We start from the raw sequence: 113,082 nt of genomic DNA on the forward strand, positions 1-113,082 counted from the left end.
CGGCCTTGCGCCCTGACGGGTCAGCTCTGGTTTTGAGCATGGACCGCGCGGAAAATATCGCTGCGTTCAATGCGCGTGCCGCAGGAGACGGCGATCAGCACGCCACGGATGTTGGCGCGATCGAGCGGGATGCAGATTTCCTGTTTTCTCTTTTGGGGCAATCTTTGTGGTCGCGGCAGGCCGCATGGCTCATGGCCAAAGAGGCCTGGAAGAAGGGGCTTGGCCCGCTGAAAGCGTGGTTCGGTGAGGCGCTGGAGCCTGCGCGCGGCTGGCTTGAGACGCAATATACCTCGCCGGCTGTGCAGGCCCTTTGGGCGCCCTGGGTGTTGCATGTCGGGCTGACACCCGAGGCAAGCTACGGCGGGCAAATGTCACGTGTCATTGCTTTTGCGCTGGAGGCGGCGGGCGCGCCCGTTGTGAAAGGCGGGGCAGGACAGGCGGCTGCGGCATTCCAAGCGCTTATCGAGGCCAATGGCGGGACAGTCCGAACCGGCGTTGAGGCGCGCAAAATCATCATCGAGCAAGGCAAGGCTGTCGGGATTGTGACGGCGGAAGGCGAGAGGATTCTTGCGAAAAACGTGATTGCCAGCACAGCACCCGGGCAGTTGTATGAAGGGCTGCTGGCGGGAGAAGAAACACCTGCACCCTCTAAAAAGTTTCGCCATGGTCGCGGAAACTTCCAGTTACACTATGCACTTGACGGACCAATCGAATGGGCGTGCGGAGGGCTTGACGATGTGGCTCTGATCCATCTGACAGACGGGATTGACGCAGTGTCCAAATCCAGCAACGAGGCCGAGCGTGGCATGTTACCAGCCGTTCCGACAATTTGTGTGGGACAACCGCACCGGCTGGACCCGACGCGATGCCCCGAGGGCAAGGCGGTGTTGTGGCTTCAGATACCCGATGCGCCGAGCGTTATCAAAGGAGATGCCGCCGGCGAGATCGTGACCGAAGCGGAGTGGAGCGAAGCGATGCGAGAGGCCTTCGCCGACCGGATCGAGGGCATTCTGGCGGCACATATCACCAACTGGGACAGGATCAAGCTCAAGCGGCGGGCCTATTCACCCGCTGATCTGGCAGAGATGAATGTGAACCTTGTTGGCGGTGACCCTTATGGGGGGGCTTGTACGCTTGACCAGTTTTTTGTCTGGCGGCCGTTCGCCGGACAGGTGAACAACGCGACGGGCTTTAAAAACCTGCATCACATCGGCGCATCAACCCATCCCGGCCCGGGTTTGGGCGGCGGGTCCGGGTTTAATCTGGCCAAGAAATTGGGCGCCTGAGCGGGCTTTGCGGAAGTGCGGGCCGTTCCGCGCTTTGCGGGTGGTATGGCCAATCACGTCACCGCCGATACAAAGCGGCCACTCTTGATGCTTCTTCGTAAATGCCTGAAAGGGTGTTGAGAGCCTTGCCTGCGGCCTTGAGCTGTTCGCCCAGTTGCGGTTGGCTTTCGAGTTGTTCAATCAGCAAGCGCTTTCGCAAATCACTGTATTCCTCGGTGACCTCGACTCCCTTGACCGTGGCATTGTAGGTGACACCGGTACGCCCCGAGCCGTGCTTTTCCACCAGACCTTCCGAGACCAGTTTGCGCATGGAATATTGGATATTCGGGATGTCATCACGGTTTGTCAGCCGCGCAAGCTCTTTAATGCTTTTGGCGCGGTTGTTCATTCGGACCAGATGCAAAAGCGCGTTCTCCGGCCCTGTCACGACTGTGTCGCTGACGGATGCAAGGCACTCGGACTGCCAGCGTCCGAATGCTTCATAGCAGCGCATCAAAGCAAATTCGAGTTCGGTGCATGTCAGCTCTTCGCTGTTTTCGGAGAGATGCCAGAGGGGGTCACTCATTCCTGGTTCTTTTTCGGTCACGATACTTAACCTTCCGGTGGTTCGTCTGACCGTATCGCCGAATTTATTTGACTGAAAGAACGAATCGTTCGAAGCTTTAAGTCTAAAATACAATTAAAAATCTATCCTAACAGGGAAGCAACAATGACAAAGAATATGATGAAAGAGCCGAAAGGCTTTAAGCTGGGAACTTTCTCGTCGAACTGTTCGTCGGGCATGACCGTGACGAAGATGGCCGAGCGCTGGGAGAACAGCTGGGAAAACAACCTGAAGCTGGGGAAGATGCTGGACGAGGCCGGGATCGACTTTATGCTGCCGATTGCGCGCTGGATCGGCTACGGCGGAGAAACCGACTTCCATGGCAATGTGTTGGAGACGGTGACATGGGCAACCGCGTTGCTGGCGTGCACTCAGAAGATCAGCGTTTTTGCGACGCTCCATACCGCAGCCAACAATCCTGTCGTTGCCGCCAAGCAGATTGCGACGATGGATCATGTGGGCAAGGGGCGCGCCGGTTTGAACATCGTTGCGGGTTGGAACAAGCCTGAATACGAAGCCCTTGGGCTGACCCTGCCGGATGACCATGAAACGCGTTATGGCTATGCGCAGGAGTGGTTTGATATTGTTCAGAAGTTGTGGACTTCGGAAGAGTATTTCGACTGGGCGGGAAAATATTTCAACCTCAAGCATGTTGCGGGGTCGCCCAAGCCGGTTGACGGGCTGCCACCGATCCTGAATGCGGCCGGCTCGGGTATTGGCCGCGCTTTCGCGACCGACAATGCAGACTATCTTTTTACGCCTGCGATTGATCTTGAGAGATCTGTCGAGGAGATCAGGGAACTGAAAGAGTTGGCCAAGTCCAAAGGGCGCGATGTCGGGGTGCTTACCTTCAGCCATGTGATTTGCCGAGAGACCGAGGAGGAGGCCACCGCCCTGCGCGACCAGTTGATGGGCGATCTGGCGGATTGGGACGCCGTGGACAACCTCGTGAACCTGCAATTCGCTCATGCGCAGTCCTTCCCGCATGACCTTTTGGCGCAGATCAAGAACCTGTTTGCAATGGGCCATGGAGGCTTCCCTCTGGTCGGGACTCCCCGTCAGGTTGCAGACGGGATTCTCAAGCTGCATGAAACCGGATTTTCCGGAACGACCCTTTCGTTTGTCGATTATGTGGAAGAATTCCCTTACTTCCGCGACGAAGTTCTGCCGCTTCTTGCTGAAGCAGGTATTCGATGAGCCAATTGCTGCCAAAAGAGAGCTTCACCAACGCGATGCGCGCGTTGGTGGGGAACTGCTCGGTCATCACGGTCGGGGACGGTGATGACCGCTCCGGGCTTGTGGTGACTTCGGCAACGTCGTTGAGTGCAGAGCCGCCTTTATTACTTGCCTGCGTCAACCGTGCCTCTTCGAGTTGGCCTTTGTTGAAGAAATACGGAACCTTCGGCTGGTCGTCACTTGGTGCTGCGCATCAAAAGGTTGCCGAGAACTTTGCCGGCTTTGGCGGAGTGAGCGGGGTAGACAGATATGCTGGCGCAGAATGGACGACTGCAAAAACAGGTGCGCTTTTGCTGGAGGGCGCTCCGGCTGCCTTTGATTGTGAAGTCGAAGAGATGATAGATCGGGGAACCCATTCTATCGTGATAGGCTCTGTTCGTGCTGTGCAGGAAAATGCCCGTCGCGGGGCGCTTGTCTATTGGAAGGGCAAATTCCACCCCTTCGAAGACTGACGAGCAGCCGCGCTAACTGTATTGAGCTGTCATGTTTCAGGCCCGTGTGTGACGCTTGGCGTTTTTAGTGGCGGGTTATGTCGGCCCAGACGGGCAGGTGATCGGAGGCGATATGCGCGGGCTGGGCGGTGTGCCGTCCTGTTTTCAGGGCGCGCAACTCGGCGCTGAGGGCGAAGCGGTCAAGCGAAGCCACGGGGCGGGGCGCGGGAAAGCTGGCGGGCATGTCGATGATATCGAGCCCGTGGGTGGCGGCATCGAGCGCGCGGGGGCTGCCCCATTCGTTGAAATCACCCGCGAGGGCCGTGGCCATGGCGGGCTGGCTGTGAAGGTGTTTCATGATGGCTTGAAGTTGAAACAAGCGGTAGCGGCGCAAGAGGCCGAGGTGTGTGCCGATGATACGCAAAGGCCCAATGGGCGTATCAAACTCCGCACGGATGGCGCCGCGCGGCTCAAGACCCGGCAAATCGAGTTTGGCTGAGGTGATCAGCTTGATGTGCGGGGCAAAAAGCATGGCATTGCCGTGAAATCCGAGCGAAAGCGCGTTGCCTTCAAAGCGCACGATCTGCCAGCCTGCCTCTTCGGCCATGGCGCGGGGTAAGGCTGCGGGGCGGGGCGCGAGGCGCTTATCGGCTTCTTGCAGCACAACGATGTCGGCGTTGAGCTTTTCGATCACACCCAAGGCACGGTCGGGCCTGCGGCGCATATCAAGGCCGACGCATTTTTGCAGGTTGTAGCTGGCGAGGCGCAGGTGGGGCTGGGTCATATGGGATGCTTTAAGACAATCATGTGAATTGCTTTATAGCGCAGAGCGAAGGTGCTTGACCATCGGCGGGATGCACTATCCATTGGCCCGATGAACAGAAAAACACATATTGATCTGGCGGGTGCTGCGGCGCTCACGGCGTTTGCGATTGTGCTTGGGTTTAACCAGGTTGTGATCAAGGTGAGCAACGGGGGCTTCCAGCCTGTTTTTATGGCGGGGCTGCGCTCGGCGTTTGCTTTTCTCGTGTTACTTGCGTGGATGCGCTATCGCGGGGTGGCTCTTGGCCTCAGGCGCGATCTGCTCGGGTCGGGGGTGTTGCTAGGGGCGTTGTTCACCTTCGAGTTTATCTGCCTTTTTCTGGCGCTGGATTTGACCACCGTTTCGCGCGCGTCGATCATTTTTTACTCGATGCCTGTCTGGCTCACTCTGGCGGCGCATTTTGTGCTGCCCGGTGAGCGGATGCGACCCTCACGTGCCATTGGCCTGATACTGGCGATGGCAGGGGTGATCTGGGTTCTGGCGAAGCCTCAGGAGAGCGCTCAGGCGAGCCTTACGGGTGATTTTCTTGCGCTCGGGGCGGCGCTGGGCTGGGCCGGGATTGCTCTTGTGTTGCGGCTCAACCGGATTTCGAACGAGCGCTCTGAAGTGCAGCTTTTGTGGCAGCTCGGCGTGTCGGTTCCGATGCTTATGGCGATGTCACTGTTTTTTGGCCCGTTCTTGCGTGAGCCTGCCTTGGTTCACTGGGCGGGGCTGGCCTTTCAGGTTCTGGCTGTGGCGAGCTTCGGGTATCTGATCTGGTTTGTGCTGCTGAAGATTTACCCCGCTTCGGGTGTGGCATCGTTCAGCTTTTTGTCGCCTGTCTGCGGTGTTGGCCTTGGCTGGCTACTGTTGAACGAGCAGATCGGCCCCGAGATTATCGGGGGGCTGTTGCTTGTGGCGGTGGGACTTGTTCTGATCAATCGCAAGCCGAGCGTTGCCAAGAGCTAGCGCGTTCGGGTCATCAGCATGTAGTTTTCGCGAGGCTCGAAGCCTGCGCGTTTGTAGAGGCGTTGGGCTTTTTCATTGTCGCGTTCGACTTCAAGGTGCAGCGCTCTGATGCCGTTTTCCTTTAGCGCGGGCAGAAGGGTCATCAGAACTTCGGAGCCCATGCCGCGGCCGCGGATTTTCTCGCGGATAAAAAACTCGTCAACGAAGCCTTCAATGCCGCCAAGCTCGACAGAATAGCCGAGCGAGATGATAATATAACCCACGGGCGCTTTGCGCGGGCCAATGAGGTAAATCATGCCGTGCGGGATGCCCTCAAGCAGCGGCATGAGCGCGGCGTGGCGCTTTTCATCGGTTTGCGAAATGCCGTGATGCTCGTGAAAGCGCTCGACCAGCGGCAGCAGCGTTTGAATATCATCGGGGCGGGCGAGGTGAAGGAGGTTCATAAGCGGGCCAGCCTTTCTGTGAGGAGGGCGAAGAAGCCATCGGCGTTAACATTACCCATGAAGGTGCAGTTGGGGGCGCGATTGGTGACGCGCCACCAGTCAGCGACTGTCATACCGAGGGTGAGGGGCGAGTGTGTTTCAATTTCCACGTTGATGTGGCGGCCTGTGAAGAGACCAGGTTGCAAGAGATAGGCCGTGACGCAGGGGTCATGCAGGGGGGCGCCTTCGGAGCCGTATTTCTCTTTATCATAACGCTCGAAAAACTCTGTCATCTGCGCAACGGCGATGCCCACCGGGGAGCCTATGCTGCGAAAGGCTTCGTTGCGCGCGCGGGTGACGAGGGCTTTGTGAGTGACATCGAGCGGCATGACTGTGATGGGCGCGCCCGATCTGAATACGATATCAGCGGCTTCCGGATCGACATAAATGTTGAATTCGGCGGCGGGGGTGATGTTGCCGACCTCGAAATAGGCGCCGCCCATGAGGACGATTTCGGCCACGCGCGGAGCAATATCGGGCGCACGCTGAAAGGCCGTGGCGATGTTGGTGAGCGGGCCGAGGGGGCAGAGCGTAACTGTGCCAGAAGGCTCGGCACGCAGGGTGTTGATGATGAAGTCAACCGCGTGTTCGGGCTGTAGCGCCATGGTGGGCGCGGGCAGCGTGGGGCCGTCGAGGCCTGTTTTGCCGTGGACGTGTTCGGCTGTGACAAGCTTGCGCGCGAGTGGCGCATCGCAGCCTGCGAAAACCTTGATGTCAGGTTTGCCTGCCAACTCACAGACAATACGAGCGTTTCTCTCGGTAAGCGGAAGCGGCACGTTGCCAGCGACGCAGGTGATGCCGAGCACTTCAAGTTCCTCGGGAGAGGCAAGGGCCAGCAGGATTGCGACGGCATCGTCTTGCCCCGGATCAGTATCAATGATGATTTTACGCGCGCTCATGGGGGCCTCTTATGGGTTTGGCTGACCTTGGCAACACTTGGCTGAAGTGTCCAGCGGGGCGTTGCAGATGGGCGCAATCCGGCTGAGAAATGCGGCCCAGTATAGGGGGCATAAAAAAGGCGCTCCCGAAGGAGCGCCGTGAAGTGCCACATACGCAAGGGACTGCGCGTGAGGGGTAAATTCAGCCGTCGAAATCGACGATCTCGGTGAGCTTGAGAGCGTCGCCGCGCAGACGGGCAAGCTCCATCAGGTTGACAGGATCTGCCGTGAAGCTGCCCCAGCTTTCTACCAGCGCATCGGCTTTTGTGCCTTCTGCGATGGGGTATTCAAAGTTGGAATGGGCGTAGATTTCCTGCGCTTCCGGTGAGGAGAGGAACTCCATCATTTTCAGCGCATTCTCTTTGTTTGGAGCGGCTTTCGTCATGGCGACGCCTGAAATGTTGACGTGTGTGCCTGCGCCTTCGAATGTCGGAAAGACGATATTGACGCTTTCGGCCCATTCTTTTTGCTCGGGGTCGGCGAGCATCTTGCCCATGTAGTAGGTGTTGCCGATGGCGATATCGCATTCGCCTGCCCAGATCGCCTTGACTTGTGCGCGGTCATTGCCCTGCGGCTTGCGTGCGAGGTTGGCTTTGACGCCTTCGAGCCAGGTTTTTGCCGCTTCTTCACCGTGATGGTGGATGACGGCCGATGTGAGCGCGATGTTGTAGGCGTTGGTGCCCGAGCGGGTGCAAATGCGGTCTTTCCACTTCGGGTCGGCGAGGTCTTCGTAGGTTGTCACTTCGCCATCTGCCACGCGGTCTTTGCTGGCGTAGATGATGCGCGCGCGGGTTGTGAGGCCCCACCAGTGGCCCTCGGGATCATGATAGATTGGCGGAACATTGGCTGTGAGCGTTTCGCTTGTGACGGGCTGGGTGAGGCCAGCCTCGACCGCCTCGTTGAGGCGCGAGATATCGACGGTGAAGATCAGATCGGCAGGGGAGCGCGCGCCTTCGGCTTGCAGGCGCTCGACCATGCCTTTGTCGAGATATGCCACGTTGACGGCGATACCTGTTTCGGCGGTGAACGCATCGGTCAGTGGCTTGAGCAGCTCCGGCTGACGGTAGGAGTAAAGGTTGACCTCTTGGGCCAGCGCAGGCGTGGCCACGGCGAGGGCCGCGAGGGTGAAGGTAAGTTTGGTTGTGTTGATCATGGTGGTCTCCTATGGCGTTGGACCACCTTTAATCTGACTCTTTTTGTCGGGTCAATACCTGAATTATTACATCAGGTATTATTCTGCTGACCGTTCTTCGGCCTTGGCGGTATTCCAGAGTGCGTCCATGTCCTCTAAAGTGCTGTCTCCCGGGCGCTTGCCTTGTGCGGCCAAAAGGCTTTCGACTCGGGAGAAGCGGCGGGTGAACTTGGCGTTGGCAGCTCTGAGGGCCTCTTCCGGCTCAACCCCGAGGTGGCGGCCCAGGTTGGCCACTACAAACATGAGGTCGCCGTATTCTTCGGCGATGTGGTCTTGCTTCTTGCTCTCTTGCGCTTCGACAAGCTCATGGGATTCTTCAACTATCTTGTCGAGCACCTCACGCGCGCTTGGCCAGTCAAATCCCACGCGGGCGGCGCGCTTTTGCAGCTTGTGGGCGCGCAGGAGCGCGGGCAGGCCGAGGGCGACACCATCAAGGGCGCCTTTTTCGGCCTTGTCTGCGCGCTCTTGTGCTTTGATGGCTTCCCAGTCGCGGGTCTGCTGCTCCGCTGATTTGTTCCGGCTCTCGGAGCCGAAGACATGCGGATGCCGTGCGACCATTTTGTCGGACATGGTATCGGCCACATCATCAAGGTTGAACAGCCCTGCCTCTTCGGCCATTTGGGCATGAAAGACCGACTGGAACAGTAGGTCGCCCAGTTCGCCCTTGAGCTCGTCCCAGTCTTCACGAGCGATGGCATCGGCGACTTCGTAGGCCTCCTCAATGGTGTAGGGCGCGATGGTGGCGAACGTTTGCTCGATGTCCCAAGGGCAGCCTGTGAGCGGGTCGCGCAGGGCGCGCATGATTTCGCGTAGGCGCGGAAGGCCGCCGTTGGGGGTGTGAATTAGCGTGTGGTCAGCCATTGCGCCTGCCTTCTCTTCGGTGTTCAGTGGCAAAGTATCTGAGCAGGCGAGAGGTGCAAGACATGGCAGTGATAAATCGGATTGCGGGCTTTGCCGAGGAAATGGCGGGCTGGCGGCGGCATATTCATATGCACCCCGAGTTGGCGCTGGATTGCCACGAGACGGCGGGTTTTGTTGTTGAACGGTTGCGCGAATTCGGGGTGGACGAAATTCACGAAGGAATCGCGCGCACAGGTGTTGTGGCGATTATCAACGGCACGGGCGAAGGGCCTTGCACAGGCTTGCGCGCAGACATGGATGCGCTGCCGATGCAGGAGGAGACAGGCGCCGAGTGGGCCAGCAAGGTTGACGGCCGGATGCATGCTTGCGGACATGACGGGCATACCTCGATGTTATTGGGGGCGGCGAAATATCTGAGCGAGACCCGCAATTTCAAAGGCAGTGTGGCGCTGATTTTCCAGCCTGCGGAAGAGGCGATTGGCGGCGGGCGTATCATGGTGGAAGAAGGCATAATGGAGCGCTTCGGCATTGAGGAAGTCTATGCCATTCACACCGATTCCTTTGCGCAAGCGGGCGAATTACGCACTGTGGCGGGGCCGATCATGGCCGCTGTGGATGAATGGGAGATCACTGTGAAGGGTGTGGGCGGTCATGCCGCTTACCCGCACAGTTGCAAAGATCCGATGATTGCGGCGATGAACACGGGACTGGCGCTGCAAACCATTGTGGCAAGGAATGCCAACCCGATTGACCCTATCGTGGTGTCGGTCACGATGTTTCATGGTGGCACGGCGAGCAATATTATTGCCGATGAGGTGAAGCTGAGCGGGACGGTGCGGACGTTTAGCGAGGAGAACCGCGACCTTGCAGAGCGGCGGATAGGCGAGATTGCCCGTGCGCAGGCCGAGAGCTTCGAGATGAGTGCCGAGGTGGTTTACGAGCGCAGCTATCCAGCGACGGTGAACCATGCGGCGCAGGTGGAGAAATCGGCCGCCGTGGCGCGCGAGGTGGTGGGCGAGGAGTTGGTGGTCACCGATCTGCCGCCCGAAATGGGGGCGGAGGACTTTTCCTATATGCTCAATGCGCGCCCCGGTGCGTTTTACTTTCTGGGACAGGGTTTCGGGCCGTCTGTCCATCACCCCGAATTTGACTTTAACGACGAGGTTGCGCCCATCGGGGCCTCGTTTTTTGCGCGTCTGATCGAGACGCTGCACCAGTAAGGAGACGGAACCATGCCAGTTATCAACCGTATTGCAGGGCTTGCCGAGGAGATGAAAACCTGGCGCAGGCATATCCATATGAACCCCGAGTTGGGCCGCGACTGCCATGAGACGGCGGCTTTTGTTGTGGAGCGGTTGAAAGAGTTTGGCATCACCGAGATCAGCACAGGCTGGGCCGAAAGCGGTGTTGTCGCGATCATCGAGGGGCAGGGCGAGGGGCCGGTGATTGGCCTGCGGGCGGATATGGACGCTTTGCCGATGGATGAGATTACAGGGCTGGACTATGCCAGCAAGACTGCGGGAAAGATGCATGCCTGCGGGCATGACGGACACACGGCAATGTTGCTTGGTGCGGCGAAGTATCTGAGCGAGACACGTAACTTTGCCGGCAAGGTGGCGTTGATTTTCCAACCTGACGAGGAAGGCGGCGGCGGCGGCGAGGCCATGGTGCAGGAAGGCATGATGGACAGGTTCGGCATTGATGAAGTTTACGGGATTCACAACGGCCCCGGGATTGAGGAAGGGCGTATCGAGCTGCGGCCCGGCCCTATCATGGCGGCTGTGGACAGTTTTTACATCGAGATTCAGGGCAAGGGCGGCCACGGGGCCATGCCGCACACAACGGTTGACCCTGTGGTCGCTGCGGTTGCCATGGTGCAGGCGATCCAGACGATTGTGAGCCGCAACAACAATGCACAGGAGCGTCTGGTTGTGTCTGTCACGCAGATCAACACGGGCACGGCGACGAATATCATCCCTGATACCGCAAAGGTTTGCGGCACGGTGCGCACCTTTGATTCGCATGTGCGCGATATGGTTGAGCAGCGCATGGGCGAGATTGTTGCAGGGCAGGCGGCGAGCTTCGGGCTTGAGGCTGTTCTGACCTATGACCGCGGTTATCCCGCGACAGTGAATGACCCTGACAAAGCTGTGTTTGCCACTGAAGTGGCGCGCGAGATTGTGGGGGCGGGGCGCTACACGGATGATACAGTGCCGATGATGGCGGCGGAAGACTTCTCGTATATGCTTGAGCAGCGGCCCGGGGTTTATGCTTTTGTCGGCAATGGTGACGGGGCGATGGTGCATCACCCGGCGTATGACTTTAACGACGATATTGCGCCTGTCGGGGCATCGTTTCTTGCGCGTCTGGTCGAGAAGGCGGCGCCGATTGGCTAACGGCCCTGCATGGCACAAGGCCCACCCACCCGCCCGCCTTGCGCCATGCAGGGCCGGGTAAATGGAGAGATAAAATGGCACTGGAAGATTCAAAAAACTATGTAGACGAGGCGTTTACGCGCAAGAGCGACCGTGGTGTGAGCTTTGAAAACAGCTTTGGCGGGGCGCTTTCTTTCTTGCGCCGTCGCTACACCAAGGACTTGAGCGGTGTGGATATTGCGGTCACGGGTGTTCCGTTTGATCAGGCTGTGACCAACCGCCCCGGCACACGGCTTGGCCCGCGCGCCATTCGCGAGGCGAGCACCTTGCAAAGCCCTGACGCACCTTATGGCTGGGGGTATAATCCGCTGGATGAATTGAGCATCGTAGACTACGGCGACCTGGCGTTTGATTATGCGAATATCCCGGCGTTTCCGGATGCTTTGACGGCACATATCAGGGGTATTCTGGCCAGCGGTGCGGCAAGTGTGGCGCTGGGGGGGGACCATTATGTGAGCTTCCCTATTTTGAAGGCTTATGCGGAGAAATACGGACCGATTTCGCTTGTCCAGTTTGATGCGCATACAGACACTTGGGCCGATGACGACATGAGCCGTGTGGACCATGGCACGATGTTTTACAAAGCGGTCAAGAGCGGGATTGTGGACCCCGCGACGAGCGTGCAGATCGGCATTCGCACGACGAATGAAGACACGCTGGGTGTGAACATCATTGATGCGCGTGAGGTTCATGCGATTGGCCCCGCGGCGGTGGCGGCCAAGGCACGCGAGATTGTCGGCGACAGGCCTGTTTACCTCAGCTTTGATATTGACGGGCTTGACCCTGCGTTTGCCCCCGGAACGGGAACGCCTGTCTGGGGCGGATTAAACTCCGCGCAGGCCGCGCATATTATGCGGGATCTGGCGGGTATCAACATTGTCGGCGGGGACATTGTGGAAGTTTCGCCCCCCTTTGACACCACGGGGGCCACGGCGGTTGCGGGGGCGCATGTGGCGATGGAGATTGTCTGTTTGCTCGGATGGAACAGGCTTGGCAAAGGCTGATTTCGCCTTCGGCGAGGATATTTGGAGCAATAAGAAAGGATGAGGCGGATGATTTGGGCGCTGTTTGCGCTTTTTATACTGCTGGCAGGATTTGCCACTTATGTGCGGCTGGCTCCGCATGACCCCGCGCGCTGGCAGCTTTCGGGCCCGGTTGCGGCTGTGGGGGACCATGCGGAAGCGGGCGGTTTTACGGCTGCGCGTGCGTTTGACGGTGAGCTTGAAGATGTGGCGGCTGTTTTGCTGGCGACGCCGCGCACGCGAGAGCTTGGCACATGGGACGGGCAGCGGCTTTATGTGACGCGCAGTGCGCTTTGGGGCTTTCCCGATTATACGACTGTGCGGGTTGAGGACGGCCAGCTTGAAATATACGGGCGTTTGCGCTTCGGAAAATCGGACTTAGGAGTCAATCAGGCGCGCATCCGCGGGTGGCTTGCTGATTTGAATCTGTGAGCTCAGGCAGCCATCGGAAGTTTCACGCCACATCGGGACGTTGAGCGACATCTGGCATTGGGCGGTAAACATGCGCCCGCCGACGTGTAGGCAGATGCTTTCGCCCAACTCGACGCGCGCGCCGGAGGTATCGGTGCAGTAGCAGTCAACGACCGTGCCGCCGATGTTTTGATCGGCGAGGGCAGGTGCGGTTAGCGCTATAGCGAGAATGGCTACACGTATCATATCACAATTATAGCACAAACTCGACGCTTGACCAAGCGGGCTGAATGCAGCACATCCCTTGTATGGTTCCTACAGAGCGTCTTCATCAGATCATCCAGCGTTTCCAGTTCCTTGAGGCCAAAATGGCCGAAGGGGGCGATGTTGATATTGCGGCATTGGCCAAGGAATACTCCGATTTGCGCCCTGTGGTGGAGCAGATCGAAAGCTATCAAGGGTTGAAGCGCGATATTGACGAGGCCGAAGCGATGCTTGCGGACCCCGAAATGAAAGCGCTGGCAGAAGAAGAACTGCCTGTGCTGCGCGCGCAGTTGCCACGTGCGGAAGAGCGCTTGCAGCTTTCGCTTTTGCCCAAGGATGCTGCCGACGGGCGGCCAGCTTTGATCGAGATACGGCCCGGGACGGGGGGCGATGAGGCGGCGCTTTTTGCAGGTGATTTGCTGCGTATGTACCAGCGCTATGCGGAAGCGCGCGGCTGGAAGTTTGAAATACTTGAAGAGAGCGTGAGCGAGCTTGGCGGGATCAAGGAAGCGGTTGTGCGCGTGGCGGGGCAGAACGTGTTTGCGCGGCTCAAGTTTGAAAGCGGTGTGCACCGTGTGCAGCGTGTGCCCGAGACAGAAAGTGGCGGGCGGATTCACACCTCGGCGGCCACTGTGGCTGTACTGCCCGAGGCGGAAGATGTGGATATTGTGATCAACGCGAATGACATTCGCATTGATACGATGCGCTCGAGCGGCGCAGGCGGGCAGCATGTGAACACCACTGATTCGGCTGTCAGGATCACGCATATTCCGAGCGGGCTTGTTGTGACCTCCTCGGAAAAATCGCAGCATCGCAACCGTGAGATTGCGATGCAGGTTCTCAAGACGCGGCTGTTTGATATGGAGCGTCAGAAGGTGCATGACGAGCGCTCGGCCTCGCGTGCGGCGCAGGTGGGATCCGGAGATCGCTCCGAGCGGATACGGACTTATAATTTTCCGCAAGGGCGGATGACTGACCACCGCATCGGGCTGACGCTTTATAAACTCGACGCGGTGATGGCGGGGGATTTGGACGAGATTATCGACGCGCTTATTGCCGACCATCAGGCGACGCTTCTGGCGGAGATGAACGGGTGAGCCACGCAACTGTGGGCGAGGTTTTGCGCGCAGGTGTGAAAACCTTGAGCGACAGTAAAATCGAGAGCGCGGCACGGGATGCGCGACTTTTGATGGCGCATATGCTGGACGTTGATCCCTCACGTATGACGCTGCTGTTGCAGGATGACCTTTCGGACGAAAAAAAAGCGTCGTTTCAGGTGCTTATTGCCGAGCGATCCAAGCGGCGGCCTGTGGCGCAGATTATCGGGCGGCGGCAATTCTACGGGCGTGTCTTTGAGGTGAGCGGGGATGTGCTTGACCCGAGAGGCGACACGGAAACCCTTGTGGAAGCGGCTTTAAGCGAGGCTTTTGATAGTGTTCTCGACCTTGGCACCGGCTCGGGCTGTATTGTGCTGAGCTTGCTTGCAGAGCGGGCCGGGGCGCAGGGCGTTGGCGCGGATATGTCGGCTGCCGCGCTGTCCGTTGCGGGGCGCAATGCCGAGGCGTTCGGTGTGGCAGGGCGGGTGGCGTTTGTATTGTCCGACTGGTTTGAAAGCCTAGAGGGCAGGTTTGATTTGATCGTGTCGAACCCGCCTTACATTGCCGCTGACGAGATGTCTGATTTGCAGCCGGAACTGGCATATGAGCCGCGTATGGCGTTGACCGACGAGGCCGACGGGTTGAGCGCGTATCGGGTGATTTGTTGTGATGCAGGAGACTATCTGAAGCCGAACGGGCGGCTGATGTTCGAGATCGGTGCAGGGCAGGCGGCAGATGTGAGTGAGATGATGCGCGCTGTAGGCTTTGGAGAATTGCAGGTTCTGAGTGACCTTGAGGGGCGCGACCGCGTGGTTTGGGGCCGAAAAACAGCCTAAAATGCGGTCGGGTGGCATGTTTTCGCTGTATTTGCGGAATTTTTATCTTGTTAATCAGGCTGTGACATGATTATTGAAACGGGTAAGCGGTGGATGTCTTAAGGACGGTCCCGCCTACGCTCAAGCCAGAAATCTTTGGATTTGCCCCAAGCGCGTTTTGCACGCCGCAAATCAAACAAAGGCCATTTAACAAGCTCAGGCTCTATAAACATGAGATCATCGAAATCGCGTTCGCGATCAAAGAATAACCGGAACAACAACCGGCCCTCCGGCAATATCGTCAACCGCGTGTTTGACAGCTCGGGACCAGAGGGCAAGGTGCGCGGCACGCCGCAGCAGATTATCGAGAAATACAACCAGCTGGCACGCGATTCCCAACTTGCGGGCGACCGTGTGGCGACAGAGAACTTCCAGCAACACGCGGAACATTACCAGCGGATGCTGAGTGAAGCGATGGCAGAAGAAAATGCCAAGCGCGAACAGCAGGAACAGCAAAACCGTGAACGTCAGGCCGAGCGTGACCGTGAAGCCGCCGAGCGCCGCGAGCGTCAGGAACGCGAAAGCAACGGTGGCGGGAATGAACAACCCCGCGAGCCGCGTGAACCGCGCAAGCCTCGTAAGGAGCCGGTTGCGAGTGATGCGTCGGAGGCACCGCAACCTGATGTCCCGGCCGACACGCCGCACCCCGAGATTTCACAGCTTGAAATGATGCGGAGCAGTGATAACGACAGTGGCCTCGTAGAGACACCAGAGAGCGCTTCGGAAAAGCCCAAGCGTGTGCGTAAGCCTCGGCGCAAGAAAGAGGCGCCCGGTGATGAGGGTGGATCATCCGAGGGCGGCACGGAAGCCGCAGAATAAAGAGAAAACCCCGCGCATGACGCGGGGTTTTTTGTTAGGTGGCCTTGAGGGTGCGGGCAAGGGCGCAGAACTGTTCCAGCCCGATCACTTCGGCGCGGTCTGTGGGCTTGATGCCTGAAGCGATGAGCCTGTCTTCCAGATCGGGGGCAATGCCTTTCAGCGAGGCGCGCAGCATTTTGCGGCGCTGGTTGAAGGCTTTGGCGACCACGCGCTCCAGTGTTTTGGCGTCGGCCTCGAAGCGGGGTTTTTCAAGCGCTTTGATATGGACCACAGCGCTGCTCACCTTGGGTGGCGGGGTGAAGGTTTCGGGCGGCAGGTTGAGCACGATCGCGGCATCGGAGCGCCACTGGGCAAGGAGCGCTAGTCGTCCGTAGGCTTTTGAACCCGGTTTGGCGACTATGCGCTCGGCCACTTCGCGCTGGAACATGAGGGTGAGGCTGTCCCAGAAGGGCGGCCATTCGGGCGGGGTGAGCCAACGCACGAGAAGCTCTGTGCCGATATTGTAGGGCAGATTGGCGGCGATCTGGATCGGCTTTTGCAGATGTCTCAGCGGATCAATTTGCAGCGCGTCGCCTTCTATCACGGTGAGGCGGCCCTCGTAGGCGGCAGCGATTTCCTGCAATGCGGGGATGCAGCGGCTGTCTTTCTCGATGGCGAGCACACGGCGCGCGCCTTCGGACAAGAGGCCACGGGTGAGCCCGCCGGGGCCGGGGCCGATTTCAAGCACATCGGAGCCGGACAGATCGCCGACATGACGGGCGATTTTGGCCGTGAGGTTGAGATCGAGGAGGAAGTTTTGCCCCAGGGATTTGCGCGCGGAGAGGCCATGTGTGGCGATGACCGAACGCAGCGGCGGGAGGCTGTCGATCTGGCTCATGTGTTGGCCATCTTCCATGCGAGGCGCAGGGCTTCAAGGCTGGAACTCGGGTTGGCGAGGCCTTTGCCTGCGATGTCAAAGGCGGTGCCGTGATCAGGCGATGTACGCACGAAGGGCAGGCCGAGGGTGACGTTAACGCCGCGATCGAAGTCGAGTGTCTTGATCGGGATCAGGGCCTGATCGTGATACATGCAGATGGCGGCGTCGTAGCTTGCACGGGCGGCGGCGTGAAACATGGTGTCGGCGGGCAGGGGGCCTCGAAGCTCAAAGCCTTCGGCGCGCATGGTGTCCAGCAGAGGGGCGATCCAGTCGATCTCCTCGCGGCCCATTGTGCCGCCTTCACCCGCGTGCGGGTTAAGCCCCGCGACGGCAAGGCGGGGCTGCGCAATGTGAAACTGGTCGCGCAGTGCGGTGTCGGTGATCTCGATCACGCGGCGCAGGCCTTCGGGTGTGAGCACGGTTGGCACATCGGCGAGCGCGATGTGGATTGTTGCAGGAACAACGCGCAGCGCGGGGCTGGCGAGCATCATCACCACATGCTCAACGCCTGCAAGATGAGCGAGGAATTCGGTATGGCCAGGAAAGGCAAATTGCGCGCCGTCTTTGAGGGCTTTTTTATGGATTGGAAGCGTGCAGACAGCCGAGGCCTCGCCCTCCTCAACCAGCGCGACGGCGCGTTCGATGCTTTTGATGACGCCCGCCGCATGGGCGGGATCGGGCACGGAGGGCACACGCGGCGCGCCCATGTGGAGTGCCAAAACGGGCAGGCCATGCGCCATCGCGGCGGGGGCCTCGGCGGGAGTATTGATTTCTACGTAAGCGGAGCCCTCGGGCAAGTGCGAAGGATCACCGACTAGAAAGAAGCTGAGCTCGTCTTTGAGTGCAGCCCAAAGCATCGGCGCCAGTTCGGGGCCGATGCCTGCCGGTTCACCGCACGTGAGCGCAACGGGCTTAGTATTCAATGATCCGTGCCTCGTCGCGCAACTGCGCGAGGTAGCCATCGGCGAAGCTTGAGAGCCTGCGGTTTTGAACGCTGATACCGACTTGGCCACGGTCCACTTCTTCGGCGATTTTGGTGGTGCGGCCGCAAAGCATAAGGAAAACCAGCGTTTGGCCGTTTGAACGGGTGAGGGCGGTTGAGACCTCGTGTTTGTCCAGCTTGGCCAGTTCGATGGCGATATCTGTCGGAATGTCGGCAGGGGCTTTGGAGCCGCGTTCGAGCACTTCTACCGGCTGGCCCTTGGCGATGCCGTAGAGGTCATCGCAGGTGTCGATGCGGTTTTTGACCTTTTTGGCGTTGGCAAGCGCTTCGGGCGTGCGCCCGCCTGCGATATAGTAGGCGGCGTATTCGATGGCCGAGTATTCGGGCGCGATGACTTTGCCTTCTTCGATGCCGCGCATCTGGAAGAGGGCGATACCACCGTCAATCGGGATTGGATCAGTCACCTGGCCTGGTGCGAGGCCGAGGATGATGCCGTGCAGAGCGGGTGGCAGATTGGACAAAGGCATCCAGTCAAGTCTGCCGCCGCGGTTGCGTGAGGCCGTGGCAGAATACTGGCGCGCTGCCGATGCGAAGGCGGATTCGGTTGTAATCTGCGAGATTTGTTGCGCGCGGGCCTGAGCTTGTGCCGCTTGAGGGGGCGGTGCGGGCAGGATTATTTCGGACAGCAACACGCGGACATTGCCCACGCTTGTGGCGCTGAGGGCGCGGTCGATATCGTTGTCATCCACTTCGACGCGGGGGCCGAACTTGGCACGCACCAATGTGCGCCAGGCGATGCCTGTGATGATAAAGTCGCGGAACGTGGCTTCATCCACACCGCCGCCTTCGAGGGCGCGGAGGAACTGCTCGGTGTCCATATTGGCGCGGCCAGCGAACTCGGCCATGCCTTCGGCGAGCTCTTCGGGAGTGGGCGATAGGCCGAGAGATTCGGCGGCATCAAGCTTGAGGCGCTCTTCAATGAGCTGTTTGCGGGCTTCTGTCGCGGGGTCACCCGGCGAGCGGAAGAGCTGCAACATGCGGGCGCGTTGACCCAGCTCGTATTCGGTGATCACCTTGTCGTTGACCTTGATCACCGGGGCGAAGAGGTTCTGCGCATAGGCCGGCACTGCACTTGTAAAGGCCAGTGCAGCCTGTGCAACCAGTGCAAAAGTCAGGGTTTTGAGGGGTGAAAACGTGATCATCAATTTCAGTCCTTGCATTTGCGTGCGTAGCTTTTGTCTTGCGAACTCGCATTAAACCCGAGCAGGCCGACAGTCAGGCTCATCTCGGTGGATGGTGTCAGGATAGTGGAAGAGGTAAACCTGCGCGAGAGCGAAAGGTCAACTTTCACACATTCATTGCGGTATTGCAGGCCAACTCCCGCTTCTGCGGCGCGCTCGGCGGTTACATCATAGCGCATATTGGTTGTGCCGGTCCAATGGCGTGAGAAGCGATAGAGCCCGTCGAGCGAGAGCTCCGCCACGATCGCCGTGCGGTCTTCGTCGGCGTCGGCGTCGAGCCAGACGTAGCTTGCGCCAAAGCCGAAACGGTCTTTTTGCCAAGTGCCGCGGGCTTCGGCTTTGGTAAGGTCAAGATCGGTCCCAAACAGCGCTCGGCCTGTGAGGGCCAGCCCGGTGGGAGAGCGCAGCTGGCCTGCGAGTAGCACATCCGAGTTTTTCCCCGAGAGGCCGGAGGAACTTGAGAAAGCGAAGCCTGTAGATGTGGAGGCGTCAAGCAGCGCTTCCTGACGCAGGATGTGCCCCATAGTGAGCGTGCTTTCCCAGCCTTCGCGCCCCGTGCGACTCCAGTTGACGCCATATGACAGGCTGGCGCCACGCTCGCGGCGGTCGGCGGCGGGGAAGTGCGAGAGGCTGAGCAGGTTGCCCTCGTCAAATTCGACGCGTGTGCTTTCATCATTGGCGACATCGGAGTTTGTGCCGCCGACCCAGCCAATCTGCATGAACGGCTCGACAATATGCTGCGCGCCATTCTTGGTGAACTTCTGCAAAGGCCAGCGCAGGGTGAGCGCGGCCATCGGGGTGATTTCGGCGGCCGAGCTTGGGCGCGTGGAATCTTGAGCGGTGTAGAACTGATCGGCGGCGACACCGGCAAGCACCTGTGCCTGAAGCCCGCGACGCAGCGTCCAGTTGCGCCGCCAGCTGACTTCGGCGCCAAGGCGGGTGACATCGCGTCCGTCGATGATGCCGTCCAGATCGCTGTCAGTATCATCGTCGGAACTGCGGTAATGAGAGTGCAGCGCTGCGCTCATGCGCAGCTCACCACCCAGGCCGCGCGGGAAATAACGCCGCTCATGGGCAAAATCGGCGATGAGCGAGGGGATGGTCGAATTGCTCTCGTCGGTGCGCAGGGTGTAATAGTGGACGAGTGCCGCGTTTGTGTAGCTGTCGCGTTTGGCACGGGTGAGTGCGATTTCGCTATCGAGGCGGTCTTTGGAGGAATAACTGTAATCTACCAGATAGGTGTCATCCAGCGTGGCCTCGATATCGAAGCTGAGTTGATAGTCATTCTGCAGGCTGAAAGCGCCTCCACCAAAGAAATAGCCACGGGTTTCACCGGGCAGCAGATCGTCCCGCGAGTAGGCTCCTTCAAAGGAGATATCGCCGCGCAGGAAGGCCTGACGGTAGCGGAACTCTAGCGAGCGGGATTTGGTGCGCAGGTAGGGCGCGAGTGTGAGGTCGCGGTGATCGCCCAGCTTTATGAAATAGGGCAGGCGCACGCCTGTGCCGAGCGTTGAACTGCTGGAGAGCGACGGGATCATGAAGCCCGAGGCGCGCTCGAGTGTTGGATCGGGCAGGCGCAGGTAGGGTAGATAGAAGATCGGGACATCACGAACGCGCAGTTGTGCACCTTCAAAGTAGAGCTGCTTTTCGGCTTGGTCATGGATCACGCGGCGGGCGCGGATTTGCCAGAGCGGCGGCTCGCCTGCATTGCAGATATGGCAGGATGTGACGGCGGTTTTGTAAAGCTGTGAGTAGCGCCCGTTGACGCGGTTCATCTGGTAGGCGGCGAGTTGCACTTGCTGGTTGAGCACAAGGCGAGCGCCGCGCAGGATGGCGTTTTGAAACCGCGGGTCCATTTCGGCAGAGGAGGCGAGCACACTGATATCACCGTCTTGCTCGATGCGGATCGGGCCTTCGATTGTCAGCTGTTCGGTGGCGCGATCATAGGTTATTTTGCTGGCGGTGATACGACTTTCACCTGCGAGCGCCTCAACGCGCCCTTGGGCCACAAGCCGCGTTTTACCATCCAGATATACGCTATCGGCCACAAGCATCGCAGGTGCATCTTGGGCATGAAGTGGCAGTGCCAGCCCCAGAAGCAGCGTAAGACTTGCCAATATCCGTGCGATAAGCGTCATCCGTCCTCCATATGCAAGAGCAGACCCAACGCCAATAAGATTGAGGCGGTGGGCGGTGCCCAAGCGGCGAGCATTACGGGGATTTGCCCGTTTTCACCGAGGACTTGCGCGAAATTGCGGATGTAGTAAAGCCCGAAACCGAGCAGAACCGAGGCCAGCACGGCAAATCCTGTGCCGCCGCCGCGGGCGTGGCGCATGGTGAAGGCTGCACCGACGAGGACCATGGCCAGCAGAAAAAGCGGCTGCGCCAGCTCCATTTGCAGCCAGACAGCGTGACGGCGTGTGGAGAAACCGGCCTGATCAAGCTGTTTGATAAAAGCGGGCAGATCCCAGATGGAAATGTCACTGGGGGCTCCGAAGCTTTCCAGGATGCGTTCGTGTGTGAGTGTTGACGAGATCCGTAACGTCAGGTGACGCGCAACGCTGCCTTCGGGGTTTACCCCTGAGGTCAGCGGCCAGACGATGGCTTGTGTCAGTTCCCACGCGCCGGGCACGAGGCGGGCCTCGGCGGCTTCAACCCGTTTTATCGGGCCACCGTTTGGGGCATAAGACAGGAAGGTTACATCATAGAGCACGGTTGCATCGGGATTGGCCGAGGCGGCGCGGATCACGGTTTGACCCTCGGCGCTGCCTTGCCTGAGCCAGAGGCCTTCTGCCGAGATCGAGAGCACATCGGATGTGCCGTCCCGCAATTTCTGGGTGATATCGTTGGAAAGCTTGCTTGTGGCCGCAACAACAGGATTGAACACGGCGACAAGCACCGCGCCGATGATAAACGCCATGGTAGCAGGCGCGACGAGCGTGCGCAGGCCAGAGCGCCCTGTGGCGCGGACCACGACAAGCTCGGAAGAGCGCGCAAGGCCGAGAAACAGAGCAATGGCAGACAGGATCATGACCAGCGGCAGGATTTGGTAAAGCCCCTGCGGCACATTGAGGAGCGTGAGGCGCAAAAGGCCCCAGAAGCTCACATCAATCCCTTGAAAGCGGCGCACGGTTTCTATGAGATCAATCAGGGTTTGAAAGATGAAAAACAGTGCGAGAAGCCCGAAGAAGAGCATGACAAACTTGCGGATAAAATAGAGGTGCAATGTCATGTGAGTGCCGCCTTTTTGCGCCGCCGTGCGGTGCGCGAGGGGAGCTGGCCTGCGCTGCGTGCAAGGAGAAGGGTTGCCATGAACAACCCGAGCAGCGACGGCATATACAACAGTGGCCAGAGCGAAGGCGTGCTGAGCACCGGCTCCGTGACAACGCCTTCAAGCGCCTTGATGAGCACCAGAAGGATGAGTGCAATCACGATCTGACGCCAGACGCCAAACCGCGAGAAGCCACCTGACAGGAGTGTGGCAAAGCCCAGAAGAGCAGCCGTGAGCGCAAAGAGCGGTTGCACAAACCGGATGTGAAGCTCTTCGGCAAAAACGCCAGTATTAACGCCTGTGCGGACCTGGATATGGATGGGGTTGGTGAGCATCTCAAGCGTTGTAAAGTGCCGTAACTGGGGCTTTTGGGGGCCGTTGGTAGAGAGGAAGCCGCTGATATCATAGGAAAGATCGGCAAAGTGCGTGGTGTTGAGCTGGTTTTCAGGGCGCGAAAGCCGCTGTGTGAGCCCGTTGACCATTACGATTGAGGGACCGCTTTCTTGGCGCACTATATAGGCGGAGGCCGCGGTATGGGTGACGCTTTCATTCGGGTTGCGACGGTCGGAGAGGAAGACATCATTCATCCGACCCTCGGGGGTGATTTCCCGGATGTAGAAAGTCACGCGGTCAGTGGGGTGCAGGAAGGTTCCTTCGGTGAGCAGGCGGGCGGTGACATTTTGCGAAATCTCGGCTTCGCGCAACTGGAGCTGTTTGAGCGACGCAGGCACAAGTAAATGCGTGAGTGCCGCCATCATGAGCGCGACAACGATGCCAAAAAAGAACACGGGCCGCGCAAGGCGCCAGGGCGAAAAACCTGTGGATTGCATGACGGTGAGTTCACTTTCGGTGCTCAGCCGGTTGGTCACATAAAGCGTGGCGGCGAAGCCTGCGATGGGCAGCACAACACGAATGACGGAGGGCAGGGTGAGCGCGGTAAATTCGGCAAAAACCATTGCGGTCTGCCCGTCGCCGATCAGCCTATCGAACAGTTTGACGGCGCGGTTGATCCAGTAAACGGCGACCAAAACCAGCGAGAAGAAGCCAAACAGGACCATAAGCTGCGACAGCATATAGCGGTCGAATCTGGCCACGATGTCCCCCTCGGCTGGTGTTGCGTTGTGCGAATACTACTAGATGTGGAAGGGCAGCGTAAACTGCTAATGCGGATAGGCCCTAACTGAAAGCTGTTGCGTGCCGAAAAAAGCTTGAGCGAGGGCTCTGGCCAAGGCGCGCGTGGCGCGTTACGACTTGGGCAAAGAAACGGGAGAACGACATGGCCGAGCTTGTGAAATTTGACTTCAAAGACCTTGATCTGGACGCTTTGGGCAGCGTGACGGGCCGTGTGGCTGTTATCGCCGGGCTTGACGGCACGCTGGGGAAAGCGGGGCGGCGTGTGGCGCGGCTCACCAAAGGAGCGTTGAAGCGGCTGTTGTCGAGCGAGCGTTTTGAGAAGGCAAAAGAAGGCGATGTCATCACTCTGGGCTACCCTTCCGGGATGGAAGCCGAGGCGGTGGATGTTGTGAAGCTGACCCGCACGGCGAAGGCCGATATGGCGCGCAAAGCCGGTGTGGCTTTGGCTAAGGTCAAAGGCAAGTCAGCGCTCACGCTCTGTCTTGGGGCGATGCCACGGGGGCATGAGATTGTCATGGGGCTGGCTTTGCGAACGTACGAGTTTACGCCACATAAGACGGCTGAAAAGGAAGACGCGGGCGCGATCCTTGTGATGTGCCCCAAGCCTGAAAACCTTGAGGCCGCTACGGCGGACCCTTTGGCTGTGGCGCGCGGTGTGCATTTCACCCGTGACTTGGTGAACGAACCCGCAAACCATCTGACAACGACCGAGTTTGCCGACCGTCTGGTGGCGCTGGGCAAGCTTGGCCTTAAAGTGAAGGTGATGGACGAACCCGAGCTTGAAAAGCTCGGTATGCACTCGCTGCTCTCGGTCGGGCACGGCAGCATCAGCCCCTCCAAGGTTGTGGTCATGGAATGGCTTGGCGGTGAAAAAGGCGCAGCTCCGCTGGCGCTTGTCGGGAAGGGGGTTGTGTTTGATACGGGTGGTATCAGCCTTAAGCCCGCTGCCGGCATGGAAGATATGACCATGGACATGGGCGGCGCTGGCACGGTGGCTGGCGTGATGCAGGCTTTGGCCGAGCGCAAGGCCAAGGCAAATGTGATCGGGCTTGTGGGCCTTGTCGAGAACATGCCGAGCGACCGGGCGACACGGCCCGGGGATGTTGTCACCTCGATGAAGGGTGACACGATTGAAGTGATCAACACCGACGCAGAAGGCCGCCTCGTTCTGTGTGATGTGATGTGGTATGCGCAGGAGACATACAAGCCTGCGGGAATGATCGACCTTGCCACGCTCACGGGCGCTGTTCTGGTGGCGCTTGGCAATGAGAACACTGGTGTGTTTTCAAACGATGACACCTTCTGCAGCAGTTTTCTCAAAGCCGCCGATGCCGAGGGCGAGGGCGCTTGGCGTTTGCCCATGGGGCAGGCCTATGACGACCTGCTGAAAAGCCGCATTGCCGACATGAAAAATGTCGGCGGGCGCATGGCGGGCTCAATCACGGCGGCGCAATTCCTCAAGCGATTTGTAAAAGACGGGCAACCGTGGATTCACCTTGATATCGCGGGCACGGCGAGTGTGAAGGCCGACACGGCCTATGCGGCGGCAGGGGCAACAGGCTGGGGTGTTATGGCTCTGAACCGTTTTGTGGCGGATAATTACGAGACCAAAGCGGCCGAGGCCTGAACGCATGGGCAAGGCGATGTTTTACCATTTGACGCGCAGGCCGCTGGAGCAGGCCTTGCCGCAGCTTTTGGAGGCATCGCTGAGCCGTGACTGGAAGGTGGCAGTGCGCGGCGCCGAACGCGGGCGCCTTGAGTGGCTTGACGAGAAGCTCTGGAGCGGGCGGCCCGAGAGCTTTTTGCCACACGGGCTTGCGGGCGGAGCGCATGACGCGCAGCAACCTGTTTTGCTGACGGAGGCCACCGATATGCCCAATGGCGCGACCTGTCTCATGGCGATTGACGGTGCGGCTGTTACAGCCGAGGAAGTGAACCGGCTTGAGCGGGTGTGCATTGTCTTTAATGGCTATGAGGACGAGGCCGTGGCGGCGGCGCGTGTGCAATGGAAAGCTCTGACAGGCGCGGGCTGCGCGGCTGAATACTGGTCAGAGGAGAGCGGACGCTGGGAGAAAAAGGCGGAGAGTGCAGGGGCTTAGGCGGTAAGACGCAAGGCCAGGTCTTGCGGGGCGGCCGGGCCGAGTTCCAGCACCAGAGCTTTGTCGATTTGCAAAGCCAGATCAAACGGCGCGACGAGGTCGCCTTTGCCTAACGCGTCTTGCACCAATGGCACATGCCCCATCAACACCCCAAAGCCGGCCTTGGCATCGGCCAGGGCGAGCGCATAGAGCGAGTAGCGCGCGGTGGATTGATTTGGCGCGAGCGTGAGGCCGTTGGTTTTGGCCCAGAGCGGCCAATCGTTCTGCCAGCTTTCATCATAGAGCAAAGTCTCGCGCGTAAGGTCTTGCAGTGTGTGCAGCCGCGCGGCGACCGAGGGCGCGCAGACGGGCAGGAGGCTGTCTTGCTCTATGATCATTTCAGTGGCTGCACTTGTGGGGCTGCGTAGAAACAGGCTGCAGTCAAACGGGGCGCGGCGCATGTCGGGCGGGCTTTCGAGTGCGTAAACCGAGAGGCTCGGCGCGCCAAGGGCAGCCCGCAGCTTTGCCAGGCGCGGTTGAAGCCAGAGTTGCGCAATGCTGGGCAGGGTTGCGATATTGAGCACAGGTTTGGGGCTGAGGCTGCGCAACAGGGTTGTCGCCTCGGAGATGTTATCAAACGCGCGGGTGAGCGGCGCGAGAAGCTCGCGGCCTGCGGATGTGAGCGCAACGCCCTGCGCGCGGCGGATAAACAGCGCGGTTCCTGCCCAGCCTTCGATTTGTTTGATCTGTTGGGAAATCGCCCCCGCTGTGACGCTGAGTTCATCCGCCGCCGCAGCAAAGCTGCCAAGCCGTGCGGCGGCCTCAAATGCGCGCAGGGCGTTGAGCGGCGGACCTTTGGGGCGGGGTGGCGCGACTGGCATGATTACTACCCTTAGAATTTCTAAACTTACGGTAGCGTCTTTCTGGTTTGCCGCAAGCATCATTCTGCGCCACTTCTTATGGTGAGAGATTTGGAGAATGAACATGACATTGAAGAAACGCAGTTGGGTTCCTGAAGCCTGTGAAAGCTTGGTGATGCGCGTGGCGCAAATGACGGAGGCTGCGGCCTCGGCCGATGTTATCGAGCGCATCGAAAGCTTGGCGAAAGAGAACAAGCGCATACATGAGCGGGAATGTTTCAACCTCAACCCCGCGACCAATGTGATGAATCCGCGTGCGGAGGCACTTCTGGCGTCTGGTATCGGCTCGCGGCCCTCGCTTGGCTACCCCGGGGACAAATACGAAATGGGGCTGGAGGCGATTGAAGAGATCGAGGTGATTGCTGCTGCCATGGCCGCCGAGGTGTTTGAGGCGAAGTTTGCCGAGATCCGGGTGCCTTCGGGGGCGATTGCGAACCTCTATGCCTTTATGGCGTGTTGCAAACCCGGTGATACCATCATTGCGCCGCCTGCGGCCATTGGCGGGCATGTCACGCACCACGCGGCGGGCTGTGCCGGGCTTTACGGGCTGCGCGTGCTTCATGCGCCTGTCTTGGCGGATGGATATACCGTTGATGTGGATGGCTTGCGCGCGCTGGCTGTTGTCGAGAAGCCCAAGCTTATTTCGCTGGGCGGGAGCCTGAACCTATATGAGCATCCTGTGGCGCAGGTGCGCGAGATTGCCGACGCTGTGGGTGCGGTTCTGTTGTTTGATGCGGCGCATCAATGCGGAATTATTGCGGGCAAGGCCTGGCGCAATCCGCTCACCGAGGGTGCGCATCTGATGACGATGAGCACCTACAAGAGCCTTGGCGGGCCTGCGGGCGGGTTGATTGTGAGCAACGATGCGGAGCTTGTGGAGCGGCTTGATGCGATTGCCTTTCCCGGCATGACGGCAAACTTTGATGCGGCGAAGTCGGCCGCGCTGGCTGTGACGCTGCTCGACTGGCGCGATTTCGGACAGGCCTATGCGAGCGAGATGATTGCGATGGCGCAGGCAATGGCTGAGGCTTTGGGGGCCGAGGGGCTGCCTGTGTTTGAAGGCAAGCATGGCGCGACGCAGAGCCACCAGTTTGCTGTTAGGGCGGCTGCGTATGGTGGCGGGCAGGCAGCGAGCAAGAAGCTGCGGCAGGCGGGCTTTCTGGCTTGCGGGATTGGTTTGCCGGTTGAAGCGGTGAGCGGGGACATGAACGGACTGCGCATTGGCACGCCCGAGCTTGTCCGCTGGGGCATGACATCTGCGGATGCGCCGAGGCTGGCGAAGCTGATTGCGCGAGGGCTTTTGGGGAATGATGCAGAGGCCGTGGCGCGGGATGTTGTGGAGTGGCGTGTGGATTTTGACCATGTGCATTTTGTGCATTAGGATTTTCACGCGCTGACGCACGCGACCCGCTGGGGGCGCTGCCCCCAGACCCCCGAGGTATTTTTGAACAGAAGAAGCCGGGGCGTCTGATTGAATTTCGGGGCTTTGTTAAACGCCTAATCGGTCGCGCATGGCATACCATGTCATGGCGAGGGTGAGGAGCGGTGTGCGCAGGGCCGGACCGCCGGGGAAGGGCGTGTTCGGGATGCGCGACAGCGTATCAAAGCCCTCGGCGTGACCTGCGATCGCATCGGCCATGAGCTTGCCCGCGTGCGTGGCTGTGCCGACGCCGTGGCCTGAATAACCAGAGGCGGAGAGGATGTTCGTTCCGACGCGGGCGACATAGGGCAGGCGCTTCATGGTGATGGCGAGGGTGCCGCCCCAAGTGTAATCGAATTTGATATCCTTCAGGTGCGGGTAGATTTCGACCATTGGCTTGCGCACGGTTTTATCGATATCGGGGAATTTGTAGCCGTAGCTTTCGCCGCCGCCGAAGAGGAGCCGGTTGTCGGCGCTCAGGCGGAAGTAGTTGACCACGAATTTACTGTCGGCCACGGCGATGTCTTGGGTGAGAACGCGCGCGGCGTCTTCGCCCAGTGGTTCTGTGGCGGCGATGAAATTGTTGATCGGCATGACGCGGCCCGCGACGCGGCGGTTGAGCCCGCCGAGGTAGCCGTTGGCGGCGAGGATCACATGATCGGCCAGCACGCGGCCTGTGTCGCAGCGGATGACGATCTTGGTGCCTTCCTTGATATGATGGACATGGGTGTTTTCATAAAAGGTGACGCCCGCTTTTTCGCAAGCCTGCGCAAGACCGAGGGCAAAATTGAGCGGATGCAGGTGAGCTGCGCCCATATCAAGCGAGCCGCCTTTGTAGCGGGGCGAGGGGCAGATTGTATGCAACTCCTCGGCGCTTAAAGCTTTGATCTGCTCATAGCCATAGCGCGTCTGGAGGTGCTCGACATAGGCGTGTTCATGGGCTGTTTCGGATTTATGGAATGTGGCGTGGGCGATGCCCGGCTTGAGATCACATTCGATATTGTGTTTTGATATCAGATGTTTGACGAGGTCTTTGGCGTCTTCTGCGAGTTCCCAAAGTTTGAGCGCTTCGGCATCACCGACCATCTTTTCGAGGTCGGTTTGCTCGACACGCTGGCCGGAGCCGAGCTGCCCGCCGTTGCGCCCGGAGGCGCCAAAGCCTGCGCGGTGCGCCTCGATGAGCGCGACGGAATAGCCGCGCTCGGCCAGATGGAGTGCCGCAGAGAGCCCCGTGAAGCCGCCACCGACAACGCAGACATCGGCGGAGGCATCACCGCGCAGCTGGTCGGCAGGCTGGCGCGGGTGAGCTGTTGCGGCATACCAGCTTGGCGGGAAGGTGCCAGCGCTGTCGTTCGAGTAGAGCAGGTTCATACGTTGAGCAGCAGGTGTTCCCGCTCCCATGGAGAGATGACGCCGAGAAACTCTTCGTATTCGGCGCGTTTCACGATGGAATAGACGCGGGCGAATTCCGGTCCGAGGATATCGTGCAGGTCTTTGGCCTCGTCAAAGAGATCGAGTGCGGCCCCCATTTCGCGCGGGATATCCTCTTCGCCTTCATAGGCGTCACCTTTGAACTGGCGGTCGGGGCGCTTCTCTTCGTTGAGCCCGAGAAGGCCACAGGCGAGGGACACAGCGATGCCGAGATAGGGGTTGCAATCCATGCCGGCGAGGCGGTTCTCAACGCGGCGTGATTTGGGACCGGAGAGCGGCACGCGGATGCCGGTTGTGCGGTTGTCGCGGCCCCATTCGAGGTTGATCGGAGCGGCGTGCTCGCGCACGTAGCGGCGGTATGAATTTACGTAGGGGGCTATAACGGCGATGGCACTGGGCAGGTGGTTTTGAAAGCCTGCGATGTAGTGGAAAAACGCGTCTGTCTCGCCGCCTTGCGGGCCTGAGAAGATGTTCTGGCCTGTCTCGATATCCAGCACCGAGTGGTGGATATGCATAGCGGAGCCCGGCTCGTCGGCGATGGGCTTGGCCATGAAGGTGGCGTAGCAATCGTGGCGTAGGGCGGCCTCGCGGATGAGGCGTTTGAAGTAGAAAACTTCATCAGCGAGCTTCACAGGATCGCCGTGAACAAGGTTGATTTCGAGCTGTCCTGCGCCGCCTTCCTGGGTGATGCCGTCGATTTCGAAGCCTTGGGCTTCGGCGAAATCGTAGATGTCGTCGATCACAGGGCCGAACTCGTCGACGGCTGTCATCGAATAGGCTTGGCGGGCGGCTGCGGGGCGGCCCGAACGGCCCATCATCGGCTCGATTTTTTTGGCCGGGTCGATGTTGCGCGCGACGAGGAAGAACTCCATTTCCGGCGCAACAATGGGTTCAAGGCCTTGCTTGCGGTAAAGCTCGACAACCCGCTTGAGCACATTGCGGGGGGCAAATTCGATGAGTTTGCCTTTGCGGTCATAGGCGTCGTGAATGACTTGTAATGTCCAGTCACCTGTCCAGGGCGCGGCTGTGGCTGTGCTCATGTCGGGTTTGAGGATCATGTCACGCTCGATGAAGCCATCTTCGCCAGCGGCTTCGCCCCAGTCACCTGTGATGGTTTGGTAAAAAATGCTGTCGGGCAGGTGGAAATATTCCTGCCGCATGAACTTGCTGGAAGGCACGGCTTTGCCGCGCGCGATGCCGGGCAAGTCCGAGATGATGCACTCTACTTCGTCAAGCCTGCGGCCATCGAGGTAGGCGCGGGCGGCTTCGGGGAGGGTTGCTGTCCAGTCGTCGCTCATGATGCGGCCTCTGTTGTTTGGCGTTTGAGATGTGCGACCATCATATCGCGGATTGCTCCACGTTGGGTCGCGTTTTCGAGTGCGTCTTTGGCCTGCGTCACGAGAGGGGCGGGCAGCGCACCACCGCGATACTCGATCAGCCCGCGGATTACACCTGCGCCGAATTCGGGATGCGGCTGGAGTGTGAGAATGTTTTCGCCGATCATCAGAACAGCATTTTCGCAATGGGGGTTGGTTCCAATGACGCGGGTGTTTTCGGGGAGCTTTACCACCTGATCCTGGTGCCATGCGTTGACGGCAAGTTTTTTGCCTTCAACATCATAGGTTTGCCGGCCGACGGCCCAACCGCCCGCGAACTTCTCGACTTTTCCGCCGAGCGCTTGCGCAATGATCTGGTGGCCAAAGCAGACGCCGACGAGCGGCTTGCCGGACGCGCTGATCTCGCGGATGAGAGTTTCAAGCGGCGGGATCCAGGGGTGGTCTTCGTAAGCACCGTGTTTGGAGCCGGTGATAAGCCATCCGTCAGCTGAGTCAGCGCTTTCGGGAAAAATGCCATCGACCACCGCGAAGGTTTCAAATTCGAAGCCTTCGCCTGCGAGCAAAGCACGGAACATGCCGTCATAATCGCCTTCTGTTGCCAGAAGCTCGTCGGGTGCGTGCCCCGTTTGCAAAATACCGATTTTCATGTGTCACCTATTTGATCAAACTCAGCCTATTGCGGGCTTTGCGCCGGCGCAAGAGGGGCTTAAACGGTTTCAAGATATGTCATCCAATGGTCTTCGGGGGGAATCTCGGCCAAGAGGCGCAACTCCTGTCGCTTGGTCATGACGAGGTTCTCGATGAGCCGCGGATGAAAGATTTGCGCGATGAGCGGATCGTGCTCGAAGAGGTCGATCGCATCCGCCCAGTTTGTCACCAGTTCGGGGTGCTCGCCCTCATAGGCGTTGCCTGTGATGGGGGCAGGGGGCGTGGCTTTACGCTCGATCCCGTCGATGGCGGCGCCGAGGATGGCCGCGAGGTGCAGGTAGATGTTTGTGTCACCGCCTGCGATGCGGTGCTCGATGCGGCGCGCGGCGGGTGGGCCTGCGGGAATACGGATCGCGGCAGTGCGGTTTTCATAGCCCCAACAGACCGAAATGGGCGCGTGCTCACCCGGCACGATGCGGTCATAGCTTGGGCCGTGCGGCGCGAACACCAAAGTTGAGGCGCGCATGGCTTCAAGGCAGCCTGCAACGGCGTGGCGTAGGGTATCGTTGCCTTCTTCTGAGCCGTCGTTAAAGACGTTGTTGCCCTCGGCATCGACCACGGAAAAATGCACGTGCAGACCAGTGCCGGCATCGCCTTCGAAGGGCTTTGGCATGAAGGTTGCGGCCATGTTGTGTTCGCGGGCAATGCCTTTGACCATGGTTTTGAAAAGCCATGCGTTGTCAGCGGCTTCCAGCGCGTCACGGTGATTGATATCAACTTCGAACTGGCCTGTGCCAACTTCGCTGATTGCGGTTTGGGCGGGAATGTCCATCATATCGCAGGCGCGGTAGAGCGAGTTGAAGAAAGGCTCGAAAGCGTCAAGCTCGGACAGGGAAAGGATGTTGGCTCCCACAAGCGGGCGGCCTGTGCGGGGGTTCTTCACCTGAACGGGCGTTTCGCCGCTGTCGTCGACCAGATAAAACTCCATCTCGGCGGCGGCGCGCACTTCCCAGCCGTGAGCGGCGTAGCGTTCGAGCACGCGCTCAAGGGCGCGGCGGGGATCACCTTCAAAGGGTGTCTGGTCTTCCTTGAGCATGGTGGCAGGCATGAGAAAGGCATCGTCGGAGAGCCATGGCATCGGCACGGCGCCGCGCCCTGTGGGCTGCATGTAGCCGTCACGGTCACCTGTTTCAAAGACCAGCGGGTTGTTATCAATATCCGCGCCCCAGATATCAACGTTCAAAACGGAGAGGGGCATACGAACTGTGCCGTTTTCGACTTTGCGCATGAAATCGGCGGGTAGACGTTTGCCGCGCATCCTTCCGTTAAGGTCGGAGGCTGCAATTCGAAGGGAAGTTAAATGCGGTTGCATGGGGTCGCCATAATTTGATCAAATCTTTTGGCAAGATGCCAGAAGCCCCCCGTCATGCGCAAGGGGTTTGATGAAAAATCAGATTTGAGGCGGCTCGGGTGTGCTGACTGCGAGGTAAGTTTCGCTTGAAATGGTTACCAACCCCTTGAGGCCGAGCGCTGCGCGATCTGAGGCATCAAGGTGCACCAGCGCGCGCTCCATTGCCGTGCGAATCTCTTCTGCGTTTTGGCCAAGCGCGGTGATGTAGGGCAGCGCGGGGGTTGGCACAGTGTGTGCGGTGATTGCGAGTTGCTCACCAAGCGGTGTGTGCGCTTCAAGCAACCGCCATGTCTGGGCATCAAGGCTGGCAAAATCGGCGCGGCCCTCAGCAACGGCGGCGGCAGAAAGCGCATGTGCTCCGGTTTGCAGGAGTGATCCGAGGGGAATGTCGAGGCTGTCGAGATGCACCTTGGGCGCAGCCCAGCCTGATTGAGACATGGCCTCGTTGAAGGCAAAGCGCTTGCCCGCAACCTCTTCCAGTGTGATGAAACCGTCGGCGCGGCGGGTGAGAAACACCGAGTTGTAATAGCCTTCCGGGCAGCCGTCGAGGCCGAAATCGGGGCTGGCAACAAGCTGCACTTTGTCGTGGAGATGCGCGCGATAGGGGAAGCCGCAGGTTTGTGAGAGCAGCAGATCGGGCGCTTGCCAGTGATCCCAGAGGTTGCCTGTGCGGGTGAGCGTCTCGGGGCCATAGCCGAGAGCGTTGCGAATGCCTTGCCAGAAGCGATCATGCGCGCCGTGAAGGGCGGGCAGATCATACATCGGCAGGGAGGCAAGCATCAGGCGCCTGCGGCGCGCTGACGGGCGAGATTGCTATCGCGATCGGAGACGCCAAGCAGGTTTGCCACCATGCGCAAGAGTGCGTCTTCATGCTCGTCGCGTTCTGCGTCAGCCAACACGACAGACCAGAGCGCCTCGACCACGGCGATGCGCTCTTCGTAGGGCACGGCATCCTTGATGGCACGGGTGAAGCGGACGGTGTCAGGGGCTTCGGCTTCAAGCTGTTCGGCCTCAAGGCGAAGGGCTTTTGTGCCTTTGGGCGAGAGCGCGTAACGACGGGTGATGATGGCGTCGATCTGGGCTTTTTCGACGGCATCATAGCTGAAATCTGCCCGCGCCACGCGCACGAGCAAAGCGGTGAGCGCAAGTCGCGCATCCGCGTCTGTGGGCGGTGTACCGGCCGTGCCAAGAAGGCGTTCGAAGAAACCCTGTATCATAGCGGATCGGGATTGCGGGAAAGATCGGCTGGCAAGGTTTGGAAACCGAGCGCCACACTTGTTTCGATGAGGACGTTTTCTTCCTCGGGGCGCTCGACACCATCGGCGCGCATGATCGAATGCAGCGCGCGCAGAGCATCAAGGCGCTTGTCTGCATCGAGACTGTCGTGAATGAGCTTTGCGAATTTGCCTTCATGCGGGGCGGCGGCTTCGAGCTTTTCGCAAGTGGCGCGCATTTTTGCGGCTTGCACAGGATTGAGGCCGAACAACTCGGTGATGAGTTTGTCGATTTTGGCAATCTCCTCAACGGCATAGCTTTTGTCGGCTTTGGCCACGCGGATCATGAGAGCCACCAGCGCCATGTTGGCGTCGGGCTCGGGAAGGGGCGCTTTGACGGGGGCCGTTTTGTGAAAGCGTGCCATGATGCGGTCAATGATTTCCATCTCAGTCCTCATAGCCTTTGACGATAACCATATCGCCGATTGATACATCTTTGCGGATATCGAATGCAGCCTGATAGGCGGGGCTTTCATAGCAGGCAACGGCGGCCTCATGGCTTGGAAACTCGATGACAACCGTGCGTGTGCGGACGTTGCCCTCGCGCACAACCTGCTCGCCTCCGCGCACGATAAAGCGCGCGCCGAATTCGGCAAAGGGGGCGGCGTTGGCGGCTTTGTATTTTTCGTAGGCCTGCGGATCGGATACATCCACATGTGCGACCCAATAGGCTTTGGCCATTGTTTGTCCCCTTGTTCGTTTACCTTACAGGCTGCGGTGTGTTGCCGCCTGCGTCAAGGTTTGATCGTTACACCAGCCGCGATGTCTCGACCGCGGCGCGCACGAAATCGGCGAAAAGCGGATGCGGTGCGAAGGGCTTCGACTTGAGTTCGGGGTGGAACTGCACGCCGATAAACCACGGATGATCGGACCACTCCACGATCTCGGGGAGGCGGCCATCAGGGGACATGCCCGAGAAGGAGAGGCCGCAGGCTTCGAGCTGATCGCGGTATTTCACATCGACTTCATAGCGATGGCGGTGGCGTTCCTCGATCGCGGTTGTGCCGTAGATTTCGGCTACTTTGGAGCCTTCGGCGAGAGTCGCATCATAAGCACCAAGACGCATGGTTCCGCCTTTGTCGTCGGTTTCCTTGCGGGTCACTGTGTAGTTGCCTTGGACCCATTCCTTTAGGTGGTAAACTACGGGTTCAAAACGCTTTTTACCGGCTTCATGGTCAAACTCCTCGGAGCCTGCGTCCTTGATGTCGGCGACATTGCGCGCCGCTTCGATGACGGCCATTTGCATGCCGAGGCAGATGCCGAGATAGGGCACTTTGCGCTCGCGGGCGAATTGCGCGGCCTTGATCTTGCCTTCTGTGCCGCGTTCACCGAACCCGCCGGGAACGAGGATTGCGTGATAGCCCTCAAGGTGGGGGGCGGCGTCGCCTTTATCGAAGACTTCGGCATCGACCCAATCGACATTGACTTTCACACGGTTGGCCATGCCGCCGTGCATGAGCGCTTCCTTGATGGATTTATAGGCGTCTTCGAGCTGGGTGTATTTGCCCACGATCGCCACGCTTACTTCGCCGTCGGTGTGGGTGATGCGGTCTTTCACATCTTCCCAGACTTTCAGCTCGGGTTTGGGCGCGGGGCTGATCTGAAAGGCATCCAGCACCGCCTGGTCGAGCCCGACGTAGTGATAGGCGAGGGGGGCTTCGTAGATCGACTTCAAGTCATAAGCCGGAATCACCGCCTCGGGGCGCACGTTACAGAACAGAGCGATCTTGGCGCGCTCTTTCTCGGGGATGGGCTGTTCGGAGCGGCACACCAGAACATCCGGCTGAAGGCCGATCGAGCGCAGCTCCTTGACCGAGTGTTGCGTTGGTTTGGTTTTCAACTCGCCTGACGCAGCAAGATAAGGCAAAAGTGTTAAGTGCATGAAAATGCACTGTCCGCGCGGTCTGTCCTGGGAGAACTGGCGAATCGCTTCAAAGAACGGCAGGCCTTCGATGTCGCCCACTGTGCCGCCGATTTCGCAGAGCATGAAATCGACTTCATCATCACCGACATCAAGGAACTCTTTGATTTCATTGGTGACGTGCGGGATGACCTGAATGGTTTTGCCCAAGTAGTCACCGCGGCGCTCCTTTTCGAGCACCGTTGAGTAAACGCGGCCTGACGAGACACTGTCGGTCTTGCGGGCGGCAACGCCTGTGAAGCGTTCGTAGTGGCCCAGATCGAGGTCGGTTTCGGCGCCGTCATCGGTGACGAAAACCTCACCGTGCTCAAAGGGGCTCATCGTTCCCGGATCGACGTTGAGATATGGGTCAAGCTTGCGCAAACGCACAGAAAATCCGCGGGCTTGCAGGAGCGCGCCGAGGGCCGCTGACGCGAGGCCCTTGCCCAGCGAAGAGACAACACCGCCCGTGATGAAAATATAGCGTGCCATGTGTGAGAACCCCCGTGTCAGCTTCGCGATTATACGCTCAAAAATGCTCGGATACGGCCTGAAAAGACCGCATCACCACGGGATTTGAGACATAGTAGATTCGCCCCGACTTGGCAATGGACACGCAACATAATGTTGCGTTTTTTAAAGCAGGGGCAATGTGTAGTGATTAGTCGGCAGACGGAACCAGCGGCGCATCATCACCCTCGGCGGGTGGCAAAAGCGTGTCGGAGCCGGTTTCTTCCTCGGCGGGCTCAGGTGCTGTTATATCGCCCAGACGGTCGATGACCGAGCCGCTCGAAGACTTTTGCGCAGCAATAATGGTGAGCGAGATCGACGTGATGATAAACGCGATTGCGAGGATCCATGTGACTTTGCCAAGCGCCGTTGCGGCTGCGCGACCGGAGACGCCGCCACCGCCGCCCATACCAAGCCCGCCGCCTTCGGAGCGCTGCATGAGCACTGCACCGATGAGGGCCAAAGCCAAAAAGAGATGGACGATAAGAACGACGTTTTCCATGAAGTGCCTGCTGCCTGAGACTGGTCTGGGCGGGTTTTAGGGGAAAGCCCCATGGCGCGCAACCCGTGATATTGGCGCTTGTGGCGGCAGAGAGAGATTAAGCGGCCGTTAAGTTTGCGTTTGGCTAGGTTAATGCTGGGCTGGTGGGCAAAAAAGCGGGGGTGAAATCCGTGCACCGGACGTGCACAAAGCGTGCACCGCCTGAATCGTGGCTTTGTTAACGCAAAATTAGACACTGCAGCGCACGCAGGGGCGCGCGCGTTCATTATTCGTCAACATCATCCATATCGGCCTGCCCCGAGAGGGTGCGGCGCACATGTGACCAGCTGAGGCCGATGCCGAGCACAAAGGAAAGCGCGACGATGGCGAGCCATGTGTTGAGCGTCGGGTTTTCAAAACTGAGCCAGCCGTAATCGTAAAGCACCCAGAGGAGGGCGGCGACAAGCGCCAGCACAAGGCCCATGCCGAAAATACCGATGGAGCGCAGCGTGGCGCGCAAATAGATAATGTAGCCGACGAGAAGCAGGAGGCCGAGCAGCACGGATAGCGCCATTTGCTCGCTCCAGTTTGCTTCGGCCCAGCGGGTGAAATTGTATTGTGTCGGATTGTAGGTGAGGCTGAGGAGACCGAAAGCCGCCCCGATGCGTAAAATAAAACCCATAACAGTTGCCCCTCGTTTTTTTTGGTTTTGCCTTGTCGGGGCGCGTCTGTAAAGCACGGGTTTTTCGGGCAGATATGCTTTACCTATTGTGTGGGCAGGCCTAGCCTGTGGTTTGTTCCGGGTTGATCGGGTGATGAAGGGAGAATGCTATGTCATGTGTTACGCTTGGTGCGCTGCGCGCGCTGGACAAGCCCGAGCTTGTGCACCGCCTGTCTATTCGGGCCGATCTTGGCGAGGCTGTCGAATTTGAGACCCGTCACGGGACCGGGCGTGCTGTCTTTCCGATAACGGGCGGACAAGTGCTGGGCGACGGGTTTGCAGGCGTTATCTTGCCCGGAGGGGCCGATTTTGCGCAGGCGTTGCCGGATGGGTCATATGAGATAGAGGCGCGGTATTGCATTCGGTTTGACGATGGAACCCAGGTGATGATCACCAATGCGGGGCGGATGTATCCGCAGCCCGATGGCAGCTATAAGGGGCGCACACGGGCCGTATTTGAAGCGCCTGAAGGGGCCTTCGGGTGGCTGGATGACGGTGTCTTTTTTGGCGCGGCTCTGTCGGAGAGAGACGAGGACGCGCGCGTTTTTATCGAGATTTGGCAGGCGCCTGTGAGCGCTTAAGGCTTTGGTAGTTAATGAGTGTCATGATGGGGCTGTCATATTGTCTGAGGCTGCCCATGAACCTGTATCACTGCTCGATTGATCTGCGCGACACAGCCAAGGCGCTGGCGTTTGCCGCTGCTGTGGAGGCCTGGATGGGGCATTTGCAGGCGGCTGGTGTTATTGTGGCCTGGCGCCTGTGCCGCCGAAAGCTTGGCTTTGGCGCGCCGCAATCGCGCGACTTTCTGCTTGAGATCGAAGTCAAGGATATGACCCAGCTTGATCAGGCGTTTCGCTATGCGGGGCGGGCCGACGAGATGGTCGAGCGGCTTTACACCACGGTGCACCAGATGGTCGGGCAGGCCGATGTGGCGCTTTACCGCCCGTTTCCCGACCCCGAGCGCGCAGAAAGGATGGCGCTTATATGAAGAGAGAGCCCTTGATTTGAGAGGTTTACGCCGGATTGCTCCCGCTCAGATGAGCGCTGCGGCGAATTTGCAGTTTCGTCTGCGCCAAGCTGCGTATATACGAGCGCGGGTTTGACCTGAAACCCATCGGAAAACTCATCGGGAAATTTGAGGGGCTAAAATGGCGAATGTAGTGGTTGTCGGCGCACAATGGGGCGACGAAGGCAAAGGCAAGATTGTGGACTGGCTGTCTGAGCGCGCAGATGTGATTGCGCGCTTTCAGGGCGGGCACAATGCGGGCCATACGCTTGTCATTGATGGCAAGGTTTACAAGCTGAATGCGCTGCCTTCGGGTGTTGTGCGCGGCGGGAAGCTAAGTGTGATCGGCAACGGTGTGGTGCTGGACCCCTGGCATTTGGTGAAAGAGATTGCCTCGATCCGCGAGCAGGGGGTCGAGATCAGCCCCGAGAGCCTGATGATTGCCGAAAACGCGCCGCTTATTTTGCCGATTCACGGGGAACTGGACCGCGCGCGCGAGGAAGCGTCGAGCAAAGGCACGAAGATTGGCACGACAGGGCGGGGCATTGGCCCATGTTATGAAGACAAAGTGGGCCGCCGTGCTGTGCGTGTTGCGGACCTTGCTGATGAGGCCACACTGATCGCGCGGGTGGACCGTGCGCTTCAGCACCATGACCCGCTGCGCAAGGGCCTCGGGATTGAACCTGTGGACCGTGACGGGCTGATTGCTGCGCTCAAAGAGATTGCGCCGCAGATTTTGCCTTATGCCGCGCCCGTCTGGAAAGTGCTCAACGAGAAGCGCCGCGCCGGCAAGCGGATTTTGTTTGAGGGCGCTCAGGGCGCGCTTCTGGACATCGACTTCGGGACATATCCTTTTGTGACCTCCTCCAACGTGATTGCGGGGCAGGCAGCAACGGGTGTGGGCCTTGGGCCGAACGCGATTGATTATGTGCTGGGGATTGTGAAGGCCTACACCACGCGTGTGGGTGAAGGGCCTTTCCCGACCGAGCTTGACGATGATGACGGGCAGCGCCTTGGCGAGCGGGGCCGCGAGTTTGGCACAGTGACGGGGCGCAAACGGCGCTGCGGCTGGTTTGATGCGGCTCTGGTGCGCCAGACCTGTGCGACAAGCGGCGTGACCGGTATTTCACTGACCAAGCTGGATGTGCTCGACGGGTTCGAGACGCTGAAAATCTGTGTGGGCTACGAGCTTGACGGAAAGCGGATGGATTATCTGCCCACGGCGGCGGATGCACAGGCGCGTTGCACACCGGTTTATGAGGAAATGAAGGGCTGGAGCGAGAGCACCGAGGGCGCGCGCTCCTGGGCGGATTTGCCGGCGGAGGCGATTAAATATGTGCGCCGTGTGGAAGAGCTGATCGAATGTCCTGTCGCGCTGTTGAGCACGAGCCCCGAGCGGGAGGATACGATCCTTGTCACTGACCCGTTTGTGGACTGAGGGTGATGTTTGATAACCTGAGTTTCAAGGCGCGCCGCTGGTTGGCTTTGCTGGTGCTGGTTGTGGGCATGCCGCTTTATATTGTGGTCTGCGTTACGGTTGTGAACCGGTTGGAGCGGCCACCGTTGCTGCTTGAACTGGTGATCTATGTTGCGCTGGGTCTGGTCTGGATTTTTCCCTTCAAGGGGCTGTTCAAGGGGATTGGCAAGCCTGACCCCGATGCGCCACCTGTAACATGGGATGACGAACGCTAATATTTGCGCTGCCTTCGGCATCGCCACGGGGGCGGGAGCGGACCTGACGGCCCGCTCCCGCCCTTGGTGGTTTATCTGCGCTGATGGTGCATTCGGCCAAGGGGGGATGGATATTTACAGCAAGAAAAAAGGGCTTCCGGTTGCCGCGGCTCGCGGCACTTGATCCGGAGCGCTTGCGAGGGGGCTGCGTGGCTGCTAAGGCTGCGCAAATCCGATGAATTCTATCGGATACCCTATTGGGCAGGATCACAAGAGGCAGTTTCGTGACGCAGCTTACGCCGAGGCTTGAAGTTAGAAATCTGAAGCGCGCCTTTGACGGGCGGGTTGTTGTTGATGATGTGTCGCTGAGTATTCAGCCGGGGCAGGTGACCTGCCTTTTGGGGCCGTCCGGCTGCGGAAAATCCACCACTCTCAGGATGATTGCCGGTGTCGATATGCAGGACAGCGGCGAGATTTATGTCGATGGCAATCTGATCTGCGACACGGTGTTTCGCATTCCGCCGGAGCGGCGGCACACGGGGCTGATGTTTCAGGATTTTGCGCTGTTCCCGCATTTGAGTGTAGCCGAGAACGTGGCCTTCGGGCTGAGCGGATCACGGCAGGACAAGACGGCGCGGGTGCGCGAGCTTTTGGCGCGGGTCGGGCTGGCGCGGTTTGAAGACAGCTATCCGCATGAGCTTTCGGGCGGGGAGCAGCAGCGGGTGGCGCTGGCGCGCGCCCTTGCGCCACGGCCGCGGCTGATGTTGATGGACGAGCCGTTTTCGGGCCTCGACAACCGCTTGCGTGACGAGATACGCGACGAGACGCTGGATGTGCTCAAGCAGGAAGACACAGGCGTTTTGCTTGTGACGCACGAGCCTGACGAGGCGATGCGCATGGCCGACGAGATTGCGCTGATGCGGCGTGGGCGGATTGTGCAGCGCGGGGCGCCCTACAATATTTACAACGCACCGGTGGATAAAGAAGCTGTTGGTTTTTTTAGCGATATCAATGTGATACACGGCACTGTGCGCGGGGCTTTGACGGATACGCCGTTTGGCCAGTTTCTTGCGCCGGGCGTGCCTGACGGGCAGGATGTTGAAATTGTGATCCGTCCGCAGCACTTTAAAATCGACTTTGACCGCGACGGGCGCGGCCCGAACCCGACCGCTGAAGACGGCACGGCGGCGCGCGGTGTCGTCGAGCGGGCGCGCTTTATGGGCAACGAGAGCCTCGTCGAGTTTCGCATGGATCATGACGGGTCAAAACTCAGGGTGACGGTCCCGAATGTGTTTTTGCCCAGTGTTGGCAAGGCGCTTTGGCTGACGATCCGCCGCGACCGCTGTTTTGTGTTTCCCAAATCTGCATGACGCGGCTGTTGCTTTTGGCAGGAGCGGGCGAGACGCGGGAGATTGCGGCAGGGCTGGCCGCACGCGGGCGCGATGCTGTCGCTTCTTTTGAAGGCTCTGCACGGTTTGCGGGCAAGATTCCTCTGCCACAGCGTGTAGGCGGCTTTGGCGGGGATGCCGGGTTTGAGCGCTATCTGGAGAGTGAGACTATCGGCGCGGTGCTGGATGTGACCCATCCTTTTGCCGAGGCGGTGAGTGCGCGCTCGGCGCGGATATGCAAGGCGCTGGGCATTCCATATGCAATGGTTTTGCGGCCGGAATGGGCGCCTGAAGAGGGTGACACCTGGGTGATGCTGGACAGCGAAGCCGGAGCGGCGGAGCACATTCCGCAAGGCTCGACCGTGTTTGTGGCCACGGGACGGGGCGGCTTGCGGGGCTTTGCCAACCTGAAGGATTGCGAGGTGATTGCGCGTCGGCTTGGGGGGGAGCCTGAAGACTTTCCCTTTGAAGGTGGGCGCTTTTTGCAAGGAGATGGGCCTTTTAGCGTGGCTGAGGAAGAGGCGCTTTTTCGCGAACTTGGCGTTGACTGGCTTGTCGTGAAAAATGCGGGCGGCGCGGGCGCGCGGCCCAAATTGCAAGCGGCGCGCAAGCTTGGCATCCCTGTCGGGATGATCAGGCGGCCAAGGCCGCTTGAAGGTGTGACGCTTGTGGGCACGGCTCAAGAAGCGCTGGACTGGGCGGATGCGCATGGATGAGCGGGTTATCGTTGGGCCTGACTGCGTGGCCGAGGGGGTGGCCTGGCTTTGTGCCAAAGACGAGAAGCTGGCCGAGGCCTACCAGCTTACGGGGCCGCTGCCTTTGCGGCTGAAGCCTGAAGGGTTTGCCGAACTTTTGAGCGCTATTGTGAGCCAGCAGGTGAGCGTGGCCAGTGCGCGCGCGATTTGGGGGCGATTGGTTGAGGCGGGCTGTGACAGGGCCGAGAGCGTTGAGGCGCTGAGCGAGGAGGGCTTGCGCGCATTGGGGCTGAGCCGCCAGAAAGCGGTGTATGCCAAAGCGCTGGCTGAGGCGCGGATTGATTATGACGCTTTGCGGGATGTGCCGAGCGATGAGGTGATCAGGCGGCTTGTGGCGGTGAAGGGCATCGGCACATGGACCGGCGAGATTTATGCGATGTTCAGCCTCGGGCGTGCGGATGTGTTTGCCTGCGGTGACCTTGCGCTTCAGGAGGCGGCGCGCGTGCTTTACAGGCTTAACGAGCGCCCGAAAGAGCGAATGATGCGCGAGATGGCCGAGATGTGGGCGCCATGGCGAGCGGTTGCGGCGCGGCTGCTCTGGGCCTATTACAAAGAAATCAAACACCGTGAGGGAATCTTATGACACGCGCATTGCAAGCCAGCCGAAAAGAGCCTGTTTCGGGGACCATCCGTTCTGTTGTGGTTTTCCTGCATGGATACGGGGCCAACGGAGCTGATTTACTTGGTCTGGCCGACCCATTGGGCGAGCATTTGCCGGATACGCTGTTTATTGCGCCCGATGCGCCAGAGGATTGCGCGGGCGCGCCTATGGGCTTTCAGTGGTTTCCGATCCCTTGGATTGATGGGTCATCAGAAGAAGAATCAGAACGCGGGATGCGTGCGGCTGTGGATGACTTGAATGCATTTCTCGACGGGGTGTTGGTGGATGAAGACTTGCTGCCCGAGCAGATGGTGCTGTTTGGCTTTAGCCAGGGCACGATGATGGCGCTGGAAGTCGCACCGCGCCGTGAAGACGAGTTGGCGGGGATTGTCGCATTTTCGGGCCGTTTGCTGGCGCCTGAGGGGCTTGTTGACGAGGCGGTGAGCAAGCCGCCCATTCTGTTGGTGCATGGCGATGAAGACGATGTTGTGCCGCCCCAGAGCTTGCCCGAAGCGGCGGAAGCGCTGCAAAAAGCAGGCTTCAAAGAAGTCTATGCGCATATCATGAAAGGCACGGGGCATGGCATTGCACCTGACGGACTTTCTGTGGCGCTTGCGTTTATGCGCGATAAGGTCGGCTTCTAAGCCACTGATTTAGAATAAACTTAAGATTTTATTAACTCGAGCGTTCGGCGCTCGGGCAAGTGCGTTTACGCGCGCATTCTGCCTCGCTAGCGTTTGGGGGCAGACAGAACCTCCGTGCTTTGCGGGGGGATCATGTCGGGCGGAGGCAGACCCACATGAGGCGAACATCATATGAGCAAACACGTCCCGAATGCTGCGGGCTCGAGCATCACTCAGAGCTTGGGCCAGTCTGTTACGGCACTCGTTCACGAAATCACCCGATTGAAACACGATCTCACGGCGCTGAGGGCGCGGCTGAATGCGGATGCGGAGAGTTTGCCCCCCGCGAGATGCTGCTGTGCCTCGAAGATGTAGCGCAGTGGATGGGGATCGCTACGGAAATGGAGCACAGTTATGAGAAGCAATCCAAGAACACCCGCAGCGGCGGACGCGAACGCAGCCTTGATCTTGAGGCAGCGCGCCTTAGCATCGGCGGCAAGCTGGATCGCCTCAGAGCCGCCGCAGGTGCAGAGCGCGTTTCTGAGCTCGTTGAGTGAGGCGGAGCTGCTGGCGCTGCCGTTTCTGTTCGAGTTCTGGGCGATGCCGCATCAGGTGACGCCCGAGGGCGACTGGACCAACTGGGTGATCATGGGCGGACGCGGGGCAGGCAAAACGCGCGCGGGTGCGGAATGGGTGCGCAGCCTCGTGGAAGGCGCGGGGCCAAAGGATGCGGGGCGCTGCAAGCGGATTGCGCTTGTTGGTGAAACTGTGGCGCAGGTGCGCGAGGTGATGGTATTTGGCGAGAGCGGGCTTTTAGCCTGCTCTCCGCCCGACCGGCGCCCCGAATGGCAGGCGAGCCGTCGCCAGCTTCTTTGGCCCAACGGCGCTGTGGCGCAGGTTTTCTCGGCGCATGACCCTGAGGCGCTGCGCGGGCCGCAGTTTGACGCCGCATGGGTGGACGAGCTTGCCAAGTGGAAGAAGGCGCGCGAAACCTGGGATATGCTCCAGTTTGGCCTGCGTCTGGGCGCGCATCCGCAGGTGTGCATCACCACCACGCCGCGCAACATCGGGCTGCTCAAAGAGCTGCTGGAGGCCGAGGGCACAGTGACGACCCACGCCCCAACAGAAGCCAATAAAGCAAACCTTGCCAAGGGGTTCCTGGCTGCTGTTCAAGCGAGATACGCCGGCACGCGGCTTGGACGGCAGGAGCTTGACGGGGTCTTGATCGAGGAGGCCGAGGGCGCGCTCTGGACGCCTGCGCGGCTTGAGGCGGCGCGGGTGCGCGAGGTGCCCGAGATGAGCCGTATCGTGGTTGCGGTGGATCCCCCCGTGAGCGGGACGGCCAGCTCGGATGCTTGCGGAATTATTGTGGCGGGTGTGGTCACCAAAGGGCCGGTGCAGGACTGGCGCGCCTATGTTCTGGAGGATGCGAGCGTGGAGGGTGCGAGCCCGATGGCTTGGGCCGAGGCTGCTGTGGCTGCGATGCACCGCTGGAAGGCCGAGCGGATGGTGGCGGAAGTCAATCAGGGGGGTGACCTGGTGGAGCAGGTGATCCGTCAGGTGGACCCTTTGATTTCACTCAGGAAAGTTCACGCCTCCAAGGGCAAGTCGGCGCGCGCCGAGCCGATTGCGGCGCTGTATGAGCAGGGGCGCGTGAGCCACTTCACAGGGTTGGGCCAGCTTGAAGACGAGATGTGCCAGCTCACGTTGCACGGCTTTCACGGCAAGGGCAGCCCCGACCGCACCGACGCGCTTGTCTGGGCTTTGACGGAGCTGATGATCCTGCCTGCGAAGTCTCACATGAGCCCGCAGGTGCGCACGCTCTAGTTAAGAGTTCTTAAACCTTTTCATTCATCTTTCCTTTCAAACGCCGCCTCAAGCATAACTTGAAGTTTGAGTTGCAAAATAAAGTAATTGCTGAATAAATAAGGAGTGCCAGATGACGGTATTTGACTACTTTCGCAAAACGGAGCCTGCGGCCCCCCAGCAGAAGGCCAGCGCCGCGGGCGGTGTTGTCGCTTGGCAGACCTCTGGCCGCGTGGCCTGGAGCCCTCGTGACACAAAGAGCCTGACGCGCACGGGCTTTGCGGGCAACCCAGTGGGCTTTCGTTCGGTCAAGATGATCGCCGAAGCGGCCTCGGCCTTGCCTGTTGTTTTACAGGATGCCGAGCGGCGCTATGAACAGCACCCTGCCTTGGAGCTTTTGAAAAAGCCCAACATGGCGCAGGGGCGTGCGGAGCTTCTGGAGGCGCTTTACGGGCAGCTTTTGCTGACGGGGGATGCCTATATCGAAGCGGTGGCTGGCGACGACGGCTTGCCACTGGAGCTGCATGTTTTGCGCAGTGACCGTATGAGCCTTGTGCCCGGGTCTGACGGCTGGCCTGTGGCTTATGATTACGCTGTGGGCGGCAAGAAGCACCGCTTTCACATCGGGCAAGGCGCGCCTGTGATCTGCCACATCCGCAACTTTCACCCGCAGGACGACCACTACGGCTTTTCGCCCATGCAGGCGGCGGCGCAGGCAGTGGATGTGCACAATGCGGCCTCGCGCTGGACCAAGGCGCTTCTGGACAATGCCGCGCGGCCTTCGGGGGCGATTGTCTATCGCGGGGCCGATGGGCAGAGCGGCCTCAGTGCGGACCAGTATGACCGCCTCGTGAGTGAGATGGAGGCCAATTACCAAGGCGCGCGCAATGCGGGGCGGCCTATGCTGCTGGAGGGCGGGCTTGACTGGAAGCCGATGGGGTTTTCTCCTTCGGACATGGAATTCCAGAAGACCAAGGACGCCGCCGCGCGCGAGATTGCGCTGGCGTTTGGGGTTCCGCCGATGTTGCTCGGCATTCAGGGCGATGCGACCTATGCGAACTATCAAGAGGCGAACCGAGCGTTCTACCGCCTGACTGTGCTGCCGCTGGCGGCAAGAGTCACGGCGAAGCTGGCCGACTGGCTGGGGCAACATTCGGCAGAGCGCTTCGAGCTGAAACCCGATCTTGACCAAGTGCCAGCTTTGGCAGCGGAGCGCGATGCGCAATGGGCGCGGGTGAGTGGGGCGGCCTTTCTGAGTGACACTGAAAAGCGGGTTTTGCTTGGCTTGCCAGCGCTCGGAGGCGACGCGGATGAGTGACCTGAGCCCCCCCGAGGAGGCGCTTGAGGCGATGCTGCCTTATGAGGGCTACCGCGCGATGCTGCGCCATATCGAGCGGCGGCTGACCTCGCTTGAGCTGAGCGTCGCTGCGATGGAGACGGAGCGCGCGGTGAGTGAGGAGAAGCGCAAGTTTATGGTCGCGCGTTTTAACCAGATCGACACACGGCTCGACAAGATCGACGGGCATATCGCGCGGCTGGTCTGGCTGATCATCGCGGCGATCATCGGTGGGTTCATGTCGTTTGTGATGCAGGGCAATCTTGTGCACGGCTGAACGGATTTTAGGAGAAGAAAATGAGTTATCAGGCTGATATTGAAACAAAATTCTGCCGACTTGGTGAAGAGATTACCGTGACCGAGGGCAGCCAGATTGAGGGGTATGCCAGCCTGTTTGGTGCCTGCGATCAGGGCGGTGATGTTGTCGCCAAGGGCGCTTATGCGGCGAGCCTCAAGGCGCTTGCGGCAGATGGGCGGCGCGTGAAGATGCTTTGGCAACATGACCCTGCCCAACCCATCGGCATCTGGGATGAGGTGCGCGAGGATGCCCGCGGGCTTTATGTGAAGGGCCGCCTGCTCGATAGCACCCAGAAGGGCCGCGAGGCGGCGGCGCTGATTGAAGCGGGCGCGATTGACGGCCTCTCTATTGGCTACCGCACCAAAAAGGCGGCAAAGAATGACAAGGGCCAGCGGCTCTTGACGGAACTGGAACTTTGGGAAGTGTCGCTTGTGACCTTCCCGATGTTGCCCAGTGCGCGGGTGGGTGCGAAGGGCGAAAGCCTTCACGCGGACGCCCTGCGCAATATGGCGGCGGCCATCAGGGATGCGCGCCAAGAGCTGGCGCAAGACTGACGCGCTGAAACAGTAACCAGAAAGGAAACTCTGCATGAGTGACACCCAAGCTACGGCTCGGGCCGGGGAAGCTGTGCCTTCCGCGCCTGAAACGAAATCGGCAGCTGATGATTTCATGAGCGAATTCAGCGGCTTTCAGAGCGACATTGCGAAACGACTTAAACAACAGGAAGAGCGACTGACCATGCTTGATCGTAAGACACAGACACACAACCGCCCCCATCTCGCCCGTGCGGCGGAGCTTGATGCGCCGCATCAGAAGGCTTTTAACGCTTACCTGCGTTCGGGGGATGACGACGGGTTGCGCGGCCTTGAGCTTGAGGGCAAGGCGATGTCATCGGCTGTGGCCGCTGACGGCGGTTATCTTGTGGACCCCGAGACAAGCGAGAGCATCCGCTCGGTGCTTGAGAGCACGTCTTCTATCCGTGCGATTGCCAATGTGGTGCGCGTCGAGGCGACATCGTTTGACGTGCTTGTGGACCACTCCGATGTGGGCGCTGGCTGGGCAACAGAGACCGACCCGTCAAGCGAGACAGGCACGCCGCAGATTGACCGTATCACCATCCCGCTGCACGAACTGTCGGCTTTGCCGAAAGCGTCACAGCGCTTGCTGGATGACTCTGCCTTTGACATCGAAGGCTGGCTCGCGGGCCGTATTGCCAACAAGTTTGCCCGCTCCGAAGCGGCGGCCTTCATCAACGGCAACGGTGTGGACAAGCCTACGGGGATGCTCACGCACCCGACTGTGGACAACGACAGCTGGACCTGGGGCAACCTTGGCTATGTGGCCACGGGTGTTGCGGGTGACTTTGACGGCGGCGAAGCTGTCATCGACCTCGTCTATGCTCTGGGTGCGCAGTATCGCGCCAATGCCTCGTTTGTCATGAACTCCAAAACAGCCGGCGCTGTGCGCAAGCTCAAGGACGCGGACGGCCGCTTCCTCTGGTCTGACGGTCTTGCGGCGGGTGAGCCTGCGCGCTTGCTCGGCTACCCTGTGCTGATTGCCGAGGACATGCCCGATGTGGCCGCTGATGCCATGGCGATTGCCTTTGGCGACTTCAACGCAGGCTACACCGTGGCCGAGCGCCCCGACCTGCGCGTGCTGCGCGACCCGTTCAGCGCCAAGCCGCATGTGCTTTTCTATGCAACCAAGCGTGTGGGCGGCGATGTGAGCGATTTTGCAGCGATCAAGCTGCTGAAATTCGGCACGTCTTAAGCCGCAGAAAGAGAGAGGCGGACATTCTGCCTCTCTCTGGCGCGCGGCGCTTTCATCTGTGTTGCCGAGCTGTCCCCTCCGCCCAAGGTAACACAGGCGTCGCGCGCGTTTCGGAGGCGTAAACTTTGGAGAGACTCCATGATGTTAATTGAAGAAACCGCAGTGCCGAGCGAGGCCTTGCCAGTGGACGCCTTCAAAGCGCATTTGCGCCTTGGCACGGGCTTTACGGAAGACACATTGCAAGAGCCTGTGCTTGTCAGCTTTCTGCGCGCGGCCATGTCTGCCATCGAGGCGCGCACCGGCAAGATACTGATCGAGCGCGACTTTTCCTGGACGCTCAACGCCTGGCGCGATGATATGGGGCAAGCCTTGCCTGTAGCGCCTGTGACGGCGCTCATCGAGGTTGTGTTTGTGAACCGCACGGGTGTTGAAAGCCCTTTGGCGGAAAATTTTTACAGCCTTGAACAAGATCTGCAGCGCCCGCGGGTGAAGCCTGTGGCGGGTGTTCTGCCTGCTGTACCGACGGGTGGCGCGGTGCGCATCGGCTTTCGTGCGGGGTTTGGGCCGAGGTGGGACAATCTGCCCGCTGATCTGGGGCAGGCAGTGCTGCTGCTGGCGGCGTATTATTACGAATACCGCAACGAGACCAGCATGGGCGAAGGTTATATGCCCTTTGGGGTGAGTTCCCTTATCGAGCGTTACCGCACCGTGCGGCTTTTTGCGGGGGCGGGGCAATGAGCGTGCCGATGCTGAACCGCCAGCTTGTGCTGGAAAGCCCTGTGCGCGTGCCTGACGGAGCGGGGGGCTTCACGATCACTTGGCAGCCCTTTGGCACGCTTTGGGCCGAAGTGAGCGCGCGCACGGGGCGCGAAACGCAGGGCGAGGCCGTGCCGCTGGCGCAGGTGACATACAAGATCCGCCTGCGGGCTGCTCCGTATGGCTCGGAAATGCGCCCCAAGCCCGAACAGCGCTTTGTCGAAGGCGCGCGCGTCTTTCGCATTAAAGCGGTGGTTGAAGATGACCTGACGGGGCGGTTTCTGACCTGTCTGGCGGATGAGGAGGTTGTGGCATGAGCTATGGTGTTTCTTCAGCGCTTCAGGCGGCTGTCTATCAGGCGCTGATTTCGGATGCGGACCTTGCGGCCCTTGTGGGAACGGCGATTTATGATGCGCTCCCCTCGGGGAGCCTACCTGCGACCTATGTGGCCCTTGGACCTGAGAATGTGCTCGACAGCTCTGACAAGAGCGGGGCCGGCGCGCTGCATTTGTTCACTGTGTCTGTGGTGACGGACAGCGCAGGCTTTCAGGCGGCCAAAGAGGTGGCGGGGCAGGTAAGCGACGTGCTTGTGGATGCGCCTTTGGTGCTGTCGCGCGGGAGCCTCATCTACCTCGGATTTGACCGCGCGAGCGCCACGCGTGAGGGCACGGGCGCGACCCGACGGATAGACTTGCGCTTTCGCGCACGCGTGCAAGACGACAACTAACAAACAGATAACATTGGAGATTTTCTATGACGGCTCAAAACGGTAAAGAACTTCTGATCAAGATCGACCTTACAGGTGACGGCTTATTTGAAACCATCGCAGGCCTGCGCGCCACGCGCCTCAGCTTCAACGCGGAAAGCGTCGATGTGACCAGCCTTGAAAGCGCTGGCGGCTGGCGCGAAATTCTGGGCGGCGCGGGTGTTAAATCAGCATCTTTGTCAGGCTCGGGCGTGTTCAAGGACGCGGCAAGCGACGAGCGCGCGCGCCAGATTTTCTTTGATGGCGAGACGCCTGATTTTCAGGTGATCATTCCCGATTTCGGCACAATCGAAGGCGCGTTTCAGGTCGGCTCCATCGAGTATTCGGGCAGCTACAACGGCGAGGCGACTTATGAGCTTTCGCTCAATTCCGCAGGCGCGCTCAGCTTTACGGCGGCGAGCATTTGATGGGCAACCCCTTTGCCTCTGAAGTGGCGCTCGTCATGGACGGCGAGCGCCGCGTGCTCAAGCTTACGCTTGGGGCGCTGGCCGAGCTTGAGGCCGCGATGGGCGCGGACACGCTGGTGGAGTTGGTCGGCCGCTTTGAGGCGGGCAGTTTTTCGACCCGCGATGTCATGAAGCTGATCGTGGCGGGCCTGCGCGGCGGTGGCTGGCAGGGGGCTTCGGCTGACTTGCTCAGCGTCGAGATCGAGGGCGGGCCCATGGCGGCAGCGCGTGCGGCGGCTCTGCTTCTGGCGCGGGCGTTTATGCTGCCCGAAGGGGGGCAGGATGCGCTTTGACTGGGCCGAGTTGCTGAGGCTGGCGCTCACGCGCCTTGGCCTTAGGCCAGCCGAATTCTGGGCACTGACGCCAGTGGAGCTGATGCTGATGCTGGGGCCGGAGGCCAAGCTCAGACCGATGGATAAAACCGGGCTTCAGGCGCTGCTTGAAGCTTACCCAGACACCAAGGAACGAGAGAAAACATGAGTGATTTTGATGCACTGGACGACATGGAGCTGAAGGCGGATGCTCTGGAGCAGAGCCTTGGCGCGGCGGCGAGTATGGCGGCGAGCTTTGATGCGGAGTTGAAGCGCGTGCGCGCCAGCTTCTCGGAAACGGGGCAGGAGGTTGCCACGCTTGAGAAAGGGCTTAGCCGAGGGCTCAGGCGCGCGGTCGACGGCGTTGTTCTCGACGGGATGAAACTTTCCGATGTGCTCGGAACAGTCGCGCAATCCATGATCAACGCGAGCTATTCGGCCGCTGTGAAGCCTGTGACCGACCATTTTGGCGGGCTGATTGCCAACAGTATTGGCGGGCTGATGGGCGGGATATTTCCGTTCGAGAAGGGCGGCAGCTTTGCGCAGGGGCGCGTGATGCCCTTTGCCAACGGCGGTGTGGTGAACAGCCCCGTGACCTTCCCCATGCGCGGCGGCACGGGGCTTATGGGCGAGGCTGGGCCGGAGGCGATTATGCCTCTGTCGCGTGGGGCTGACGGTAAGCTGGGTGTGAAGGCCGAGGCGAGCCGCGCCGTGAATGTGGTGATGAACATCACAACCCCAGATGCCGACAGCTTCCGCCGCTCGCAAAGCCAGATCGCGGCGCAAATGGGCCGGGTGCTCGCCCGTGGCAACCGCAACAGATAAGGAGAAAATCATGCAGTTTCATGAGGTTAGATTTCCAGCGAATCTGAGCTTCGGCTCGTCTGGTGGCCCCGAGCGGCGCACCGATGTGGTGAGCCTTGCCAACGGATTTGAGGAGCGCAACACGCCTTGGGAGCATTCACGCCGCTGCTATGATGCGGGAATGGGGCTGCGCTCGATGGATGATATTGAAGCGGTGTTGGCTTTTTTCGAGGCGCGGCGTGGGCGGATGCACGGCTTTCGCTGGAAAGACTGGACGGACTTTCAGACGGGGCGGCCCTCGCGCGAGGTCGATTTTGAGGACGAGGTGATCGCCGTTGGCGATGAGGTTACAACTGTCTTTCAGCTTGTGAAAGTATATCGCTCGGGCGAGCAGACCTATGCGCGCCCTGTGAGCAAGCCTGTTGAGGGCACATTGCGAGTTGGGCTTTCGGGCGATGAGCAGAGCGAAGGGATCGATTTTACCGTTGATTATACCTCGGGTCTGGTGACATTCATGCACCCTCCGAGTGTCGATGTAGAGATCACGGCGGGTTTTCACTTTGATGTGCCGGTGCGTTTTGACACCGATCAGATCGTTGCTTCGGCGGCAACGTTTGAAGCGGGCGAAGTACCAGGCGTGCCTGTTGTGGAGCTTCGGGTCTGATGGGCGGCGTGAAGGGCGCGCTGCTCGCGCATTTGCAGACAGGCTGCACGACCATCTGCCGCTGTTGGGCGTTGACGCGGAAAGACGGCACGGTGATGGGCTTTACCGACCACGACAAGGCGCTGGCCTTTGAGGGCATCGGTTTCCGCGCCGATACGGGGATGAGCACTGCGACGCTACAGCAAGCAACAGGGCTGTCTGTCGACAACACCGAGACCATGGGCGCGCTGAGTGATGCAAGCATCAGCGAGGCCGATATCGAGGCCGGGCGCTATGACGGGGCCGAGGTGTCATCATGGCTGGTGAATTGGGCCGATGTGAGCGCCCGCCATCTTATGTTTCGCGGCACGATTGGCGAGATTCGGCGCGGCAAGGGCGCGTTTCACGCCGAGCTGCGCGGGCTGACCGAGGCTTTGGGGCGTCCTGTAGGGCGGGTTTACCAGAAGCCCTGCACCGCTGTTTTGGGCGATGCTAGCTGCGGGTTTGACGCCAGCGCTGAGGGCTATTTTGACGCGCGCGCGGTCGAGGTTGTCGAGGAGGGCCGCGTCTTTCGGTTTGAGCAGATGACGGGTTTCGAGCCGGCGTGGTTTGCCTTTGGCACGCTTGAGGGGGTGAGCGGAGAGTGCGCGGGCCTCAAGGGCATTGTGAAGCGCGATTACTTCGAGGGTGAAGCGCGCGTGATCGAGCTTTGGCATCCGATGCGCGCGGGGATTGCTACGGGGGATTTGATCCGCCTTGTGGCGGGATGCGACAAACGTATGCAGACCTGCCGTACGAAATTCATCAACCTTCTGAATTTTCAAGGTTTTCCTGATATTCCGGGCGATACTTGGCTTGCGGTGCAGCCCCAAAGCGCGGGGCAGACAGGCGGCGGGAGCAGACGTTCATGAGCGATGTGGCAGAGCAAGCGGTGAGAGAGGCGCGCGCGTGGATCGGCACACCCTATCATCATCAGGCGGCTGTGAAGGGCATTGGAACAGACTGCCTTGGCCTGTTGCGTGGTGTCTGGCGTGCGATTTACGGCGAGGAGCCCGAGGCCGTGCCAGCTTATACGCCCGACTGGTCGGAGCCGCAGGGGGAAGAACGGCTTTGGCAGGCCGCCGAGCGGCACCTGATCCCTGTGCAGGTGGCGCAGGCCGAGGCGGGGGATATTCTTTTGTTCCGGATGCGCAGCGGCGGAGTTGCCAAGCACCTCGGCATCATGTCGGCGTCTGGCTCTGCACCCAAATTCATTCACGCCTATTCGGGGCATGCGGTGCTGGAAAGCCCGCTGACGACCCCATGGCAGCGCCGCGTTGTGGCTTCATTTCGTTTTTCTGAGGAGGTCTCCTGATGGCAACCATTCTTCTTTCGGCAGCAGGCGCTGCGATTGGCGGCTCTGTGGGCGGCTCGGTTCTGGGCCTCTCGATGGCTGCTGTGGGCCGTTTCGCGGGGGCCAGCCTTGGCCGCGCGATTGACCAGAGCGTTATGGGGCAAGGCTCTGATGTTGTCGAACATGGCCGCGTTGAACGTTTTCGCCTTACCTCTGCGGGCGAAGGCGACCCTGTGGCGCAGGTTTACGGGCGGATGCGGGTTGCGGGCCATGTGATCTGGGCGACGCAATTTGCCGAGAGCGTAACCACGACTGGAGGCGGCAAAGGTGTTTCCTCCAGCCCGAAAACGAGCCAGTTCAGCTACACCGTGAGCATGGCGATTGCGCTCTGTGAGGGGGTGATCTCGGGCGTGGGCCGTGTTTGGGCTGATGGGCTTGAGGTTGACCCAGAGAGCCTCGGGATGCGCGTTTATCGCGGCTTGCCTGACCAGATGCCGGACCCGAAGATGGAGGCCGTGGAGGGCGCAGGGCAAGTGCCTGCTTACCGTGGCACGGCCTATGTTGTGCTGGAAGAGCTTGGGCTTGAGCGCTTTGGCAACCGTGTGCCGCAGTTCGAGTTTGAGGTGATGCGACCTACGCAAGCACACTTGGACGACGCGGACGAAGACATGGCCCATGTTGTTCAGGCTGTGGCTATGATGCCCGGCAGTGGGGAATACACGCTAGCCACAACCCCCGTGCGCTATGACTACGGTGTGGGGCAGGCCGCTTTGGCAAATGTGAATACACCTGCGGGTAAGGCTGATTTTCGTGTGGCGACCGAGCGTATGATGACCGAGTTGCCCAACCTTAAAGCAAGCTCGCTGATTGTGAGCTGGTTTGGTGGGGATTTGCGCTGTGGTGAGTGTGAGCTGCGCCCCAGGGTTGAGCAAAAGCAACATGACGGCACGGAGATGCCATGGCAGGTGGCGGGGCTGACGCGGGCCATAGCTGAGGAAGTGCCGCGGGATGGCACGGCGCGGCCTGTCTATGGCGGCACACCATCAGATCAGTCTGTCATCGAGGCGATCACGCATCTGCATGAACAGGGCGTTGAGGTGCTCTATTATCCGTTTATCCTGATGGACCAGCTTGCGGAAAATACGCTAACAGACCCTTACACAGGCGATATGGGCCAGCCTGCCTTCCCTTGGCGCGGGCGCATCACGCTCTCCAGCGCGCCGGGACAGAGCAGCAGCTCTGACGGGACGGCGATGGCAGACGGCGAGGTGGCGGCGTTTTTCGGCATGGCCTGTGCGAGCGATTTTACCGTTGCCAACGGGGCTGTGACATATTCGGGGCCAGACGAGTGGTCCTACTCCCGCTTTATCCTGCACAACGCTGCACTCTGCGCGGCGGCAGGAGGCGTTGACAGCTTTTCTATCGGCTCGGAGATGCGCGAGTTGACTAAAATTCGCGGCGCTACAGGCTTCGTGGTTGTGGCGGCTTTGAAGGGCTTGGCTGCCGAAGCGCGTGCACTTCTGGGCCCGAATGTGAAGATCGGATACTGCGCGGATTGGTCGGAATACTTCGGCTTCAATGACAATGGCGACCGTCTCTTTCACCTTGATCCGCTCTGGTCAGACGCGAACATCGACTTCATCGGTATTGATAATTACATGCCGCTGAGTGACTGGCGGGATGAAGAGGGCGAGGCAGATGAGGCCTATGGCTCGATCTACAACCTCGACTATCTGGAGGCCAATATTCTGGGGGGCGAGGGTTATGACTGGTTCTATCACTCACCCGAAGCGCGCGCGGCGCAGATCCGCACGCCGATTGAGGATACTGAGCATTCCGAGCCATGGGTTTGGCGCTACAAAGACATTGTAAACTGGTGGTCCTCTGATCACCACGAGCGCGTGAATGGCGTGCGCTCGGAAACACCCACGGAGTGGATTCCGCAGTCCAAGCCCATTTGGTTTACCGAGCTGGGCTGTGCGGCGATTGATAAGGGCACCAACCAGCCCAACAAGTTCCTTGACCCCAAATCCAGCGAAAGCAGCTTGCCGCATTACTCCAACGGGCGGCGCGACGACTACCTGCAGGCACAATACCTGCGCGCGATGCACCGCTTTTGGGCGCGGGCGGAGAACAACCCTGTGTCTGTGGAGTATAACGCGCCGATGCTTGACATGAGCCGCGCCTTTGTCTGGGCATGGGATGCGCGGCCTTACCCGCACTTCCCCGCGCTTGAGGCGGTTTGGAGCGATGCCGGCAACTATGCACGCGGGCATTGGATCACCGGGCGGGCTTCGTCGCGTGCGCTGTCTTCGGTTGTGGCGGAGCTATGCGAGCGTGCCGGACTAACAGCTTATGATGTGAGCGATCTCAAGGGGGTGGTTGAGGGCTATGCCGTTGGGCAGGTCGAGGAGGCGCGCGCTTCGCTTCAGCCTCTTATGCTGGCTTACGGCTTTGACGCCGTGGAGCGTGACGGAACGCTTGTGTTCCTGATGCGCGAAGGACGCGAAGATACGAGCCTGGATGCCCGCGCCGTTGCGTTGAGCGAAGAACTTGAGGCCGATGTGGAGCGGCTGCGTGCCTCGGAGGCCGAGTTGATGGGGCGTGTGCGGCTGCGGTTTATCCAGAGCGGTGCTGACTTTGAGACAATCGCCGAGGAAGCCGTGCTGCCTGACCAAGCCACGCAGGCTGTGGCGGTTTCTGAACTACCCTTGGTGATGCGCCGCGGCAGCGGGCGCCAGATTGTCGAGCGCTGGCTCTCGGAAGCGCGGGTGGCGCGCGACACCCTGCGCTTTGCACTGCCGCCTTCAAGGCTTGATGTGGCGGCGGGGGATGTCTTGCGGCTGAACCACGAGGGAAGTGCGCAGCTTATTCGTGTGGACCGTGTCGAGATCGGTCGTGAGCAGATCGTCGAAGGCGTGCGGATCGAGCCGGAAACATACAACCCCGTTGATGTGGCCGAAGATGCGCCGCTCATGCCGGGGTTCACACCGCCTGTGCCGGTCTTTCCGCCGTTTCTGGATTTGCCACTGATGCGCGGTGATGAAGCGCCCCATGCGCCGCATTTGGCAGTGACAGCCGAGCCATGGCCCGGAAGTGCCGCGCTTTATACTTCAAGCGACGGGGAGGGCTACCGGTTTGACAGACTCGTCACAGCGCGCAGCACTGTGGGTGTTCTGGAAACACCGCTCACGGCGGCCTGCGCCGGGCTCTATGACCGAGGTTCAAATGTGAGTGTGCGCCTCACTTCGGGAACCCTCGCCTCAGTGAGCGAGCTTGCGATGCTGAACGGGAGCAACCTTGCAGCTATTGGCGATGGCAGCCCCGAAAACTGGGAGCTGGTGCAATTCCAGAACGCCGATCTGGTGGCCGAGAAAACCTATACACTCACGCGGCTGTTGCGTGGGCAACTTGGCAGCGATGCGTGGCAGCCGCAAAGCTGGCCCGCTGGAAGCTATTTTGTGCTGCTCGACGGGAGGCCAGAGCAAGTGGGTTTGCAGGCGTCCGAGCGCGGGCTGGAGCGGTTTTATCGTGTTGGTCCTGCGAGCCGGCCCTATGATGACCCATCTTATACGGGCATGTCGGCGGCCTTTGACGGCGTGGGTTTGAGGCCGCTGAGCCCTTGCCATTTGAACCTCGCGCAAGATGCTGTCGGCTATAGCGCCAGCTGGATCAGACGGTCGCGTATCGGTGCGGACAGCTGGGAGCTTCTCGATGTGCCGCTCGGTGAAGACAGTGAAAGCTATCTCGTGCGGGTGAGCGCTGGGGGTGTGGTGCTGCGTGAAAGCATCGTTGCTACACCGAACTGGAGCTATTCTGCCGCACAGGCGGCAGCAGATGGGGCGGGCGCAGGCTTCACGCTGTCCGTTGCGCAGATATCGGGCGTTTATGGCGCGGGTGCTTTTACACATGGCGATGTGAGCGCCTAACCAGTGGCAGGTGATTGCGAACGGGGCGGCTTAGGGAAACCTCGGCCGCCTTTTCTCTGTGCCCCTGCATAGCGCGCCTCACGGAATTGCGTTTGTCATGAGCGGACGGTTTCCTATATGCATGTTATGCAAGCGCAAAGGAGACCGCCATGGCCCAGCTTAAAACCAACCTCGCCAAGCTTGACCCTGTTTGGGCGCAAATTCGCGATGAGGCCGAAGAGGCCGTGAAAGCCGAGCCGCTCTTGGGCGGCCTGGTCCACGCCTGCATTCTGCACCACAGCTCGATTGAAAAGGCGCTGGCTTACCGTATTTCGACGAAGCTCGCTTCAAGCGAGATGTCGGAGCAAATTTTGCGCGAAATTTGTGATGAAGCCTATGGCGGCGATGATAATCTTGCGATGAGTGCACGGGCAGATATTGTCGCGGTTTATGACCGTGACCCCGCCTGCCACCGCTTTTTGCAGCCTATCCTGTTCTTCAAAGGGTTTCAGGCGGTGCAGGCCTATCGTGTTTCCAACTGGCTTTGGCGCGAAGGGCATAGAGACCTCGCCTATTTCTTCCAGATGCGCAGCTCGGAGGCCTTCGGGATTGATATTCATCCCGGAGCACGGATCGGTAAGGGCATCATGATCGATCACGCACATTCGATTGTTATCGGTGAAACCGCTGTTGTGGGCGACAATGTTTCGATGCTGCACTCGGTTACGCTCGGCGGCACCGGCAAGGAAGAGGAAGACCGCCATCCCAAGATTGGCGATGGGGTTCTGATTGGCGCTGGCGCGAAAGTGCTCGGCAACATCAAGGTCGGCAACTGCTCTCGGATCGCGGCGGGCTCTGTTGTGCTTCAGGATATCCCTGCCAAGAAAACAGTCGCTGGCGTTCCGGCGCGGATCGTTGGCGAAGCGGGCTGTGCGACGCCTTCTCAAACCATGAACCAGGTGATTGAACGCGGGTTTGACGACTGAGCTTTGTCGCTGATCCAAAGGGGTGCCTGCGGCACACAGGTTTGTTTATTGGGGGCCAGCCCCCAAACCCCCGGGATATTTAGGGCAAAAAGAAAGGCATGGGCGTTTTTGCGGGGCAGCAGGAAGGTATCTCCTGCTGCCCCGTTTTTGTATGGGGTAGGCTGAGGTTAGGCCTGTGTCATTTCTTCCAGCACACGTGCCCAGGAACGAATGCCTTTGTGAAAGCTCTCCATGTCGTATTTCTCGTTGGGTGAGTGGATTTGGTCGTCATCCTTGCCAAAGCCGATGAGCATCGCGTCCATATCGAGGATATCCTTGAAGAAGCCCGCAATCGGGATCGAGCCACCGCAGCCCACATAAGCGGCCGCATCGGGCCATTCATCGGACAGTGCCTTGCGGGCCTGCTCGAACGCGGGGTGCGAAACTGACATCTGCGCCGCGGGCGCGCCTTTGTCGCCTTTGAAGCTGACCTTATAGTCGGACGGTACGGAAGCCTCGACGTATGCCTTGAGTGCCGCGACGATCTTGGCCGGGTCTTGTTGCCCGACCAGGCGGAAGGTGAACTTGGCGTGGGCTTTGCTTGGCAGCACGGTTTTTGAGCCGTCGCCTGTATAGCCGCCCCACATCCCGTTGACTTCGCAGGTGGGCCGTGACCAGAGCTTTTCAAGCGGAGTGCGGTCAACCTCACCGCCTTGTTCTGTCAGTCCGACATCACCGAGAAACCTGGTATGATCAAAGCTGAGCGCCTGCCATTGGGAGCGGATCTCGTCTGAAAGTTCGGGCACACCGTCATAGAAGCCATCCAAGGTGATACGCCCCGTTTCGTCATGCAAGCCAGCAATGATCCTTGCCATCACATGCAGAGGGTTGCGCACGAGGCCGCCATACATGCCGGAGTGCAAATCGCGGTCGGGGCCGGTGATTTCAACTTCGACCCCCGCAAGCCCGCGCAGCATCGTGATAATCGCGGGGACGCGGCTTTCAAACAGGCCTGTGTCGCAGATGAGGGCGATGTCGGCTTTCAGTTCGTCCGCGTTGTCTTTCATAAACGGAATAAGCGAGGGCGAACCGCTTTCCTCTTCTCCCTCAAAGAAGAAGGTGATCTGGCAGGGCAGGGTGCCGTTCACTTCTTTCCATGCGCGGCAGGCTTCGACAAAGGTCATGAGCTGGCCTTTATCGTCCGAAGATCCACGCCCGCGGATCACACGGCCGGCGGGGGTTTCTTCTACTGCGGGGTCAAACGGGTCACGATCCCAGAGATTGAGCGGATCTACCGGCTGCACATCATAGTGTCCGTAAAACAGGATGTGCGGCCCGTCGCCCTCGACATGGCCAACAACCATCGGATGACCCGGTGTAGGGCGTTTGGTGGCTTTTGCCCCGATACTTTCAAGATCGGCGACAAGCCAGTCGGCGGCTGTCTGGCAATGTTCGGCAAAAGCTGGGTCGGTTGACACGGAAGGTATACGCAACAGCTCAAGTAGACGGTCGGTGGCTTCGGGCAGGTTTGTGTCGATCTGGTTGAGAACGTCTTTGAGAGACATGGCGTTGTCCTTGGATTGGTTTGGGGGATTGGTTCGGGTAAACGTAACCTTGGGTGCGGTAATGTCCAGCCGTGAAAAGATATAACAAAAAGGCCGGTTTTATTGATCTGGGTCAAACAAAAAAGCGCGGCAAAATGTAACCTGTTGTTCAAGGGTAGCGTCTCGTAGTGTTATTCAGTAATGTGAATACGGGATTCTGCACAGCCAGTTGCCGACAAACGGAAAAATACAAGAGACCAAAAGGGGATCGCGCGTGGATTATTCTGCCAAGCTCGACGAAGCGCTGAACAAACTTCACGAAGAGGGCCGCTACAGAACCTTCATCGACATCGAGCGCAAGAATGGCCAGTTCCCTCATGCAACTTGGCGCAAACCCGATGGCTCCGAGGCGCCGATCACAGTCTGGTGTGGCAACGATTACCTTGGCATGGGCCAGCACCCCGCAGTTTTGGCCGCCATGCATGAGGCGATTGAAGCAACAGGGGCAGGCTCAGGCGGCACACGCAACATTTCCGGCACGACCGTTTATCACAAGCGCCTTGAGGCCGAATTGGCCGATTTGCACGGCAAGGAAGCGGCGCTTGTCTTCACTTCCGCCTATATTGCAAATGATGCAACGCTGAGCACTTTGCCCAAGCTTTTCCCCGGTTTGATCATCTATTCCGACGCGCTTAACCACGCCTCGATGATTGAAGGTGTGCGCCGCAACGGAGGGGCCAAGCGTATCTTCCGCCATAATGACCTGGCGCATCTACGCGAGCTGCTTGAAGCAGATGATCCCGACGCTCCGAAACTGATTGCCTTCGAATCGGTTTACTCGATGGACGGCGATTTCGGCCCCATCAAGGAGATCTGTGATCTGGCTGACGAATTCGGCGCGCTCACCTATATCGACGAAGTGCACGCTGTCGGCATGTATGGCCCTCGTGGCGCCGGGGTTGCCGAGCAAGAGTGCCTGATGCACCGTATCGACATCATCAACGGCACATTGGCAAAGGCCTATGGTGTGATGGGCGGCTATATCGCGGCCTCTTACAAGATGTGCGATGCGATCCGCTCTTACGCACCGGGTTTTATTTTCACAACCTCCCTGCCACCTGCCATCGCCGCAGGGGCGGCCGCCTCTGTGGCTCACCTCAAGCGCGATCAGGACTTGCGCAAGAAGCATCAGGAGCAGGCCGCTAAACTCAAGTTGCGCCTCAAGGGGCTGGGACTGCCAATCATCGATCACGGCTCCCATATCGTTCCGGTCATGGTTGGCAATCCTGTGCACACCAAAGCTCTATCGGATATGCTGCTTGAAAATCACGGTATATATGTTCAGCCGATCAACTTCCCGACAGTGCCGCGGGGCACCGAGCGCTTACGCTTTACTCCGTCCCCCGTGCATGGGCCCGAGGAGATGGACAAGCTGATCAAAGCAATGGATGAACTGTGGTCGCATTGTGCGCTGAATCGTGCCGAGTTGGCGGGCTGAACGCACTGTTTCGTGCAATCTCTATTGCGATATGCTAGAAAAGCCCAAATAAAAGGGCAAGTTGCTGCAATGGCAGCACGATTCGCTATAAGCGAGCACGAGTAGGGGCAGCACGCATGATCAGGCGCAAAAGCAAGCGCAGCGATGCAAGTGAGAACGCCGAACCACGCTGGTTTGACGATTTCGAGTTGCGACTTGGCGATATCATGCGCGGCGAACGGGCTACTATGGGTAAATCCCTGCTTGATGTTCAGCGCGAACTTCGTATCAAAGCCAGCTATATCGCGGCGATCGAGAATGCCGACCCTCACGCTTTTGACACACCGGGTTTCATCGCGGGCTACGTGCGGTCTTACGCGCGTTACCTCGGGATGGACCCTGACCGAGCCTTTGCGGCCTTTTCCGCCGAGAGCGGCTTCACGACAGCCCACGGTATGTCCGAAGCAGCCTCTTCGGTGCGTAAGGACGCTCTGCCCAGCAAACAGAAGAAACGCGAGCCGCGTGACCCGATGTTTGAAGGCGCAACGCCCTTTGCCCCTGGTGCCGAAACATTCTTTTCTCGCATCGAGCCCGGTGCAATAGGCTCGGTTCTGGTGCTTGTCGCGCTGGTTGGCGCGCTCGGTTTCGGTGGCTGGACTGTGCTCAATGAAGTGCAACGCGTGCAGCTTGCCCCCGTTGAAAACACACCTGATGTTCTGGCAGATCTTGATCCGCTTGAACAAGCGCAACAAAATATTACGCCCGCTCTTGGCGAAAGTAGCCCCGAACTGAGGGCTGCGGCTGACGGCTTTGACAGGCTTTACCGTCCGCAGGCGCTTGATGTGCCTGTGCTTGTGGCGCGTGATGCTCCGATTTCGACGCTGCGCCCTGAAGAACTCGGCACATTTGCAAGCCTGCCGGAAGCTGGAACAGCACCAACCCTTGGAAGCGCTCAAGGTCTTTCGGCTGATCTGGCGAATGGTGTGAAAGTTGTGGCGGCACGGCCTGCTTGGGTGCGGATCAGCAGTGCAGAGGGTGAAACGCTTTTCAGTGGCATTCTCGATGCGGGGGATACATTTGATGTGCCTCAATCCGAAGGTCTGGAAGCACCGACCATTCGTGTGGGCGAAAGCGGCTCGATTTACTATGTCGTTGACGGAAAAATGCTCGGGCCGACAGGCCCGCGTGGCTCTATCACCGAAGGTTTTTCACTGGCTTCTGCCGATCTGGCGGCTGCATTGCCCGAAGCCAACATCGCACGCGACAACGATTTGTCGATTGCCCTTGCCAGCTTGGGCGCAGAGCTTCCGACAGAGACGGCTGCTGTGCCTCAAGTTTTCGAACAGCAGCAAGATGTTGTCACAGTTATAGCAACCCGTGAAGTCTGGTTGCGGGTGCGCTCGGCAAATGGCACGATCCTGCATGAAGCCGTCATGCAGCCGGGCGATTTTTACACCGTACCGCAAACAACAGAGCCCGCGACTATCCGCGCAGGTGATGCAGGCGCTGTTTACTTTGCAGCCAATGGCAACACCTATGGCCCCTACGGCGCACGCGGGGCCATTGCTGATAATCTTGCGCTCACGGCTGAAAATGTCACCGCCGAACTTGGTCTGGCCGATTGGGAAACCATCGAGCCGTTGGCCCGCGCAGTGGCACAGCTTGACTCGGAAGGCGCCTTTGGCGTGCTGCACGACTAAGCGATACATTGCAGAGCGCAGCGTTACTCCCTATGTGACTAGCTAAACCTACCCCTCAAAACTGTGAGGCCGACATGTCGCTTAATCCTATTCGCCCGTGGCGCAATATCTATCGCCGCAAGAGCCGCCAGATTATGGTGGGCAATGTGCCTGTAGGAGGTGATGCCCCGATCTCGGTTCAAACGATGACCAATACGCTCACGACCGATGCGCGCGCCACCATTGCGCAGGTGCAGGCGGCGGCGGAGGCAGGGGCCGATATCGTTCGCGTGTCTGTGCCTGACGAAGCCAGTTCCAAAGCGCTCAAAGAGATCGTGCGCGAAAGCCCCGTGCCCATCGTGGCTGATATCCACTTTCACTACAAACGCGGGATTGAAGCCGCCGAAGCGGGCGCGGCTTGTTTGCGGATCAACCCGGGTAATATCGGCGATGAAAAGCGCGTGGCCGAAGTCATCCGCGCCGCCCGCGATCACAACTGCTCGATCCGCATCGGCGTAAACGCAGGCAGCCTAGAGCGCCACTTGCTCGACAAATACGGTGAGCCATGCCCCGATGCCATGGTTGAAAGCGGGCTTGACCACATCAAAATCCTGCAAGACCACGACTTTCACGAATTCAAAATCTCGGTCAAAGCCTCTGATGTTTTCATGGCCGCCGCTGCTTATCAGCAACTCGCCGAAGCCACCGATGCACCCATTCACCTTGGTATCACCGAGGCGGGCGGGCTTACCTCGGGCACGATCAAGTCAGCCATCGGTATGGGCAATCTGCTCTGGATGGGGATCGGTGACACGATCCGCGTGTCGCTCTCCGCAGACCCGATTGAAGAGGTTAAAGTCGGCTACGAAATCCTCAAATCTCTCGGATTGCGCCACCGTGGCGTGAATATCATTTCCTGTCCGTCCTGCGCGCGGCAGGGTTTTGATGTGATCAAAACGGTTGAAGCACTTGAAAAGCGTCTGGAGCACATCAAAACGCCTATGAGCCTTTCGATCATCGGCTGTGTCGTCAATGGACCGGGTGAGGCCCTGATGACAGACGTCGGTTTCACAGGTGGCGGCTCTGGCGCAGGCACAGGCATGGTTTATGTTGCTGGTAAGCAGGACCACAAGCTCGGCAATCAGGATATGGTCGAGCACATCGTCGAGCTGGTCGAAAAGCGCGCTGCCGAAATTGATGCGGCAGAGGCTGACGCCTCTTAGAGCCTGTCCAGGAAACGCTCCAGCACAGGCGCAGGCATCGCGCCGCGCAGCATGAGTTCCGGCAGTACATAAAACGGCAATGTGTCTATCTGCAGTGCATCTCGAAGATCAGGGTTATCTTCGAGAGTCAGCGTGTTAACGCTTAAACCTCGCGCATTGCTTAAAGCGGCCAGCTCAGCCGCAGCGCGCTCACAATCAGGGCAATCCTCACCGACAAAAAGGGCGATACTCTTGTTGGCAAACAGCGCTTCTGCATGGGCGGCAATCAGCTCCAGATCAGAGGCGATATCATCGGCATAGAGTGAGGGGTTGAGCGCGCGCTCGACAATTTCGGGGTGCTCCAGCAAAACGGCACGCACCTCTTCACCAAGCAAAAGGCGCTCTCCGTCAGAGAGCGCCCTCATGTCTGTTTCAGCCAGAGCGGGCGCTGAAAAAGCAACCCAAGCCACAAGAACAAACCGTATCATTCCGAGCGGAGTGCTTCTGCGATCTCCTGCATCTGTGCGAGCGGCATATAGCCGCGCAAAACCTGATCGCCCATCACAAATGTCGGTGTGCCCGAAATCGCCAACCGCTGGCCAAGAGCTCGATTTTCGGCAATCACGGCTGTCACTTCGTCACTCGACATCTTGGCAAGGATCGCATCCCCATCCAGAGAAAGCGAAGAAGCGATCCCTTGCAAAACAGGAATTTCAACACCCGATTTCAGCATGATCAACGCTTCGGAGACCTTCGCGTAGGCTTCATCGCCTTCCACTATTCTGGTCGCAATCGCAAAGCGTGAGGAGACTTCTGAGGCCTCCCCCAGAATCGGGAATTCCTTGACAATGAAACGGATATTCTCGTCAGCAGCGATCAGCTGCGCCACTTCGTCATGGGCCTTTCGGCAATAGCCGCAGCGATAGTCGACAAACTCGACAAGCGTCAGGTCACCCTCGGGGTTGCCGCCGACAAACGAGTTCGGATCGTTAAACAGCGCGTCTGCGTTGGCTTGCACCAGGTCACTGTCATTCTGGGCCTGCGCATCGGCCTGACGCTCTTCAAGAACGGCCACGGCTTCCATGATAACTTCAGGGTTATCAAGCAGATAGGCTCTGATCTCTTGACGAAACGCATCGCGTTCGCCCTCGTTCATATCGGTAAGGTCGAACGCAGCCAAAGGCGTTGTTGCAAGACTTGCTGCAAGGGCGAGGGCAGCTGTGGATTTCATCATTTCTTTCTCCGTGAATTCGATGCGGCTTCGCTTGCTAAGAGCACATCCTGTGCCCTTTGCCAACCGGGAGAACCGCGTTTGAGGAGGCCAAGCGCGCGCTTGGCATGTATGGTGGCATCTTTCGGCCGACCTTGCAGCGCATAGCGCTCCGATGTTAGCAACGAGGCCATGCCGTTGTTGCCAAGTTGGGCATAGGCGCCCCCCAAATCGCGCAGCACCCGCGCATCGCGGCGCTCAAGGTTGGCCGAGCGCTCAAGATGTGGCAATGCGGCTTTCGGACTGCCCGACACAAGAAGGGCGTGGCCATATTGCCCGACAATAAGCGCATCTCGCGGAGCAAGTTTGACGGCGCGCCCGTAGGCTCCGACTGCGGCTTGCATTTGCCGCCGCTCCAGCAGGATCTGTCCGTGAAGCTCGTGTAAATAGGGGTCGCTAGGAGCGGCGCTGACAAGCGTGTTCATCGCGCGCAAAGCCTCGTTGCCCTTGCCCGAGCGGTGCCAGGCAATCGCTTTGCGCATCAGTTCAATGTCTTTGTGTCCGCTCTCGCCTGCGCGGCTGAGAGTCCATTTGGGAGCGCGGTAAAACGCGCCAAGCTTGCCGCGCGCGCGTTCAAACCAGTAATTTGCCGTTTTATCGGGTGCAAAGCGGCCTTTGTATGCGCCGGCTGCCGCTTCCATAGCGCGCAGGCGGTCGCGCGAAAGAGGGTGCGAGCGTGCGTAAGGGTCTTGGCGTCCTGTGCTCAAAAGCTCCTGTCCTGCAAAGATTTTCATCACCTCGACAGAGCCCTGAGGGTCAACACCTGCGCGGGTGAGATAGCGGATAGCTGATTGGTCTGCCGAAGCCTCTTCCGAGCGGGTGTGAGAGAAAAACGAGCGCTGCGCCGAGCTTTGCATACCAATACCGATGGCGGCGCCCGCATCTGCACTGCCCGTGGCCGCCGCAGCTGCTGCTAGCGCCATACCAAAGCCGGCAAGGGTTTGTGCCGCGCGTGCATTGGCCGTGCGCCGAGCGATATGCCCGTTGGCAATATGCGCCGCCTCATGGGCAATGACCGATTGCAACTGTTCAGCCGTGGTAAGCTTGAGAAGTAGGCCCGCGTGAATAAAGATATGGTCCCGGTCGATCACAAAGGCATTGAGTGCGTTGTCATCCACCACCAGCACTTTCATGCGCCCCGCGGGCAGGCCTGCTGCGTTGAGCACGGGCTTTGCCAGCTCTTTAAGGCTGTGCTCGATGTCGGGATCGCGCAGCAGAGAGGCTGCAAGGAGAGGGCCTGCCAACAACAGCAAGAAAGCCGACAGAAGACTGGTTTTCAAAGCGCTGCGCATTGACCTTACCGAATGACCCCGTAGAAAGCGTTCACAGAGACTAGGAGGAAAGTCATGCGGATTTCAAGGCGCGGCACGGTTGATCCCTTTATTGTGATGGACGTGATGGAAGAGGCGCGAGCCGCCGAAGCTGCTGGCCGTTCGATTATTCACATGGAAGTCGGCCAACCTGGCACCGCTGCCCCGAAAGGCGCGCGTGACCAACTGGCGCTGGCCATGGAAGAGTCTCCGCTGGGCTATTCTGTTGCGCTCGGCCTGCCCGCGTTGCGCGCGCGCATTGCGCAGCACTACAAAGACAAGCACGGCGTTACAATCAACCCCGAGCGTGTGATTGTAACCTCCGGTTCCTCCGGCGCGTTTATCCTCGCTTTCACAGCGCTCTTTGACGCAGGTGCACGCGTTGGTCTTGGCGAGCCGGGGTATCCAAGCTACCGCCAGATACTCAAAGCGCTTGATACCGTGCCCGTGGGTCTGCCCACATCTGCCGCAAACCGCTTCCAGCCGGTGCCAAGTGACTTTGCGGGGCAGGGGCTTGATGGTTTGCTCGTTGCCTCGCCCGCCAACCCTTCAGGCACAATGCTCAGCCGCGAAGCGATGCAAGCGCTCATTGATGCCTGCGTCGCTGCAGGCACGAGCTTTATCTCGGATGAAATCTACCAAGGCATCGAATACGAGGGCGAGGCTGTTTCAGCGCTTGAACTCACGGATGACTGCTATGTCATCAACTCGTTTTCCAAGTATTTCTCCATGACAGGCTGGCGTGTCGGCTGGATGGTTGTTCCCGAGGATCATATCCGCCTCATCGAGCGGTTGGCGCAAAACATGTTTATCTGTGCGCCACACGCCAGTCAGGTTGCCGCTCTCGCAGCCTTTGATTGCACCGATGAGCTTGAGGCCAACCTTGAAGTCTACAAAGCCAACCGCGCGATGATGATTGCCGAACTTCCCAAGGCGGGCCTGAGCAATTTCGCCCCGCCTGATGGCGCGTTTTACATCTATGTCGATGTCAGCCACATCACCAATGACAGCCGCGCGCTGGCGTCCGATATTCTTGCCAAAGCGGGCGTTGCCGTGACGCCGGGCATGGATTTTGACCCGGTCCGCGGCCACACAACGCTCAGGCTGTCTTATGCACGCTCCACAAGCGAAATCAGCGATGGCCTTTCGCGCCTCATAGCTTATTTCTCCCAATCGCCGCTTCCCTGAGGGCGGGCTTGCCGCTATAGTCACAGGCAAAAGAAACAGGCACTCATGAGCAGACTTTTCGCAGCGATCACTCTCGGCTTTGCGCTCCTTTGGGGCGGGATTGCGGTTGCACAGTCGCTCTCGGGCCTTGCGCGGGTTGATACCGAGGCAAGCGGGCTGCGGCAAAGCAGGCAAACAGTCACGCTCACACTCGCGCTTAGCCAGCCCGTGCCATACCGCGTCTACACGCTTGATACGCCACAGCGCCTTGTGCTTGATTTTCGCGAAGTTGACTGGTCGGGTGTCACTGAAAAGGCCTTTGGCGAGGCTGCGGCCATGAGGGAGTTGCGCTTTGGCGGTTTCCGGCCGGGATGGTCGCGTATGGTGGCCGAACTGGCCGCGCCCTATGCTCTGGACTCCGCCCAAATGACACGCAACGCCGATACAGGGCAGGCGGAGCTCGTCGTGCGCCTCAAGAAATCAACTCCCGAGGCCTTTGCGGCGCAGTCTGGCCCGCCCAAGGGCGATCTCTGGCCCGAGCCGCTCGCGCCTGCGCCGCCTAAAGCCAATGACCGTGTGCTTGTCGTGCTTGATCCGGGGCATGGCGGTATCGATCCGGGGGCTTCGCGCGACGGACAGACAGAGAAAGACCTCATGCTCACCTTCGCACGTGAAATCGCCGAAGAACTTGGCCGCCTCGGCGCTGTCGATGTGCTGCTCACCCGCACCGATGACAGCTTTGTGTCGCTCGAGCGCCGTGTGGCCATGGCCCATCAGGCAGGGGCCGATCTGTTTATCTCGCTTCATGCCGATGCTTTGGCTGAAGGCCGCGCCCATGGTGCGACGGTTCATACCCTTGCAGATGATGCCACCGATGAGGCCACGGCCCTTCTGGCAGAGCGCCACGACCGCGCCGATCTGCTCTCCGGAACCGATCTCAGCGGACAGGATGACATTGTCGCCGACGTGCTGCTTGATCTGGCCCGTCAGGAAACCGAGCCGCGCACCGAACGCCTCGCCCGTGCCATCATCGGCGGGCTCGAAAGCAAAGGCGCGCCGCTCAACCGCAGGCCATATCGCGCAGCGGCTTTTTCGGTGCTCAAGGCCGCTGATATCCCCTCTGTTTTGCTCGAGATAGGCTTTCTCTCAAGCGACCGTGACTTCACCAATATTATCAATGCAACATGGCGGCGCAGCATGGCCGAAGGGCTGCGCGACGGTATTCAGGCCTGGATTATCGCCGACGAAGCCGTGCGCGGCGTGGTGCGGCAATGAAACGGGAAGAACTGGCGAAAACCGGCCCAAACTCACCGTCAGTTGATTTTGACCTCACCGCGCCGTGGGCGTATAGACAGGGCGCGCGCATCAGGGGAAAAACGTGGTAAGATTCTTGTTCTCGGCACTTGGCGGGCTCTTTAGCCTCGTAACGCTCGGCCTTATGGCCGTGGCGCTCTCTATTGGTGCGGTGTTTTACATCTATGGCCGTGACCTGCCCAGTCATGAAAGCCTGTCGCAATACCAGCCCCCCACGATCAGCCGGATTTACTCGGGCGAGGGGCGTATGCTCGACGAATTCGCCCGCGAACGCCGCCTTTTCACGCCTGCCGCCGAAATTCCCGATCTGATTAAATACGCCTTTATCAGCGCGGAAGACAAAAATTTCTACACCCACCAGGGCTATGACACCCGCGGTATCGCTTCGGCTGCCGTTGATGCACTCAAAGGCGATGGTGTGCGTGGTGCTTCGACAATCACCCAGCAAGTCGTAAAAAACTTTCTGCTTTCGGCCGACCGCCGCGCAGAACGCAAGATCAAGGAAATCATCCTTGCCACGCGGCTTGAGGAGACTCTCGACAAAGAACGCATCCTTGAGCTCTATCTCAACGAGATTTTCCTTGGTCAGAATTCCTTTGGTGTGACAGCCGCATCGCAGGCTTATTTCAACAAAACACTGGGTGAGTTGGCCCCGCATGAGGCCGCGACACTGGCCTCGATGCCCAAAGCCCCGGGCCGCTTTCATCCGGTTCGCAACAAAGCGCGCGTGCTTCAACGCCGTAATTTTGTGCTCAAGGAGATGTATGAGAACGGCTACATCACTGAAGAAGTCTACAAATCAGAACGCGAACTGCCGCTCCGCTCGGTACAAAACGGTGACTTCGAGCCATTCAAAAACGGCCTGCCGCCGCGTGACTACTTCACAGATGAAATCCGCCGCCAGCTTTCCAAGGATTTTGGCGAGGAAGAGTTTTTCACAGGCGGCATGACGGTGCGCGCCACCATCGACCCCGAAATGCAGGACATAGCGGCAACGTCGCTGCAACGCCAGCTTGAGCAGTTTGATCGCGGCATTGGCCGTTGGCGCGGCACGGGCAAGACGATCCCCGAAGAAAGTCTCGGCTCCGAAGCCGAATGGCGCGAAGCACTCTCAGGCACGAATGTGCCACGTGATATCGAGCTCGAAAGCCAGTGGTTCCCTGCTGTGGTGCTCGAAATCGGCGATCAGTCGATGCGTATTGGTATCGAAGGTGTGCTGGAAACAGAGGCGCAGCCCTTCACAGTCCCGCGCGGTGATATATCATGGCTCAGAGGCAGTTTCGCAGACAATTTTAATCGGGGTGATGTGGTGCTCGTGCGCCGGATGACTTCAGGCGATAATGGTGCCGGTGATTTTATCCGCTGGACGCTGCGGCAGGTTCCGCAAGTGCAAGGCGGTTTTATGGCAATGGATGTGAACACAGGCCGCGTGATTGCCATGCAAGGCGGGTTCTCTTACCAGCACTCGGTTTTCAACCGCGCTACCCAAGCGCGTCGTCAGCCGGGTTCGTCGTTCAAGCCTTTCGTCTATGCTTCGGCTCTTGATAGCGGCTACTCCCCCGCCACAATCGTTGTCGATGCCCCGATCGAGATCAACACACCGCAAGGCCTCTGGCGCCCCAAAAACGCTTCCAACACTTACTATGGCCCAACGCCCCTGCGCACAGGCATCGAGCAGTCACGAAACCTGATGACAATCCGCCTCGCACAAGAGGTCGGTATGGATGTCGTTGCCGACTATGCCGAGCGTTTCGGCGTCTATGACCGCATGGGCCGCTTTCTGGCCAACTCACTGGGTTCTGAAGAAACAACGCTCTACAAAATGGTCTCGGCCTACGCCATGTTCGCCAACGGCGGCCAGCGCGTAGAACCAACGCTGATTGACCGCGTGCAAGACCGTTACGGCAAAACCGTTTACCGCCATGACGAACGCCTTTGCCCCGATTGCGCCGATCCGACGATTGCGCGCAGCCAGAGTCCCAGCATCGTAAACAACCGCGAACGCGTGATGAACGCTGTCACCGCCTACCAGCTCACCTCGATGATGACAGGCGTTGTCAGTCGCGGCACAGCGCGCAGATCCGTCAATCTCGGCGTGCCTGTCGCAGGTAAAACAGGCACAACCAATGATTCCAAAGACGTCTGGTTCATAGGCTTCACAAACAACATCGTTGCAGGCTGCTACATCGGCTATGATAATCCGCGCTCCATGGGCTCGGGCGCATCAGGTGGCGGCATGTGCGGCCCGGTGTTCCAACGCTTTATGAGCTCAGCGGTGAAAAAATACGGCGCCGGAAAGTTCCGCGCACCCAAAGAATGCGAGTTCATCAAGATCGACCGCTTCACAGGCGCACGCTTGTCCGACAGCGCCTCTGGCGATCATGTGGTCATTGAATGTTTCCGCGAAGGTCAGGAGATCGACTTCGGCATCATGTTTGATGGCGGCTTTGCTATGGGCGAAAACCTCCCGCTCGTGCGTGAAGAGAGCGCCTCCAAGCAGGTCACCACATCAACAGGCAAAAAAGCCGTTGTCGGCCCCAAAGCGGGCTTTGGCACAATGAGTTCGGGAGGCCTCTACTAAAGAGAGCCGCAGAACGACCCCGCGCTTGCTGCTAACGCTTGCCTGCGGTATCAGTCTGCCCTGAAACACCACCCAAGGAAGACCCATGCGCGCAGAAATCCAGAGCGTTGTTGCCGAAATCGAAAAGTCACTGGACCTTCTGGCCCAGCGGATGGACCGTGAAACAGCGTCCCACAGGCTCGAAGAATTCAACGCCCGTGTGGAAGATCCAACCCTTTGGGATGACCCGGAAAAAGCCCAGAAGCTCATGCGCGAGCGCCAGGCACTTGTCGATGCCATGGACAGCTATGAAAGCATCGCAAGCGATCTTTCCGATAATGTGGAACTGATCGAGCTTGGTGAGATGGAAGAGGACGCCGAAGTCATCACCGAAGCCGAAAACGCCCTCAAGAAGTTGAAGAAAACCGCCGCCGCCAAAGAGCTCGAAGCGCTCCTGAGTGGTGAGGCCGACGCCAACGATACCTTCCTCGAAATCAACTCGGGCGCAGGCGGAACGGAAAGTTGCGATTGGGCCTCTATGCTTGCACGGATGTATGTCCGTTGGGCCGAGAAGAAGGGTTATAAAGTCGAGTTGCAGTCCGAGTCACAGGGCGAAGAGGCGGGCATCAAATCCGCCACTTATAAAATCTCGGGGCACAACGCCTACGGTTGGCTCAAATCCGAGTCCGGCGTGCATCGCCTCGTGCGAATCTCTCCTTTCGATTCCGCAGCCAAGCGTCACACTTCTTTTACTTCCGTTGGTGTCTACCCCGTGGTTGACGATAACATCGAGATTGAGGTCAACCCGGCCGATATCCGCATCGACACCTACCGCTCATCAGGGGCAGGGGGCCAGCACGTCAACACAACCGACTCCGCCGTGCGCATCACCCACGCGCCCACAGGTATCGTTGTGACCAGCTCGGAGAAATCCCAGCACCAGAACCGCGACATCGCCATGAAAGCGCTGAAGTCGCGACTCTATCAAATGGAACTTGACCGCCGGAACGCCGCTGTCAACGAAATGCACGAAAACAAAGGTGACGCAGGCTGGGGCAACCAGATCCGCTCCTACGTTCTGCAACCCTACCAAATGGTCAAAGACCTGCGCACTAACTTTGAAACATCCGACACAAAAGGCGTGCTCGACGGTGATCTTGACGGCCTCATGGCTGCAACGCTCGCGATGGACGTGTCCGGCAAATCCCGCTCAGAAGCGCAGGGCGATATCTAAGCGCAGCCACATCTTCGCGCCGTTATCCCTTTCTTATTGCCTCAAATATCCCGGGGGTGTGGGGGCTGGCCCCCACCTTGGTCCCGTCGTGCGAAGCATGATGGGAAGCTGCTCAATGAGGCTTGCACTCTGCCCAAACCCGCGCCAGCATATGTCTAAGCACAAAAGGGAACACGGCAATGAGCGACATCACCAACATGACAGCCCTCGATCAATCACAAGCCATCGCCGAGGGGCAGCTCAGCGCTGCTGAGCTCATGGAGGCTACGCTCGCCCAGATCGCCAAGACCAACCCGCAAGTCAACGCAATCGTCTCGCTTCGCGAGGCCGATGAGCTTATGAGCGAGGCTCGCGCTGCCGACAATAGCGAGCGCAAAGGCTGGCTTCATGGCATTCCGCTTGCGGTGAAAGACCTCGCCAACGCCAAGGGCCTGCCCACATCCATGGGCAACCCGATGTTCGCCAATATGATAGCGCCGGAAGACGATCTCGTCGTCGCTCGCATGCGCCAAGCAGGGGCCATCATCATCGGCAAAACAAACACGCCCGAGTGGGGCCTTGGCTCACATACGTTCAACCCTGTGCATGGTGCCACGCACAACCCCTATGACCTTTCCCGCAGCGCGGGGGGGTCCTCCGGCGGGGCAGCGGCAGCTCTGGCCTGCCGTATGCTCTCTGTCGCCGATGGCTCCGATATGATGGGTAGCCTGCGCAATCCGGGGGCATGGAACAATGTCTACGGCTTCCGCCCGACATATGGCCGTGTGCCCTCCGAGCCGATGGGCGATAACTTTCTGCACCAGCTTGCAACGCTCGGTCCGATGGCGCGCACGCCCCGCGACATGGCGGCGCTGCTTGATACTCAAGCTGGCGCTGATCCGCGTCAACCGCACGGCGCCAGTTACGATCTGACGCTGCCAAGCATCGATGCGCCGGTCAAAGGGCGTCGCATCGGCTGGCTCGGTGATTGGGGTGGCGCATTCCCCATGGAAGCAAGGCTTATGGAGCATTCAGAAGCCGCCATTCCCGAGCTTGAAGCTCTTGGTCTTACAGTGGAAAAAGTCGCCCCACCGTTTTCGGCCGATGCCATCTGGGAGAGCTGGATCACCCTGCGCTCATGGACCATAGCGGGCGGGCTATCGGTGTTTTACAATGATCCGGCAAAGCGCGATCAGCTCAAGGCGGAAGCGATCTGGGAGATCGAGCGAGGGCTTGCACTGTCCGCGATGGACGTTCACCGCGCCTCTGTCATTCGCTCGGACTGGTTCAAAGCCTGTGCCGGACTGTTTGAACGCTATGACGCGCTCGTGCTGCCCACGACACAGCTCTATCCATTTCCGGTGGAGTGGGTCTACCCGCAAGCGATCGCAGGGCAGGAGATGGATACCTATCACCGCTGGATGCAGATCGTCACACCCATCGGCTTGCTCGGACTGCCCTGCATCAACATTCCACTGGCGACCGGGCAGGCCGGCCTGCCTGCGGGCCTGTCACTCTTCGGCCCACGTGATGGCGATGCGGCGCTCATGCAACTCGGCCAAAGCTGGCATCAGACCTATCACTATTCAGAAACGCGCCCACCGTTGGCGTGATCTGCCTCACATGTTGTCCATACAGTTTGCCCTACAGGTTGCCACATAGTCTGCCACACCCTAAAAGCTGACTAAAACAAACATCTTTGGGATTGTCATCTTTACGCCTTACAGTGGCTCAAAGCGGTCGGGGAGGGCTATATGATCACGAAGGAACAGGGCGCGCCCGAATTGGGCGCTGTCACATTTTCAGACATGAAATCAGCTCTTTGCAAGGGTTGGGCCGATATGCGGCATGCCCCCGTATACGGGCTTGTCGTCGCCTCGATCTGTGTGGCTTTTGGGCTTTTGCTGTTCTGGGTCACGTCGACCACAGGAAAAAGCTACTGGCTCGTCTTCGCCGCCGTGGGCTTCCCTCTCTTCGGCCCCTTCACAGCCGTGGCTCTTTACGAGGTAAGTCACCGGATAGACTATGGAGAACCTCTTGTTTTTTCAGATATTTTCGGCATCGTATTGCATCAGGCAAGGCGGCAACTGCCCTCGCTATGTGCGATTATTCTGATGGTTTTCCTGTTCTGGTTTTTCATCGCTCACATGATTTTTGCGCTCTTTCTCGGGCTGTCGACAATGACCAATGTGTCAAGCTCTCTGGAGGTTTACCTCTCCTCAGACGGCCTCACCATGCTTGCCGTCGGCACCATCATCGGAGCGCTCTTTGCGCTGCTGCTTTTCATGATCACAGTCTTTGCAATGCCAATGCTTTTGGACCGTGAGATCGACTTTGTGACAGCAATGATAACAAGTTTTGCAGCCGTGCAGAACAACCTGATTCCAATGGTCTTTTGGGGAATTCTGATCGCTGGCTTAACCTTCCTGGGGATGGTTCCGGCCTTCCTCGGGCTTTACATTGTGTTACCACTGTTAGGGCATGCTAGCTGGCATCTCTACCGCGCTGCCGAAGCTCGCGCGGAGGCCTAGCGAAAAGGCTGCCCCACACGCATCAGTCGCGCGTGATATCCTGGGAGGTCTTTGGCTGAGCAAAATCCGGATTCGCGGGCTACGGCGCGCGCAGCGCGCCAGTCGCCTTGGATGTGCTCAATGACAAATCGCGCAACCCTGTGTCCCGTAAGGCTTTCTGTGACCGTTCTGGTGGCATAACCCTCCCAGAAGTTGTTGTGAAACGAGGGGACGCGCGCGAGGTAACTGAATGAGCAAGTGGTCGCACCACGGCGCGCTGCCAGTATTACAAGTCCTTGTTCTTGTTTTAGAATAACGCCGCGAAACTCACGGTTATAGGCGCTGATCGGGAGCCCTTGGTCGTTCATGGCCTCGGGCAATTCGTAACCGCGCAAAAAGGCCCGGCCTTCCGAGCGAAAGACAAACATAAGCCCTAGTACGTATAAGTCATCATTCACAAAGCTGGGCCTGCTAAAGCGATAAAAACCGTTGGGCAACTCACTTTCCGACACGGTTTCTACTGTTTTTCCGAGGTAGCTTTTTACGGCGGGATGATTGAACGGGTCTGTTCCGACCGTGCCTATATCATCGACAGGCTCAAGAAGGATGCGGGCATCAACATCAAAGAAAAGGCAAATTCTGTGCAACACATCGGGCCTTGGGAAGCTTTCTGCAGCAAGGTATCGGTTGAACTGGGTTCGGTTAATTCCAAGCTCACGACAGAGGCCCGCAACGGACGGGTAACGGGACGCTAACTTTCTCAGGTTAGCACCGAACACACTCCTGAGTTCCACAGGATTTACTGTTTTGTTTGTTTCTATCGGAATTTGCACAAACCGGGTCTCTAAGCTTTTTATAGGGTCGAATCTGACCTTACGCAGTTTTTTCAGAAAAAGTAATAACCGCAAAGTAGATTTTGATGCGCTCTCGCGTCTCACGTGATGCTAATTAGCGTCTTGCTTGGGGTGTGGAGTCACAATTTGAAACCGTGCGACACTCATTGGAGAGTGGCGCTTCCTCCGTTTATAATTAAAATTTTATTAATAGCGGATTTAAAGGGGGTGAAGATTTTGATGTACGGTGTCGTTCTCTGGAGCAATCACAACGAACGCAAAGCAGTAATATGGTGCGAAGATCATGGTGATCTTGCTTATTACGGCGGGAGCGCTTCGTCTGTCTTTGACGGCTATTCTCTCGATGCTGGAGATCTGGTGCAGTTTCAGCTCCAAGAGGGCGCACCCATGCGGCTTGCTCGAAATCCGGAGTTGGTATCCGAACAATACGCACCTGCACTCGCCGAGCGCTTGAAAGCTGCTATTGTTCCTGGTGCAGGGGAAGCAAAGCAACCAATCTCAAGCAACAAGAACAGTAGCAATATTCTTGTTTTTCCAAGCCTTCGCTCGGCCTGAAAAAGCGAGCCCTATGACCCGCCGCCAATATTAGGCGACGACTTTTCCACGAGCTAAGGCCGCAACACCTGTGCGCGCGACTTCGGTCAATCCCAGAGGCCGCATCAACTCGCTGAAGGCATAAATTTTTTCCGGTGTGCCCGTAATCTCAAAGACAAAGCTCTCAAGTGTGCTGTCTACAACACTGGCCCGGAAGATGTCGGCCAAGCGCATGGCTTCAACGCGTTTGTCGCCGATCCCCTCAACTTTCAACAGCGCCAATTCTCGCTCAACAGACGGGCCCTCAACGGTCAGGTCATGGACTTCATGCACTGGTACAATCCGGCCAAGTTGCGCTTTGATTTGTTCAATCACTTGCGGTGTGCCGGTGGTCACAATCGTGATCCGTGAGCGATGTCCAGCGCGGTCAATCTCGGCCACTGTCAGGCTTTCGATGTTGTATCCACGGCCTGAAAACAACCCGATGACGCGTGCCAGAACACCTGCTTCGTTATCGACAATAACCGCGAGTGTATGCGACTCCACGTGGTCACTAAAGGTCGGACGTAGGTTGTAGGCCGAGTGCTTGTTCGAGCCTTTTTTAATTTTGAGAGCGGACATAGGGCTTCCTTCCTTCGCTACAGTCTGGGGTGGCTCAGACGAGCACAGCGCCGCTGCTGCCGATTGCGTCTTTGGTCTGGGCTTCACCGAGCAGCATCTTGTTGTGTGGTTCGCCCGAGGGGATCATCGGGAAGCAGTTTTCATGCTTGGTCACGAGGCAATCAAAGATAACCGGCCCATCATAGGCGATCATTTCCTTGATAGCTTCATCAAGATCATCCGGATCATCAACGCGAATGCCTTTGGCACCAAAAGCTTCGGCCAGTTTTACAAAGTCAGGCAGAGCTTCACTCCAAGAGTGCGAATAGCGCTCACCATGCAGAAGTTCCTGCCACTGGCGCACCATACCAAGGCGCTCGTTGTTGAGAATAAACTGTTTCACAGGCAGGCGATACTGGATTGCAGTGCCCATTTCTTGCATGTTCATCAGCCAACTGGCCTCGCCTGCCACGTTGATAACGAGGCTGTCAGGATGCGCCATTTGCACCCCGATAGAAGCAGGGAAGCCATAACCCATGGTTCCAAGGCCGCCTGATGTCATCCAGCGGTTCGGGTCTTCAAAGCCAAGATATTGTGCAGCCCACATCTGGTGCTGGCCTACCTCGGTGCAAACATAGCGGTCGCGGCCTTTTGTGAGCGCTTCAAGGCGGGCAAGGGCGTGTTGCGGTTTGATAACCTTGCCTTTTTGTTCAAACTTGAGACAGTTAACCTTGCGCCAGTCTTCAAGCTTCGCCCACCATTTCTGTAGGCCTTGCTTGTTTGTTTTGCGCCCGCGAGCTTTCCAAACCTTTAACACATCTTCAAGAACATGCCCCACGTCGCCAACAATAGGAATGTCGACGCGAATGACTTTGTTGATGGAAGAGGGGTCGATATCAATATGGGCTTTTTGCGAATTCGGGCTGAAGGCATCAAGGCGGCCTGTGATGCGGTCATCAAAGCGCGCACCGATATTGATCATCAGATCGCAGCCATGCATTGCCATGTTGGCCTCGTAGAGCCCGTGCATACCGAGCATCCCCAACCAGTTTTTACCGGACGCGGGGTAAGCCCCAAGGCCCATCAGAGTGGAGGTGACGGGGAAATCTGTTCCGTCGACAAGCTCGCGCAGAAGCTGGCTTGCAGCGGGCCCCGAGTTGATCACGCCGCCACCTGTATAAAATATAGGGCGTTCCGCGTTCTCAATGGCTTCAACAAGCTCTTCGATCGATGCCATATCTCCCTTAACGGGCGGTTGGTAGCGGCTCACTTTGACTTTTTGCTTGGGCGTATAATCAGCTGCGGCAAACTGCACGTCCTTGGGAATATCAACAAGCACAGGGCCGGGACGGCCGGTTGTGGCCACATGGAAGGCTTCATGGATTGTCGCCGAAAGCGAGGCAGTGTCTTGCACGAGCCAGTTATGCTTGGTGCAGGGGCGCGTGATGCCAACGGTATCAGCTTCCTGAAAGGCGTCCGTGCCGATCATGAATGTCGGAACCTGACCTGTCAGAACAACAATTGGAATGGAATCGAGCAGTGCGTCTGTGAGGCCTGTCACAGCGTTCGTGGCGCCCGGGCCGGAAGTCACAAGCACAACACCGGGTTTTCCTGTCGAACGCGCGTAGCCTTCTGCGGCGTGAACAGCGCCTTGCTCGTGGCGGACAAGCACGTGGCGGATACCGTTTTGTTGGAACACTTCGTCATAGATCGGGAGCACAGCTCCGCCTGGGTAGCCGAAGATGACCTCCACGCCCTGATCCTTCAGGCATTCTACGATCATCTTTGCTCCGGTCATTTGACGTGACATTTCCAAGCTCCATTCCAAACTTCGTTTTACACATAAAAAAGCCCCCGATTTTCGGGGGCGCATGGGGTTACCTCAGGGTGTCCGTTACCGGCCCATGCGCCTTTTTCTCACAATGACCACTAGCTTCAACATGCCGAGTGCCTTTTTGCTGCGTTTGCGAGACATTAGATTCGTGAAACAGGGGCGTCAACCGCCAAAACATGAATAATCGAACCTTGAGGGCATGTTTTTTGTTCAAAAGTTGCGTAAAGACAGGAGGTTTTGACAGAAAACCAAAAGAGATATGGCGCGATTCCAAGGAATCGCGCCATTAAAGCTCTATTTGGTTGTGCCTTTAGCCGCCATGTTTCTTGATCAGGCCTTTCGCGCGCTCGACAAGAGCTGCTCCGTCAATACCCTTGCTATCCATCTCTACGATCCAGCGATCAATGACAGGCTGGGCCTTTTCTTTCCAGCGGGCCACTTCGGCATCATCCAAAGTTATGATCGCGTTGCCTGCAGCTTCGGCAATATCACGGCCGGGTTTGTCGTAGTCATACATGACCTGAGCGGCAAACTCCGATAACTTCTGGCCGGATTCATTGTCGATTGCGGCACGTACGTCATCGGGCAGGCCTTCGTACTTGGCCTTGTTCATAACCATGACAATCGTCGCAGTGTAGAGAGCTTCCTTGCTGCCAAACTCGGTATGATGGGTTACAAGCTGTGACAGCTTGATCGCCGGCGTGACTTCCCATGGAATGACTGTTCCGTTGATCACGTTTTTGGAAAGCGCTTCCGGAATAGCGGGCAGGGGCATACCTACGGGTGTTGTTCCCAGTTCTTTCAAGAGATCGTTGATGATGCGGGTCGGGCCGCGCATCTTTTTGCCTTCCATATCCTCAAGCTTGGTGACGCCAGTGTCCGTGTGCACCACTCCTGGCCCATGCACCCAAGCGCCGAGCACTTTCACATCTTTATATTCCCCCGCCTGAAGGTCGGTTTCCACAAGCTCCTGAAAGGCCTTCGAGGTTGCAACCGGATCCGTCATCATGAACGGGAGCTCAAAAACCTCTGTCTGAGGGTAGCGCCCTGGCGTGTAGCCAACGACAACCATGATAATATCCGCAACACCATCAATGGCATGATCCATAAGTTCCGGTGGTTTTCCACCGAGCGACATTGCGTCATAGTGCTCGATTTTGAGTTTTCCGCCTGCAGCATCTTCCACCCGCGTAGCCCAAGGTTTCAGGATGTGCTTGGGAACCGTGGCCGGCGGCGGCAGAAACTGGTGCAGACGTAGAGTGATTTCCTGTGCATTCGCGGGGGCGACCCCTAGGCTGGCGGCTACAGTCAAGGCTGCCAGCGCCGATACAAGCGTTCTTCTTTTCATTTTGGTTTTCTCCCTGTTAACGCGTTTTTGATTTAGTTGAGTGTGACAGGCAGGCTCATTGGCCCCCGAAAGCCGAAGCCCCAGAACTTTACAGCTTCGGTCTTGGCTAATGTCATGTTAGGAAAGTGCTCAAACAGCATCGGTAGCAAAATCTGTGCGAGCATTCGCCGAGCAATATGTGTTCCCTGACAAAAATGCGGCCCGTTTCCAAAGGCCTGATGCGGTGCTTTCGCGCGGAAAATGTTGTAACGTTCAGGAGCATCGTAGATGTCTTCGTCATGGCAAGCCGAGGCTTGAGATGTCATCACCACCGTGCCTTTCGAGATTGGAAGGCCCCGAATTTCAGTGTCTTGTGTTACCAGCCGCGAACTTACCTGAATGGGCGCAACCCACCTGACAGCCTCCTCAAACGCTTCATTCCAAAGCGCACCTTCTTTGCATGCTTCAAGCTGTTCAGGGTCGGTCAGAAGACCATAAAGAATGGTCAAAAGTGCATCGCGTGGCTCGTTGATCCCACCTCCGATTGCGATTTTGATGTTGGAATATATCTGCGACATCGGAATTGGGTTCTCTGCATTGACCATGGCGGAGAGGGCAGAAGCATCGGGAGATGCACGCACTCGTTCGGCGCATTTTGCGAAAAGCCTATCCATCTCGGCATTGGCTGCATCGGATTTTTCAAAAGGCTCGGGCAACCCCGCAAAATTTCCGGCACCGTCAATTAATGTCTGGCTCCAGCGGATCATGTCTTCATCGCTGGCTTCGGTGATGCCGAGAAGATGGGTGAGGCAACGCGCAGCAAACGGAGCCGCCAACTCTGTAAACAGGTCGACAGTATCCCCACGATTCAGGCGGGTGATGTAGTCCTCCGCCACAGATGTGTATATGGGCTGCCAGCAGTTTTTGATCACCTTCGGGCTAAAAGCAGGAGCCATAGCCCCGCGCTCTCGGGCGTGTTCTTCACCATCTTTACGCATTAGGGTGTGTGCCAGAAAAGCACGTTTCATAGGCGTGAACGGGTCGTCAGAGGAGAACATCTCCCAGTTGTCTTTCACATATTTCGTATCGGCTGCTTTGGTCAGAAGAATGCGGTTAAGAACAGGAACCTGAACAACGGGCGCTTCTGAGCGCAGACGTTTGTAGATGGCATAAGGATTGCTGTGCAGGTCATTGATCTGGATGCTGTCATCAACAGGGACAGCGCGGTTCAATGTGGTAGGCATAGTGCGCGTCTCCTCCAAGCGTGCTCTAGACGTTGAGCCTAGTGAGAGTATCAATATTGATCAATCCGATGGATTTGATAGTCTCGATCAAACTATTTGATGGGAGAGAGACGTTTTGGATGTCTATTCGCTAGATTTTGCGGCCTTTCGAGTTTTGCAAAGGGTTTACGCACACAACTCCTTCTCTCGTGCCGCGGAAAGCCTTGGCATTGGCCAGTCGAGTATCAGTTATACCGTGTCACGGTTGCGCAGTGCTTTTGATGATCCGTTGTTCTTACGGCAAGGCAGCGGAATCGTGGCGACAGCACGCTGTAGCGAAATTGTTGCACGCATAATTCCAATGCTTGAAGAATACGAAGTCCTCGTTGCACCCAAGGTTTTTAACCCTGCCTTGGCACAGCTTGAGATGACGGTTTCTTGTAATTTTTATGAGCGCATCACCATCTTGCCGGAGCTTGCACGTATGCTGCGGGTTCAAGCCCCCGGAATCAGGCTTAATGTCATTCCTTCACAGGTGCGAGGGCGAGAGCAGCTCAAGCGTGGTGAATGCGACATGCTGATTGGGCCGATCAGGCTTGAGGAGCCCGGATATTATCGGCGCACACTGTTTTCGGACAGCTATGTTTGTATCATGGACCCGTCAAACCCGGTGGCACAGAGCGGCCTGACAGGTGATGTCTTTAGAAACGTGCCTCAGGTGGTGGTAAATTACGGGGGCTCTTTCAGGTCTGGTTTTCTTGTCGAAATGGATAGGCAGGGGGGCACTCCAAATACGGTGATCGAAGTGCCGAGTCCTGCAAACCTCCCGCAAATTTTGCATAACACAGATATGATCGCGACTGTGCCACGGCAAACAGCTCTACATTTTGGCGATGATGTCGCGATTGTCGAGTGCCCGCTCCATGCTGCAGTCAAAATTGAGTTGCAATGGGCCCCGCGTACTCATGAATCTGCCGCGCATGTCTGGCTGAGGCAGCAAATCGCCGATGCCGCAGCGCGCCATTTAAGTGGTCAAAGCCACTAGCGTTTTGGGCGATGGGCGGGAAGGTCGGGGAGCGAGATGTTGGCCACCTGCTCTGCAATCGGGGCGGTTGATAGCGGGTGCGTTTCAACTTCGTGTATAGCCGGATTGCCAATCGGGGACCATTCGTTTTGTTTGTAAATTTCGAGCGCTGAAAACTTGGCTTTGTACCCCATTTTCGGGCTGCCAGGAACCCAATAACCGAGATAGACATAAGGCAAGTTTCCCGAGCGCGCGATATCGACATGATCGAGGATCAGATAGGTTCCGAGTGAGTCCTGAGCACGGTCCGGGTCAAAAAAGGAGTAAACCATAGACAGGCCGTCTTGCAGAACATCTGTCAGGCTAACGGCGACCAGTGCTTTGGTGTCACGGTCAACATACTCGATCACACGAGAGCGGATTGGTGTTTCCTCAATCATCGCCGCGAATTCGAAGACATCCATATCTGCCATGCCACCGTCGGCATGCCTGCTATCAAGGTATCGGCGGAATAGGTCGTATTGTTCCTCGGTTGCCCAAGGGGAGGTGACACGGCGTTCTAGATTGGCATTTTTCTTGATGACCCGCTTTTGGCTTTTGGATGGGGCAAAGTCATTGGCAACGATGCGGGCAGACAGACAAGCTGCACAATCTGCACAGGACGGGCGGTAAAGCACGTTTTGAGAGCGCCGAAATCCTTGCTTTGAAAGCCCGTCATTCAGCTGTGCCGCGTTATCCCCTTGAAGCGCTGTAAACAGTTTACGCTCCATACGACCCTCAAGGTATGGGCAGGGTTGCGGCGCCGTCACATAGAATTGGGGCGCAAGTGGCAAAGTGTGTCGCATTTACCAGTGTCCTGTTTGTTCCGAGTAAACGATAACAACGAGTTGAAAGTTCGCCAAGAATTGAATCAGTTTAGTCTTAATCAGTGAAGTGATGAGAACCTCCTATGAAGCCTGATATGAAGCCCGAGAGCGCAAAAGGCGTTGTTGCCATGTGTATTGCCTGCCTCATTTGGGGGTTCTCCCCTCTGTATTACAAGCTTTTGGCGCATATCCCGCCACTTGAGATACTTGCACACAGAACAATCTGGTCATTTTTGATATTTTCAGTTCTCCTACTGGCGCAAAGACGAATTTCAGTTTTACTAAGGCTTTTCGCTACATCGACCAACCTGATGATTGTTGGGCTGGCAGCACTTATGATCTCGGCAAACTGGTTTGCCTTCATTTATTCAATTCAAGTTGGCCACGCCGTAGAGGCGGCACTTGGATATTATATTTTTCCGCTTGTGGCAGTGTTACTTGGCAGGGTTGTATTTAGTGAACGGCTAAGACCTGCCCAATGGGCTGCGGTGGCACTGGCAGCGCTTGCCGTGTCATTGCTCACCTACGGTTTGGGCGTCGCGCCGTGGATATCACTTTTTGTTGCCGTGACGTTCGGACTCTATGGCGTCGTCAAGAAACGCCTGACTGCTGGCCCAGTTGTCTCGGTGACGGGGGAAGTTGCCTTGCTTTTTCCTGTGGCACTGGCTGTGCTTGTCATTTTGCATGCCAAAGGAGAAGGACATTTCGGAACAGCGGCTTGGGAGAACGGGATGCTTGTTTTTTCGGGGATACTCACGGCAACGCCGCTCATGCTCTTTTCATACGCGACACAACGTAACCGGCTTTCAACGATCGGATTGTTGCAATACATCAACCCAACCGCGCAGTTTTTCTGTGCGGTTGTCATTTTTGGAGAGCCGTTTGGTTTCTGGCACGCTATGGCCTTTGGCCTAATCTGGGCAGGGTTGACGCTCTATTCAGTGTCTAGTTTCACTCAGGATAGAGCTTCGCGCAGATAGTCTGTAGCTGATTTCACATCGGGTTGACAAATAAAGAGGGCTTTGAGGCTTGGATCCGCAAATCCATTTTCTACAACATGCTCTATAAGGTTGAGGAGGGGCTGCCAGTAGCCATCTACATTCAGTAGAATAATAGGCTTTGAATGAAGCTCGAGCTGTGCCCATGTCAGAACTTCAAAAAACTCGTCAAGCGAGCCCGCGCCGCCCGGTAAAACAACAATTGCATTGGCGTTCATGAACATGACCTTTTTGCGCTCATGCATGTTTTCGGTCACGACAAAGCGGCTGAGATCTCTTTTGCCGACTTCTTTCTGCATCAGATGTGTCGGAATTACACCGAAGGTTTCCCCACCTGCGCTTTGGCAGCTGCGAGCGACGCGGCCCATCAGCCCGATATCACCAGCGCCGTAAACCAGCTGCCATTCCTCGGTTGCAATCGCCTTACCGAGGTCTTCAGCGGCAGAAGCGTAATTCGGATTCACCCCGTCACGTGAGCCGCAATAGACACAGATAGAACGTTTTTGCACAGGTGCACCTCGCTTTTGATCACATCTTTTGACCCGTCATAACCAAGTTGCTATGCTCCCTCAAGCCGTGCGTCAGCGGAGCCAATGCAGTGGAACGTCCATGAGCAAATTTTCGAGTTTTATCACGACCAACGCAAGTGCTCTTGTCGCTTTGGGGGCAACTGTTCTCGTGCTTGCGGGGGGCGGTATGTACTTTAAGCGCAGCCTTACAAATACTGGGAGTGAGAGCGCTGCGCAATCTCCTGTAGAGTTTTCATCTGATGAGAATGTATCGGACGCAACTGACACTACGGTCCAAAGCGAGGCTCAAAAAGCGCGCGCACCAAAGTTTGATGTGGCTCGGGTCGAGCCGAACGGGCAGGCTCTTATTGCGGGCTCGGCACTTCCTGGTGAAGTTGTCGAAGTTTTGCTTGATGGTATTGTGATTGCAGAGGTGACGGCAGGTACAACGGGAGAGTTTGCTGCATTTGCCGAACTCCCCCAAAGCAAAGAGGCTCGTGTCCTGAGTTTGCGAGGAAAGTCGGGCGATCAAGACAGCCTGAACACTGTTATTGTTGCGCCTGTTTCCGCCGTAGCTCTAGAAGCCACTAGTGAAGCGACTGAAGGCGAGCCACAAGGCTCACCAGAGATGCCAGCACAAGCTATTCTCATGGCCAGCGATGAAGGTGTTGAACTGGTGCAGCCTGTTTCGCCTGTTGTGATGAGCCAGGTTGCACTGGATGCGATCAGCTACTCGGAGAGTGGTGATGTGCAGTTGGCCGGCCGCGCGTCCAATGACGGGTTTATAAGGGTTTATCTCGATAACAAGCCAGTGACGACTGAGCGTATTTTGAAAGACGGGAACTGGCGCACGGAACTGCCAAATGTCGACTCGGGAATTTATACCCTGCGTGTCGATGAAGTGGATGCTTCGGGGCAGGTGCAAAGCCGTGTTGAAACGCCGTTCAAAAGGGAAGAGCCAGCAATGCTCACTTCTGGTTCTGAAGTGAAGTTGGTGACGGTGCAACCCGGATCAACGCTTTGGGCGATTGCACGGGAACGTTACGGGCAGGGTGAACTCTACTTTCAGCTGTATGAGGCCAATAAAGACCAGATACGCGATCCTGACCTAATCTACCCGGGACAGGTGTTTGATATTCCTGGCTGAGTGCGTCTGGCCTTTGTCGACAAAGCCGCCTAAACCTGCGCTTTGAAGTTTCAAGGGCAAATTTTGCATGAGCACGAACATACAAGAGCAAGAGCGCAAATCTGGCTGGCGCACTATAAAACGTGTGTTGCCCGCCCTTTGGCCAGAAGGTGAGACATGGGTGAAGCGCCGTGTCGTCATTGCGATGCTGGCGCTTTTGCTTTCCAAGCTCATCGCCGTCTATACGCCGATTATTTACCGTGACGCAGTAAATGCACTCTCTGGGGAGGGTGTTTCGAATCTGATGCTGGGTGCTGTGGGCCTTACTGTGGCTTACGGAATGGCGCGTATTTTCTCAAACGGGTTTCAACAGCTACGCGATGCTGTTTTTGCCGCCGTGGCCCAGCGGGCGTTGCGCAAGCTGGCTCTTGAAACGTTTACACATATCCACAAGCTTTCGATGCGTTACCATATCACCCGCAAAACAGGCGGGTTGAGCCGTATCATTGAACGTGGTGTAAAAGGCGTCGAGTTTCTCCTGCGCTTTTTGCTCTTCTCGGTTGGGCCGCTTATTCTCGAGCTGGCATTGGTCGCAGGGATATTCTTTTTTCTCTTTGATGTCTGGTATCTGGCTGCAGTTGTTGTCACGATCGGGCTTTATGTCTGGTTTACGTTTACAGTGACTGAGTGGCGCGTGAAGCTGCGTCGAGAGATGAACGACCGCGACACAGACGCTAACCAGAAAGCTGTCGACAGTCTGCTTAATTTTGAAACTGTAAAATATTTCGGTGCAGAGGGTCGGGAAGCAGCGCGCTATGATGCTGCGATGGAGGGCTATGAAAGTGCTGCGATCAAGACTGCATCGTCCCTTGCATTTCTTAATTTTGGTCAAACATTCATCATTACCTGTGGTTTGATTTCAGTAATGACTATGGCCGCAAAAGGCGTGCAAAGCGGCGCTCTGACGGTGGGCGATTTTGTGATGGTTAATGCTTACATGATCCAGATCACGATGCCGTTGAATTTTCTCGGAACTGTCTATCGTGAAATTCGCCAAAGCCTTGTGGATATGGGGGAAATGTTCAACTTGCTTGGTCAACCTGCGGAGATTGAAGACAGGCAGGGGGCGGGGCCGATAAAGGTTACGGGCGGTAAGGTTGCCTTTGATCAAGTATACTTTGGTTACGACACGGAGCGGCCAATCTTGAAAGGTGTTAGCCTGAGCGTTGATGCGGGCGAAACGATCGCTATTGTCGGGCCTTCCGGCTCGGGGAAGTCGACAATCGGGCGTTTGCTTTTCCGCTTTTATGATGTTTCGGGAGGGTCGGTGACGATTGATAGCCAAGATGTGCGCGATGTTACGCAAGAAAGCTTGCATCGGATCATTGGTGTCGTCCCGCAGGACACTGTGCTCTTCAACGATACAATTCGCTATAACATTGCCTATGGCCGCGATGGAGCAAGTGAAGACGAGATTATAGACGCCGCAAAAGCAGCGCAAATACACGACTTTATCTCGGCCTTGCCTGACGGGTATGAAACAACAGTCGGCGAGCGCGGTCTCAAGCTTTCGGGTGGAGAAAAACAACGCGTTGGTATTGCGCGCACGCTCCTGAAGGACCCGCCTGTTCTTCTGCTGGATGAGGCGACATCGGCACTCGATACGGAAACCGAACGGGAAATCCAGTCGGCTCTGAGGCGTGCAGGCGAGGGCAGAACCGTTATAACCATCGCTCATCGCCTTTCGACAATCGCTGATGCAGATAGCATTATCGTGTTGGAAGATGGAGTGGTTGCGGAACAAGGGACCCATGAGGAATTGCTCAAGCTGAAAGGGCGCTATGCAAGCTTATGGATGCGGCAGGTCACCGAAGAGGATGCCGCATAAGGAACGACTTTTCATTCGGCTGCTTTGACGCCGCCTTTGCCGTCTTTTAGTGAAGACTCATCTTTGGAATTCGGCAGCTTACCTGCTCGCTTCAGCACGTTGTGCATGTCTTTGGAATTTGGTTCTATCGTAAGATCATCCTGATCTTCATAGCGATTGTCGAGCCCCTCCCAGAGGATTTCTGGGGCGGCCATGCGGCGTGCAGCGTTTTGTAAGGCCATGTCACGTGCAATACGGCTTGCGCTTCCCAAAGAGAGCGCTGCAAGTGCGCGGGCGCCCCATCCAAGATAGGTTGAGAGCCAGACTCGAAGGGCCAACATGGACGGCGTGAAGACCAATGTGAGAACTGTCGCGATACCAAGACCGAAGACCACCGCAGTGGCGAGCTGTTTCCACCAAAGAGCTGTCGGACTGTCGATAGAGTACCCGCCATTCACGAAATCCAAGCTTAGGCCAAACATCATGGGGGCAAGGCCCGCCATTGTTGTGATCGTCGTGAGCAAAACGGGGCGAATGCGGTCTTCCGCTGTGCGCACAATCGCTTCGATACGCGGCATGTATGAAGAGTATTCCTGATACGTGTCGATCAAAACAATGTTGTTGTTCACCACAATCCCGGCAAGCGCAACGATCCCTGTGCCTGTCATTATGATGGAAAATGTCTGGTCCATCACCAGCATCCCGATCAGGACACCGGCTGTTGAAAGTACGACGGCCAGAAGCACAAGCACAGAATTGTAAAAGCTGTTGAACTGCGCAAGAAGAATGATGAACATAAGGCCCAATGCACCTGCGAAAGCACTTGTGAGAAAGGCTTGGCTCTCGGCTTCATCCTCCTGATCACCTGTCCATTCCCAAACAACCCCTGCCTGAAAGGGGGACGTTTCGAGCCATGACGTTAGTGCTTCAATCCGATTGGCCGGTGTGAGGGGCACTGCGACGAAACCTCTGCGTTCATAGCTGCTGCGCAGGCCCTCATCTTCGTGCCAGATGTTTGCGGAGACAATTTGGGTTTCTCCTGTATCTTTGTTTGTCAAAAGCATGGTTGCGTTGGCAACGCCCGCTTTTACATCAAAATACCGCATTTGATCTGCGCGGTTTATCTCCGCCAGTTTGGCCACCGGTTTGCGGGTCAAAAAGTTCGAAAGCGGTATCAGGCCGTCATTTGTTCTTAATTTGAGCGAGTCCAGAGTGCTTAGCACACGGTCTTTTTCAGGCAGGCGAACGCGAATATCAATTTCCTCATCGGAACTGTCGACGCGCATCGTATCAAGCAGGAGGCCGCGGGTTACGAGTTGAATCATTCCGCCGACAGTGGCAACATCCGCGCCATAGCGCCCCGCTTCCTCAACATCGACATCAAGCTGCCAGTCAATTCCGGGCAGGGGCAGGGTGTCCTCCTGAAGGGTAAGACCTGCAGTCTCATCAAATTTGGCACGGGCTGTTTTTGTTGCGCTGATCAGTGTTTCCCAGTCATTGGCTTTGAGGCGCAAATGAACGGGCTTGGCCGAAGCAGGCCCACGGGAAGCTGAAAGTATCTCGACTTTAATGCCGGGGAGTGCTTCAAGTTGTGACGTCAGTTCATCAAGGACCAGATCGCCGTCAAGCTCTGGCCTGTCGCGGCGGTCTTCCCATGGGATGGTTTCGAACTGGATCTGTCCTATCGTGTCTTTGGGCGGCTGTGCACCACCTGTATTGGAGTTGAGACCGCTGTTTCCTGCGAAAGCGAAGGCATTGTCCACCCCAGAGTGGGCTAGCACGACGCTTTCTGCACGGGCGATTAACTTGTCTTTTTGTGCTAGCGAAAGGTTGCCTCGTGCTCTTACGTAAACGATTGCCATTTCTGGTTCGGACTCTACGAAAAACTCTGTTCCGTTGTTGTTGGCTCCGTAGTAGCCAAAAACAGACATGACGAAAAAGAAGACAGCGGCAACCGACACGACAGGCATAATCGGGTTGGCCGTGATCAGACGAATGAATGATCCGAAAACTGTGCGTTGACGACCCGCTTTTACAGAGTTGTGCTTCCACTTGATTTGAGTCGCCCCCAACGTCACGGAAGATGCAAAACTCCCCAGCAAGAAAATTGCAAATCCAGGCAACAGAGACATGACACCTTCAAGGGGTGCTATGCCGCCAAATAGATAGCCTGGATTGAGAGTTTGTAATGCGCCAAGGAACACCAGGTATAGTGATGGCAGTACCAATGTCGCACGAAGCCACCAAGGCGCTGCAGCGCGCAAAGCATCGGCGGTGTGAGAAAACAGGCGGCTCATGCGGCCAGTCACGCCTCCCATAACAGGCAGATAAATCAGCGCAACAACGAGTGAGGCTGAAAGCACAAATATGAGGGTCACGGGTAGCATCCCCATGAATTGCCCCGGAACGCCTGGCCAGAACAGCATTGGCAGGAAGGCACAGAGTGTGGTGGCAGTGGAGCTTACAACAGGCCAGAACATCCGCTTGGCGGCTTCCACATAGGCATGCATCGGACCTGAGCCTTCTGAAATGCGTTTGTCGGCATATTCCACAACAACAATCGCTCCATCGACCAGCATCCCCACGGCGAGAATAAGCCCGAACATAACAATGTTGGAAATGGTTATCCCCATCAGGGCAAGCAGGGCAAAGCAAAGCAGAAAAGAGGTGGGAATGGCGAAGCCGACAAGCAGGGCAGGGCGCACGCCGAGCGAAGCCAGTACGACTATCATTACAAGCGCAATAGCAGTCAGAACCGATCCTTCCAGCTGGGCAATCATAGAGCCGACAACGCGTGACTGGTCGTTTGATGTTCCGACATATACTGCTGTTTTCAACTCCGCGGGCCATTCGGCACTGGCCTCTGCAACCACCTTTTTAACGGCATCGGCCATATCGAGCAGATTGAAGCCTTTACGTTTGACCACCTGCAACGCTACGGTTGTTTCACCGTTAAAACGAGCAGTCCCCATCCGATCCTCAAATGTGAGCCTGATCTCGGCCAAATCCCCCAGCGTAACAACGCGATCTCCGTTGACTTTGACGGGAAGGTCGTAAACGTCCTTAGGTTCATTAAAACTTGATGGAATTTTGACAGAGAACGCACCAGTCGCGCTCTCGACCTCTCCGGCAGCGATGAGCTGATTGTTGTTGCGTACAACGTTGATCAACTCCCCAGCGGTAACATTGTAGGCCTCAAGGCGGAGCGGGTCGATGATGACTTCCAGCATTTCATCACGTTTGCCCGCGATTCCGGCTTCCAGCACAGCATCAAGACTTTCGATTTTTTCTTGTAAGTCCTCGGCAACGCGGCCCATCGTCCGTTCTGGCACATCGCCTGTCAGATTTATGATCAGAACCGGAAATTCAGAGAAGTTGATTTCTTTTATGGTATATTTCTCTGCTCCTTCAGGGAAATTGGCTTCTGCCGAGTTCATGGCTTCACGAACGTCAGCCATGACAGCTGACTTGTCCCAGCCAAACTCAAACTCGAGGAAAAGACCCGCGTAGTTTTCTGCAGCTGTTGCGGACATAGATTTAAGGCTGTCCAGATCGGCCAGTTCTGTTTCCATCACTTTAACAAGCAGTGTTTCACTGTCGCTGGCTGAGATGCCCGGGAATGGGACGGATATAAACAGCCCAGGAATCTGAATGTCAGGCTCGCCTTCTTTGGGCAGTTTAGCATAGGCAAAGCCACCAACCAGAAGCGACAAGATAATAAATGCCATGATCATCCGCGCACGTGACGCGGCCCAATCAACCAAGCCCGTCATTGCGAACCATCCTGAAACTCTGCTGTGACGGGGACGCCATCTATCACATATTCCTGCCCAATGATGATGATGTCGGCACTTTCGGGCAAGCCGCTAAGCCAAACACCGTCAATGTCATCGCGTAGCAAAGTGACTTCTCGAAAAACGGCGGTCTGTTTCTCATCAATAAGGCGTACGCCAAGCAGACCGTCATTATTAAGGGTTAGGGCCGACTGTGAAACAAGATGAGCCGAGCGACCTTCTGCTGCAATAACAATTTCTGTGGTCTGTCCGTCACGTATTTCTAGGTTTGGGTTGCGAACTTCGATTTCAACACGAAATGTACGTGTCAGAGGATCTGCGCTACGCCCCAAAAAGCTGACTGTGCCTGAAAGCTCCTGACCTGTCGTCAAGCGGCCGCCAGCATTAGCACCTACCTTGATACGGCTTACCTGTGCTTCAGGGACAAAGCCTACAAGTTTGACAGGATCAAGCTGGATGACGGTCGCGCAGGCTCCGCCTGGCTGAATAAGTGCTCCAAGCTCGGCGGTGTCACTTTCCAGCAACCCGCCAAAAGGGGCTTTTATCTTAAGCCGCGAAATTTCTTTTTCGGCAGCGGCCACATTTGCCTCGGCAGACTCAATGGCAGCTTGAACTCCAAGCATGCCAGACTGCGCAGTCTTCAAGGACGCTTCTGCCACTTTGACATTCGCCTCAGCCCCACGCACCGAAGCTGCGGTTGAGGCGACACGCGTGTCAGAAGCAAATCCACCTTTTGAAAGCGTTCGCGCCGCGTTGTCGTTGATTTCAGCTTCTTCCAATTGGGCTTTTGCTTGTTCCAGCTGTGCTTCGGCGCGTGGAATTTGAGCTTGGGTTTCCGGAATACGCGCCATTGCTTCAGCTAGGCGGGCTTGTGCTTCGGCAAGGCTTGATCCGCGTGTGCCGGGATCTAGTTGGCAAAGGATTTGTCCTTGCTCTACAAATGCGCCCTTGCGTAGCGGCTCCGATATTACCAGCCCAGATGTTTCTGCCCGCACGTCCACCTGGCGCGCAGCTTCGGTTTGGCCACGCAATACTATCGCACTATCGATTTCGCGTGCATTTGAGTGAATTGCGATAACGCCCACGCGTCTGCCGGCTGTCTCTTCTGAACTGGAGGGTGAAGTGCTTGCCGCTTCGGATGAGGTTTGTGTTTTTGAAATATTGTTGCCTCGGGCTAATGATAGGAGAGCCTCGCGCTCGACGACGAGATAGAATAAAAATATTGTGACAATGATGGCCGTTAGGACTGGAATGATCCGCATCTTTTCGCCTTGTTTTGGCAGGTAGAGGACCCTGCCTTGGAGTGATGAAACCACTTTATTACATTGCTTCGCAAATAAATCAGATTCATTCAGCTGTCCAGTTTACTCTAGGTTGCCCGGTTCGTCATCATATGGGTTTCAGTGTGGTTAGGTTTGCGATGGGACGCCGATCTTTAAGGCAGGCCTTGGCAGGCGCATGTTGAGGCTGTAAGAGGGGGAAAATAGTGGGGGCAAACGCTTGAGCGATACCGATAGTTTTATTGAAGAAGTTACGGAAGAAGTTCGCCGTGATCGCCTATTCGCTTGGGTGAAGCGTTACGGCTGGATCGTGATTTGTGTTGTGCTTCTGACTGTAGGAGCAGCAGCCTTCTACGAATACCGCAAAGCGCAATCAACCGCGCAGGCACAAGCCTTCGGTGATAACGTATTGGCGGCCCTTGATAGTAACGCGGCAGAAGAACGTGCACTGGCGCTAGCCGGAATTGAGACCGGTGCTGACGGATCAGCCTCTGTGCTTGGGCTCTTGCGTGCGAAAGAGTTGTTTGAAGCGGGCAATATTGCCGATGCCAAGGCTGCTCTTCAGCAGGTTTCGGATGATTCTACCGCACCATTGGTTTACCGCCAAGTCGCTACGTTCAAGTTGCTGGCATTGCAAACGGATGATTTGAGCGTTGAAGAGCGCAGTGCCGGGTATCAGGCATTGATCGGCGGCAACCCGCAGCTCGGAGTCTTGGCTGAAGAGCAACTTGCGCTTCTTGACATCGAGCAAGGCAAAACAAAAGAAGCGATTGCAGCGCTGAATTCCATCGTTCAAGATGCAGAAGCAACTGCGGGGCTTAAGCGGCGTGCAACCCAGCTTATTATCGCACTGGGCGGTGAGTTAACCGACGTTCTTGTTGAATAACGCACCAACGGGTGACTATGAAGAGAGCGACAGAAGAGGCTGAAGGGAAGATCAATATGAAATCTGGTTCGCGTAAGTCGGGCATGTTGTCTCTTCTCGCAGGTGGAGCTGCCCTTTTATTGCTCAGCGCCTGTGAAGAACCCGAAGTTGTTCTGGCGGGCAAGCGGGAGGCACTCCGCGCTGAAGAGAGCAATGCAAATACCCCTGTTGCGGCACGTTCGATGGAGAACCGCTCTCTTGCTGTATCGCTTGTTGCGCCACAAAATAATGCAGGCTGGTTTCAGCGTCATAATAGCCCTCACACCCGAGTTTCCCATCCTGCATTTTCGGGGGCTCTAGAGCCACTTTGGAGTGCGGACATCGGAGCAGGGGACAGCCGCTCTGGCCGTATAACCTCCGAGCCGGTGGTTGCTGCAGGTAAAGTTTTCACACTTGATTCCGAGGCGCGCGTAACCGCGACATCGGTTAGCGGAGCGCCGGTCTGGAACATTAGCCTCGTTCCGCCACGGGATGCCGCACGGGATGCGACTGGGGGCGGTATCGCCTTTGCGGATGGCGCGTTGTTTGTGTCTTCAGGTTTTGGTTTGGTCACGGCTCTTGATGCCAATACTGGGCAAGAACTGTGGCAGCAAAAGCTTCAGGCCTCGGCAACTGGTATGCCTACGGTGAAAGACGGGATCGTTTATCTCGTTGCTGGAGATTCAACTGCGTGGGCGCTGGATACAAATTCTGGCCGCATTCTTTGGCAACTAGGGTCGGCTGCGGACAAAAACAATGTCCTTGGCGGGCCAGCGCCTGCTGTGAACGACAATCTGGTTGTATTTTCATTTGGCTCAAACGAGTTGCAGGCCGCATTTCGACAGGGTGGGCTTCGTATTTGGGATGCCGCGATCTCGGGCCAACGGGTTGGGTTTTCACGTAGCCGAATTACTGATATCACGGGTGATCCAGTAATAGTCGGTGATAAAATCTACGCGGGAACGTTCTCTGGGCGCACTGTTGCACTAGATACTGCGAGCGGCGAACGGATTTGGACAGCTGAAGAAGGCCCCATGAGTCCTGTCTGGGTGGCAGGTGGTTCTGTCTTTATGGTCACCGACAATAACGAGTTGGTTCGGTTGGATGCGACCAATGGTGAGCGTATATGGGGCACAAAACTTCCGTTCTTTGTGAAAGACCGACCCAAACGCCAAAAAACAGTATTTACTCACTATGGCCCTGTTCTGGCTGGCGGGCGCCTCTACGTGGCTTCGAATGATGGTTTAATCCGAGTGTTCAACCCTGAAGACGGAAGCCTTATAAAAACTGGCGAGCTTCCAAGCGGCGCAGCTACTAGCCCAGTTTTTGCGGGCGGGGTTATGTATGTTGTCAATCGCAAGGGTCAACTTTTCGCTTTCCGTTGACCTGAATGTAAGTTAGTTGCGTCTTTTCGCGACTGGAGCGCTAATCATGAGTTTTACACTGGCCATTGTCGGCCGGCCTAATGTCGGCAAATCGACCTTGTTCAACCGTCTGGTTGGCAAGCGGCTTGCTTTGGTTGACGACCAACCAGGTGTAACAAGGGATCTGCGCGAGGGTGAAGCCAAACTTGGCGATCTACGGTTTACAGTAATCGATACTGCCGGCTTGGAAGACGCAACGGACGACTCTTTGCAAGGGCGTATGCGTCGCTTGACTGAGCGTGCAGTCGAGATGGCTGATGCATGCCTCTTCATGATTGATGCTCGCATGGGGGTGACGCCTACCGACGAAGTGTTTGCTGATATTTTACGTCGTAAGGGCAAGCCCGTTTTTGTGGCTGCCAACAAAGCTGAAGGCATGGCGGCAGATGCGGGCGTAATGGAGGCGTATGGCCTTGGTATAGGTGAGCCAATTCGGCTTTCAGCCGAGCACGGTGAGGGGCTAAACGAGCTATATTCTGCGCTCATGCCAATGGCTGACGCTTTTGAAGAGCGCGCCAAGGAAATCGCTCCTGATGTGGACGTTACGGTAGATGATGAGGACGATGTTCCAGATCATACACCGACGATCAAACGCCCCTTGCAGGTTGCAGTTGTGGGCCGCCCCAACGCGGGTAAATCTACGCTGATCAACAAAATACTTGGTGAAGACCGCCTTCTGACCGGCCCGGAAGCTGGCATCACGCGTGACGCGATTTCGCTGACACTGGAGTGGTCAGGGACGCCAGTACGAATTTTTGATACCGCTGGCATGCGCAAAAAGGCGAAGGTGCAGGACAAGCTTGAAAAGCTTTCGGTCTCTGATGGTTTGCGGGCAGTAAAATTTGCTGAAGTCGTGGTTGTTCTGCTTGATGCTGCCATTCCTTTTGAGCAACAAGATTTACGTATTGCCGATTTGGCCGAACGTGAAGGTCGCGCTGTAGTTGTGGCGGTGAACAAGTGGGATATCGAAGACGAGAAGCAGGATAAGCTTCGTGATTTGAAAGAATCATTCACACGTCTGCTGCCGCAACTTCGAGGGGCCCCCCTTATCACCGTATCAGCTAAAACCGGACGAGGCCTTGAGCGTTTACATGATGCAATCGTGAAAGCGCATGATGTTTGGAACAAGCGGATCAGCACGGCGCACCTCAATCGCTGGCTTGATGGAATGGTGCAAGCGCACCCGCCGCCCGCTCCGCAAGGAAAGCGCATCAAGCTGCGCTATATGACGCAAGCTAAAACTCGTCCGCCGGGGTTTGTAGTGATGTGTTCGCACCCGGACAAAATGCCAACAGCTTATTCACGCTATCTAGTGAACGGGTTGCGCGAAGACTTTGATATGCCAGGAACGCCTATTCGCCTCTACATCCGTGGGCAGGGCGATGCCAATCCTTATAAGGGCAAGAAGAAGCCGGGTCCTTCGAAACTTCGAAAGCATACTCTTGGTAAGAAGAAAGATTAAGAGCGTCGGTGTTTCAGTGTTGCGAGGGTTAGATAGGCAATTCCAACGCTCGCCAGCCCGATCACGCTTGTATTGACTGGCTCAAAGTTGCTGATAATCACGCCAACAAGCGCCCAGATTACTGCCAATGGGTAAGCTAACGTATCAGGGCGCGCTTTTTGCATGGCGACAGCAATAGCAAGCGCTATTGCAAGCCCGATGAAGGCAGCGGTGGTTTGGGATGTGTAGCCATATCCTGCGAGCAGTAAGCCAATAGAAACCGAAGAGGCCGCAGTAAGCCAACCGGCATAGGCTCCGATAGGTTCGCGCTGCCACCATCTGTCAGTGGAGCCGCTTCTGGCAAGTGCAGCAAGCGCGCCGATCAGCATGACCCAGATGAGCGCTGTTGCCCATATAACGGAAAGCTGCGCAACCGCGATCCAGGAGGCGCCCACAGCAAGGCTGACAAAAAGCGCAGGTCGGCCATCTTCCCAAGTTCCATCATCGGCCCGGCTGAATAAGCCGAACCCTGTTCCCAGGATGAGCCAAATATAGATTAGCCCCCAAATGGAAAATGCGTAGCCTGCAGGTTGAATGGGCGGGTTTTCCTGAGGAACGGGGAATTGACTGGCCTCAAATCCATTGAAACCACTCGTCATAAACGGGGAGACCGCAAAAAAGACTGCGGCAACAAAAGTCATAATGGCGAATATGCGCTTCATTGAATTACCCTATGCATTGTGACCCCGTCACTTCAAGCCAGAGTGCCATCTGCATTTAAAACCGTGCGTCCACCAAGGTAAGGTGTAAGAGCCGCAGGAATCGATACTGAACCATTCTGCTGCTGCCCGTTTTCCAACACTGCAATAAGCGCGCGCCCAACCGCAAGCCCGGACCCGTTGAGTGTATGAACATATTGTGGCTTGCCGCCGTCAGCCGGCTTGAAGCGCGCCTGCATGCGGCGGGCTTGGAAATCACCACAAACAGATACAGAGCTGATCTCGCGGTATTTACCCTGCCCGGGAAGCCAGACTTCAATATCATGCGTCTTGATCGCTCCAAACCCTATGTCACCGGTGCAGAGAATGACTGTTCGGTAAGGTAGCCCGAGCTTCTCAAGAATGCCCTCTGCACAACGCGTCATGCGGTCGTGTTCGATAAGGCTTTCGTCAGGGTGAGTGATGGAGACCATTTCGACTTTCTCGAACTGATGCTGTCGCAACATGCCTGAAGTGTCGCGTCCAGCGCTTCCGGCTTCCGAACGAAAGCACTGGGTATGAGCCACATAACGACGGGGTAGGGAGCTTTGCTCCAAAGTTGTCCCGTTTACCATATTCGTCAAAGGAACCTCAGCAGTTGGCACAAGCCACCAGCCATTTGTCGTCTGGTAGCTGTCTTCGCCAAATTTTGGTAACTGTCCTGTACCATACATCATTTCTTCTTTGACGAGCACAGGGGCCCATGTCTCCTCGAGGCCATTCTCTTCAATATGCGTGTCGAGCATGAACTGCGCCAGTGCCCTGTGAAGACGCGCTATTGAACCGGACAAAACAACAAAACGGCTGCCAGATAACTTGGCTGCGGTTTCAAAATCCATACCCGTTTTAACGGCTTCAATTTCAAAGTGCTCGCGGGCTTCGAAATCAATTTCGCGTGGGGTGCCCCAGTGGCGGATTTCGACGTTGTCGTTTTCGTCTGCGCCATCGGGGACATCGTTGTGCACTAAATTCGGCAAGCTGGAGAGCATTTCGTAAAGCTGATTGTCGAGCGCTTTCGCAGATGCTTGCAACTCTGAAACTTCGGCCTTTTTTGCGGCGACTTCCTCGCGCAGGTTATTGAAAGCGGTTTCGTCCCCTGCGGCTTTCGCGGCACCGATGTCTTTTGCTGCTTTGTTTTGAGAGGCTTGAGCAGTCTCTGCGGCCAGTATCATCATTCGTCGTTCCTCATCAAGCTTGAGGACGTCGGCTGAAACGGGCGTGAGGCCACGGCGTTGCATGGCCGCGTCAAAGGCGCTCGGATTGTCTCTGATAGCGCGAATGTCGTGCATCTTTTGTGTCCTTCTGCGAAATGAGTCTGTTTTGCTGTCTTATGGCCGATTTAGCTGCCTGAGGTAAACGGGTGATTGTGCGCCTTTGGGATTTCCCATTGCCCATTGCAAACATAACTGTTCGGGCATAGGTAGGGCTGAATTTGAAGGGCTTTGCCCAAAACCAGACCACGACGGGGGCGCATATGAGACCTGGTGACTTGCTGATGTTGGCCGCGATTTTCGCGATCATGTACTTTCTTTTGATCCGACCACAGCAAAAGAAAATGAAAGAACACCAACAAATGATCGAGAACATCCGCCGCGGTGATCAAGTGATTACGCAGGGCGGGATCATCGGCAAGGTTGTAAAAGTGCGTGATGATGGCGAACTCGAAGTCGAGATTGCCGACGGTGTCAAAGTCCGCGTGATCAAAGGTACGGTCGCGCAGGTGCTTAATAAAACCGAACCAGCCAAAGCGTAAGCTTTCAAACCGACAAAAAAGACGGGGCAGAGCTACCAATGCTTCAGATTGATTCATGGAAACGAGTGCTGATCTGGCTCGTCGTTGCTGTAGGGCTTTTGTTTGCCTTGCCGAACGGATTTTACACGCGGGTCGAAACTCACAACGATGCTGTAAAAGCAATCGAGGCAGGTGGGGCCGCTTCCAGCCTTAAAGAGCAGGCTGCACTTTGGCCAGAGTTTCTACCGTCGGGCTTGGTGAACCTCGGGCTTGATTTGCGGGGAGGCGCGCATCTGCTTGCCGAGGTAAAGGTTCAGGATGTATATGCCGCTCGCATCAAGGGGATGTGGCCCGAAATTCGTGACCTTCTGAGGGAAGAGCGTGATACTGTTGGCACGGTGCGGCTCCAGAACAGCAACGATAAAGAGCTGCGTATCCGTATTTCCAAACCTGAAGAGCTTCAGAATGCCGCTAGTCTGATCCGCGGTCTTGCACGCCCTGTGACAAGCTTGGCGGGTGCGGGAGCAAACGATATTGAGGTGAATGTTGAAGGCGAAAGTCTTGTCGTCCGTCTCTCGGAAGCCGAAATGCTTGCAACCGACGAGCGCACAGTGCGTCAGTCTCTTGAAATTATTCGCCGCAGGATTGATGAAGTTGGAACGCGCGAGCCCACGATCCAGCGCCAGGGAGGGGACCGTATCCTCATTCAGGTTCCTGGCCTCGGAAGCGCTGCAGAATTAAAAGAGATTATCGGAACAACTGCGCAGCTAACCTTTCATTCTGTTGTGAGTCGCGCTTCCAGTGCCGATGCCCCTGCGGGGGCGGGCAACTATGTCTTGCCGTCGATAGATGAGGAGGGGGTGTTTTACATCCTCGAAGAAGCGTCTGTCGTTACAGGCGAAGATCTGGTCGATGCGCAACCTGATTTTGACCAGAATGGTCGCCCCGCTGTTTCGTTCCGCTTTAACACCTCTGGCGCTCGACGTTTTGGAGATTACACAGCCGAAAACATCGGTTCTCCTTTTGCGATTGTTTTGGACCGTGAAGTGATCTCAGCCCCTGTTATCCAAAGCCACATTGCCGGCGGATCGGGTATTATCACAGGAAATTTCACGCTTGAAGAAAGCACTAATCTGGCCGTGCTTTTGCGCGCGGGTGCCTTGCCTGCTGGACTCGAGTTTCTGGAAGAGCGCACCATCGGGCCTGAATTGGGCGCCGATAGTATTGAAGCCGGCAAAATCGCCTGCATCGTCGCATTTGCGGGCGTGTTGTTGTTTATGGTCATGAGCTACGGCTTGTTTGGTGTATTTGCCAATATCGCTCTTGTCATAAATGTTGTGCTTATCTTCGCACTGCTCTCTATGTTGGGGGCAACACTTACGCTCCCCGGGATTGCAGGGATTGTCCTCACGATCGGCATGGCCGTTGATGCAAACGTGCTTGTCTTCGAGCGGATACGAGAAGAGTTGAAGTCTGCAAAAGGGCCAGCCCGGGCGATTGATCTCGGCTATGAAAAGGCTCTTTCGGCGATTGTCGACGCCAATATCACGACCTTTATTACGGCTGTTATCCTTTACGCTGTCGGCTCTGGCCCTGTACGAGGTTTTGCGATCACCTTGGGGCTTGGTATCCTGACATCCGTTTTCACCGCGATCTTCGTAACACGCCTTATCGTTGTTATTTGGTTCGAGCGCCGCAAACCTAAAACGCTGGAGGTTTGACCCATGCGATTGAGACTTGTTCCACAAGAGACAAACTGGGATTTTTTTGCGCGCTATAAGCTATGGCTGGGCATCTCTGCTATTATGATGGTTATTGCGTTTGTAAGTTTTCTTTTGCAGGGCTTGAACTATGGCATCGATTTCCGCGGAGGCACGACAATCCGCACAGATAGCACACAGCCGGTTGTGATTGCCGATTACCGAGAAGCGATTGAGCCTCTTCAGCTTGGGGACATCACGATCACTGAAGTCTTCGACCCAACGTTTGGAGAAGACAAGAATGTCGCTATGATACGCATTCAAGCGCAGGATGGCGAAGAGGCGGTTACGACCGAGGTGATTGAAACAGTCCACACAGCACTAAAAACTGTCGCCTCCGATATAACCTTTAGCTCTGTTGAAAGCGTCGGCCCAAAGGTCTCTGGGGAGCTTATTCAAACAGCTGTAATTGCAGTGCTTTTAGCAATCGGGGCGGTTCTTATCTATATCTGGCTTCGCTTTGAATGGCAGTTCGCCGTCGGTGCGGTGGTTGCTTTGGTGCATGACGTGTTATTGACCATCGGGATTTTCTCCGAGCTTCAGATACGTTTTGATTTGGCGATCATTGCAGCGCTTCTGACAATCGTTGGCTATTCGCTTAACGATACGGTTGTTGTGTTTGACCGTGTTCGAGAAAACCTTCGCAAGTATAAGCAGAAGCCGCTCAAAGACGTTATGAATCTTTCAATCAATGAAACGCTCAGTCGTACTATGATGACATCGGTCACAACACTGCTTGCCCTTTTTGCTCTGTTCATGCTTGGTGGTGACGTCATCCGTGGCTTTGTCTTTGCTATGATCTGGGGTGTTATCGTCGGAACATACAGTTCTGTTTTCGTGGCTTCTACGATCCTTCTTTGGCTTGGTGTCAAGCGCGACTGGTCAAAGCCTGATGGCACAACGGGGAACCAATTCGCGAATGTAGATGCCTGAAGCACTACACCAGGCTTTAGGCCAACATGGCCTATTGCTTCTTGTGCTGACGGTGTTTGTTGCGGGTGTCGTTCGCGGGTTTTCGGGCTTTGGCACTGCAATGGTGTTTATCCCTGTAGCAAGCAAATTTATCGAGCCTGTTTGGGTTCTGGTCGCTTTAACTGTTATGGATGTACTTGGGCCTATACCAAACTTGCCAAAAGCATGGCGTGATGGTGAGCCAAAGGATGTTGCGCGTCTCGGTATGGCCACGATCGTTGCCTTGCCATTCGGGTTGGCCCTGCTTTTTGCCGTTCCTGTTGAAGTCTTTCGTTATTTAGTCGCCGCGCTGGCAATCATCGTGCCAATCTCCCTTTTGGCAGGCCTGCGCTATAAGGGGCAGCTTACACCTTTTGTGCTTTATGCTGGAGGGGCTGTTGCGGGGATAACAGGCGGCGCAGCAGGGCTTCCTGGGCCGCCTGTTATAATGCTTTATGCCGCGAGTATGAAACCTGTCCGAAGCATTCGGGCTAACACCATGATGTACCTATTCCTGTTTGATATCGCTCTTCTGTCTTGGCTTTTCTTTCAGGATAAGCTTGAAGCGGTTCCAATCTGGCTTGGGCTATTGTTTTTCGCACCAGCAATATTGGGAAACATTGTTGGTGCAACCCTCTTTGATCCTTCACGAGAAAAGCAGTATCGAGGTATAGCCTATTGTATCATCTTGCTTGCGGCGCTGACATCACTTCCACTATGGGACTAAATGATGAAACTCACTGAAATGCAGTTCAACGAGGCGCAACCCGTCGATGGTTATGGCCCAGGCTATTTCCGCATCGGTGGCCAAAGGGTTGATGGTGGCATTTTGCTTACAGCTTCTAAAGTGCGCTCCTGGGAAGGATACGCTGATGTGGAAAACCTTTTGTCTCTCCAGGGCAACGTGGATGTGATATTCATTGGCACAGGTGCCGAGATATCTCATTTGCCTACTGACTTGCGAGAGCGCATCGAAAAGGCGGGCATGGGTGTTGAAATCATGAATTCACCCGCTGCCTGTCGCACTTACAATGTGCTTGCGGCGGAAGGGCGGCGTGTTGCCCTTGCTGCTTTACCGGTGTGAAAGGTTAGATGATGGAACTTGTGGTCGACAATCTCGGCGTGGCGCGTGGGGGTATACCTGTCCTAGAGGGCGTAAGTTTTTCTGTGAGCGCGGGGCAGGCGCTTGTTTTGCGTGGCCCCAACGGTATCGGCAAGACAACTTTGCTACGCACTCTGGCAGGCTTGCAGGCGCCGCTGTCGGGCAAGATCAGCCTTGATCGTGAAGCGATGGCTTATGCCGCACATGTCGATGGGATCAAAACGACTCTGACTGTTGAGGAAAACCTTCACTTTTGGGCAAGTGTTTTTGATGTACCCGAAATTGAAAGCGCGATTTCTGCTTTCGAATTGGAGGCATTGCGAACGCGGTCCGCGGGTATGCTGTCTGCTGGCCAAAAGCGCCGCTTGGGTTTGGCACGGCTTATGGTGACCGGTCGTCCTGTCTGGATTCTGGATGAGCCGACCGTTTCTCTTGATCAAGCGGCTGTTGCGATGTTCGGTGAGGTGATAAAAAGACACCTTGCCAGCGGTGGAATGGCGATTATGGCAACGCATATCGACCTCGGATTGGAAGATGCTGTTACCTTTGATCTTGGACACTTGAAAGCAACCTCGAACCTTGCAGAAAACTTTGACGAGGCCTTCCTATGATGGCACTTCTGAAACGTGACATGCGCCTTGCTGTGCGTGCTGGCGGTGGCTTCGGACTTGGGCTTTCGTTTTTTCTTATAGTCGTCGTGCTCATTCCCTTTGGTGTTGGCCCTGAAACAGGCCTTCTTGGGCGGATTGCCCCCGGAGTTCTTTGGGTCGCAGCACTGTTGGCGTGCTTGCTCTCGCTCGATAGAGTTTTTTCGCTTGATTTCGAAGACGGCTCGTTGGACCTCTTGGCAACATCTCCTTTGCCGCTAGAAGGGGTTGTTGCCATTAAAGCTATTGCGCACTGGTTGACGACGGGCCTGCCTCTGGTCTTCGCGGCTCCTGTCTTTGCATTGTTGATGAGCCTTCCCGTAAATGGGTACTCGGCTCTTGTCGTCTCGCTTTTTTTGGGCACGCCAGCGCTTTCTGTAATAGGCGCTTTCGGTGCAGCACTTACTGTGGGCATCAAGCGTGGGGGGCTACTCCTTAGTCTCTTGGTTTTGCCACTCTATGTGCCGACACTCATTTTCGGAGCGGAAGTTTCGCGCCGTGGAGCGGAGGGGCAAGACTACACAACACCGCTTCTCATGCTTGCTGGCGTAAGCTTTGCTGCTTTGGCTCTACTGCCATTTGCGAGCGCCGCTGTGTTGAGGGTGAACTTGCGCTAATGTGACATCTCGGCACTGGAAATTCTTTTCAAATTCAGGCATGGGAATACGTGAAAAGAGGAAGTGTTATATGGCGTCGATTTGGGAATATGCGAACCCGCTCAAGTTCATGCGGACAAGCGAAACGATTTTACCGTTTGTTGCTTGGGGAGCATCGATTTGTCTGGTTGTGGGGTTGATTTGGGGCTTTTTCTTTACTCCTGATGACTTTCGCCAAGGCTCGACTGTGAAAATTTTCTACATTCATGTCCCAAGTGCGATGATGGCCATCAATATCTGGGTAATGATGCTAATCACGTCACTTGTTTGGATCATTCGGCGGCATCATGTGAGTGCTCTCGCTGCGCGTGCAGCGGCACCCATCGGAGCAGTTATGACGCTTATCGCACTCTATACTGGTGCTGTTTGGGGGCAGCCAATGTGGGGCACTTGGTGGGCTTGGGATCCAAGACTGACTTCATTCCTGATCCTGTTTCTCTTCTATTTGGGGTATATGGCTCTTTGGGCCGCGATCGAAAATGATGACACAGCGGCCGATCTTACAAGTGTGCTTTGCCTCGTTGGGTCAGTGTTCGCGCTGTTGTCGCGTTATGCGGTTAACTTCTGGAACCAAGGTCTGCATCAGGGCGCTTCACTTTCCCTTGATAAGCAAGAAAACGTAGCGGATGTATTCTGGTATCCCGCTCTTGTGGCTATAGCTGGCTTTGTGCTTCTTTTCGTCACCTTGGTTATTATTCGTACCAACACTGAAATCAGAGCCAGACGCTCGCGAGCGTTGCTGGCTAGGGAGCGTATGAGTTGATGCCTGACCTAGGGAAATATGCAGCGGAAGTCTTGTCAGCCTATGGCGTGTCTATCGCACTTCTTTTGGGAATTGTCTGGGCGAGCCTCGCGCGCTCTAAGCGTGTGAAAGCCGAGCTTGATGCAATCGAGAAGCGGAGATCAGAAAATGGCTAAGCTCTCTCCGATGATGCTGGCTCCTCCCGTGATCTTTCTTGGATTGGCGGTTCTGATGTTCGTGGGGCTTCAACGCGAAGACCCCGACTCGCTTCCTTCGGCACTGGAAGGAAAGCCCGCACCTGCTGTAATGGTTTCTGGTCTGGGCGGGAAGAGCGCCTTCAATGACCAGACACTACGTGACGGTGAGGTGAAACTAGTTAACTTTTGGGCGAGTTGGTGTGCCCCATGCCGCGTAGAACATCCGCAACTTGAAGAACTGGCTTCTGAAGGGATCGCGATATACGGGGTGAATTATAAAGATAAAGCTCCCAATGCGCTCAAATTTTTGAAAGACCTTGGTGATCCGTATAAAGCCATTGGTGCAGATGAATCAGGGCGCATGGCGTTGAACTGGGGTGTTTATGGCGTTCCTGAAACTTATGTGATTTCGGGTGACGGAACCATAGTTTTACGCTTCGCTGGACCTATAACCAAGCGTGTGATCGCAGAGACAATTCGCCCTGCAATCGCACGCGCACATGGAGGCTCATAATCACTCAGCCAAACTGGTTTCGATGTGGTTGGAGCGCTCTAGTGTTCTGTGAACTGGGCATTTGTCCGCAATCTCTAGGAGCTTTTGCCGCTGCTCTGCTGTGAGGTTACCCTCCAATCTGATTTTACGTTGAAAGCGGTCAATTTTTTCGCCAGAACTGCTGCTTGCGTCTTGCGCGTGAACTTTCTCGTGGCACACGTCGACGCTGACATGATCAAGAGGCCAACCCTTTCTGCGCGCATACATACGGATGGTCATCGAAGTACATGCGCCAAGCCCTGCACTGACAAACCCATAAGGGCTCATACCTCTGTTCGTACCGCCGTAGGCTTCTGGTTCATCAGCAAGAGTATGGTGGTGTGGGCCAGACATGATGTCTTGCAAGAAGCCTTTCGGATCAGCCTCGCTGACACGCGTAATCCCTTCGGGCGCGCCCGGTGGTGGAGCGGGAGCGCGTAAATCAAGATAGCGCGTTACCCAAGAGCTGATCACTTCGGCGGCATATTCGGCATCCTGAGGATTGGTGATCAGATGATCGGCATCATCTAGGGTGATAAAACTCTTTGGGTGCTTGGCTGCGAGAAAGATTGACGCCGCATTATCGATGCTGACGATCTCGTCTCTGGGCGCATGCAAGACAAGTAGAGCCTTACCGAGTGTGCTAATCGCTTCATCTAGCTTGTGACTGGAGATATCGTTCAGAAAGCTCTCGTTGATGGTAAAGCTGCGCCCCCCCAAACAGACGTCTGCAGAGCCGGTTTCGGAAATCTCCGCGTGCTTGTGGGCGAAGTTTTCGGTAACGTGATCCGGTTCGAAGGGTGCGCCAATTGTGACAACCGCCTTTGCAGATTGAATGCTTTTGGCCGCAGCAATAACCGCCGCACCACCGAGACTATGGCCGATCAAGATATCAGGCGCAAAACCTTGTTCGCTCATAGAAACTGCTGCGGCTTTCAAATCATCTATATTGGTTGAAAAGCCGGTGTTTGAAAATTCACCTTCGGAGTGCCCAAGCCCTGTGAAATCAAACCGTAAAACAGCAATACCATGCGCTGTGAGGCGCTGTGCTATGCGGCGTGCAGCTGCTATATCTTTGGAGCAGGTGAAGCAATGCGCGAACAGGGCATTTCCGAGGTGTGGCCCTTCGGGAAGGTCGAGCCTCGCACAAAGCGAATGCCCCTCAGGGCTCATAAACGTAAATCTCTTCGTCGGCATGTCTGTTCCTTCTAGGCTATGCTTGAAGGGTAAGAGCGTAAACTGCTCAGTGCTAGCCTTGTGACGAAGCTGTCACGCTGATGTGACGATTGATTCAGCTAGGTTTTGAACTTGCTTCAAGAAAAAACTGATACTGCTTCAAGTAACTTGGCGCAGGATTACCCTTGGATTGTCCGTAGTATCGAGCTTGAATGCAACAATAAGAAATCACCTCCGGGGGTAGACCGTGACAAAATCAGATTACTATGTGCCGCAAGGCGGTCTTGCTCCCCAAACGCAGCTCCTCACAGACAGGGCAATGTTTACAGAAGCTTATGCGGTGATCCCGAAAGGGACGTTCAGTGACATTGTCACGAGCTTATTGCCTTTTTGGGAAGGCGCGCGCTTTTGGGTCATCGCTCGGCCGTTGTCTGGTTTTGCAGAAACGTTCTCGCAATACATTGCGGAAGTTCAGCCCAACGGTGGGAGCGAGCAACCTGAGACAGAAGCCGGCGTGCAATCCGTTATATTCGTGGTCGGCGGGGGGCTGACGCTGACTATTGATGGTATGCAACACCAGCTTGAGGCTGGGGGCTATGCTTATATCCCGGCCGAGGCGCAGTGGGCACTACGCAATAACACGGAAGATGCCGTGCGTTTTCACTGGGTTCGTAAACGCTATGAGGCCGTTGAAGGACTTGATGCGCCGGGCGCTTTTGTCACCAATGAGAAGGCCCTAGCGCCAAATCCGATGCCTGGGACAGGGGGTAAATGGTCAACAACGCGCTTTGTTGATCCCTCTGATCTTCGCCACGACATGCATGTGAATATCGTAACTTTTCAACCTGGTGCGGTAATTCCTTTTGCTGAAACGCACGTTATGGAACATGGGCTATACGTTTTGGAGGGTAAAGCTGTCTACCGTCTCAATCAGGATTGGGTCGAAGTAGAAGCTGGAGATTTTATGTGGCTTCGAGCGTTTTGTCCGCAAGCTTGCTATGCGGGTGGGCCTGGTCCATTCCGTTACCTGCTATATAAAGATGTAAACAGGCACATGAAGTTCCCTGCTAATTTCTGATATCGATAGTTCAGGGTTCCAACAGAAAACCGGCGCCTCATGTGAGCGCCGGTTAATTTTTTCAGGGATTTTTAGACGTGATCGTCCTTCTTAAGGGATCCATATCCATGGCCGGCGTGCCCGCCGGAGACTTCCTCTGTAGCTTCATCTGCCAACTCTTCGGGCAAAACCAGGTTGAGTACTATGGCTATAGCGGCGGCTGGGAGGAGGCCGGATGTTAGCAAAACTTGCGCGGTAGACCCCATGTGCTGAAGCGCATCCGGCTCAAGTTGCAAACCAAGGCCAATCGAGAGCGCGATTGCGAAAATTACCATGTTGCGCCGGTTCCAGTTTACGTCAGAGAGCATTGATATACCCGCAGCGACAACCATACCAAACATGACAATTACCCCCCCTCCCAAGACTTCAATCGGGACAGTGCGAATGACACCGCCGACTTTGGGGATCAATCCGCAGATAATAAGAAAGATGGCCCCACAAGTCACAACATGGCGGCTCATGACACCGGTCATCGCAATAAGGCCGACGTTCTGGCTGAACGAGGTGTTGGGGAAGCCACCGAAAATACCAGCGAGAGCCGTTCCAATCCCGTCAGCATAGGTCGCGCCTTGGATTTCCCTGTCGGTTGCTTCACGGTTAGCTCCGCCTTTACAAATACCCGAAACATCGCCGACAGTTTCAATTGCTGAGATGAATGCCATCAAACAAAAGCCGATAACTGCAGCTGCTGAAAACTCGAAGCCATACCTGAAGGGATCTGGCAGTGCAAAAGCCGCGGATCTTTCCCAAGATGTTGCAATTGCCTCAAACGTGAGCATGCCAACGGCCAAAGCATAGATGTAGCCAACGATAAGGCCGATCAGAACAGCCGAGATTGAAAGCATACCACGTGTAAAAAACTTAAGCCCAAGGGTCACCACGATCACAACAAGCGCTGCCGACCAGTTGAGAAGCGAGCCATACTCAGGCGTTCCGATGGCAGGCACTCCACCAGCTGCATATTGGATGCCAACTTTCACGAGCGCGAGACCAATCATTGTTACAACAAGACCCGTAACAAGGGGAGGAAGAGCAAAGCGGATTTTCCCGATGAATGTCCCTAAAAGTGCGTGAAAGAGGCCGCCGACAATCACACCGCCGAATAGGGCTGCAAGGGCATCGACACCCTTGCCTGCCACCAGTGGAATCATAATTGGCAGAAATGCGAATGACGTGCCTTGGACTATAGGTAAGCCAGCTCCGATGGGGCCAAGCGTAATTGTCTGCAACAGTGTCGCTACGCCTGCAAAAAGCATCGACATCTGAATAAGATAGAGCAGCTCCGGGAAATCAGGAGAGTTTGATCCAAACCCAAACCCTGCTGCTCCCGCAACGATGATTGCGGGTGTTACGTTAGAGACAAACATCGCCAAGACATGTTGAATGCCCAGTGGAATCGCTTTTGCGAGTGCAGGTGTATAATTTGGGTCCCTAAGTTGTTCAGGTGTCCCTATTGAATTTTCAGCCATGTCTGTCTCTCCTTTTGACTGTTGGTAAGTCTGCTTCTGTTGGCAGTTGCTTTTATGTCTGACTTTTCACGATGTATGGTGTCGTAAACCAGTGCTCTTCGAGGTTTGGGCTTTCTCCAATGCAGTCTATCACAATATATTGCCCGGCTTCCCCCAACGGGGCGAGGACACCATGCCAGACATTACGGTGTATGTTTATGGATTGATGTGGCTTCGAGATGAACACGCGTGGTTTTGCAGGTTTGCCATTGTTATCTTCAGCAACGCTCACAATCATCGGAACACCTGATAAAGGCACAAAGGCTTGGCTGCCTTCTGGATGGCGCTCCATCATATCCAACTCATAGGGTAACGAACGCGCTTTTGCATCAAATAGGCTGATACCAGCGCGGCCTGATCCAAAATCAAGGTTTGCAAGGTCGTGATAGCGTCCGCACATACCTTGGTTGATGATCCTGTCTGCTTCGCCATGTCGCTCGATTATATCCCCAAACGATGAGAAGGCCTCAGCCGTAAGAGGCGCAGGGGCAAGCTGTATGCTCATGACAGAAGATCCTGTAGCCGAAACTGGGCAATACGTTCGACCTGACGACAGGCTGTTTCAAGCTCCGTCACGTGGTCGTTCCCAATTCTGGTTTGGAAGGAACTTAGTATGGAGGTTTTGTCATGGTCTCGGACAGCAATGATGAATGGGAAGCCAAATTTTTCTACATACTTCACATTGAGCATGGTGAATGTTTCGCGTTCTACATCGGTGAGATAATCAAGACCCGCACTGGCTTGCTCGGCTGTGCTTTCAGCAGTCAGTTGCCCTGCGGCGGCAAGTTTACCTGCCAAATCAGGGTGTGCATTGAGAACGCGGAGACGTTCTGCATCAGTGGCGGTTCTGAAAATGCGACAAAGAGCATTGTGAACACCAGCGGCACAATCATGTGCAGGGCCAAGTTCCAACTCCCACGCACGCTCCGCAATCCAAGGGGAGTGCTCGAAAATCGAGCCGTATAGCTGCACGAACCGCTCGCGGCTCATCTCGCTTGGGCGCTCGCGACGTGTGTATGGGTGCTCCGTGGCCCAGTGTTGTGCAATCTCAAGGCGGCGGGGCGTCCAGACACCTTGGTGGTTTTGGACATGTTCAATAAAGCGCTTGAGGCCCGCGAGCTTTCCCGGTCGGCCAACAAGGCGACAGTGCAAACCAACCGACATCATAGCGGGCCGTCCAGCACAGCCCTCGGCGTATAGCGTGTCGAAGGCGTCAACCAGATATTGCCCGAAATCATCACCAGTGACCCAGCCCGGGGCAGTTGCGAAGCGCATGTCGTTGGCTTCAAGCGTATAGGGGATAATCAACTGGCTGCGTTTGCCAACTTCGAGCCAATAGGGCATATCATCATCGTAAGTGTCTGAAATATAATCGAACTGATCTGTTTCAGCCGCTAGTTTGACAGTGTTCTGCGAGCAACGCCCCGTATACCAGCCACGCGGCGCTTCTCCCACAACCTCGGTGTGCAGGCGGATGGCCTCGTCAATGGCAGCGCGCTCTTCCGCTTCGCTCATATCTTTATGTTCGACCCATTTGAGCCCGTGGCTTGCAATTTCCCACCCCGCGTCTTTCATGGCCTGTACTTGTTCAGGGCTACGCGCCAACGCAGTGGCGACGCCGTAAATCGTGAGCGGAATACGGTGCTCAGTGAACAGCCTGTGTAGACGCCAGAAACCGGCGCGCGCGCCATACTCGTAGATAGACTCCATGTTCCAATGACGCTGGCGTGGCCATTGCGTTGCACCAGGAATATCTGACAAGAACGCTTCCGAGGCCGCATCGCCATGCAGAACACAGTTTTCGCCTCCTTCCTCGTAGTTCAATACAAACTGAACAGCAATTTTGGCGGAACTTGGCCATTTTGGGTTAGGCGCGTTTGGTCCATAGCCGCGCATGTCGCGAAGGTAGCGTTTCACCTTTTTCTCCTTGGTTTTTCTACTTTTAACCCTAAACAACGCCTTCAGGTTTCTCTATTTTTTTGAAAGAGCTTTTTGTCTGTTACTGATGTATTCACCTGCATTTAGCGGTCATTAGCTATGATAAGTTACAGGAGGCGTAAATGTCAGGATATCTAACAACTCATGTGCTCGATACAGCGCGCGGCTGCCCTGCGGCAGGCTTGAAGATCGAATTATTTCGAATTGAGGGCGATGCTCGCAAATATCTACGTAGTGCTGTTACGAACAGCGATGGCCGAACCGATGAGCAGATACTTCCAGCTTCCGAGTTTTTGGTCGGGACTTATGAACTCGTCTTCCATGCGGGAGCATACTTTGATGCTACGGCCGTGCCGCCTGAAGAGCCACGCTTTCTTGATGTGGTTCCGTTGCGGTTCGGCATATCCGAGGCAGCACACTATCATGTGCCGCTGCTGCTCTCGCCGTTTGGATATTCTACCTACCGTGGCAGTTAAGAGGGCATTTCTGTGGTGATGTGATCAACCATAAAGTCGATAAACAACCTAGCCTTAGGATCTTGCTTGCGGCGGTGCATATAAAGGCAAGCAAGCTGAATCGGCAAAGGAGGCTCGCTCTCTAGTACGGGAACAAGCCGCCCATTTGCCAAGTGCTCGTGAACCTCAAAAACCGGCTTCAGTATGATACCGTTTCCCTCAAGCGCCCAGTTTGTAAGGATTTCGCCATGGTCTGTTTCAAATGGCCCTGAAACAGTGACACGGCGGGCTCCTTCAGGTGACACCAAAGGCCATTGAAACTCTGGTGCGCCAGGGTACCGTAGATTCAGGCAATCATGCGCATCGGTTTTTAACTCGTCGCTGCTTTGTGGCATCCCCCGTGCTTTTATATAG

General features: G+C 57.0%; 114 protein-coding genes (2 of these 114 cut by a window edge). 69 read left to right on the forward strand and 45 right to left on the reverse strand.

Annotation, left to right across the window (positions count from 1 at the left end):
- A protein-coding gene (locus OE750_RS01160; RefSeq protein ID WP_263760501.1) for a phytoene desaturase family protein crosses the window boundary here: on the forward strand, positions 1-1,286 show its 3' portion. It extends 277 nt beyond the left edge of the window; only the last 1,286 of its 1,563 coding nucleotides appear in the window; the start codon falls outside the window, past its left edge; it ends in the stop codon at positions 1,284-1,286.
- A 58-nt stretch (positions 1,287-1,344) separates the two neighbouring features.
- On the opposite strand, the gene OE750_RS01165 is transcribed toward OE750_RS01160, so the two are convergent.
- The gene (locus OE750_RS01165) at positions 1,345-1,851 is read right to left on the reverse strand and encodes a winged helix DNA-binding protein (protein WP_263760503.1); all 507 of its coding nucleotides are present in this window, start codon (positions 1,849-1,851) and stop codon (positions 1,345-1,347) included.
- A gap of 144 nt (positions 1,852-1,995) precedes the next feature.
- Between OE750_RS01165 and OE750_RS01170 the strand changes: the two genes are divergently transcribed.
- On the forward strand, positions 1,996-3,087 hold the full coding sequence (locus OE750_RS01170; protein ID WP_263760505.1) for an LLM class flavin-dependent oxidoreductase: 1,092 nt from the start codon (positions 1,996-1,998) through the stop codon (positions 3,085-3,087).
- Positions 3,084-3,578: a flavin reductase family protein gene (locus tag OE750_RS01175; RefSeq protein WP_263760507.1), complete on the forward strand. Its 495-nt coding sequence runs from the start codon at positions 3,084-3,086 to the stop codon at positions 3,576-3,578. Before OE750_RS01170 ends, OE750_RS01175 begins: the two co-directional genes overlap by 4 nt.
- A 64-nt stretch (positions 3,579-3,642) precedes the next feature.
- Here the strand turns inward: OE750_RS01175 and OE750_RS01180 are convergent, their stop codons facing one another.
- Positions 3,643-4,341: an endonuclease/exonuclease/phosphatase family protein gene (locus OE750_RS01180; RefSeq protein ID WP_263760509.1), complete on the reverse strand. Its 699-nt coding sequence runs from the start codon at positions 4,339-4,341 to the stop codon at positions 3,643-3,645.
- 90 nt (positions 4,342-4,431) lie between these two features.
- On the opposite strand from OE750_RS01180, the gene OE750_RS01185 reads away from it, so the two are divergent.
- A complete protein-coding gene (locus OE750_RS01185) occupies positions 4,432-5,328 on the forward strand; it encodes a DMT family transporter (RefSeq protein ID WP_263760511.1) in 897 nt (298 codons plus the stop codon).
- On the opposite strand, the gene OE750_RS01190 is transcribed toward OE750_RS01185, so the two are convergent.
- The 4 genes from OE750_RS01190 to mazG form a co-directional block, all read right to left on the reverse strand.
- Positions 5,325-5,771, reverse strand: coding sequence for a GNAT family N-acetyltransferase (locus OE750_RS01190; protein ID WP_263760513.1), 447 nt, complete (start codon positions 5,769-5,771; stop codon positions 5,325-5,327). The genes OE750_RS01185 and OE750_RS01190 overlap by 4 nt on opposite strands.
- On the reverse strand, positions 5,768-6,709 hold the full coding sequence (locus OE750_RS01195; protein WP_263760515.1) for a nucleoside hydrolase: 942 nt from the start codon (positions 6,707-6,709) through the stop codon (positions 5,768-5,770). The genes OE750_RS01190 and OE750_RS01195 overlap by 4 nt, the downstream gene beginning before the upstream one ends.
- Positions 6,710-6,890: 181 nt before the next feature.
- Positions 6,891-7,901 (reverse strand): Fe(3+) ABC transporter substrate-binding protein, encoded by a 1,011-nt coding sequence (locus OE750_RS01200; protein WP_263760517.1) that lies wholly within the window; start codon positions 7,899-7,901, stop codon positions 6,891-6,893.
- Between the two features lie 78 nt (positions 7,902-7,979).
- A complete protein-coding gene (mazG, locus tag OE750_RS01205; protein ID WP_263761182.1) occupies positions 7,980-8,801 on the reverse strand; it encodes a nucleoside triphosphate pyrophosphohydrolase in 822 nt (273 codons plus the stop codon).
- Between the two features lie 62 nt (positions 8,802-8,863).
- Between mazG and OE750_RS01210 the strand changes: the two genes are divergently transcribed.
- The 4 genes from OE750_RS01210 to OE750_RS01225 all read left to right on the forward strand — a co-directional run bounded on the left by OE750_RS01210 (position 8,864) and on the right by OE750_RS01225 (position 12,690).
- The gene (locus OE750_RS01210; RefSeq protein WP_263760518.1) at positions 8,864-10,021 is read left to right on the forward strand and encodes a M20 aminoacylase family protein; all 1,158 of its coding nucleotides are present in this window, start codon (positions 8,864-8,866) and stop codon (positions 10,019-10,021) included.
- Positions 10,022-10,033: 12 nt separating this feature from the next.
- A complete protein-coding gene (locus OE750_RS01215; protein WP_263760520.1) occupies positions 10,034-11,197 on the forward strand; it encodes a M20 aminoacylase family protein in 1,164 nt (387 codons plus the stop codon).
- A gap of 74 nt (positions 11,198-11,271) precedes the next feature.
- Positions 11,272-12,240, forward strand: a complete 969-nt coding sequence (gene speB, locus OE750_RS01220; protein WP_263760522.1) for an agmatinase — start codon at positions 11,272-11,274, stop codon at positions 12,238-12,240.
- A gap of 48 nt (positions 12,241-12,288) precedes the next feature.
- On the forward strand, positions 12,289-12,690 hold the full coding sequence (locus tag OE750_RS01225) for a DUF1499 domain-containing protein (protein ID WP_263760524.1): 402 nt from the start codon (positions 12,289-12,291) through the stop codon (positions 12,688-12,690).
- Here OE750_RS01225 and OE750_RS01230 read toward each other — a convergent pair.
- On the reverse strand, positions 12,637-12,915 hold the full coding sequence (locus OE750_RS01230; RefSeq protein WP_263760526.1) for a hypothetical protein: 279 nt from the start codon (positions 12,913-12,915) through the stop codon (positions 12,637-12,639). The two genes, OE750_RS01225 and OE750_RS01230, sit on opposite strands and share 54 nt — an antisense overlap.
- A 62-nt stretch (positions 12,916-12,977) precedes the next feature.
- On the opposite strand from OE750_RS01230, the gene prfA reads away from it, so the two are divergent.
- The 3 genes from prfA to OE750_RS01245 all read left to right on the forward strand — a co-directional run bounded on the left by prfA (position 12,978) and on the right by OE750_RS01245 (position 15,724).
- Entirely contained in the window at positions 12,978-14,030 is a 1,053-nt protein-coding gene (gene prfA, locus OE750_RS01235) for a peptide chain release factor 1 (protein WP_263760528.1), read from the forward strand.
- Complete coding sequence (prmC, locus tag OE750_RS01240; protein ID WP_263760530.1) at positions 14,027-14,866, forward strand: peptide chain release factor N(5)-glutamine methyltransferase; 840 nt, start codon at positions 14,027-14,029, stop codon at positions 14,864-14,866. The genes prfA and prmC overlap by 4 nt, the downstream gene beginning before the upstream one ends.
- A 210-nt stretch (positions 14,867-15,076) precedes the next feature.
- Positions 15,077-15,724, forward strand: coding sequence for a DUF4167 domain-containing protein (locus OE750_RS01245; RefSeq protein WP_263760532.1), 648 nt, complete (start codon positions 15,077-15,079; stop codon positions 15,722-15,724).
- A gap of 34 nt (positions 15,725-15,758) precedes the next feature.
- On the opposite strand, the gene rsmA is transcribed toward OE750_RS01245, so the two are convergent.
- From rsmA to lptF, 6 genes are read right to left on the reverse strand one after another with little or no spacing between them, the layout of a single operon-like run.
- Positions 15,759-16,601, reverse strand: coding sequence for a 16S rRNA (adenine(1518)-N(6)/adenine(1519)-N(6))-dimethyltransferase RsmA (rsmA, locus tag OE750_RS01250; RefSeq protein WP_263761184.1), 843 nt, complete (start codon positions 16,599-16,601; stop codon positions 15,759-15,761).
- Positions 16,598-17,497, reverse strand: coding sequence for a 4-hydroxythreonine-4-phosphate dehydrogenase PdxA (gene pdxA, locus OE750_RS01255; protein WP_263761186.1), 900 nt, complete (start codon positions 17,495-17,497; stop codon positions 16,598-16,600). The genes rsmA and pdxA overlap by 4 nt, the downstream gene beginning before the upstream one ends.
- Positions 17,498-17,552: 55 nt before the next feature.
- Complete coding sequence (locus OE750_RS01260) at positions 17,553-18,785, reverse strand: peptidylprolyl isomerase (protein WP_263760535.1); 1,233 nt, start codon at positions 18,783-18,785, stop codon at positions 17,553-17,555.
- A gap of 5 nt (positions 18,786-18,790) precedes the next feature.
- Positions 18,791-20,962, reverse strand: a complete 2,172-nt coding sequence (locus OE750_RS01265; RefSeq protein WP_263760537.1) for an LPS-assembly protein LptD — start codon at positions 20,960-20,962, stop codon at positions 18,791-18,793.
- Complete coding sequence (lptG, locus tag OE750_RS01270) at positions 20,959-22,056, reverse strand: LPS export ABC transporter permease LptG (protein WP_263760539.1); 1,098 nt, start codon at positions 22,054-22,056, stop codon at positions 20,959-20,961. The genes OE750_RS01265 and lptG overlap by 4 nt, the downstream gene beginning before the upstream one ends.
- Complete coding sequence (gene lptF / locus OE750_RS01275) at positions 22,053-23,189, reverse strand: LPS export ABC transporter permease LptF (RefSeq protein ID WP_263760541.1); 1,137 nt, start codon at positions 23,187-23,189, stop codon at positions 22,053-22,055. The genes lptG and lptF overlap by 4 nt, the downstream gene beginning before the upstream one ends.
- A gap of 182 nt (positions 23,190-23,371) precedes the next feature.
- Between lptF and OE750_RS01280 the strand changes: the two genes are divergently transcribed.
- Complete coding sequence (locus OE750_RS01280; protein WP_263760544.1) at positions 23,372-24,856, forward strand: leucyl aminopeptidase; 1,485 nt, start codon at positions 23,372-23,374, stop codon at positions 24,854-24,856.
- A gap of 4 nt (positions 24,857-24,860) precedes the next feature.
- Positions 24,861-25,328: a DNA polymerase III subunit chi gene (locus OE750_RS01285; RefSeq protein ID WP_263760546.1), complete on the forward strand. Its 468-nt coding sequence runs from the start codon at positions 24,861-24,863 to the stop codon at positions 25,326-25,328.
- Here OE750_RS01285 and OE750_RS01290 read toward each other — a convergent pair.
- Complete coding sequence (locus OE750_RS01290; RefSeq protein ID WP_263760548.1) at positions 25,325-26,188, reverse strand: LysR family transcriptional regulator; 864 nt, start codon at positions 26,186-26,188, stop codon at positions 25,325-25,327. The genes OE750_RS01285 and OE750_RS01290 overlap by 4 nt on opposite strands.
- Positions 26,189-26,291: 103 nt before the next feature.
- Here OE750_RS01290 and glyA point away from each other — a divergent pair, with 103 nt between their 5' ends.
- Positions 26,292-27,608: a serine hydroxymethyltransferase gene (gene glyA / locus OE750_RS01295; protein WP_263760550.1), complete on the forward strand. Its 1,317-nt coding sequence runs from the start codon at positions 26,292-26,294 to the stop codon at positions 27,606-27,608.
- A gap of 108 nt (positions 27,609-27,716) precedes the next feature.
- Here glyA and OE750_RS01300 read toward each other — a convergent pair whose 3' ends face one another.
- From OE750_RS01300 to OE750_RS01350, 11 genes are all read right to left on the reverse strand, one after another.
- A complete protein-coding gene (locus OE750_RS01300; protein WP_263760552.1) occupies positions 27,717-29,018 on the reverse strand; it encodes an NAD(P)/FAD-dependent oxidoreductase in 1,302 nt (433 codons plus the stop codon).
- Positions 29,015-30,376 carry a glutamine synthetase family protein gene (locus OE750_RS01305; protein WP_263760554.1) on the reverse strand — a complete coding sequence of 454 codons (1,362 nt, stop codon included), beginning with the start codon at positions 30,374-30,376 and terminating at the stop codon, positions 29,015-29,017. Before OE750_RS01305 ends, OE750_RS01300 begins: the two co-directional genes overlap by 4 nt.
- The gene (locus OE750_RS01310; RefSeq protein WP_263760556.1) at positions 30,373-31,062 is read right to left on the reverse strand and encodes a type 1 glutamine amidotransferase; all 690 of its coding nucleotides are present in this window, start codon (positions 31,060-31,062) and stop codon (positions 30,373-30,375) included. Before OE750_RS01310 ends, OE750_RS01305 begins: the two co-directional genes overlap by 4 nt.
- A 59-nt stretch (positions 31,063-31,121) precedes the next feature.
- Positions 31,122-32,435: a glutamine synthetase family protein gene (locus tag OE750_RS01315; protein ID WP_263760558.1), complete on the reverse strand. Its 1,314-nt coding sequence runs from the start codon at positions 32,433-32,435 to the stop codon at positions 31,122-31,124.
- Positions 32,436-32,513: 78 nt separating this feature from the next.
- Entirely contained in the window at positions 32,514-33,254 is a 741-nt protein-coding gene (locus OE750_RS01320; RefSeq protein ID WP_263760560.1) for a phosphate/phosphite/phosphonate ABC transporter substrate-binding protein, read from the reverse strand.
- A complete protein-coding gene (locus OE750_RS01325; RefSeq protein WP_263760562.1) occupies positions 33,254-33,691 on the reverse strand; it encodes a TerB family tellurite resistance protein in 438 nt (145 codons plus the stop codon). The genes OE750_RS01320 and OE750_RS01325 overlap by 1 nt, the downstream gene beginning before the upstream one ends.
- Entirely contained in the window at positions 33,688-34,134 is a 447-nt protein-coding gene (locus tag OE750_RS01330; protein ID WP_263760564.1) for a TerB family tellurite resistance protein, read from the reverse strand. Before OE750_RS01330 ends, OE750_RS01325 begins: the two co-directional genes overlap by 4 nt.
- Position 34,135: 1 nt before the next feature.
- The gene (locus OE750_RS01335) at positions 34,136-34,429 is read right to left on the reverse strand and encodes a DUF1330 domain-containing protein (RefSeq protein ID WP_263760566.1); all 294 of its coding nucleotides are present in this window, start codon (positions 34,427-34,429) and stop codon (positions 34,136-34,138) included.
- 67 nt (positions 34,430-34,496) lie between these two features.
- Positions 34,497-36,140, reverse strand: coding sequence for a CTP synthase (locus tag OE750_RS01340; RefSeq protein ID WP_263760568.1), 1,644 nt, complete (start codon positions 36,138-36,140; stop codon positions 34,497-34,499).
- A gap of 169 nt (positions 36,141-36,309) precedes the next feature.
- A complete protein-coding gene (secG, locus tag OE750_RS01345; RefSeq protein ID WP_263760571.1) occupies positions 36,310-36,660 on the reverse strand; it encodes a preprotein translocase subunit SecG in 351 nt (116 codons plus the stop codon).
- 265 nt (positions 36,661-36,925) lie between these two features.
- Complete coding sequence (locus OE750_RS01350; RefSeq protein ID WP_263760573.1) at positions 36,926-37,321, reverse strand: DUF6524 family protein; 396 nt, start codon at positions 37,319-37,321, stop codon at positions 36,926-36,928.
- Between the two features lie 149 nt (positions 37,322-37,470).
- Between OE750_RS01350 and OE750_RS01355 the strand changes: the two genes are divergently transcribed.
- From OE750_RS01355 to cysE, 26 genes are all read left to right on the forward strand, one after another.
- Complete coding sequence (locus OE750_RS01355) at positions 37,471-37,941, forward strand: DUF3237 family protein (RefSeq protein WP_263760575.1); 471 nt, start codon at positions 37,471-37,473, stop codon at positions 37,939-37,941.
- A gap of 56 nt (positions 37,942-37,997) precedes the next feature.
- On the forward strand, positions 37,998-38,348 hold the full coding sequence (locus tag OE750_RS01360; RefSeq protein ID WP_263760577.1) for a DUF6614 family protein: 351 nt from the start codon (positions 37,998-38,000) through the stop codon (positions 38,346-38,348).
- Positions 38,349-38,508: 160 nt separating this feature from the next.
- A complete protein-coding gene (locus OE750_RS01365; protein ID WP_263760579.1) occupies positions 38,509-39,804 on the forward strand; it encodes an adenylosuccinate synthase in 1,296 nt (431 codons plus the stop codon).
- A gap of 5 nt (positions 39,805-39,809) precedes the next feature.
- Positions 39,810-40,058 (forward strand): DUF2842 domain-containing protein, encoded by a 249-nt coding sequence (locus tag OE750_RS01370; RefSeq protein WP_263760581.1) that lies wholly within the window; start codon positions 39,810-39,812, stop codon positions 40,056-40,058.
- Positions 40,059-40,321: 263 nt separating this feature from the next.
- Positions 40,322-41,407 carry an ABC transporter ATP-binding protein gene (locus tag OE750_RS01375; RefSeq protein WP_263760583.1) on the forward strand — a complete coding sequence of 362 codons (1,086 nt, stop codon included), beginning with the start codon at positions 40,322-40,324 and terminating at the stop codon, positions 41,405-41,407.
- Positions 41,404-42,141 (forward strand): precorrin-6A/cobalt-precorrin-6A reductase, encoded by a 738-nt coding sequence (locus OE750_RS01380; protein WP_263760586.1) that lies wholly within the window; start codon positions 41,404-41,406, stop codon positions 42,139-42,141. Before OE750_RS01375 ends, OE750_RS01380 begins: the two co-directional genes overlap by 4 nt.
- A complete protein-coding gene (locus tag OE750_RS01385; RefSeq protein WP_263760588.1) occupies positions 42,134-42,763 on the forward strand; it encodes a DNA-3-methyladenine glycosylase family protein in 630 nt (209 codons plus the stop codon). Before OE750_RS01380 ends, OE750_RS01385 begins: the two co-directional genes overlap by 8 nt.
- Positions 42,760-43,425 carry an alpha/beta hydrolase gene (locus OE750_RS01390; RefSeq protein ID WP_263760590.1) on the forward strand — a complete coding sequence of 222 codons (666 nt, stop codon included), beginning with the start codon at positions 42,760-42,762 and terminating at the stop codon, positions 43,423-43,425. Before OE750_RS01385 ends, OE750_RS01390 begins: the two co-directional genes overlap by 4 nt.
- A gap of 155 nt (positions 43,426-43,580) precedes the next feature.
- Complete coding sequence (locus OE750_RS01395) at positions 43,581-43,961, forward strand: hypothetical protein (protein ID WP_263760592.1); 381 nt, start codon at positions 43,581-43,583, stop codon at positions 43,959-43,961.
- A gap of 10 nt (positions 43,962-43,971) precedes the next feature.
- Positions 43,972-45,231 carry a terminase large subunit domain-containing protein gene (locus OE750_RS01400; protein ID WP_263761188.1) on the forward strand — a complete coding sequence of 420 codons (1,260 nt, stop codon included), beginning with the start codon at positions 43,972-43,974 and terminating at the stop codon, positions 45,229-45,231.
- A 112-nt stretch (positions 45,232-45,343) separates the two neighbouring features.
- Positions 45,344-46,528, forward strand: coding sequence for a phage portal protein (locus OE750_RS01405; RefSeq protein WP_263760594.1), 1,185 nt, complete (start codon positions 45,344-45,346; stop codon positions 46,526-46,528).
- Positions 46,521-46,823, forward strand: a complete 303-nt coding sequence (locus tag OE750_RS01410) for a hypothetical protein (protein ID WP_263760596.1) — start codon at positions 46,521-46,523, stop codon at positions 46,821-46,823. Before OE750_RS01405 ends, OE750_RS01410 begins: the two co-directional genes overlap by 8 nt.
- Before the next feature lie 20 nt (positions 46,824-46,843).
- Positions 46,844-47,398, forward strand: a complete 555-nt coding sequence (locus OE750_RS01415; protein ID WP_263760598.1) for an HK97 family phage prohead protease — start codon at positions 46,844-46,846, stop codon at positions 47,396-47,398.
- Positions 47,399-47,432: 34 nt separating this feature from the next.
- Positions 47,433-48,614 carry a phage major capsid protein gene (locus tag OE750_RS01420; RefSeq protein ID WP_263760600.1) on the forward strand — a complete coding sequence of 394 codons (1,182 nt, stop codon included), beginning with the start codon at positions 47,433-47,435 and terminating at the stop codon, positions 48,612-48,614.
- Positions 48,615-48,752: 138 nt separating this feature from the next.
- The gene (locus tag OE750_RS01425) at positions 48,753-49,352 is read left to right on the forward strand and encodes a head-tail connector protein (protein WP_263760602.1); all 600 of its coding nucleotides are present in this window, start codon (positions 48,753-48,755) and stop codon (positions 49,350-49,352) included.
- The gene (locus OE750_RS01430) at positions 49,349-49,687 is read left to right on the forward strand and encodes a head-tail adaptor protein (protein WP_263760604.1); all 339 of its coding nucleotides are present in this window, start codon (positions 49,349-49,351) and stop codon (positions 49,685-49,687) included. Before OE750_RS01425 ends, OE750_RS01430 begins: the two co-directional genes overlap by 4 nt.
- The gene (locus OE750_RS01435; protein ID WP_263760606.1) at positions 49,684-50,097 is read left to right on the forward strand and encodes a DUF3168 domain-containing protein; all 414 of its coding nucleotides are present in this window, start codon (positions 49,684-49,686) and stop codon (positions 50,095-50,097) included. The genes OE750_RS01430 and OE750_RS01435 overlap by 4 nt, the downstream gene beginning before the upstream one ends.
- A gap of 26 nt (positions 50,098-50,123) precedes the next feature.
- On the forward strand, positions 50,124-50,543 hold the full coding sequence (locus tag OE750_RS01440) for a phage major tail protein, TP901-1 family (protein WP_263760608.1): 420 nt from the start codon (positions 50,124-50,126) through the stop codon (positions 50,541-50,543).
- On the forward strand, positions 50,543-50,875 hold the full coding sequence (locus OE750_RS01445) for a gene transfer agent family protein (protein WP_263760609.1): 333 nt from the start codon (positions 50,543-50,545) through the stop codon (positions 50,873-50,875). The genes OE750_RS01440 and OE750_RS01445 overlap by 1 nt, the downstream gene beginning before the upstream one ends.
- The gene (locus OE750_RS01450; protein ID WP_263760611.1) at positions 50,865-51,062 is read left to right on the forward strand and encodes a rcc01693 family protein; all 198 of its coding nucleotides are present in this window, start codon (positions 50,865-50,867) and stop codon (positions 51,060-51,062) included. Before OE750_RS01445 ends, OE750_RS01450 begins: the two co-directional genes overlap by 11 nt.
- Complete coding sequence (locus tag OE750_RS01455; protein ID WP_263760613.1) at positions 51,059-51,718, forward strand: phage tail tape measure protein; 660 nt, start codon at positions 51,059-51,061, stop codon at positions 51,716-51,718. Before OE750_RS01450 ends, OE750_RS01455 begins: the two co-directional genes overlap by 4 nt.
- A 10-nt stretch (positions 51,719-51,728) precedes the next feature.
- Positions 51,729-52,361, forward strand: coding sequence for a DUF2460 domain-containing protein (locus tag OE750_RS01460; RefSeq protein WP_263760614.1), 633 nt, complete (start codon positions 51,729-51,731; stop codon positions 52,359-52,361).
- A complete protein-coding gene (locus OE750_RS01465; RefSeq protein ID WP_263760616.1) occupies positions 52,361-53,251 on the forward strand; it encodes a DUF2163 domain-containing protein in 891 nt (296 codons plus the stop codon). Before OE750_RS01460 ends, OE750_RS01465 begins: the two co-directional genes overlap by 1 nt.
- The gene (locus tag OE750_RS01470) at positions 53,248-53,694 is read left to right on the forward strand and encodes an NlpC/P60 family protein (RefSeq protein ID WP_263760618.1); all 447 of its coding nucleotides are present in this window, start codon (positions 53,248-53,250) and stop codon (positions 53,692-53,694) included. Before OE750_RS01465 ends, OE750_RS01470 begins: the two co-directional genes overlap by 4 nt.
- On the forward strand, positions 53,694-57,602 hold the full coding sequence (locus OE750_RS01475) for a glycoside hydrolase/phage tail family protein (protein ID WP_263760620.1): 3,909 nt from the start codon (positions 53,694-53,696) through the stop codon (positions 57,600-57,602). The genes OE750_RS01470 and OE750_RS01475 overlap by 1 nt, the downstream gene beginning before the upstream one ends.
- Positions 57,603-57,751: 149 nt before the next feature.
- The gene (gene cysE / locus OE750_RS01480; RefSeq protein WP_263760622.1) at positions 57,752-58,567 is read left to right on the forward strand and encodes a serine O-acetyltransferase; all 816 of its coding nucleotides are present in this window, start codon (positions 57,752-57,754) and stop codon (positions 58,565-58,567) included.
- A gap of 167 nt (positions 58,568-58,734) precedes the next feature.
- Here the strand turns inward: cysE and OE750_RS01485 are convergent, their stop codons facing one another.
- Positions 58,735-60,111, reverse strand: a complete 1,377-nt coding sequence (locus OE750_RS01485; RefSeq protein ID WP_263760624.1) for a dipeptidase — start codon at positions 60,109-60,111, stop codon at positions 58,735-58,737.
- A gap of 253 nt (positions 60,112-60,364) precedes the next feature.
- Between OE750_RS01485 and hemA the strand changes: the two genes are divergently transcribed.
- From hemA to ispG, 3 genes are all read left to right on the forward strand, one after another.
- Positions 60,365-61,588 (forward strand): 5-aminolevulinate synthase, encoded by a 1,224-nt coding sequence (gene hemA / locus OE750_RS01490; protein ID WP_263760626.1) that lies wholly within the window; start codon positions 60,365-60,367, stop codon positions 61,586-61,588.
- 116 nt (positions 61,589-61,704) lie between these two features.
- Positions 61,705-63,267: a helix-turn-helix domain-containing protein gene (locus OE750_RS01495; RefSeq protein WP_263760628.1), complete on the forward strand. Its 1,563-nt coding sequence runs from the start codon at positions 61,705-61,707 to the stop codon at positions 63,265-63,267.
- 74 nt (positions 63,268-63,341) lie between these two features.
- Complete coding sequence (gene ispG, locus OE750_RS01500; protein ID WP_263760630.1) at positions 63,342-64,469, forward strand: flavodoxin-dependent (E)-4-hydroxy-3-methylbut-2-enyl-diphosphate synthase; 1,128 nt, start codon at positions 63,342-63,344, stop codon at positions 64,467-64,469.
- Here ispG and OE750_RS01505 read toward each other — a convergent pair.
- The 3 genes from OE750_RS01505 to OE750_RS01515 are packed head-to-tail and all read right to left on the reverse strand — an operon-like array spanning position 64,466 to position 66,962.
- The gene (locus OE750_RS01505) at positions 64,466-64,936 is read right to left on the reverse strand and encodes a disulfide bond formation protein DsbA (RefSeq protein WP_263760632.1); all 471 of its coding nucleotides are present in this window, start codon (positions 64,934-64,936) and stop codon (positions 64,466-64,468) included. The genes ispG and OE750_RS01505 overlap by 4 nt on opposite strands.
- Positions 64,933-65,682: a DsbA family protein gene (locus OE750_RS01510; protein WP_263760634.1), complete on the reverse strand. Its 750-nt coding sequence runs from the start codon at positions 65,680-65,682 to the stop codon at positions 64,933-64,935. Before OE750_RS01510 ends, OE750_RS01505 begins: the two co-directional genes overlap by 4 nt.
- Complete coding sequence (locus OE750_RS01515) at positions 65,679-66,962, reverse strand: M48 family metalloprotease (RefSeq protein ID WP_263760636.1); 1,284 nt, start codon at positions 66,960-66,962, stop codon at positions 65,679-65,681. Before OE750_RS01515 ends, OE750_RS01510 begins: the two co-directional genes overlap by 4 nt.
- A gap of 102 nt (positions 66,963-67,064) precedes the next feature.
- Here OE750_RS01515 and OE750_RS01520 point away from each other — a divergent pair, with 102 nt between their 5' ends.
- The 6 genes from OE750_RS01520 (at position 67,065) to OE750_RS01545 (ending at position 75,813) form a co-directional block, all read left to right on the forward strand.
- Entirely contained in the window at positions 67,065-68,216 is a 1,152-nt protein-coding gene (locus OE750_RS01520; protein ID WP_263760638.1) for a pyridoxal phosphate-dependent aminotransferase, read from the forward strand.
- 45 nt (positions 68,217-68,261) lie between these two features.
- Complete coding sequence (locus OE750_RS01525) at positions 68,262-69,470, forward strand: N-acetylmuramoyl-L-alanine amidase (protein ID WP_263760640.1); 1,209 nt, start codon at positions 68,262-68,264, stop codon at positions 69,468-69,470.
- 103 nt (positions 69,471-69,573) lie between these two features.
- Complete coding sequence (locus OE750_RS01530) at positions 69,574-72,090, forward strand: penicillin-binding protein 1A (RefSeq protein WP_263760642.1); 2,517 nt, start codon at positions 69,574-69,576, stop codon at positions 72,088-72,090.
- 85 nt (positions 72,091-72,175) lie between these two features.
- A complete protein-coding gene (gene prfB, locus OE750_RS01535; RefSeq protein ID WP_263760644.1) occupies positions 72,176-73,303 on the forward strand; it encodes a peptide chain release factor 2 in 1,128 nt (375 codons plus the stop codon).
- A 179-nt stretch (positions 73,304-73,482) separates the two neighbouring features.
- Positions 73,483-74,895, forward strand: a complete 1,413-nt coding sequence (locus OE750_RS01540; RefSeq protein WP_263760646.1) for an amidase — start codon at positions 73,483-73,485, stop codon at positions 74,893-74,895.
- A gap of 141 nt (positions 74,896-75,036) precedes the next feature.
- Positions 75,037-75,813, forward strand: a complete 777-nt coding sequence (locus OE750_RS01545; RefSeq protein WP_263760648.1) for a DUF2189 domain-containing protein — start codon at positions 75,037-75,039, stop codon at positions 75,811-75,813.
- Here OE750_RS01545 and OE750_RS01550 read toward each other — a convergent pair.
- On the reverse strand, positions 75,810-76,730 hold the full coding sequence (locus OE750_RS01550) for a helix-turn-helix domain-containing protein (RefSeq protein WP_263760650.1): 921 nt from the start codon (positions 76,728-76,730) through the stop codon (positions 75,810-75,812). The genes OE750_RS01545 and OE750_RS01550 overlap by 4 nt on opposite strands.
- Before the next feature lie 69 nt (positions 76,731-76,799).
- Between OE750_RS01550 and OE750_RS01555 the strand changes: the two genes are divergently transcribed.
- The gene (locus OE750_RS01555) at positions 76,800-77,201 is read left to right on the forward strand and encodes a hypothetical protein (RefSeq protein ID WP_263760652.1); all 402 of its coding nucleotides are present in this window, start codon (positions 76,800-76,802) and stop codon (positions 77,199-77,201) included.
- A gap of 30 nt (positions 77,202-77,231) precedes the next feature.
- On the opposite strand, the gene ilvN is transcribed toward OE750_RS01555, so the two are convergent.
- The 4 genes from ilvN to OE750_RS01575 all read right to left on the reverse strand — a co-directional run bounded on the left by ilvN (position 77,232) and on the right by OE750_RS01575 (position 82,185).
- Positions 77,232-77,801, reverse strand: a complete 570-nt coding sequence (ilvN, locus tag OE750_RS01560; RefSeq protein WP_263760654.1) for an acetolactate synthase small subunit — start codon at positions 77,799-77,801, stop codon at positions 77,232-77,234.
- 34 nt (positions 77,802-77,835) lie between these two features.
- Entirely contained in the window at positions 77,836-79,590 is a 1,755-nt protein-coding gene (locus OE750_RS01565; RefSeq protein WP_263760656.1) for an acetolactate synthase 3 large subunit, read from the reverse strand.
- 334 nt (positions 79,591-79,924) lie between these two features.
- Complete coding sequence (locus OE750_RS01570; RefSeq protein WP_263760658.1) at positions 79,925-80,962, reverse strand: TRAP transporter substrate-binding protein; 1,038 nt, start codon at positions 80,960-80,962, stop codon at positions 79,925-79,927.
- Between the two features lie 32 nt (positions 80,963-80,994).
- A complete protein-coding gene (locus OE750_RS01575; RefSeq protein WP_263760660.1) occupies positions 80,995-82,185 on the reverse strand; it encodes a cytochrome P450 in 1,191 nt (396 codons plus the stop codon).
- Positions 82,186-82,339: 154 nt separating this feature from the next.
- On the opposite strand from OE750_RS01575, the gene OE750_RS01580 reads away from it, so the two are divergent.
- Entirely contained in the window at positions 82,340-83,209 is an 870-nt protein-coding gene (locus OE750_RS01580) for a LysR family transcriptional regulator (protein WP_263761190.1), read from the forward strand.
- Here OE750_RS01580 and OE750_RS01585 read toward each other — a convergent pair.
- Positions 83,206-84,033, reverse strand: a complete 828-nt coding sequence (locus tag OE750_RS01585) for an arginyltransferase (protein WP_263760662.1) — start codon at positions 84,031-84,033, stop codon at positions 83,206-83,208. The genes OE750_RS01580 and OE750_RS01585 overlap by 4 nt on opposite strands.
- Positions 84,034-84,149: 116 nt before the next feature.
- Here OE750_RS01585 and rarD point away from each other — a divergent pair, with 116 nt between their 5' ends.
- Positions 84,150-85,034 carry an EamA family transporter RarD gene (rarD, locus tag OE750_RS01590; RefSeq protein ID WP_263761192.1) on the forward strand — a complete coding sequence of 295 codons (885 nt, stop codon included), beginning with the start codon at positions 84,150-84,152 and terminating at the stop codon, positions 85,032-85,034.
- Here the strand turns inward: rarD and OE750_RS01595 are convergent.
- Positions 85,010-85,561 carry a TIGR00730 family Rossman fold protein gene (locus OE750_RS01595; RefSeq protein ID WP_263760663.1) on the reverse strand — a complete coding sequence of 184 codons (552 nt, stop codon included), beginning with the start codon at positions 85,559-85,561 and terminating at the stop codon, positions 85,010-85,012. The two genes, rarD and OE750_RS01595, sit on opposite strands and share 25 nt — an antisense overlap.
- A gap of 100 nt (positions 85,562-85,661) precedes the next feature.
- Here OE750_RS01595 and OE750_RS01600 point away from each other — a divergent pair, with 100 nt between their 5' ends.
- Together OE750_RS01600 and OE750_RS01605 are read left to right on the forward strand one after the other, a co-directional pair.
- Positions 85,662-86,708, forward strand: coding sequence for a LysM peptidoglycan-binding domain-containing protein (locus tag OE750_RS01600; RefSeq protein ID WP_263760665.1), 1,047 nt, complete (start codon positions 85,662-85,664; stop codon positions 86,706-86,708).
- 67 nt (positions 86,709-86,775) lie between these two features.
- Entirely contained in the window at positions 86,776-88,575 is a 1,800-nt protein-coding gene (locus tag OE750_RS01605) for an ABCB family ABC transporter ATP-binding protein/permease (RefSeq protein WP_263760667.1), read from the forward strand.
- Positions 88,576-88,586: 11 nt separating this feature from the next.
- Here OE750_RS01605 and OE750_RS01610 read toward each other — a convergent pair whose 3' ends face one another.
- Positions 88,587-92,327: an efflux RND transporter permease subunit gene (locus OE750_RS01610; protein ID WP_263760669.1), complete on the reverse strand. Its 3,741-nt coding sequence runs from the start codon at positions 92,325-92,327 to the stop codon at positions 88,587-88,589.
- A complete protein-coding gene (locus tag OE750_RS01615; RefSeq protein WP_263760671.1) occupies positions 92,324-93,610 on the reverse strand; it encodes an efflux RND transporter periplasmic adaptor subunit in 1,287 nt (428 codons plus the stop codon). The genes OE750_RS01610 and OE750_RS01615 overlap by 4 nt, the downstream gene beginning before the upstream one ends.
- Before the next feature lie 238 nt (positions 93,611-93,848).
- Between OE750_RS01615 and OE750_RS01620 the strand changes: the two genes are divergently transcribed.
- Genes OE750_RS01620 through der form a run of 3 tightly spaced genes read left to right on the forward strand, consistent with a single transcriptional unit; the run spans position 93,849 to position 97,418 of the window.
- Positions 93,849-94,514, forward strand: a complete 666-nt coding sequence (locus tag OE750_RS01620; protein WP_263760673.1) for a tetratricopeptide repeat protein — start codon at positions 93,849-93,851, stop codon at positions 94,512-94,514.
- A 56-nt stretch (positions 94,515-94,570) separates the two neighbouring features.
- Positions 94,571-95,917 (forward strand): PQQ-like beta-propeller repeat protein, encoded by a 1,347-nt coding sequence (locus OE750_RS01625; RefSeq protein ID WP_263760675.1) that lies wholly within the window; start codon positions 94,571-94,573, stop codon positions 95,915-95,917.
- A 46-nt stretch (positions 95,918-95,963) separates the two neighbouring features.
- Positions 95,964-97,418 (forward strand): ribosome biogenesis GTPase Der, encoded by a 1,455-nt coding sequence (gene der, locus OE750_RS01630; protein ID WP_263760677.1) that lies wholly within the window; start codon positions 95,964-95,966, stop codon positions 97,416-97,418.
- On the opposite strand, the gene OE750_RS01635 is transcribed toward der, so the two are convergent.
- Both OE750_RS01635 and serS read right to left on the reverse strand, forming a co-directional pair.
- Positions 97,415-98,119 (reverse strand): hypothetical protein, encoded by a 705-nt coding sequence (locus OE750_RS01635; protein WP_263760679.1) that lies wholly within the window; start codon positions 98,117-98,119, stop codon positions 97,415-97,417. The two genes, der and OE750_RS01635, sit on opposite strands and share 4 nt — an antisense overlap.
- A gap of 32 nt (positions 98,120-98,151) precedes the next feature.
- The gene (gene serS / locus OE750_RS01640; RefSeq protein WP_263760681.1) at positions 98,152-99,444 is read right to left on the reverse strand and encodes a serine--tRNA ligase; all 1,293 of its coding nucleotides are present in this window, start codon (positions 99,442-99,444) and stop codon (positions 98,152-98,154) included.
- Positions 99,445-99,629: 185 nt separating this feature from the next.
- Here serS and yajC point away from each other — a divergent pair, with 185 nt between their 5' ends.
- The 10 genes from yajC to OE750_RS01690 all read left to right on the forward strand — a co-directional run bounded on the left by yajC (position 99,630) and on the right by OE750_RS01690 (position 106,456).
- Entirely contained in the window at positions 99,630-99,908 is a 279-nt protein-coding gene (yajC, locus tag OE750_RS01645; RefSeq protein ID WP_263760683.1) for a preprotein translocase subunit YajC, read from the forward strand.
- A gap of 38 nt (positions 99,909-99,946) precedes the next feature.
- Positions 99,947-101,608, forward strand: coding sequence for a protein translocase subunit SecD (secD, locus tag OE750_RS01650; RefSeq protein ID WP_263760685.1), 1,662 nt, complete (start codon positions 99,947-99,949; stop codon positions 101,606-101,608).
- Positions 101,609-101,611: 3 nt separating this feature from the next.
- The gene (gene secF / locus OE750_RS01655; RefSeq protein WP_263760687.1) at positions 101,612-102,580 is read left to right on the forward strand and encodes a protein translocase subunit SecF; all 969 of its coding nucleotides are present in this window, start codon (positions 101,612-101,614) and stop codon (positions 102,578-102,580) included.
- Entirely contained in the window at positions 102,573-103,325 is a 753-nt protein-coding gene (locus OE750_RS01660) for a sulfite exporter TauE/SafE family protein (RefSeq protein WP_263760689.1), read from the forward strand. The genes secF and OE750_RS01660 overlap by 8 nt, the downstream gene beginning before the upstream one ends.
- A 3-nt stretch (positions 103,326-103,328) precedes the next feature.
- A complete protein-coding gene (locus tag OE750_RS01665) occupies positions 103,329-103,682 on the forward strand; it encodes an Mth938-like domain-containing protein (protein WP_263761194.1) in 354 nt (117 codons plus the stop codon).
- An 11-nt stretch (positions 103,683-103,693) separates the two neighbouring features.
- Positions 103,694-104,311 (forward strand): heme ABC exporter ATP-binding protein CcmA, encoded by a 618-nt coding sequence (gene ccmA, locus OE750_RS01670; RefSeq protein WP_263761196.1) that lies wholly within the window; start codon positions 103,694-103,696, stop codon positions 104,309-104,311.
- Positions 104,308-104,964, forward strand: a complete 657-nt coding sequence (gene ccmB / locus OE750_RS01675; protein WP_263760691.1) for a heme exporter protein CcmB — start codon at positions 104,308-104,310, stop codon at positions 104,962-104,964. Before ccmA ends, ccmB begins: the two co-directional genes overlap by 4 nt.
- Positions 104,965-105,034: 70 nt before the next feature.
- Entirely contained in the window at positions 105,035-105,766 is a 732-nt protein-coding gene (locus tag OE750_RS01680) for a heme ABC transporter permease (protein ID WP_263760693.1), read from the forward strand.
- Positions 105,766-105,921: a heme exporter protein CcmD gene (gene ccmD, locus OE750_RS01685; protein ID WP_318527958.1), complete on the forward strand. Its 156-nt coding sequence runs from the start codon at positions 105,766-105,768 to the stop codon at positions 105,919-105,921. Before OE750_RS01680 ends, ccmD begins: the two co-directional genes overlap by 1 nt.
- Complete coding sequence (locus OE750_RS01690) at positions 105,914-106,456, forward strand: DsbE family thiol:disulfide interchange protein (protein ID WP_263760697.1); 543 nt, start codon at positions 105,914-105,916, stop codon at positions 106,454-106,456. The genes ccmD and OE750_RS01690 overlap by 8 nt, the downstream gene beginning before the upstream one ends.
- On the opposite strand, the gene OE750_RS01695 is transcribed toward OE750_RS01690, so the two are convergent.
- Positions 106,457-107,671: a bifunctional alpha/beta hydrolase/OsmC family protein gene (locus OE750_RS01695; protein ID WP_263760699.1), complete on the reverse strand. Its 1,215-nt coding sequence runs from the start codon at positions 107,669-107,671 to the stop codon at positions 106,457-106,459.
- A 226-nt stretch (positions 107,672-107,897) separates the two neighbouring features.
- Between OE750_RS01695 and OE750_RS01700 the strand changes: the two genes are divergently transcribed.
- Positions 107,898-108,728: a bifunctional allantoicase/(S)-ureidoglycine aminohydrolase gene (locus OE750_RS01700; RefSeq protein ID WP_263760701.1), complete on the forward strand. Its 831-nt coding sequence runs from the start codon at positions 107,898-107,900 to the stop codon at positions 108,726-108,728.
- A gap of 71 nt (positions 108,729-108,799) precedes the next feature.
- Here OE750_RS01700 and OE750_RS01705 read toward each other — a convergent pair whose 3' ends face one another.
- The 3 genes from OE750_RS01705 to puuE are packed head-to-tail and all read right to left on the reverse strand — an operon-like array spanning position 108,800 to position 112,192.
- Complete coding sequence (locus tag OE750_RS01705) at positions 108,800-110,236, reverse strand: uracil-xanthine permease family protein (RefSeq protein WP_263760703.1); 1,437 nt, start codon at positions 110,234-110,236, stop codon at positions 108,800-108,802.
- Between the two features lie 52 nt (positions 110,237-110,288).
- Positions 110,289-110,780, reverse strand: coding sequence for an ureidoglycolate lyase (locus OE750_RS01710; protein ID WP_263760705.1), 492 nt, complete (start codon positions 110,778-110,780; stop codon positions 110,289-110,291).
- Positions 110,777-112,192 (reverse strand): allantoinase PuuE, encoded by a 1,416-nt coding sequence (gene puuE / locus OE750_RS01715; protein WP_263760707.1) that lies wholly within the window; start codon positions 112,190-112,192, stop codon positions 110,777-110,779. Before puuE ends, OE750_RS01710 begins: the two co-directional genes overlap by 4 nt.
- A 143-nt stretch (positions 112,193-112,335) precedes the next feature.
- On the opposite strand from puuE, the gene uraH reads away from it, so the two are divergent.
- Positions 112,336-112,689, forward strand: a complete 354-nt coding sequence (uraH, locus tag OE750_RS01720; RefSeq protein ID WP_263760709.1) for a hydroxyisourate hydrolase — start codon at positions 112,336-112,338, stop codon at positions 112,687-112,689.
- On the opposite strand, the gene OE750_RS01725 is transcribed toward uraH, so the two are convergent.
- Positions 112,686-113,082, reverse strand: the 3' portion of a protein-coding gene (locus OE750_RS01725; protein WP_263760710.1) for a LysR family transcriptional regulator. It continues 509 nt past the right edge of the window; 397 of the gene's 906 nt are visible here — the last part of the coding sequence; its start codon lies off the right edge, out of view; the stop codon is at positions 112,686-112,688. The two genes, uraH and OE750_RS01725, sit on opposite strands and share 4 nt — an antisense overlap.

The sequence above is a fragment of the Lentibacter sp. XHP0401 genome (assembly GCF_025751535.1).
GTDB lineage: Bacteria > Pseudomonadota > Alphaproteobacteria > Rhodobacterales > Rhodobacteraceae > Lentibacter.

Coding starts and splice junctions, on each gene's coding strand:
- OE750_RS01165 (WP_263760503.1), bottom strand. CDS start 1,851: ATGAGTGACCCCCTCTGGCATCTCTCCGAAAACAGCGAAGAGCTGACA.
- OE750_RS01170 (WP_263760505.1), top strand. CDS start 1,996: ATGACAAAGAATATGATGAAAGAGCCGAAAGGCTTTAAGCTGGGAACT.
- OE750_RS01175 (WP_263760507.1), top strand. CDS start 3,084: ATGAGCCAATTGCTGCCAAAAGAGAGCTTCACCAACGCGATGCGCGCG.
- OE750_RS01180 (WP_263760509.1), bottom strand. CDS start 4,341: ATGACCCAGCCCCACCTGCGCCTCGCCAGCTACAACCTGCAAAAATGC.
- OE750_RS01185 (WP_263760511.1), top strand. CDS start 4,432: ATGAACAGAAAAACACATATTGATCTGGCGGGTGCTGCGGCGCTCACG.
- OE750_RS01190 (WP_263760513.1), bottom strand. CDS start 5,771: ATGAACCTCCTTCACCTCGCCCGCCCCGATGATATTCAAACGCTGCTG.
- OE750_RS01195 (WP_263760515.1), bottom strand. CDS start 6,709: ATGAGCGCGCGTAAAATCATCATTGATACTGATCCGGGGCAAGACGAT.
- OE750_RS01200 (WP_263760517.1), bottom strand. CDS start 7,901: ATGATCAACACAACCAAACTTACCTTCACCCTCGCGGCCCTCGCCGTG.
- mazG (WP_263761182.1), bottom strand. CDS start 8,801: ATGGCTGACCACACGCTAATTCACACCCCCAACGGCGGCCTTCCGCGC.
- OE750_RS01210 (WP_263760518.1), top strand. CDS start 8,864: ATGGCAGTGATAAATCGGATTGCGGGCTTTGCCGAGGAAATGGCGGGC.
- OE750_RS01215 (WP_263760520.1), top strand. CDS start 10,034: ATGCCAGTTATCAACCGTATTGCAGGGCTTGCCGAGGAGATGAAAACC.
- speB (WP_263760522.1), top strand. CDS start 11,272: ATGGCACTGGAAGATTCAAAAAACTATGTAGACGAGGCGTTTACGCGC.
- OE750_RS01225 (WP_263760524.1), top strand. CDS start 12,289: ATGATTTGGGCGCTGTTTGCGCTTTTTATACTGCTGGCAGGATTTGCC.
- OE750_RS01230 (WP_263760526.1), bottom strand. CDS start 12,915: ATGATACGTGTAGCCATTCTCGCTATAGCGCTAACCGCACCTGCCCTC.
- prfA (WP_263760528.1), top strand. CDS start 12,978: ATGGTTCCTACAGAGCGTCTTCATCAGATCATCCAGCGTTTCCAGTTC.
- OE750_RS01245 (WP_263760532.1), top strand. CDS start 15,077: ATGAGATCATCGAAATCGCGTTCGCGATCAAAGAATAACCGGAACAAC.
- rsmA (WP_263761184.1), bottom strand. CDS start 16,601: ATGAGCCAGATCGACAGCCTCCCGCCGCTGCGTTCGGTCATCGCCACA.
- pdxA (WP_263761186.1), bottom strand. CDS start 17,497: ATGCTTTGGGCTGCACTCAAAGACGAGCTCAGCTTCTTTCTAGTCGGT.
- OE750_RS01260 (WP_263760535.1), bottom strand. CDS start 18,785: ATGATCACGTTTTCACCCCTCAAAACCCTGACTTTTGCACTGGTTGCA.
- OE750_RS01265 (WP_263760537.1), bottom strand. CDS start 20,962: ATGACGCTTATCGCACGGATATTGGCAAGTCTTACGCTGCTTCTGGGG.
- lptG (WP_263760539.1), bottom strand. CDS start 22,056: ATGACATTGCACCTCTATTTTATCCGCAAGTTTGTCATGCTCTTCTTC.
- OE750_RS01280 (WP_263760544.1), top strand. CDS start 23,372: ATGGCCGAGCTTGTGAAATTTGACTTCAAAGACCTTGATCTGGACGCT.
- OE750_RS01285 (WP_263760546.1), top strand. CDS start 24,861: ATGGGCAAGGCGATGTTTTACCATTTGACGCGCAGGCCGCTGGAGCAG.
- OE750_RS01290 (WP_263760548.1), bottom strand. CDS start 26,188: ATGCCAGTCGCGCCACCCCGCCCCAAAGGTCCGCCGCTCAACGCCCTG.
- glyA (WP_263760550.1), top strand. CDS start 26,292: ATGACATTGAAGAAACGCAGTTGGGTTCCTGAAGCCTGTGAAAGCTTG.
- OE750_RS01300 (WP_263760552.1), bottom strand. CDS start 29,018: ATGAACCTGCTCTACTCGAACGACAGCGCTGGCACCTTCCCGCCAAGC.
- OE750_RS01305 (WP_263760554.1), bottom strand. CDS start 30,376: ATGAGCGACGACTGGACAGCAACCCTCCCCGAAGCCGCCCGCGCCTAC.
- OE750_RS01310 (WP_263760556.1), bottom strand. CDS start 31,062: ATGAAAATCGGTATTTTGCAAACGGGGCACGCACCCGACGAGCTTCTG.
- OE750_RS01315 (WP_263760558.1), bottom strand. CDS start 32,435: ATGCAACCGCATTTAACTTCCCTTCGAATTGCAGCCTCCGACCTTAAC.
- OE750_RS01320 (WP_263760560.1), bottom strand. CDS start 33,254: ATGCTTGCCTCCCTGCCGATGTATGATCTGCCCGCCCTTCACGGCGCG.
- OE750_RS01325 (WP_263760562.1), bottom strand. CDS start 33,691: ATGATACAGGGTTTCTTCGAACGCCTTCTTGGCACGGCCGGTACACCG.
- OE750_RS01330 (WP_263760564.1), bottom strand. CDS start 34,134: ATGGAAATCATTGACCGCATCATGGCACGCTTTCACAAAACGGCCCCC.
- OE750_RS01335 (WP_263760566.1), bottom strand. CDS start 34,429: ATGGCCAAAGCCTATTGGGTCGCACATGTGGATGTATCCGATCCGCAG.
- OE750_RS01340 (WP_263760568.1), bottom strand. CDS start 36,140: ATGGCACGCTATATTTTCATCACGGGCGGTGTTGTCTCTTCGCTGGGC.
- secG (WP_263760571.1), bottom strand. CDS start 36,660: ATGGAAAACGTCGTTCTTATCGTCCATCTCTTTTTGGCTTTGGCCCTC.
- OE750_RS01350 (WP_263760573.1), bottom strand. CDS start 37,321: ATGGGTTTTATTTTACGCATCGGGGCGGCTTTCGGTCTCCTCAGCCTC.
- OE750_RS01355 (WP_263760575.1), top strand. CDS start 37,471: ATGTCATGTGTTACGCTTGGTGCGCTGCGCGCGCTGGACAAGCCCGAG.
- OE750_RS01360 (WP_263760577.1), top strand. CDS start 37,998: ATGAACCTGTATCACTGCTCGATTGATCTGCGCGACACAGCCAAGGCG.
- OE750_RS01365 (WP_263760579.1), top strand. CDS start 38,509: ATGGCGAATGTAGTGGTTGTCGGCGCACAATGGGGCGACGAAGGCAAA.
- OE750_RS01370 (WP_263760581.1), top strand. CDS start 39,810: ATGTTTGATAACCTGAGTTTCAAGGCGCGCCGCTGGTTGGCTTTGCTG.
- OE750_RS01380 (WP_263760586.1), top strand. CDS start 41,404: ATGACGCGGCTGTTGCTTTTGGCAGGAGCGGGCGAGACGCGGGAGATT.
- OE750_RS01385 (WP_263760588.1), top strand. CDS start 42,134: ATGGATGAGCGGGTTATCGTTGGGCCTGACTGCGTGGCCGAGGGGGTG.
- OE750_RS01390 (WP_263760590.1), top strand. CDS start 42,760: ATGACACGCGCATTGCAAGCCAGCCGAAAAGAGCCTGTTTCGGGGACC.
- OE750_RS01395 (WP_263760592.1), top strand. CDS start 43,581: ATGAGGCGAACATCATATGAGCAAACACGTCCCGAATGCTGCGGGCTC.
- OE750_RS01405 (WP_263760594.1), top strand. CDS start 45,344: ATGACGGTATTTGACTACTTTCGCAAAACGGAGCCTGCGGCCCCCCAG.
- OE750_RS01410 (WP_263760596.1), top strand. CDS start 46,521: ATGAGTGACCTGAGCCCCCCCGAGGAGGCGCTTGAGGCGATGCTGCCT.
- OE750_RS01415 (WP_263760598.1), top strand. CDS start 46,844: ATGAGTTATCAGGCTGATATTGAAACAAAATTCTGCCGACTTGGTGAA.
- OE750_RS01420 (WP_263760600.1), top strand. CDS start 47,433: ATGAGTGACACCCAAGCTACGGCTCGGGCCGGGGAAGCTGTGCCTTCC.
- OE750_RS01425 (WP_263760602.1), top strand. CDS start 48,753: ATGATGTTAATTGAAGAAACCGCAGTGCCGAGCGAGGCCTTGCCAGTG.
- OE750_RS01430 (WP_263760604.1), top strand. CDS start 49,349: ATGAGCGTGCCGATGCTGAACCGCCAGCTTGTGCTGGAAAGCCCTGTG.
- OE750_RS01435 (WP_263760606.1), top strand. CDS start 49,684: ATGAGCTATGGTGTTTCTTCAGCGCTTCAGGCGGCTGTCTATCAGGCG.
- OE750_RS01440 (WP_263760608.1), top strand. CDS start 50,124: ATGACGGCTCAAAACGGTAAAGAACTTCTGATCAAGATCGACCTTACA.
- OE750_RS01445 (WP_263760609.1), top strand. CDS start 50,543: ATGGGCAACCCCTTTGCCTCTGAAGTGGCGCTCGTCATGGACGGCGAG.
- OE750_RS01450 (WP_263760611.1), top strand. CDS start 50,865: ATGCGCTTTGACTGGGCCGAGTTGCTGAGGCTGGCGCTCACGCGCCTT.
- OE750_RS01455 (WP_263760613.1), top strand. CDS start 51,059: ATGAGTGATTTTGATGCACTGGACGACATGGAGCTGAAGGCGGATGCT.
- OE750_RS01460 (WP_263760614.1), top strand. CDS start 51,729: ATGCAGTTTCATGAGGTTAGATTTCCAGCGAATCTGAGCTTCGGCTCG.
- OE750_RS01465 (WP_263760616.1), top strand. CDS start 52,361: ATGGGCGGCGTGAAGGGCGCGCTGCTCGCGCATTTGCAGACAGGCTGC.
- OE750_RS01470 (WP_263760618.1), top strand. CDS start 53,248: ATGAGCGATGTGGCAGAGCAAGCGGTGAGAGAGGCGCGCGCGTGGATC.
- OE750_RS01475 (WP_263760620.1), top strand. CDS start 53,694: ATGGCAACCATTCTTCTTTCGGCAGCAGGCGCTGCGATTGGCGGCTCT.
- cysE (WP_263760622.1), top strand. CDS start 57,752: ATGGCCCAGCTTAAAACCAACCTCGCCAAGCTTGACCCTGTTTGGGCG.
- OE750_RS01485 (WP_263760624.1), bottom strand. CDS start 60,111: ATGTCTCTCAAAGACGTTCTCAACCAGATCGACACAAACCTGCCCGAA.
- OE750_RS01495 (WP_263760628.1), top strand. CDS start 61,705: ATGATCAGGCGCAAAAGCAAGCGCAGCGATGCAAGTGAGAACGCCGAA.
- ispG (WP_263760630.1), top strand. CDS start 63,342: ATGTCGCTTAATCCTATTCGCCCGTGGCGCAATATCTATCGCCGCAAG.
- OE750_RS01505 (WP_263760632.1), bottom strand. CDS start 64,936: ATGATACGGTTTGTTCTTGTGGCTTGGGTTGCTTTTTCAGCGCCCGCT.
- OE750_RS01510 (WP_263760634.1), bottom strand. CDS start 65,682: ATGATGAAATCCACAGCTGCCCTCGCCCTTGCAGCAAGTCTTGCAACA.
- OE750_RS01520 (WP_263760638.1), top strand. CDS start 67,065: ATGCGGATTTCAAGGCGCGGCACGGTTGATCCCTTTATTGTGATGGAC.
- OE750_RS01525 (WP_263760640.1), top strand. CDS start 68,262: ATGAGCAGACTTTTCGCAGCGATCACTCTCGGCTTTGCGCTCCTTTGG.
- prfB (WP_263760644.1), top strand. CDS start 72,176: ATGCGCGCAGAAATCCAGAGCGTTGTTGCCGAAATCGAAAAGTCACTG.
- OE750_RS01540 (WP_263760646.1), top strand. CDS start 73,483: ATGAGCGACATCACCAACATGACAGCCCTCGATCAATCACAAGCCATC.
- OE750_RS01545 (WP_263760648.1), top strand. CDS start 75,037: ATGATCACGAAGGAACAGGGCGCGCCCGAATTGGGCGCTGTCACATTT.
- ilvN (WP_263760654.1), bottom strand. CDS start 77,801: ATGTCCGCTCTCAAAATTAAAAAAGGCTCGAACAAGCACTCGGCCTAC.
- OE750_RS01565 (WP_263760656.1), bottom strand. CDS start 79,590: ATGTCACGTCAAATGACCGGAGCAAAGATGATCGTAGAATGCCTGAAG.
- OE750_RS01570 (WP_263760658.1), bottom strand. CDS start 80,962: ATGAAAAGAAGAACGCTTGTATCGGCGCTGGCAGCCTTGACTGTAGCC.
- OE750_RS01575 (WP_263760660.1), bottom strand. CDS start 82,185: ATGCCTACCACATTGAACCGCGCTGTCCCTGTTGATGACAGCATCCAG.
- OE750_RS01585 (WP_263760662.1), bottom strand. CDS start 84,033: ATGCGACACACTTTGCCACTTGCGCCCCAATTCTATGTGACGGCGCCG.
- rarD (WP_263761192.1), top strand. CDS start 84,150: ATGAAGCCCGAGAGCGCAAAAGGCGTTGTTGCCATGTGTATTGCCTGC.
- OE750_RS01600 (WP_263760665.1), top strand. CDS start 85,662: ATGAGCAAATTTTCGAGTTTTATCACGACCAACGCAAGTGCTCTTGTC.
- OE750_RS01605 (WP_263760667.1), top strand. CDS start 86,776: ATGAGCACGAACATACAAGAGCAAGAGCGCAAATCTGGCTGGCGCACT.
- OE750_RS01610 (WP_263760669.1), bottom strand. CDS start 92,327: ATGACGGGCTTGGTTGATTGGGCCGCGTCACGTGCGCGGATGATCATG.
- OE750_RS01615 (WP_263760671.1), bottom strand. CDS start 93,610: ATGCGGATCATTCCAGTCCTAACGGCCATCATTGTCACAATATTTTTA.
- OE750_RS01625 (WP_263760675.1), top strand. CDS start 94,571: ATGAAATCTGGTTCGCGTAAGTCGGGCATGTTGTCTCTTCTCGCAGGT.
- der (WP_263760677.1), top strand. CDS start 95,964: ATGAGTTTTACACTGGCCATTGTCGGCCGGCCTAATGTCGGCAAATCG.
- OE750_RS01635 (WP_263760679.1), bottom strand. CDS start 98,119: ATGAAGCGCATATTCGCCATTATGACTTTTGTTGCCGCAGTCTTTTTT.
- serS (WP_263760681.1), bottom strand. CDS start 99,444: ATGCACGACATTCGCGCTATCAGAGACAATCCGAGCGCCTTTGACGCG.
- yajC (WP_263760683.1), top strand. CDS start 99,630: ATGAGACCTGGTGACTTGCTGATGTTGGCCGCGATTTTCGCGATCATG.
- secD (WP_263760685.1), top strand. CDS start 99,947: ATGCTTCAGATTGATTCATGGAAACGAGTGCTGATCTGGCTCGTCGTT.
- secF (WP_263760687.1), top strand. CDS start 101,612: ATGCGATTGAGACTTGTTCCACAAGAGACAAACTGGGATTTTTTTGCG.
- OE750_RS01660 (WP_263760689.1), top strand. CDS start 102,573: ATGCCTGAAGCACTACACCAGGCTTTAGGCCAACATGGCCTATTGCTT.
- OE750_RS01665 (WP_263761194.1), top strand. CDS start 103,329: ATGAAACTCACTGAAATGCAGTTCAACGAGGCGCAACCCGTCGATGGT.
- ccmA (WP_263761196.1), top strand. CDS start 103,694: ATGGAACTTGTGGTCGACAATCTCGGCGTGGCGCGTGGGGGTATACCT.
- ccmB (WP_263760691.1), top strand. CDS start 104,308: ATGATGGCACTTCTGAAACGTGACATGCGCCTTGCTGTGCGTGCTGGC.
- OE750_RS01680 (WP_263760693.1), top strand. CDS start 105,035: ATGGCGTCGATTTGGGAATATGCGAACCCGCTCAAGTTCATGCGGACA.
- ccmD (WP_318527958.1), top strand. CDS start 105,766: ATGCCTGACCTAGGGAAATATGCAGCGGAAGTCTTGTCAGCCTATGGC.
- OE750_RS01690 (WP_263760697.1), top strand. CDS start 105,914: ATGGCTAAGCTCTCTCCGATGATGCTGGCTCCTCCCGTGATCTTTCTT.
- OE750_RS01695 (WP_263760699.1), bottom strand. CDS start 107,671: ATGCCGACGAAGAGATTTACGTTTATGAGCCCTGAGGGGCATTCGCTT.
- OE750_RS01705 (WP_263760703.1), bottom strand. CDS start 110,236: ATGGCTGAAAATTCAATAGGGACACCTGAACAACTTAGGGACCCAAAT.
- OE750_RS01710 (WP_263760705.1), bottom strand. CDS start 110,780: ATGAGCATACAGCTTGCCCCTGCGCCTCTTACGGCTGAGGCCTTCTCA.
- uraH (WP_263760709.1), top strand. CDS start 112,336: ATGTCAGGATATCTAACAACTCATGTGCTCGATACAGCGCGCGGCTGC.